Genomic DNA, 115343 nt, shown 5'->3' on the forward strand with positions numbered 1-115343 from the left:
GCAAAACCGGCAATCAGTCATAGACATCGAGTCAAATCACTAGCAAAATAAACTCAAACTAGCTGTTTGCGCTGACCATCCCAGACGGAAGAATGAGACAATCAGCAAATACCCACCACAAAAAGTGGTGGAGTACCAAAAATTGGCACTGACATTCATCGACACACTGTTGAGTTCTCAAAGAACACGCACACACCATCACTCGAAACACACAGTTTCTCGTTCCGGGGCAACCGTTCCAGCCTAACCCGCACCCGACGCCGACGCAAATCGGCGACCGGAAGGAATATCGGCAACCGCCAGGCGCTCCCCGTACAACCTCGTTTTCCCTCGCTGACCAGTGAAGATCGCGTCCGGGTCGGTGTCCGTGTCGCTCTGACCTGGAATAAGTTACGCGAACCGTTCGGCGATTGCCAAATCGGCTGGTCAACGCCTCGAACTATGTGCATCGGGTGCAGATACGTGACATCCGCGCCTCGACTATGGCATCTCGACGGTCTCCGCCCGGGCGATCTCTGCGATCGCGGCCTTCAGATAGCCGTGCGGCGAGGCGTCGGCCGTCACGAGGAGATCCGTCATCACCAGGACCGCACTTCGCAGGTACTCGGACGGGCCGATGCGCTGCGCGTCGTCGCTCATTTCCGTCAGCCCCAGCGATCCGGTGAGAACTGCGGCGAGAGCGGAGATGTCGAGACCGGGCAGCCATACGAGGGCGGCGCCGGCAACTCGCGTCAGCGCGTCCTGGATGTCGTCGCCGGAGAAACCGTCGGGGTGGAGGTCCTCGAGCAGCGCCCGGACCACACCCGCGTGCACGAGCGTCACCTGCTCGAACGGGAGAAGTCTCAGGTTCTCGATCTTCTCGACGAACTGCTCACCGTCGGCGGACCGCGCAGCGTTGATGGCGGCGTCCGTCGTCACCGCGATCTGCCGGGGCGTCGTGGGCCATTCGGCGGGCCAGCTGGTACCCATCCGCGTCAGACCGCCGCACTCAGCGCGACCGACAGCGGCACGGCCGTCAGACACAGCACCGCCGCCACCAGCAGGCCGATCACCAGTCGCTTGTCCCACTGCCCGCGCGCACCGCTCGCCGCCAGGACGAACAGCACGAATCCGATACAGACGGAGACGATCGTGACGAGGACCGGAGTGGAGAGCATGCCTGGATTGTGCCTCAGCCGCGTTTTCCCTGATCGGCCAGGAGTTGAGCCAGGTGAGTGCCCTGGCGCCGACCCAGATCGGCGATCTGAGTCCGGCACGAGTAGCCGTCGGCCAGGACGACGGTTTCGGGGCGGATTCTCTCGATCGTCGGTAGGAGTTGGTGCTCCGCGATCGCGACGGACACGTCGTAGTGCCCCCTCTCGACACCGAAGTTCCCGGCGAGTCCGCAGCAGCCGCCCAGGCGTTCCACCTGTGCGCCTGCGCGCTGCAACAACTGTGCGTCCGCATTCCACGTCATCACGGCGTGGTGGTGGCAGTGCGGTTGCGCGACGACGGTGGTGCCCGACAGATCCGGCGGCGACCAGCCGTCGCGGCCCGCGAGCAGCTCGGCGAGGGTGCGGGTGGACTCGGCGACGGCCCGGGCGTCGTCGGTGTCGAGCAGTTCGACGGCGTCGGCCCGCAGCACCGCCGTGCACGACGGCTCCATCCCGACGATCGGCGCTCCTGCTTCCGCCAGCGCTGTGACGGTGCGGCCGAGGATGCGCCGGGCCGTGTCGAGCTGACCGGTGGTGATCCACGTCAGACCGCAGCACTGCTGCTTCGGGGTGAGCTGCGGCCGGAAGCCGGCGTCTTCGAGCACCCGGACGGTCGCGATACCGACCTCGGGCGTGAAGTGATCGGTGAACGTGTCGACGAACAGCAGCACCGGGTCGCCGGTGGCGCGGCGCTGGGTGGCCGTCGACGCGAACCAGCGCCGGAACGACACGGGCGCGAACTGCGGGACGTGCCGGCGTCGGTCCGCTCCCCCGAGAGTCAGCGCGGCCGGCGCCACGCCCGGAAGCCTGGTGACGGCATTGACCAGCCGCGGCGCCCGCCCGGCGAGGGCCGCCCACCGGGGCAACCAGCCGAGTGAATAGTGCGACGCCGGGCGCAGCCGTCTCCGATAGCTCTGGTGCAGGACCTCCGACTTCCAGGAAGCCATGTCGACTCCGGTGGGGCAATCGGACGCGCAGCCCTTGCAGGACAGGCACAGGTCGAGGGCGTCGTGCACCTCCGGTGAACGCCAGCCGTCACGCACGAGGCTGCCGTTCACCATCTCCTGCAGGACGCGGGCACGTCCGCGCGTCGAATCCTTCTCTTCTCGTGTCGCCAGATAGGAGGGGCACATGACACCGCCGGCGCCGGTGGTGTCGGCGCGACACTTCCCGACACCCGTGCAGCGGTGTACGGCCTGGGCGAAGTCGCCGTCGTCGTCGCGGTAGGCGAGGGCGAGGCCCCGGCGCAGCGGCGCCGTCCGGGGGACGCGCAGGTCCGCGTCCACCGGCCGCGGGTCGACGAGGACGCCGGGATTGAGGACGTTGCCGGGATCGAAGATGTGCTTGACCGCACCGAAGAGCCGCAGCGCCTCGGGCGAGTACATGAGCGGTAGCAGTTCGCTGCGGGCGCGGCCGTCGCCGTGTTCGCCGGACAGTGATCCGTCGTAGCGGGCGACCAGTTCCGCAGCGGCGGTGAGGAAGCGTCGGAAGACGGCCGAACCGTCGGGCCGGTCCAGCGGCAGATCGAGGCGGATGTGCAGGCAGCCGTCGGCGAAATGACCGTAGGGAAGGCCGGTGATACCGAAGTCGGTGAGCAGGGCGTCGAAGTCACGCAGGTAGGGGCCCATCCGGTCGGGCGGGACGGCCGCGTCCTCCCAACCCGCATAGGCGGGCGCACCGGCGGGGCTGCGTCCGGCCAGGCCGGCGCCGTCCTCCCGGATCCGCCACAGCGCAGCGGCCCGGGCCGGGTCGTCGACGACGAGTGCGTCGACGGCACCGCAGCCGCCGGCCAGGGCTCGCGCCCGGTCGAGCACGTCGTCTCGGGACTCCCCCGCGATCTCGACGAACAGCCACGCCGCACCGTTCGGCAGTGGCGGCACCGCCTGCGGCCCCCGGCGATCGCGCACGACGTCGACCAGACGCGAATCGATGCCCTCGCACGCAGTGGGACGGAAACCGAGGACGGCCTTGGCGTCGTCGCCCGCGGACGCGATGTCGGGGTAGCCCAGCGCGACCAGCACACGGTGCGCCGGATCCCGCACCAGATTCACGGTGGCCTGCGTGACGATCCCGAGCGTGCCCTCGCTGCCGACGACGAACCTCCGGACGTCGAAGCCGTTCTCCGGCAGGAGGTGCTCGAGCGCGTATCCCGACGCCTGCCGACCGAAACGGCCGAATTCGGTTCGGATCGTGGCCAATCCGGCACGGGTGACGTCGCGGAGCCGGTCCAGGATCAGTGAGCCCGTCGCGGCCGGCAACGACAGCGCCTCACCCGTTCCGGCGAGAAACTCCAGACCGGCGACGTTGTCCGACGTGCGGCCGTAGCCGAGAGTTCTTGCGCCACAGGCATTGTTGCCGATCATGCCGCCGACGGTGCAGCGGTTGTGGGTGGACGGGTCGGGACCGAACCGCAGCCCGTGCGGCGCCGCCGCCCGCTGCAGCACCGCCTGTACGACACCCGGCTCGACGACGGCGGTGCGGGCCTCCGGGTCGACCGCCAGCACCCGGCCCAGGTGCCGGCTGAAATCGAGGACCACGCCCGGGCCGACCGCGTTGCCCGCGACCGACGTACCCGCGCCGCGCGCAGTGAGCGGCATCCCGGCGGCGCGGCAGACGTCGAGCACCGCCGCGACCTCGTCGACCGCGCGGGGGAAGACCACCGTCGTGGGCGGCACCCGGTACAGCGACGCGTCCGACGAGTACATCGCCCGGGTGGTGCCGTCGGCGCGAACGTCCCGCACCCCCGCGCGGCGCAGCGCGTCGGAGATCGGCGTCCAGTCCGGCATAGGTGCAGCCTAGTGCCGCGCCGTGAGCACCACCGGGCCGTCGTCGGTGATCGCGACGGTGTGCTCGCTGTGCGCGGCGCGGGCCCCCGTGACGGTTCGCAACGTCCAGCCGTCGGCGTCGTGCCGGTAGTCGTCGGACCCGTCGGCGATGAGCATCGGCTCGATCGCGAGGACCAGACCGTCGCGCAGCCGCATGCCCCGTCCGGCGCGGGCCTCGTTGGGCACGTCCGGGCTCTCGTGCATGACCCGGCCGATGCCGTGGCCACCGTGGTCGGCGAGCAGCCCGAAACCGCGACTGCGGGCGAACGTACCGATCGCGGCGCCGATGTCGCCGAGACGGTTCCCGACTCGCGCGGCCTCGATCCCGCGACGAAGGGCCTCGTCCGTGGCCGCGACCAACGCCTCGTCGGCGGGGTTCGCGGCGCCGACGACGAAACTGATCGCCGAGTCGCCGCACCAGCCGTTCAGCCTCGCGCCGCCGTCGATGCTCACCAAGTCACCGTCGCGAAGCCGGTAGCCCGACGGGATACCGTGCACCACAGCATCGTTCACGGACGTGCAGAGCACCCCCGGGAACGGGGTGGCGGCCCAGTTCGGCCGGTAGTTCAGAAAGAGCGGCTCCGCGCCGGCATCGGCGACGACGCGGGCGGCCACGGCGTCGAGTTCGCGCAGACTCACCCCCACCTGCGCGTGAGCACGCGCCGCCGCGAGCGCGTCCGCGACCACGCGGCCCGCCGCTCGCATCCCCTGGATCTCGGATTCGGTCTTGAGTTCGACCACCACACACCTCCGGTTCGAATAACTATACCGGTATTACTATATGCAGCATGGTGCGTGTGCCGTTGACGGCGGAGGAACTCGAACGTGGACAGAGGCTCGGTGAGCTGCTGCGATCCGCGCGAGGCGAAACGAGCATGGTGCAGGTGGCGCTGGACGCCGGGATCTCCGTGGAGACGCTGCGCAAGATCGAGACCGGGCGCATCGCGACGCCGGCGTTCTTCACCATCACCGCCGTCGCGCGCGTCCTCGACATCTCCCTCGACGACATCGCCGCCGCCCTCGACCCCGACGCGGTCAGTCCCGAACGGGCGCCTCGGCGCGCATCTTGATCCGCGCGAGGCGACGGTCCCAACCGGACGCGATCCGCTCGAGCTGAGCGGCCGCCTCGCTCAGCCGCGCACCGACCGCGACGAACCGCACCTCCCGGCCGTCCCGCTCGGGCACGACCAGACCGACGTCCTGCAGCACCGCGAGATGCTTGGCGATCGCCTGCCGCGACACCGGCAACTCCCGGGCCAGCGCCGACGCGGACGCCGGATGCCGTCCGAGCCGCAGCAGGATGTCCCACCGGGTGTCGTCGGCGAGGGCCGCGAACACCACGGGAGCAGCGGAGGGGTCACCCGACGGCATCCACGGCCTCCAGGTGACTCTTCGCGAGCGCCATCTCGATCGCCCAGCCCTCGACGTTTCCGTCGTACTTCTCGCGACGCTCCAGTTCGGTGCCCGGCAGCGCCGCGAATCCCGTCTCGACCACCGTCAGCGTCACCCGCCCCGGCGCCACCTCCGCGATCGTGAACTCCACGAGCGTCGACGGACTGTCGGCTACGGCGGGGTCGGCGAGCCAGCGAAAGGCCGCGTAACGAGGTTCGTCCAGGTGCACGGTCGCGAAGGCGAATTCGCCGTGCACGGGGTCGTGCACGACGTCCAGCTCACCGCGACTCTCGATCCGGTGCTCCACGATCCGTTCGTCGTTGATGTACCAGCCGGGTTCGCTGATCAGCTTCCACACCCGCGACGCCGGGGCGTCGATCTCCACGGTTCGTTCGATTCGGTCCAGCGCGTCCATCGGTCCCATCCCTCCGGTTCGGCGAATACCTGCAACTTCAGGGTTGCACCTACGTTGGCCCAGCGCAACCCTCCGGTTGCATCAATTCGACGGCACCGAAAGCTCCGACCGACCTATCCCCTATGCCCGTTACGCCCCCGAGGCCCACCACTTCTCACAGGTAGGACCCAGGTAGCTGCGGTATTCTCGCCTCCGGCCAACCGACGGCTGCGCGGCGCCACGCCCCACCGTCCAGCATTACGGAAAGGGGCGATGTGAGCGAGATTCTGCAACTGTCAGACGGGAGCGCGTCGTCCCCGGCGACGACGACCACGACGACCCGACCGGCCACCACCCGCGCCGGGCGGATCCGGATCGCACCGGCCGACCTCGTCGCCACCGCATCGTTCCTCGCTCTGGCCGTGTTCGTCCTCGGACGTCAGTGGAAGCACCTCGGCGACGGCTATCTGATCCGCAGCGGCCAGGACCAGACGATGTGGGAATGGTTCTTCGCGGTCACCGCGCACTCCCTCGCGAATTTCGAGAACCCGCTGTCGAGCACGCTGCAGAACTATCCGCTCGGCGTGAACCTGATGGCGAACACCGCGATGTTCGGTGTCAGCGTCCCGCTCGCCCCCATCACGCTCGTCTTCGGTCCCACCGTGACGTTCACGCTCGCACTCACACTCGGCCTCGCCGGGACCGCGACGGCCTGGTACTGGGTGCTGTCACGGCACGTAGTGCAGTCCCGGTTCGCTGCCGCTGTGGGCGGCGTCTTCTGCGGCTTCGCGCCCGCGATGATCTCGCACACCAACGGCCACCCGAACTTCGTCGCACTGTTCCTGCTGCCGTTCATCGCCCTGCTGGTCATCAGGCTCGCGAGCGGTGAACGACCGATCCGCAACGGTGTGATGCTCGGCCTCGCCGTCGCGTACCAGATCTTCCTCGGCGAAGAGCCGCTCCTGATCTATTCGATCGCGTTCGTCGTCTTCGGCATCGCCTACGGCGCGTCGCGACCCGGGGAAGCGATCGCGGCGGCCAGGCGCGGCGTCAAGGGGCTGTGCGTGGCCGGCGTCGTCGCGCTCGCGATCGTCGCGGTCCCGCTGTGGTGGCAGTTCCTCGGACCGCAGAGCTACCACTCGATCGAACACGGCCCGGTCGGCAACGACGTCAACGCCTTCACCCGCTTCCCGACCCAGTCCCTCGCGGGCGATCCCGGGTCCGCGGCCGGACTGTCGATGAACGCGACCGAGGAGAACGCGTTCTTCGGTTGGCCACTGCTGCTGCTGGTCGCGATGACCGCAGTGTGGTTGTGGCGGGTGCCGATGGCCCGTGCCGCCGCCGCGACCGTGGCGGCGATGGGCGTCCTCTCGCTCGGCGTGGAACTGACCGTCGCGCACACCGACACCGGGATCACGCTGCCGTGGGCCTGGTTCGCGAAACTGCCGCTGCTCGAATCCGTCCTCGAATCCCGCTTCGCGATGGGCTGCATCCCGGCCATCGCGATCCTGCTCGCGCTCGGCACCGACCGCGCGATCGCCGCCGGACGCGTCGGCCAGCGCTCCACGACCCTGTTGTGGCTCGGCTGGCTCGCCGTCTCGCTACTGCCGCTCGCGCCGGCCCCGCTGGAAGTGGCGCACCGGGCCCCCACTCCGGCGTTCTTCGCCGACGGCACGTGGCGCTCCTACGTCTCCGACGGATCCGTCGTCACGGTTCCGCTCCCCCGGCCCGAGGATGCCAAGGCTTTGCAATGGCAGGTCGGGCAGAAGTTCGGGTATCCCATCGCCGGCGGCTACTTCGTCGGCCCCGCCGGCCCCGAGGACAAGGGCAAGTACGGCCCCGACGACCGCCCGACCGCGCTGCTGCTCGCCAAGGCGCAGGGCACCGGCGTGGTGCCGCCCGTCGACGACGCCACCCGCGCCACCGCACTCGACGACCTGCGGTTCTGGAACGCCGACGTCGTCGTGCTGCCGCCCGGGAAGAACCAGCAGGCGCTGCACACCACCCTCGAACGACTCCTCGGCGTCGACGGCCGCTGGGTGGACGGCGTCTGGGCCTGGGACGTGCGGAATCTGACGTGACCCGCGCGCTCCCCTAGAGTCGAGTCTCGTGCCAGACGACGTGACAGCCCCCGCCCAGGTCGACTCGAGCCGCAAGGCGAGCGGGGTTCGAACCGCTCGCCTCGTCGCGATCGTCACCGGTCTGCTCGGCGCGATCCTCGCGCTCGCCACCCCGTTCCTGCCGGTGCAGCAGGATGCGGCGTCGATCAGCTGGCCGCAGAACGGCAGCCTCACGAACGTCGAGGCGCCGCTCGTCTCCTACACACCGCAGCAACTGCACGTGAGCATCCCGTGCACCGCCGTCGGCCAGCTGACCGAGAAGGGCGGCGCTCTCGTCTCGACGGTCCCGACGTCCGCCGGACGCGCCGAGGCCGACGGCCTCGTGATCAAGGTGGACGCCGCGTCCGACGGCGAACCCGCCCGGCTGCGAGCGATCCTGCGCGACACCGCGCTGCTCTCGCTGCCCCTCGACGACCTGCGCGGCTGCACCGAGATCGTCGTGACGTCCGACTCGCAGGGCACCACCGCCGCCGTCGCCGGTATCCCCGACCAGGAGGCGACCGTCGTCGACGGCGACGTCCGTCCACAGATGGTCGGCGTCTTCACCGATCTGCAGGGCACCCCGCCGGCCGGGCTCGACGTCCGCGCCGACCTCGACTCGCGCTTCTCGTCGAGCCCCACGCTGATCAAACTGGTGGCGATGATCGGTGCAGTGCTCGCCACGATCGTCTCGCTGGTCGCCCTGCACCGCCTCGACGGCATCGACGGCCGCCGCACCCGCCGCTTCCTCCCGGCCCGGTGGTGGCGGTTCACCGGCATCGACGCGGTCGTCATCGGTGGACTGCTGCTGTGGCACGTGATCGGCGCCAACACGTCCGACGACGGCTATCTACTCAACATGGCTCGCGTCTCCGAGCACGCCGGCTACATGGCCAACTACTTCCGCTGGTTCGGCGTCCCCGAAGCGCCGTTCGGCTGGTACTACGACGTCCTCGTGCTGTTCACGAAGGTGAGCACCGCCAGCATGTGGATGCGCCTGCCCGCGCTGATCGCCGGAATCCTCTGCTGGATGATCATCAGCCGCGAGGTGATCCCCCGCCTCGGCCGCACCGTCCGCCGCAACAGCGTCGCGATGTGGACCGCGGGCCTGGTGTTCCTCGCGTTCTGGCTACCGTTCAACAACGGACTGCGGCCCGAACCGATCATCGCCCTCGGCGCGCTGCTCACGTGGTGCTCGATCGAACGCGCGATCGCAACCGGACGCATGCTGCCCGCCGCCGTCGCGGTGCTGATCGCCGCGTTCTCCCTCGCCGCCGGACCGTCCGGGCTCATCGCGATCGCCGCACTCATCGCCGGCGCCCGGTCGATCGTGCAGATCGCCGTCCGGCGCGCCCCGAAGGTCGGCGTAGTCGGCCAGATCGCGCCGATTCTCGCGTCCGGCACCGTCGTACTCGTCGCCGTGTTCGCCGACCAGACCCTCGCCTCGGTGCTCGAGGCGACGCGCGTGCGCACCGCCGTCGGCCCGAACGTCGCCTGGTTCGACGAGCGGGTCCGCTGGGACGCCCTGCTCAACGTCTCCCCCGACGGCTCGCTGGCGCGCCGCTTCGCGGTCTTCGCGATGCTGCTGTGCCTGATCGTGTGCATCCTGATGCTGCTGCGCCGCGGCGGGAAGATCCCCGGCACCGCGATCGGCCCGTCCCGCCGCATCCTCGGCATCATCTTCGCGTCACTGCTGCTGATGAGCTTCACACCGACCAAGTGGACCCACCACTTCGGCGTGTACGCGGGCCTGGCCGGATCCGTCGCCGCGCTCGCCGCCGTCGCGGTCGCCGGCGCCAGCCTGCGCTCCAAGCGCAACCGCACCCTGTTCGCCGCGGCGGTGCTGTTCATCCTGACGATGTCGTTCACCGGCCCCAACGGCTGGTGGTACGTGTCCAGCTACGGCGTGCCGTGGTGGGACAAGCCGCCGTCCATCGGCGGCAAGGGCTTCTCGACCGCACTGCTCGGGCTGACGGTCCTCGCGCTGTTGCTCGCGGCCTGGTTCCACATCCGCGAACCGTACGAGCGCGCCAGGGACGCGAAGAATGCCGGGACCGCCGCACCGAACGGCAACGGCCGGCTCGCCCGCATCCGCCGGTGGTCGCCCGCGCCACTGACGCTGGCCGCGGCCGCCGTCGTGCTGTTCGAGGTGCTCTCGCTCCTCAAGGGCGCCGTCGCGCAGTACCCGTCGTACTCGATCGCGCACGCGAACCTGCGCTCCGCAGCCGGAAACTCGTGCGCGCTCGCCGACTACGTCCTCGTCGAGGACGACACGAACGCCTCCGTGCTGCGACTGCTGGACCAGCCGACCGATCTCGCGGGCGCCGGCGCCTTCGGGGCCACCGCGGCGACCGGCTTCACCGCGGACGGCGTCGCCCGCGACCTCACCGCCGACAAGGAGACCGTCGCGACCGGCGGCGCCAACTCCGTCGACGCCGACTCCGATTCGGGTCAGAGCACCACCGGCACCGGCGCCGGCACGGGCGGCGGCACCGAGGCGTCCACCGGGGTCAACGGCAGCTCCGTGTCCCTGCCGTTCGGGCTGTCCCCGGCCACCACCCCGGTGCTCGGCAGCTACCAGTCCGGCGCCCAGGAGTCCGCCGAACTGGTCACCGGCTGGTACGGCCTCCCCGACCGCAGCGACGACGCCCCGATCCTGTCGATCGCGGCGGCCGGACGCATCCACTCCGTCGATCCCGACGGCATCGTCACCGACGGCCAGCTACTCGACGTCGAGTACGGCACACGGCAGGCGGACGGCAGCGTCGAGGCCCTCGGCCGCATCGCACCCATCGACATCGGACCGGCACCGTCGTGGCGGAACCTGCGGGTGCCGCTCGACCAGCTGCCCGCCGGCGCGAACGCCGTCCGGCTCGTCGCGTCCGACACCGGTCTCGCCCCCGACCAGTGGCTGGCCGTCACCCCGCCGCGCGTACCGCGCATGCAGACCCTGCAGACCGTCGTCGGCAGCAGCGCACCCGTGCTGCTCGACTGGTCGGTGGGCCTGGCGTTCCCGTGCCAGCGCCCGTTCGCGCACCGGGACGGCGTCGCCGAGATCCCCGAGTACCGCATCCTGCCCGACCGGGTGGGCGCCCAGGCCACCAACGCGTGGCAGGACGCGATCGGTGGCGGACCGCTCGGCTGGACGCCGTTGCTGCTGAACGCCGAGACCATCCCGACCTACCTGGACGGCGACTGGCGGCGGGACTGGGGTTCCCTCGAACGATTCACCCCGATCGTCGAATCGGCGCAGCCCGCGCAGGTGGATGTCGAGCAGATCACCCGGTCGGGCCTGTGGTCGCCGGGCCCGATCCGGGAGACCCCACCCGCTTGACCAGCCTGTGAAGTAACTGAGAGCCGGTGACCTCGTTCGGATAACGAAAACATCTCGCCTACGATCGAACACCGTGCCCGACGTTGTGACAGTCCCCGCTCCCGGACCCGAAGCAGGCTCACCGCCGCCGGCTTCCCGACCCCGAAAAGCGGATCTCCGCAACGCTCGGCTGATCGCCGTCGTCACCGGCCTGGTCGGCCTACTGCTGGCGCTGGCGACGCCGTTCCTGCCGGTCACCCAGACCGCAGCGAGCGTGTCGTGGCCCGAGAACGGCGTCGCCGCCAACGTCGAGGCGCCGCTGATGTCGCAGGTACCGACGTCGCTGTCCGCGACGATCCCCTGCCGGGCCGTCGCCGAGATGCCCGAGGCCGGCGGCATCCTGCTCGCCACCGCGCCCGCCCAGGGTGAGGACGCGCCCGTCAACGCGATGTTCGTGCGCGTGTCCAGCGAGTCCGTCGACGTCCTCAACCGGAACGTCGTCATCGCCACCGCGCCGCGCGAAGACGTCGAATCCGGCTGCAGCGAGATCTCCATCGCCTCCGACGTCAACGGCACCACCGCCGAATTCGTCGGCCTCACCGACGACGACGGCAAGCCGCTCGTCGGCGAGATGATGTTCGACTACCGGCCGCAGGTCGTCGGCATCTTCACCGACCTCGCCGGCAAGAGCGTCCCGGGTCTGCAGTTCTCGATGGACATCGACTCCCGGTTCTCGTCGAGCCCCACCGCGGTCAAGCTGATCGCGATGATCGGCGCGATCCTCGCCACCCTGATCTCGCTCGTCGCCCTGCACCGCCTCGACGGCGCGGACGGTCGTCGGGCCCGCCGCTTCCTGCCGTCCCGCTGGTGGAAGCTCACCGCGGTCGACGGCGTCGTCGTCGGCACCCTCGTCGGCTGGCACTTCTTCGGCGCCAACACCGCCGACGACGGCTACCTGCTCACGATGGCCCGCGCGTCCGAGCACTCGGGCTACATGGCCAACTACTTCCGCTGGTTCGGCGTCCCCGAGGCCCCGTTCGGCTGGTACTACGACGTCCTCGCCCTCATGGCGAAGATCTCCACCGCGAGCCCGTGGATGCGTCTGCCCGCGCTCCTCGCCGCGATCCTGTGCTGGATGGTCATCAGCCGCGAGGTGATCCCGCGCCTCGGACGGGCGGTACGCCACAACCGTGTCGCGCTGTGGACCGCGGGCCTGGTGTTCCTCGCGTTCTGGCTGCCCTACAACAACGGTCTGCGCCCCGAACCGATCGTCGCCGTCGGCGCGCTGCTGACCTGGTGCTCGATCGAACGTGCCATCGGCACACGACGCCTGCTGCCCGCCGCGATCGCCGCCCTCGTCGGCGCGTTCACGCTGGCCGCGGCCCCCACCGGACTGATGTGTATCGCCGCGCTGCTGGCCGGTCTGCGCCCCATCACCCGGCTCATCGTCCGACGGCGCCACCAGGTGGGCACCTTCTCGCAGCTGCTGCCGCTCGCCGCGGCCGGCACGCTGGTCCTGGTCGTCGTCTTCGCCGACCAGACGTTCTCCACCGTCATGGAAGCCACCCGGGTCCGCACGATCATCGGCCCGAACCTGGAGTGGTTCCAGGACTACCAGCGCTACTACTTCCTGTTCGTCCAGACCACCGACGGCTCGCTCGCCCGCCGCTTCGCGTTCCTGACGATGCTGCTGTGCCTGTTCACGGTGCTGTTCGTGTTCCTGCGCCGCAAGCGGATCCCCGGCGTCGCCGCCGGTCCGTCGTGGCGTCTGATGGGCATCGTCTTCGGAACGATGTTCTTCATGATGTTCAACCCCACGAAGTGGACCCACCACTTCGGGGCGTACGCGGGCATCGCCGGCTCACTGGCCGCGCTCACCGCCGTCGTCGTGTCCGCCAGCGCACTGCGCTCGCGGCGCAACCGCACGATGTTCCTCGCCGGACTGTTGTTCGTGCTGGCGCTGTCGTTCTCCGGCATCAACGGCTACTGGTACGTCTCCAGCTACGGCGTCCCGTGGTTCGACAAGACCGTGCAGCTCAGCGGCCGCGAATCGAGCACCCTGTTCCTGGTGCTGTTCGGCCTGTCCGTCGCACTCGTCGCATGGCAGTACCTGCGCGAGGGCTACGCGCCGCCGCCGGCGAAGCCCGGCACCGCCAAGGGCCGACGGATCCGCAAGTTCGCGGCCGCACCGCTCACCGTCGTCGCCGGCGCCATGGTGCTGTTCGAGGTCCTGTCGATGCTCAAGGGCGCCGTATCGCAGTACCCCGCGTACTCGCTCGGCCGCTCCAACGTCGAGGCCCTCGCCGGCAAGACCTGTGGTCTCGCCGAGGACGTGCTGGTGGAATCGGACCCCAACGACGGCGCGCTCACCCCCATCGCAGACCCCGCCAACCCACTCGCCGACCCGAGCGATCCGCTCGCCGGCAGTAAGCCCGTCGGCTTCACCCCCAACGGTGTGCCTGACGACCTGACCGCCGACTACGTCGAGGTCAAGGCCGGCATGGGCAACACCGACGGCCAGAGCATCGGACCGAGCTTCGAGACCGGCTCCGGCTCCGGCACCACCGGCGGCGTCGGCGCGCTCGGCGTCAACGGCAGCACCGTCAAACTGCCGTTCGGCCTCGACCCGGCCCGCACCCCCGTCCTCGGCAGCTACCAGGACGGCATCCAGCAGTCGGCGTCCGTCGTGTCCAGCTGGTACCAGCTGCCCGAACGCAGCGACGACTCCCCGCTCGTCGTGCTGTCCGCCGCAGGCCGCATCTTCTCCGTCGACCAGATCAGCGGACAGACCAACTACGGCCAGTCCCTCGTCGTCGAATACGGCAAGCGGCAGGCCGACGGCACCGTCGACGTCCAAGGCACCTACGTGCCCCGCGACATCGGCCCCGCCCCGTCGTGGCGCAACCTGCGCGTCCCGATCGACGAACTACCCGCCGACACCGACGTCGTGCGGATCAACGCCAGCGACCCCAACCTCACCGGCGACCAGTGGCTCGCATTCACGCCGCCCCGCGTCCCGAAGCTCCAATCGCTCGGCACCGTCGTCGGCAACGAACGACCCGTCCTACTGGACTGGGCCGTCGGACTGCAGTTCCCGTGCCAACGCCCGTTCGACCACCTCAACGGCGTCGCCGAGATGCCCGAGTACCGGATCCTGCCGGACCGGCCCCTCGCGGTCAGCTCCACCGACACCTGGCAGTCCCTCGAGAACGGCGGCCCCCTCGGCTGGACCGAAATGCTCTCCAGCGCCACCACCATCCCGACCTACCTGAACCACGACTGGGGCCGCGACTGGGGCTCGCTCGAACGGTACGACCGGCACTACCCCGACGCCCAGCCCACCACCGTCGAGACCCGCGAAGTCACCCGATCCGGCTTCTGGTCGCCAGGCACCATGCGGGTGTACGAGCCGTAGGCTGGTTTCTTCTCAGCTGAAGGGTCCCTTCATGCGCTCCCAGCGTATGAAGGGACCCTTCAGCTTTATCCACAGCCGCACGTTCATCCACAGGCGGGCGCATCCGCGTCGCTCGTAAGCTCTGCCCCACCGGACCGTGCACCAAGCTGTGCGCATGGGACGACGACATTGGAGCGCGGACGCACTTCGCGAGCTCCGCCGCTTCGCGGTCAGCGGCATCGTGCGGGTGCGAGACCTTCTCGAAGCCGGGATGTCCGGTTCGGCGATCAGCTTTCGATGCAGGCCCGAGGGGCCGTGGCAACGAATACTGCCCGGCCTCGTGCTCATGCACAACGGCGTACCGAGTCAGCGCGAGCGGCGCACCGCGGCGTTGCTCTACTGCGGAACCGGCTCGATGCTGACCGGGCGCGCGGCGCTGGCCGAACACGGATACCGATCATCCGAATCGTTCTCCGACGTGCATGTGCTCCTCGACCATTCGCGGCGGATGCAGTCGACGGGCTTCCTCGTCGTGGAGCGGACGACCCGGCTACCGACGCCGGTGGATCGGAGTGGACTCGCCTGCAGCCCGCTACCCCGAGCGCTGCTCGATGCCGCCAGACGATGCACCACAACCTCTGCAGCACGGGCGCTACTTGCGGAGGCAGTGCAGCGTGGCGATGTCTCGCCCGCCACGCTCGCAGACGAACTCGAGTCGGGCAGCAATCGTGGATCGGCACTACCCAGGAAAATTCTGCGCGAGGTCAGCGCCGACATCCATTCCGTGGCCGAGGCCGACGCCCGACAGTTGTGGCTCCGAAGCGGTCTTCCGCCGATGTACTTCAACCGCGAGATCGAGACGAGGGCGGGCACATTCGTGGCACGACCCGACGGTTGGATCGACGACGTCGCCCTCGCGTGGGAAATCGACTCGCTCGACTGGCATCTGTCACCCGACGAGTACGACGCCACGCTCGCACGGCGGGCACGCATGCAAAGCGAGGGCATCATCGTGCTCGCCGTCATCCCACGGCAGTTGCGGGACTCCCCGGAACGCGCGCTGGCAGACCTGCGCGCGCACTACGAACTGGCGCGGTCCAGACCGCGGCCACCGCTCCGCATGCGGCCCCGGCCGACCCACTGAAGAGCTGAAGGGACCATTCATGCGCTGCGAGCGCACAAAGGGTCCCTTCAGCTTGGAGACGAAGAGGTCAGAACGGAAGCAGATGATGCTTGCGCGGGTTCTTGAACACCTTCTTGTCGCGGAGCAGGGTGAGTGCCTTGCGGATCTCGAGGCGGGTGGTCGACGGTTCGATGACGGCGTCGATGTAGCCGCGCTCGGCCGCGATGTACGGCGTCGCGACGTGCTCGTTGTAGAAGTTGATGAGCTGCGCGCGAACCGCGGGGGCGTTGTCGCCGGCGGCCTCGATCTGCTTGCGGCCGATGAGGTTCACCGCGCCCTCGGCGCCCATGACCGCGATGCGTGCGGTGGGCCAGGCGAGGTTGACGTCGGCGCCGAGCTGCTTGGAGCCCATCACCGCGTATGCGCCGCCGTACGCCTTGCGCACCACGACGGTCACCTTGGGGACCGTCGCCTCGACGTACGCGAACAGGAAGCGGCCGCCGCGCTTGATGACACCGACCTTCTCCTGCTCCACGCCGACCAGGAAGCCCGGAGTGTCGACGACGAACACCAGCGGGATGTCGTAGGCGTTGCAGACGCGCACGAAGTGAGCGCCCTTGTCGGAAGCCGCCGCGTCGAGCGCACCGGACAGCTGCATCGGCTGGTTCGCGACCACACCCACCGGGCGGCCGTCGACCCGCGCGAAGCCGGTGATGAGGTTCTGCGCCGACTGGCTCCGAACCTCGAGGAACTCCCCGTCGTCGAAGATCTTGAGGAGGACGTCGTGCATGTCGTAGCCGGCGTTGTCGGCGTCGGGCATGAACGCGTCGAGCGACCGATCGTCCTCGGTGATCTCCGGCTCGAGGCCCGGGTTGATGATCGGGGGCTTCTCGGTGCAGCTAGACGGCATGTAGCTGAGGTACTGGCGCGCGTACTCGAACGCCGCCTTCTCGTCGGGCGCGACGTGGTGGATGTTGCCGTACTCGGCCTGGTTCCGCGCGCCGCCGAGCTCGTCGAGGCTGACGTCCTCGCCGGTGACCGACTTGATGACGTCCGGCCCGGTGACGAACATGTACGACTCTTCGGTCGCGATCACGATGTCGGTGTTGATGGGCGCGTACACGGCGCCGCCGGCGCACTTGCCGAGGATGATCGAGATCTGCGGGCACATGCCCGACAGCGGCTCCTGGCGCCGGCCCATCTCGGCGTACCACGCGAGCGAGGTCACCGCGTCCTGGATGCGGGCGCCGGCGGACTCGTTGATACCGACGACCGGGCAGCCGATCTTGATGGCGAAGTCGTTCACCGCGGCGACCTTGCGGCCGAAGATCTCGCCGGCCGCCCCGCCGAAGACGGTCTGGTCGTGCGCGAACACCGCGACCGGCCGCCCGTCGACCAGGCCGTGGCCGGTGACGACGCCGTCGCCGTAGGGATTGGAGTCGTCGCCGGGCTGACGGGCCAACTGGCCCATCTCGACGAACGTGCCCGGGTCGAGCAGCATCTCGATCCGCTCGCGCGGCGTCGGCAGACCCTTGTCCTTGCGCTTCTGAATCGCTCTGGGGTTACCCGGGGCCTTCGACAGCTCGAGCTTTTCGTGCAGTTCCGCAAGCTTTTCTGCGGTGGTGGTGCTCACTCAGTTGCTCCGCTTCTCGATCTCGGCCAGCTTGTTCGACAGGTCCGCGCCGACCTTGGAGATGTAGGGCTCGTCGACGATCTGGATGTGGTCGCCACCGATGTAGACGACCTCCAGGTTCTTCGCCACGTCACCCCAGCCGCCGTCGGGCTGTCGAGTCCCGAACGAGGGCTCGAGGTTGATCGCGTCCTCGTGGTAGCTGTCCGCCATGTACAGCACGACGTCGCCGTCGTACGGCTGCGGATCCGCCGTCTGGATGGCCCGGTTGTCGAGCCACGACGTCCGCTGGTGCTCGATGATGCCGCCGGGGATCTTCGCGCCGCTGAGCTTCAGCAGATCCATGAGGATCCCGATCTGCTCCTCGTCGCTGCCCGCCTCCGCGAGCCGATCGAACGGCAGGGGTGCATCGACACCGTACGTCTTCTTCGCGAACTTCGCGTAGCGCTGCCAACGGGCCCGGATCTCGTCCGGGGTGTCCTCGACCTTCTCACCGGCCATGACGGTGTCGATCAGGCCGACGACGCGGACGTCGGCGCCCTGCTCACGCAGCTGCCGCGCCACCGCGTAGGCGAGTACGCCGCCGAGCGACCACCCGGCCAGCACGTACGGGCCGTCACCCTGGATCTCCCGCAGCAGCGGCACGTACGCCGCGGCGCGCTCGTCGATCGGGCCCTCGACCCGCTCGAGACCGAACATCGGGGTGTGCGCGGGCAGGCGCTTGAGCAGCGGCTCGTACGCCACCGTCGACCCACCGGCCGGATGGAACACGAACACCGGCACGGCGTCCGAGCCCTCGGCGCGCGGACGCAGCGTGCGCACCAGTCCGTCGATCTTCAGGCCGTCCTCGAGGTGCTGACGTACCGTCTCGGCGAGCTGCTCGATGGTCTCGGCGTCGAGCACGTCGTCGACGGTGATCTCGCCGCCCGACCGCTCGGTGAGACGAGCCGCCAGCTTCTCCGCGTCCTCGTCGCCCAGGATCGGCAGCGTGCCGAAGATGCCCGGCGCCGACTTGCCGGTGACGACGGCCCACGACGCGAACGTCAGACGCTCGGCCGCGTCCCGCGGCGGGACGTCGACCTCGCCGGACTCGGCCGGAGCCTTCGCCGTCTGCTGCTCGGCGACCGGGGCCGCGACAGCCTCGACCGTCTCGCCGGCGTCCTTGTCCGCCTGCTGCTGCGCGGCCATCGCCGCGACCTCCTCGCGGTTCTCCACCGCGTAGCGCAGGTACTTCGCGACGTCGTGCAGACTCGCGTCCTTCACCGCGGCCAACTGCAACTGCGGGATGTCGAACTCGTACTCGACGCGGTTCTTGATCCGGACCGCCATCAGCGAGTCCAGACCCAGCTCGATCAGCGGGATCTCGCCCGGCAGATCCTCCGGCGCGTAGCCCATCGACTCCGCGACGATGATCGTCAGCCGGTCCTCGAGCGACTGCGAGCTCTCCGGATCCCAACGATCGCCGAACGATTCCGCGGACTCGGTCGACACCTCGTCGGACACCGCGGGCTTGGTCACGGCCGCGGCGACCACCGGCTCGGGCAGCGCCTCACCGGACGACACGACCGCGTCGTACACCAGCGCGAACCCGGCATCGGACTTCCCGTGCACCTGCACCGACGCGCCACCGAGATGCGGCACCAGCGTGGTGGTCAGGGTCCCGGCCGCCGGCACGTCGCCGTGCGCAACGGCGCCGGTCAGCGCGACGTCCGCGAACAGCTGTTCCGCGGCCGCGGTGACGAGTGCACCGAGATCGGTGACGGCGGAGGCCTGCACCTCCCACGCGTGCCGGCCGTCGGGCAGCGCGACGTGCGCACCCGGGACGCGCGTGTTGCCCGACGTGGAGACCCGCGCCTCGATCCAGTGCCGCTTGCGCAGGAACGCGGTGCGCGGCAGGTCGGCGAAGGCGCCGGCCGGGAGCAGCGACGGCAGGTCGACGGAGTGCCCGTGGACATACAGCTGCGCGAGGGCGGTGAGCACGCCGAGCGGCTCGTCCTCCTTGCGCTTGAGCGTCTGGATCAGCTGGGTGTCGGCCACGCCGGCGGCCCACGCGGTCGCGGCGACCGACATCAGCGTCACCGGGTTGGGCGCCAGCTCGACGAACGTGGTGTGTCCGGCGTCGACGGCGGCCTTCACCGCGTTGGTGAAGTAGACGCTGTGCCGCAGACCCTTGGTCCAGTACTCGACCGGGTGGATCGGGGCGTGGCCCGCCGGGTAGTACGCGTCCTGATCGACGGACGAGTACTGCCCGACCTTCAGCTTGTACGGCTCGATGCCGGCCAACTCGGCCGCCAGCTCACCGAGCAGCGGATCGACCTGCGACGTGTGGCTCGCGCCCTTGGTTTGCAGGACCCGAGCGAGCTTCTCCTCGGCCTCGGCGCGCGCGACGATCGCGTTCACCTCGGGCTCGGGGCCACCGATGACAGTGTGGGTGGGGGCCGCGTAGACGCACACCTCGAGGTTCGGGAAGTCCGGCAGAACCTTCTCGATCTCCTCGGAGCTGTACTCGACGAGCGCCATCAGGCGGATCTCGTCGCCCTCGAGCAGGCCCTCGGCCTCGCCCATCAACCGCGACCGCGAGCAGATGACGCGGACCGCGTCCTCGAGCGACAGGCCGCCCGACACGTATGCGGCGGCGGCCTCACCCATCGAATGTCCGACCAACGCGGCCGGCTCGGCGCCGTGGTGGCGCAGCGTCTTGGCGAGCGCGACCTGGATCGTGAAGATGCCGACCTGCGACGTCTCGACGTCGTAGTCGATCGAGTCGTCGAGGAACTTCTCCTTCATGGAGTAGCCGGCCTCGTCCTCGATCAGCGCGTCGACCTCGTCGACGGCCGCGCGGAACACCGAGTTCTCGATGTACAGCTGCTTGGCCATCTTGCGGTGCTGCGAGCCATAACCCGAGAACACCCAGACCGGGCCCTTCGCGGCGGGCGCGTCGGCGGTCAGCACGCCCGGGGCGGGCTTGCCGGCGGCGACGGCGCGCAGGCCGGTGACGGCCTCGGCGCGGTTCTTCGCTATCACGACGGCGCGGGAGCGGCCGTGGTTGCGCTTGGCGAGGGTGCGCGCGACGTCGGCGAGCGGCGTGCGGCTGCCCTCCTCGGTCTCGAGCCAGTTGGCCAGGTCCTCGGCGGCACGACGACGGCGCGACGGCATCGACGCCGACACCGCCAGCAGGACCGCGGTCTCCGCGACCTCCACGGCGTCCGACGCCGCATCGAGCCCGACCGACTCGGCGGCCTCGGCGAGCATCCGCTCCGCCTCGGCCTCGATGGTGGTGTTCTCGTTGTCGAGGTCGATCGGCTCCGCCGCGACCCCGTCGGTCTTCGCGGAGCCCGTGTACTCACGGACCACGACGTGCGCGTTGGTGCCACCGAAACCGAAGCCGGACACGCCCGCGACGGCCTGACCCGTGTAGCGCGGCCACGCCGTCGCCTCCGGGATCACCTGCAGGTGCGCCTTGTCGAACTGGATGTACGGGTTGGGGCCCGCGTAGTTGAGCGACGCCGGGATGACGTCCTCCTGCAGCGCGAGCACGACCTTGATCAGGCCCGCCGCGCCCGCGGCGGCCTCGAGGTGACCGAAGTTGGTCTTCGCGGATCCGAGCAGCGCCGGCTTGTCGTCGTCACGGCCGCGGCCGACGACGCGGCCGAGCGCGTCCGCCTCGATCGGGTCGCCGAGGATGGTGCCGGTGCCGTGCGCCTCGATGTAGTCGACACCGGACGGCGCGATGCCCGCGTCGCGGTAGGCGTGGCGGAGGCAGTCGGCCTGCGCGTCCGGGTTCGGCGCGAGCAGGCCGTTGGAGCGGCCGTCCTGGTTGACCGCGGAACCCGCCACGACCGCGAGGATCGTGTCACCGTCGCGCTCGGCGTCCTCGAGCCGCTTGAGCACGACGATGCCGCCGCCCTCGGCGCGGACGATTCCGCTCGCGTCGGACGAGAAGGCCTTGATCTTGCCGTCCTCGGTGAGGACGCCGCCCTCGTCGAAGCCGAGCGTCGCGGGCGGGGCGAGCAGCATGTTCACGCCACCGGCCAGCGCGATCTCGGACTCGCCCGAGCGCAGGCTGCGGACCGCCTGGTGCACCGCGACGAGCGACGACGAGCACGCCGTGTCCAGCGCGATCGACGGGCCGCGGAAGTCGTAGAAGTACGAGACACGATTCGCGACGATCGCCGTGGACGTGCCCGTCAGGGCGTACGGGTGCGCCGACGCCGGATCGCTCACCGCGAGCAGCTGGTAGTCGTTGGCCGACGAGCCGAGGAACACACCGACGTCGCGGCCCTTGAGCGCGCTCGCCGGAATGTGAGCGTGCTCGAGCGCCTCCCACGTCAGCTCCAGCGCCAGCCGCTGCTGCGGGTCCACGTTCTGGACCTCGAGCGGCGACATCGCGAAGAACTCGGCGTCGAAGCCGTGCACGTCGTCGAGGTAACCACCCTTGGTGGCGGCCTTCTCCACGGCGGCCGCGACATACGGATCGGCGGTGAACTCCGTCCAGCGGCCCTCGGGCAGATCGGTGACCGCGTCACGGCCCTCGATCAGCAGCTTCCACATCTCCTGCGGCGTGTGCCCGGCGCCCGGGAAGCGCGTCGCGAGGCCGACGATCGCGATGTCGTGCGACTGCCCGCCCGGGACGCCCCCGCGGTAGTACGCGGCGTCGTCGCCGTCCGCAGGCAGATCCGGCTCACCCTCGATGATGCGGGTGGCCAACGAGGCGATGGTCGGATGCTGGTAGACGACCGTGGCCGAGAGCGTGACGCCCACGAGATCCTCGATCTCCCCCGACAGCGCGACCGCGTCGCGGGAGGAGAGACCGAACTCCTCCAACGGCCGATCGTCGGATATCGCCGCCGCCGGTTGCCCGGTGGCCTCAGCGATCCAGTTACGCATCCACTCGCGCAACTGCGCGACCGTCATCTCGTGTTCAGCCATCAACTCACCAAGCTATCCGTCAGAAAAGGATCTAGTCGGAAACGGCGTCCGGGAACGCGGTCTGGGTGTGGCCGCCACGCAGCGTCCCCTCGACGTACGCCGCCTTGCACGCGCGGCGGGCAAGCTTGCCGCTGGACGTACGAGGAATCGAGCCGGCCGGAACCAGCAGCACGTCGCGCGCAGTGACACCGTGCCGCGCCGAGATCGCGGCGCGAACGGCGTCCGCGATCGGCTGCGGGTCGGCCTTGCCGGCACCCGGCGCACGCTCCGCGACGATGACCAGCTGCTCGGACGCGTCGTCCTGGTCGAAGACCAGTCCGGAATGCGAGTTCTCGAACACCTGGGGCGGCAGCTGGTTCGCCGGGCAGGCGAACGCGGCGACGAACCCGGGGCGCAGCGCCGAGCTGGCCTCCTGCGCCGAGTACTCGAGATCCTGCGGGTAGTGGTTACGGCCGTCGACGATCACCAGATCCTTGACGCGGCCGGTGATGTAGAGCTCGCCGTCGACGAACACGCCGTAGTCGCCGGTGCGCAGCCAGTTCGCGTCGTCCGGCGCGCCCTCGGCGTGCGAGTCCGCGGGCAGGCGCTGGAGCAGCTTGTTGTGGAACGTCTCGGCGGTCTCCTGCTCGCGACCCCAGTACCCCTGCCCGATGTTGTCGCCGTGCAGCCAGATCTCGCCGACGTAGCCGTCGGGACGCTCGGCGGCGGTCTCGGGATCGACGATCGTGGCCCACTGGCTACGCGAGACGGCGCCGCACGCCACCTGCGCGACCGCGCCCGGGGCGTCCTGGTCGACCTGGACCATGCGGCCCGCGTTGAGCTCGTCGCGGTCGACGTACATGACCTTGGCCTCGTCCGACGGGTGCGTGGTCGAGACGAACAGCGTGGCCTCCGCCATGCCGTACGACGGCTTGATCGCCGTCTTGGGCAGGCCGTACGGCGCGAACGCCTCGTTGAACTTGCGCATCGACGACACCGTGACCGGCTCGCTGCCGTTGATCAGGCCGATGACGTTGCTCAGGTCGAGGTGCTCGCCCTCCTTGGGCAGACCGCGGATCGCCGCGTGCTCGAACGCGAAGTTGGGGGCCGCGGCGTACGTTCCGGCGCCGTCGGCGATCGCCGCGAGTTCCTTGATCCAGCGGTAGGGACGCTGGACGAACGCGCGCGGGCTCATGATGGTGATGTACTGGCCGCCGAGCGCGGGCAGGATCACGGTCAGCAGACCCATGTCGTGGTAGAGCGGCAGCCAGGTGACACCGCGCGAGTGCTCGCTCAGGCCGAGCGAATCGACCATCTGGAGCACGTTGGTGGCGACACCGCGATGCGTGATCTCGACACCGGCCGGCGTCCGGGTGGAACCGGACGTGTACTGCAGGTAGGCGATGTCGTCGAGTTCGATCGCGGGACGGACCCAGGTGTCGCCGACACTGTCCGGGATCGCGTCGACGGCGATGATCCGGGGACGCTTCGCGGCGGGCAGCGAACGGAAGAACTGACGGACACCGGCCGCCGACGAGGTCGCGGTCAGGATCGCGGCCGGCTCGCAGTCGCCGAGAACGGCGTGCAGGCGGTCGGTGTGGCCGGGCTCGTCCGGATCGAACAGCGGAACCGCGATGCGACCGGCGTGGATGGCCGCGAAGAAGGACGTCACGTAGTCGAGGCCCTGCGGCGCGAGGATCGCGACGCGGTCGCCGTACTCGGTGACCTGCTGCAGACGGGCGGCGACAGCACGAAGACGCAGACCGAACTGGCCCCAGGTCAACTCGTGCGCTTCGCCGTCACGCTCGCGCGAGTAGTCGACGTAGCGGTACACCAGGTCGCCTGCGTTGTTGCGCGTGTGCTCGTCGACGTAGTCGATCAGCGTGTGCCCCGGCGTGAGCCGGATGTGGCCGTGTTCGTCGAGGTAGTCGTCGAACATCGCGTTCATTCCTTCTCCTGTCGAAGCGATCACACAACCATCAACCGACATGGTTGCGCCCCAGACTTCCTTCGCCGCGCGGATTCATCGTTAGTTCTCTGTTTCGTCGGTCGTGGCCTGCTTCTTGTCGTTGCCCGTGACTACCCTTTCCCTTTGTAGCCACTCGCAACTTGCGGGACGTAGACGACACGCCTACGAGTCGGTCCATCGACTCGAAACCAGCAACATGTTACAGATGCGCATCGTCTACTCGCCCCGGAGCAATGGGATCACCGGCGCGAATGCTTCCATCTGAGTCGGAAAGACGCCCACATATGACATCGACGTCTTCTCCCGCACGTTACGGATCTGATCTGCGATCTCTTCGTGCGTGCCGATCGCCAGGTACGGCGAGTCGAGGAGCTCCTGCACCGACAACGTGGTGTCGACCTCGATGTTCGGCGGGAAACCCTGGTCGAGTGCGGCCAGCGCCATCTCGGCGGCCTGCTCCCGGTCGTCGGTGACCATGATCGTGGTGATGGTCCAGTTCAACTCGATGTCGTCGAACCGGTCGCCGGCGGCGTCCCGGATTCGTTCGACCCGCTCGATGGTCTTCTCCATCGTGATACCCGACAGCAGAAGACGACCGTCCTTACTCGTGGGTGTGGCCACCGAGATGATGTCGGCGTACTTGGCTGCCAGAGCCAGCATCCTGGGGCCTCCGCCACCGACCGCGATCGGCGGACGCGGGCCCTGCCGCGGACGGGGACTGCCCTTGAGGCCGCTGATCCGGTAGTGCTCGCCCTCGAAGTTGCACTCCTGGCCACGCAGCAGCGTGTCCAGAATCTGCAGGGACTCCTCGAGTTTCGCAATTCGGACACCGGGGCGTTCGTACTCGATGCCGCCCTTGTCGAACTCTTCCTTCATCCATCCGGCACCGATGCCGAGTTCCAGACGGCCGCCCGAGAGGACGTCGATCGTGGCGGCATCCTTGGCGAGCACCGCGGGATGCCGGAACCCGTTCGCGAGAACGGCGGTGCCCAGTCGGATCCTGTCCGTCGCGACGGCGAGCGCGCCGAGTGCCGCGATCGGCCCCACCTGGTTGCCCAGGTGATCGGGGATCATGAAGCTGTCGTAGCCGAGCTCCTCGGCCTTCTGCGCGAGCTTGAGAAATCGACGAGCACCACCCTCTTCGGCATTACCCTCGCCGCCGGCCGCGAACCGGAACTTGCGCGGCGCGCAGACGTCCGAGACGTCGGTGGAACCCATCAAAGCCTTCTTCCTCGTTCACGCATGCAGCCCCCTGCCTGTTCCGGCACAACCAATCAAGCATAGGGATCCACCCCCTTGACCCGTGATCGGGTCGCGAGCACGGACATTACCGCTCGTGAGGCTACTGAGGAGTCGGTTCGGCCTACGACTTTCGGCGGATCACTCGTGCGCAGGCGCTGGAGCTGCGTCGATCTTGTCCGCGGCCCAGTTCGTGATCCATTGCGTGGCGGTCGTGCCGTTGCCGTCCACGACGAATGTGTTGTACATCGCATGGATCGGATTGTTGTAGTACTCGGTCAACCTCGACGCGCTGCTGAGCCAGTTGCCGACCTTGAGCGCCTCTGCGGGTGCGTCGCAGATTCCGTCGCTGGGGGCACAGATCTGGACCGCGCGATCCGCCAGCGCTCCGAAGCCTCCCGGCCGCACACCGGTCATCGTGATCCCGGGCAGCTTCAGCCCCGCGAGCGACAGCTCCGCACCGACACCGGCGACCGGCGGCCCGATCGTCGGCGCGGCGGCGGGATCACGCCTGCCGTCGGCGATCACGCCGACGCCCAGCACCAGATCCGGCGACACCGGGCCGTCCCCGGCGCCGATCCGCGCCGCGACATCGCCCGCGATCACGGCGCCCTGCGAGAAGCCCGTCAACAGATACGTCGTGAGCGGGCACTCCGCGTGCCGGCGCTCGATGAGGTCGATCGTCGCCGCGGTCCCGGCCGCACGCGAATTGTTGTACGACTCCTGGCCGTCCGGCGGGAGCGCGATCGGATTGGAGAACTGCGCGACGTACGGGACCGTGTAGACGTCGGCGCGGTCCGGCGAGAAGCGCTCCTGCAGCGGCCGGGTCACGTTGAGCATGAGCGACGCGGGATTGGCCGTCGGGTTGTACGGGTCGTCGGCAGCGTTGGACTCCCACGTGCCGGGCACCGAGATCACCTGGACGTCGGGGCAGTCCGCCGGCTGGGCCGCCGGTGGCGTCGGACCCGGCGGTGTCGGCGGCCCCGGCTCGGGCACTCGCCCGGCCAGCAGGTACCACACCGCCACGACGACTAGCACCAGGATCGTCGCGAACACTGCGACGATCCCGAAGCGCCTACGCCCCCGGTTCTTCCCGACCTTCCGCGTTCCGCGGCCGCTCACACTCACGCGCGGCTACCGGCAGTACTCGGCCTGGGCGACCTGAATGTAGATCCCCGCGTTCTTGCCGGCCTGCTCGGGCGTGATGTCCTGGCCCGACGCGGTCGCCTCGCTGCCGACGGCGGCCGTGACGAACGTGGAGATCTCCTCGTTGGAGCTGCCCTGTTCCTTCGCGGCACAGATGTAGTCGGCGGTCGAGACGGCGATCTGGCCGTCACCGGCGGGCGTGATGCCCTCCTTCTTCAGACCGTCCAGGAATGCCTGACCGCGCGGGTCGATCGGCACCTCGGTGGGGCCGGGGAAACCGCTCGGCACAGGCTGCTGCTGCTCGACGGCGTCGGTGGTGGCCTGGCTGCCGCCGCCGGAGGGAGCGGGCGTAGCGGCGTCACCCGTCGTCTTGCTCGACGGCGCCTTGGTGGTGGTGGACGCGACGGCGGACGTGGTCGACGGCTCCCCCGTGGCCGACGAATCGTCGTCGCCGCAGGCGACCAGCAGCCCGCCGGCGGCGACTACGAGCGCGCTAGTCACGACGGTGCGTGCGAGCGCGGAACGGGTACGGGAGAAGTGCGACATGTCAGTCCTCGAGTTTGCTGTGTCGAAACAATGTCTTGAAACAGGCTACATACGATGCGGGGCGGCGCCCGGATCCTCCGATCCGGTCACCGCCCCGCGCGTAGTCGGACCATCGTCAGGCGATGGTCGCCTTTCCGTCCTTGACGGTGATGACGCCGTGCTGGAACTTCTGCTGCACGCCGCCCGGAACGTCGAACTGGTCGCTGATCGGGTAGCCCAGTCGTCCGTTCTCGTAATTCTCCTTCGCCCAGGCGTCGAAGATCGGGCCGTTCTTCACCGACCAGGCACCGCTCGCCGGGCTCCAGTAGATGTTGCCGCCCTGGAAGCGGTTGAAGGCGCCGAAGTCCCGGATACCGATCTCATTGGTCAGCGGCAGACCGAGCCAGCCGCCCTCCCAGCCGAGTTCGCCGTACTTCTTGATGATCAGACCCTGGACCGAGTGCGTACCCGTCGGCTCGCTCCAGTACATCGAACCGATCTCGAAGTCCTGGACCAGGCCGTCCTTGCCCTGCAGCTTCTTCTGGTCGGCCCTCGGGTAACCGAGCGGGCCCGTCTCGTAGCCCTGCTTGACCCACTCGTCCCTGATCGGGCCGCTCACCGCGTGGGCGCCGGTCTGCGGCGTCCAGTAGATCGAGCCCTTCTGGAAGTGGTTGAAGCGGCCGCGGCCGTCGGGGGTGCCGTTCTCCGGGGTGGTCGGGAACCCGAGCGCGCCGCCCGGTCCGTTCGCGCCCTGGTAGGCGCCGCCGATACGTCCCGCGACGGGCTGTGCGCCCGAGCCCTGCGAGAAGAAGATGCGTCCGAAGCGGAAGTCCTGCGCGACGCCGCCGGGCACCGAGTACTCGCCGGTGAGGCAGTCGCCGAGCCAGTTGTTGCCGTTCGCGACCGGCGCGATCGCACCGCCCACGCCGCAGCCCGGCTTGTCGGCGTCGACGCCGATCGCCTGGGCGAGCTGGGGCCACAGCTGGTGCAGCTCGAACTCCCAGTACGGCCACGAATGCGTGCCCGACGGACGGTAGTTGACCGTCGCGGGGATGTTCAGCTTGCGCAGCTTGGTGGTGAACGTCTGCGACGTCAGACGCGACAGGATCTCGAGACCCATACCCGCGTAGTTGGTGCTGATGCCCGGGATGCCGGACGGCTGGTCGTACGGGCCGGTGGTGCCACTACCGCTGGAGACGTAGAGGCTCATGCCCTTCAGCTTGTCGGCCAGCAGGTACGGATCGTGGGCGGCCCACGCGTCGTTGGTGGGGTTGCCCCACATCGCGTCGGCGTCGTAGCCGCCGGCGTCGCTCATCGCGTAGGAGATGGCCTGCGGCATACCGAGCGTGGTGGTCGTGAGGATGCCCGACAGCGAGCCCGCGAACTTGAAGAAGCCGGGGTTGCGTGCCGACAGCATCATCGCGGACGTGCCGCCCATCGACAGACCGACGACGCCACGCGTCTGCGTGGTGCGCCACTCGTTCTCGAGGATCGGCGGAAGTTCCTTGGTGAGGAACGTCTCCCACTGGTAGTTGTGGCCGTTGTTCTGGTCGAGCCAGTCGGCGTAGAAGCTGGACTGGCCGCCGATCGGCATCACGACGTTGACGTTCTTGTCCGCGTAGAAGGCCTCGGCGTCGGTCTCGAGCGTCCAGCCGTTCTCGTCGTCCCGCGCTCGCATGCCGTCGAGCATGTAGACGGCGGGGAACTTGGCGTCGGGCTTGGCGTTCCAGTCGCGCGCGAGGAGCAGCTGCACCTGGATCGGGACACCCATCGACGGCGAGTTCACCCACACCGCGACGCGACGGTCGGTGAGCCAGTCGACCTTGCTGATGGTTCCCGGCGCACCCGCCTGCACGGTGGCGGTGCCACCGGGGGTGCCGAGGGACTGTGCACCGGCGGTACCGACCGAGGTGATGCCCGCCGCGATCGGCATGACAAGCGCGGCTGCGGCGACGCTGAGCGCCCTCCTTCGCCACCTACCTTCGGTGCCGGCGCGGTACGACGACCGCTCGAGACCTGATCGCATGGGGACAACTCTCCTTCGTCGTGGCGGGCGCCCCTCGGGGCCGAGAACGTCGCTTCCTTACTACACGGCGGAAGGGACGATGCGGGGTTGCCTCGCTGGGGCGGTAAGTGAATTTTTCGATCCGGGCCGGGCGCAGTCACCTGCGCCCGAACGCGGGACGCCTTCCCCCGCACGAGCTGTGCGGGGGAAGGCGTCTCACGTCACGTCATGGGATGTCACCACGCGTTCAGAGTGTTCAGGATCTGGCCGCGGGCCTTCCACAGTTCCTCGGACCAGTAGCCCCACGCGTGGGTGCCGTTGGCCGGGAAGCTGTAGGTCGCGGGGATCTTCAGCGAGGCGAGCTTGAGCTGGAAGGCGCGAGTGTTGACCAGCGACAGCGCCTCCAGGCCCATCGCGTTCGCGGCGTTGTAGTAGTCGATCGCCTTCTTCGGGTTGTCGTACTTGCCCGGCAGGCCACTGGCGGCCGAGATGTACATCGACAGGCCCTCGAGCTTGGGCGCGAACACGAACGGGTCGTTGCGCAGCCAGTTCGGGCTCCACGGCGGACCCCACATCGAGTCGACGTTGTAGCGGCCCGCGTCGAGCATCGCGATGCGGATCGCCTCACGCATGCCGGGCGCCGAGATGTGCAGGTAACCGGAGAGCGAGCCGGCGAACTTGAACTGATCGCGGTGGTACGCAGCGAGAGTGAGGGCCGCCGAGCCACCCATCGAGAGTCCGAGGACGCCGTTGTTGGTCCGCGAGACGCCACGGGTCTCGAGGTAGGCGGGAAGTTCCTCGGTCAGGAACGTCTCCCACTTGTAGGTGATCTTCTGCCCGTTGAAGTTGCTGGGCGCGTACCAGTCCGTGTAGAAGCTCGACTGTCCGCCGACCGGCATCACGAGAGTGAGGTTGTCGAGGCGGTACTGCTCGAGCGCGTTGGTCTCGAAGGTCCACGCGTTCGCGTCGTCGCGGGCCCGCAGGCCGTCGAGCAGGTAGAGGGCAGCGTCGCCACCCCGTGCGGCCCACTGGATCTGAACCTTGATCGGGCCCATGCTCGAGTCGACGAAGACTTCCTCGTATCCGCCGGCCGGGGCACGGTGCACGGCAGGCGCTGCCGTTGCGACGGCCGTGCCGGCGATTCCGGCAACCACCGGCAGGACCAGCGCTGCGGCGGACACACCGAGCAGGCGCTGCTTGAGGCGCCGGGTAAGCCTCTGTCGATCAAAACGCATGGATACTGCTCTCTCTTCGTCTTCGTCCGCGGCACCGCTCGAGGAGCGTGCCGACCCGATTCCGTCGGGGAAGCAGGGCCGCACCACCGCAAGGGAGATAACGATCCTGTTTCAGGTCACACTGCGCTCGGAGGACTTTATGTCACGCGGTGCACATAGACAAATGCCCTCGAAACGACAACGGCGGCATCCGATGCCGCCGTCGCGCCACTGGATGATCATCGACTCCGGTGGGCTCGGCGTTACACAAAAGAGACAAATCCGCTGGTCCGACACGACGGTCGGCGGCGATCAGGGCTGCGGAACCTCGAGACCGCACCGCTGGATCTCGTAGGCCGGCACCCGGTCGATCCGGTAGTCGGCGAACTCGAACGACCGGCGGAGGTTCTGCTTGAATCGCGCCCACGTCAGGTCCGCCCGGTACGAGGCGAGCAGGTCCTGGGTCTGCGGGCAGGTCAGTGCCACCCGGGCGTCGGCCACCCAGCGCTCGTCCATGAACGGCGGGATCCACGGGTGCAGTCCGACCATGCCGGCGTCGGCGACGATCCAGTCCGGCGCGAGATCCTTGTCGTGACCGATGCGCCCGTCCTCGATTCGATCGGTGTGCGCCGCAATCGGGTTCGCCAGGCCGATGTTGTCGAGAACCCGCACGTCGAGCGAGGTGTTCATCGACGCCATCCCCAGCATCGGGAAGAAGACGGTGTGCCCGGCGCCGCCCTCCGGCGGCACACCCGGGGGCGGAACGACGTACATGAAGTCGTGGTTGCCGGCGGAGATGACGACGCCGCCGTTGGGGCTGGCGGCGATCGACTCGGCGATGGCCCGGACCCGCGGGAAGTCGAGGTAGTCCTCGGCGCGGATGGGGTGCGCGTGGCCGGTTTCGAGCGAGTAGAACGCCCGCTCGTCGACGATTCCGTTGCGGCCCACGACGGTGCCGTTCGGCATGCCGTCGGAGTTCGCCGCCCACAGCGCCCATCCGACGACGCCCGCCCACGTCGCCAGCGACACGACACCGACGATCATCGCGCGGCGGTCCTCCCGATCGCGGCGGGTCGGAAGTCGCACCGGCACGACGGCAACGGGGAGCAGTAGGCAGAAGAGGGCGGGCAGCAGCGTCCGGCCGTGCATGAAGTCGCCACCGACGCGAATCGAGTACGCCGCGGACACGATCCCACTGCCGAGCATGAAAGCCACCGCGGCACCGGGACTGCGCAGCCAGGTCCGGAACCGGTGCACGCGCGAGGAGTGCGCAGAATCGGGGGCGGCGGGCTGCCGGGAGGGGACCGGACGGCGCAGGAGCCAGACGACGAGCCCGGCGACGCACAGGAGCAGGATCGGGACCCACAGCTTGTAGGGGTCGACCAGGTTCTGCAGGTATTCGAAGCCCTTGCCCCACTTGGAGCCGCCGGCTTCCTTCGTCACCGCGGTGTTCGGGTAGGGCAGCCCGTAGTAACCCATGCGGAAGATCTGGTACGCCACCGGCACCGCACCGGCGACGACGATCACGGCCACCCTGAGCCGTGGGCTCATGCCGGTGGCCAGTAGCACCATCAGGAGCGCCCCGGCACCGAGCAACGCCATCTCCGGCCGAACCAGCGGTGCCAGTCCGGCGACGAAGGCCAGCACCAGGATCGACGACGTCGACGGCGCGGACGCCTGCGCCCACCGCAACAGCAACAGCGACAGCAGGGCGATCCAGAAGATGACCAGGCAGGTTTCCAGCCCGGACGTTGCGAAGTCACGCGCGGGGACCAGCGCGATGTAGACCAGCGCGCCGGCAGGCAGCAGCACGGTGGGGCCGGACATCCTGCCCCGGTAGAGCCGCCGCGCCGTGACCATCGCCAGCACGATCGCCGATGTGGAGAGCACGAGCGCGATGCCGAGCACCACGTATTCGAGCCGAGCCTGGGTCACCCATCCGACGACGTAGACGAGGTACGTCCACAACGTGCTGGTGTTCGCCTCGACCCGCTCGCCCGCGTTGAACACGGGGCCGTTGCCGGCCAGCAGATTGCGGACCGTGCGCAGCACGATCAGCCCGTCGTCGGCGATCCACCGTCGCTGCCACGCCCCCCACGCGAAGAGGAGCGCCGTCAGCGCGACACCGCCGACGAAGACCGCACGCGAGATCCGCTCCCCCAGGGGGCGCGACTCGGTGTCGGTCTCGTCGGCGGCAGAAGTCGGCTCAGACGAGGTAGACAGCAACACCTACTACTCCGATCCAGGCAATCGCGAGGAACTGGAGCACCCGGTCACCCAGTGCAATTTCTTCCGGTTCGCCCGCCTCGCCACCGTCGACGTCGACCGCGTAGCGGAGGATCGCGATCGTGAAGGGCACCATCGAGATGGCGAACCAGTTGGTGTCGTTGGCGCGATCCTGCTCGAACGCCCACAGGCCGTAGCAGATCACGACCGCGGTCGCGGACAACGTCCACACGAACCGCAGGTAGGTGCCGGTGTAGTACTCGAGCGACTTGCGGATCTTCGCACCGGTGCGCTCCGCGAGCTGCAGCTCGGCGTACCGCTTGCCGGCCGCCATGAACAGCGAACCGAACGCCATGATCAGCAGGAACCACTGCGACAACGGGATCTCGGCGGCGACGCCACCGGCGATCGCGCGCAGCAGGAAGCCGGACGAGACGATGCAGATGTCGAGCACGGCCTGGTGCTTGAGCCCGAAGCAGTACGCCAGCTGGATCCCGATGTACACGGCCATGACCACGGCCAACTGCCAGTTCGCGACGAACGACAGCAGGATCGAGCCGGCGAGCAGCACGACCGCCATGGCGTACGCCATGTTGACCGGCAGCACACCGGCCGCGATGGGCCGGTAACGCTTGGTCGGGTGCGCGCGGTCGGCCTCGACGTCCATTGCGTCGTTGACGAGATAGATGCCGGACGCGGCCATGCAGAACACGACGAACGCGAGCGCGACCGGCAACAGCACGTCGGCTTCGGTGACGGACCCGGCCGCGAGAGGCGCGGCGAGGACGAGCACGTTCTTGACCCACTGACGCGGGCGGACGGCTTTGACGATGCCGCCGGCCAGGGTCTTCGGGGGCCCGGTGACGACTGCAGGCTCCTCGCTCATTTCACTCCAAACTTCTGCTCGGCCCGCAGCACGGCAGCCGCGGACACGGCGCCGAGTGCCGACCCCGCGAGCACGTCGGTCGGGTAGTGCACTCCGAGAACGAGGCGTGAGAGCAGCATCGGCGGGATCAGTACCGCAGGCAAGGGTAGCCCGGTGAGCCGGCCGAGCAGCACTGCCGCCGCGGTCGTGGACGTGGCGTGCGACGACGGGAAGCTCAGCTTGCTCGGCGTCGACACGTTGACCTGGACGGACGGGTCGTTCGGGCGGGGACGGCGGACGACGCGCTTGATGGCGATCGACGCCGCGTGCGCACCGAGGGCGCCGACGGCGACACCTGCCCAGCGGCGGCGGCGCGGCTTGTCGAGCGCGGCGCCGACACCGGCGACGGCGACCCAGCCGAGGGCGTGCTCACCGAAGTGCGACATGCCCCGCGCGGCCTTGACGACCGCCGGCGCGGCGCCGATGGTGCCCTGGACGGTCTGCAGGATCCGGACCTCAGATGCCGAAGACACGTTCCCACCTTTCCTTGCTGGTCAGGTCCGGCGCTGCGGCACGGTACTCACGGGCGAGCTCGGGGAACCGCTCGGCCAGTTCCCGGCGCAGGCGCAGCGCCTCCTTGAACAGGCGCGCGGCAACCTTGGGGTCTCGCTTGCGGTAGACGACGCCACGACCGTCGGCCGTGGTGACGGTGACACCGTCGACCTGCGACAGCAGGAACCAGCGGGCGTCGAGCGTCGGGACGTTCAGCTGCGGCGTGTCGAGGTGCTCACGCTTGGTCTTCTTGACGTTGTGGACCAAACCCTTGACCAGGCGGGTGGCGATGGCCACCTTGCCCGTGGGCAGGCCGACGTCGCCGACGTCGGCCTGCGAGGGCTCGGGCAGGCTGGTCGACGACGGCAGCACCACGGCGTCGGGGTACTGCTTGCGGAGCGCGTGGACGGTGCCCAGCGCGGTGGGCAGCAGGTCGGCAACGTGCTCGGGCCCGGCGAGGAAGTCCTCGATCGCGAGGTTCTGGATCGCGACCGTCGAGTACTCGAGGCACATCAGATGCTTGACGGTGGCCTTGACCGTGTGGCGGACCAGGCCGGTGATGCTGTCCGGCATGTGCAGCGCGGCGACGACGAGGCGGTTCCGGAGGTGGAAGTACGCCTGCCAGTCGATGGCGTCGTCCTTGTCGCTCCACGCCATGTGCCAGATCGCGATGCCGGGCACCGTGACCGTGGGGTAGCCGGCGCGATGGGCGCGCAGCGCGTACTCCCAGTCGTCCCACTTGATGAAGAGCGGCATCGGGAGCCCGATCTCCTCCGCGCACACGCGCGGAATCATGCACATCCACCAGCCGTTGCCGTCGACATCGATCCGGCGGTGCAGGTTCTTCGAGTGCTCGCGGTCGCTGAGCGGATACCGGGAGAAGTCGTGGTCGTACTCGGCGTTCGGCGCTCCGGCCCACATCGTGACGGAGCGGTCGATGACCTCGCCCATGGTGTGCAGGTGGCTGCGCTCCTGCAGGTTGAGCATCTGACCGCCGACGAGCATCGGGCTCTTCGCGAACCGCGACATCGCGAGCGCGCGCAGGATCGAATCCGGCTCGATCTCGATGTCGTCGTCCATGAACAGGATGTACGGGCTGTCGGTCGTCTTCAGCGCCTCGTACATGATGCGGCTGTAGCCACCGGAACCGCCGAGGTTGCCCTGGTCGTGGATGGCCAGGCGGTCCCCGAGGATCGCCGCGGCCTCCGCGAAACCGGGTTCGTCGCGCACCTTGCGGGTGCCCTGGTCCGGCATGATGACGGCGTCGATCACGTCGAGCACGAGCGGGTCGGACGCCAGCGCGGCGAGCGCCTTGACGGCGTCGGTGGGGCGGTTGAACGTGGGGATACCGACGGCGACGCGCCCCTCACCGGGAGCGTCCACCGGTGCGTGCCAACCGGCGCCGATCAGTTCCACCTCGGTGTCGGTGGTGATGTCGAACCAGATCCAACCGCCGTCCTCGAACGGGCCCAGATCCACCTCGAACTCGAGCGTGCCTTCGCGGAACTCCTTGCCCTCCACGTGGATTCGCGAGCCGTCCGCCTTGGAGCGGTAGACGTCGACGCGGCAGTGCCCGTTCAGCTCCAGCCGCAGCAGGACGGACTCGAGCACCGTCCACCGACGCCAGTAGCTGGCCGGGAACGCATTGAAGTAGCTGCAGAACGACACCTCGGACTCGGCACCGATCGACAGCGACGTGCGCGACGTCGCGTGCGCCCGCCGGGCATTGGTCGTCGACTCCTCGGCGTAGAGGCTGCGGACGTCGAGCGGCTCGCCGGGCCTGGGCAGCAGGACCCGCTGGAGCAGCGCACTCACGCGAGCTCTCCGGCCAGCGGCGCGCCGGACTCGAGGTGCGGCCGCAGCGTGTTGTCGAACATCGACAGCGCGCTGGCGATGGCCATGTGCATGTCGAGGTACTGGTAGGTGCCCAGGCGTCCGCCGAACAGGACCTTCGACTCCGCGGCCTCGGCCTTGGCGCGCACCCGGTAGGCCTCGAGCTTGGCCCGGTCCTCGGGGGTGTTGATCGGGTAGTACGGCTCGTCGCCGTTCTCCGCGAACCGGGAGAACTCGCGCATGATGACCGTCTTGTCCGTGGGGTAGTCCCGCTCCGGGTGGAAGTGGCGGAACTCGTGGATGCGGGTGAACGGCACGTCGGCGTCGTTGTAGTTCATGACCGGGGTGCCCTGGAAGTCGCCGGTCGGCAGGACCTCGGTCTCGAAGTCGAGGGTGCGCCAGCCCAGCTCGCCCTCGGCGTAGTCGAAGTAGCGGTCCAACGGTCCGGTGTACACGACCGGGGCGTCGGGGCTGGCGGCGCGGATGTCGTCGCGGACGTCGAACCAGTCGGTGTCCAGCCGGACCTCGATCTTGTCGTCCTTCGCCATGTTCTCGAGCCACGCGGTGTAGCCGTCGACGGGCAGACCCTCGTAGGTGTCGTTGAAGTAGCGGTTGTCGAACGTGTACCGGACGGGCAGGCGGCTGATGTTGCCGGCGGGCAGGTTCTTCGGATCGGTCTGCCACTGCTTGGCCGTGTAGTCGCGCACGAACGCCTCGTACAGGGGGCGGCCGATCAGCGCGATCCCCTTCTCTTCGAGGTTCGCCGCTTCCTTGACGTCGAACTCGGCGGCCTGCTCGGCGATGAGCGCTCGGGCCTCGTCCGGGCTGAAGTACCGGCCGAAGAACTGCGAGACCAGGCCCAGGCCCAGCGGGAACTGGTAGGCCTGGCCCTTGTGCATCGCGAAGACGCGGTGCTGGTAGCCGGTGAACTCGGTGAACTGGTTCACGTAGTCCCACACCCGCTTGTTGGACGTGTGGAACAGGTGGGCGCCGTACTTGTGGATCTCGATGCCGGTCTCGGGCTCCGCCTCGGAGTAGGCGTTGCCGCCGAGGTGGTGCCGGCGCTCGACCACGAGCACGCGCTTACCGAGCTGCGTCGCGGCCCTTTCGGCGATCGTCAGTCCGAAGAATCCGGATCCGACGATGATGAGGTCGTACTGACCTGCGGACGGCTGGGGCGCGTTTTGGGCAGTCACGGAAAACAGGGTAGGCGACTCCGTCGCCTGTGCGCCTTTCCGGTGGCGCGAACCACCGAAAAGGCGCACGGGCGCGGAGCGCCTACAGGGCCACCCCGAACGCGAGCATCGCGTCCCGTACGAACTCGGCGGTGCCTGGGCCGTGCCGGTCGTAGTGCTTCGCGAACCGCGGATCGGACACGTACATCTCCCCCAGGCCCGCGAAGGCGTCGGCGGTGGGACGCCGGTCCTGCCAGCCTGCCGCGACCCACTCGTAGTGCCGTCGGGTGATCGCCAGCACCTCGGCTGAGTCGGGTGCGAGGCCGGCCGCGTGCGCTCGCCCGAACTCGGCGGCGATGTCCAGTTGGTCCTGCTGGAAGCCGGTCTTGTCGGCATCCGACAGGGTCCGCCACCAGCGGTCGCCGCGGTCGTAGGCGTCCCGGCCCCACCGTTCGACCACTTCTTCCTCGTAGCGCGTGTGGTCGAATCCGTCGAACATCTCCTCGGCCATCAGTGGCTCTCCTCTTCTCGTCCTGTCCAGCGTGGTTCGCACCGACGCGATGCGGCGCCGCAGTCGCTCCTGCTCCTCCTCGAGCAGTTCCAGGTGCGTCGTGAGCGCGGACAGGGTGTCCATGTCTCCTGCCAGCACCTCGGCGATCGCGGTCAGCCCCAGCCCCAGATCGCGGAGCAGCAGGATCCGCTGCAGTCGCACCAGCGCCGCCTGGTCGTAGTGGCGGTAGCCGCCCGTCCCGATCCGGCTGGGGGCGAGCAGACCGATGCTGTCGTAGTGCCGCAGCGTCCGGCTCGTGGTCCCGGTGATCCGCGCGAGCTGCTGGATCGACCACTCTCCGGTCCGCTTCATGTCGCCTCCTCGGTGCGTCGGTACCACCAGCCTGCAGGTTGACGCAGCGTCAAGGTCAAGGGGAATTCCCCGCTCGACGAGAAAAGGGGCAGGGCCACCGCGCTGTGCGGTGGCCCTGCCCCTTCTCGGGTCCTGCGGATTTCCTATCCGGCGACGACGTCCGTTTCCGCCGGCGCCGGCTGCACGACGACACTCGAGTCGACGACCCGCGTGCCGAGCGTGGGCGTCCACACGATGGTGCCGCCCGCGTAGGTCCGGAACTTGCCCGATTCGTCGACCAGCATCAGCTCGGGTCCCGTCGGTTCACCCAGCGTGCCGGCCGCGCCGCCGAGTTCCCGGTACTTGGCGTCGATGGGCGACTCCTCCGCCGGGGCGGCAGCTTGCTCCACGGGAGCAGCGATGGGTTCGGCGATCGCGTCACCCGCTGCAGCAGCGAACGGGAGGGGTGCGGCCGAGCCCGGCGGCAGCGGGGGCAACGGGGGCAGCGGCGGCAGGAGCGACTCCACCGACCCCGGGGTGATCTCGGGCAGCGGCGGCAACTCCGGCAGCGGCAGCGACTCGAGCGAGCCCGGCGGGAGCGGCAGGCCCGGGATCGGCCCGGGCGCGCCGGGGCCACCGACGGTGAACCAGTCCGACTTGAGCCCGAGCTTCCACCTGGCCTCGTCGCCCGAACCCTCGACGGTGCGGGCCGTTCCCACCACCTTGACGCGGGTGACGCGACCGCCGTCGGCGCCGAGGTTGTTGCGACCGATGACGTCGAAGGAGATCAGCTCGCCGACGCCGTACGCGTTCGCGATGGCTCCGGCGGTGACGGTCTGCTGCCAGTTGCGGTTCGGTGAGACGACGTCACCCTCGTCGACGACGGCCGGGAAGACGCCGCCGGCGGTGAATCCGCCCGAGGACGACGAGAACTCGGCCGCCATGATCTGGTTGCCGCGCTTGATGACGGTTCCGCTCGTGGTGCGGACGGCTTCGGTGGTCCGCCAGTCCTCGTTGGACGATCCGCGGTAGACCTGGCAGGACTGGGTGTCGCAGGTCTGCGCGTAGCCGTAGCGGCGCTCGGCCGCGGCGTACGAGCGCGCCGCGATGGCCTGCGCCCGCAGCGCCTCCCTGCCACCGGAGTCGGCCCACGACGGGATCGACTCGGAGGGAACGACACTGTAGAGATAGTCCTCCATCAGCACACGGTTCACGGTGCGCCAGGCGCCGTTGCCGTCCCGGGTGGCGTTCATCGCGCCGCGATACGGGACGTTGCCGTCGCACAGGCGCAGATGCTCGTTGGCCGGACGGTTGGCGCCGAGGTTGACCGGGTCGACCCAGGGATGGTTGGTGGAGCCCCGCCAGATTTCCCGGCCGGTGCACCCTTCGGTGACGGTGACGTCGGCACCGCCGGGCGTCGGGACGAGGTGCGCGGCCGAGTTCGGCCCGAAGTACCGGCCCGCGACGTTGAGACCGGCCTGCGCGTAGACGTCGAGGCGCTTGTCGTCACGGCCGATCAGACGTACCGCGACGAAGGGATCGGCCACCTGACCGAGCTGGGTGTTGCCGTAGTAGTGCCCGACGATGCGTTCGGCGGTCCACCCGAAGTTCTTCGCGTAGCCGTAGGCGCCGTACTGCCCCATGCCGCGGCCGTGCCCGTAGCCGTGCCCGTACAGGGTGACGGGCGTATCGGCGGCGACGACGGGCGCGATCTCCGAGTCCGGGCCGCGATCGACGACCGTCAGCGCGACCGCGGCGCCCACGGCGAGGGCCGGCACCAGGCCGAGGGCGGCGAGGCGCCCCACGGAACGCGACGGGCGCCTGCCCGGACGTCGGCGACGCAGGACACGATCTGCGGAAATGCGAAGGCGGGGGGTCGCCATAGGCTCGCTCCTCATCACTGGGTTCTGGGGGTCGTGCGGGCCTGTGCGAAGTCCGGAACGGGCGATGGAACGGGAGCGAAGCAGCCCCGACCTGCACAGTCATCAAAAGGCTCAAGCTAAGGTTGAGCGTTATGGATGTTGCGACTAGTGTGGCAACTGTGACTGCTGTTGGCAACATCCGCCACTGAAGTAACTTCAGTCACAGCAGTAACATCTGCATCACAAGTTGCAGACATCCTCGGATGAACTGTGGACTTCCTCCCGGGGGAGCCCCCAGGATTCAGTCCGAAACCGAACCGCCCGGAATCGGCCGGCCGAGAGGTCGCTCGCAGCGCACGAAGACACCCCGCGCATTACCACGAGGAGATTCGCCTTGCCGCACCGTCGACCGAAGAACTCGATAGTCCTGGCCGCAGTCGCAGCAGTCGCCGTCGCCACCCCGTTCGCTGTCCAGGCACTGAACAGCGAGCCTTCGGACGTCCTCTCGGCGAGCGATTCGGCCCCGACGATCGAGACGCAGATCGCGGAAGTCGTTCTCGCGTCCGTTCCGGACATCGTCATCCCGCTGAAGGAACTGACGGGCCTGGACCTGCCCGACCTGCGCCTCGGTGACCTGCCGCTCCCGCACGAGATCCCCCTGCCGGGTGGTGGGACGCTCACGCTTCCGTCGCTGACGCCGCTGGCACCGCCCACGGCGCCGTCGACCGCTCCCGGCGACATCGCTGCCCCCGCACCGGGCGAGGTCTCCCCGGAGACCCTCGGTGCGACGGTCAAGGAGGTCACGCAGGACACGCCGTTCTCGATGGTCGGCGTCACCGCTGCCGATCTCCAGTCGTCGGTCACCCAGCTGCGCGCGAAGCTCGCAGACGGCTCGTGGGGCGAGTGGATCACGCCGGATCTCATCGACGGCAGCAGCAACGGCAAGCAGGGCACCGAGCCGGTTTTCGTCGGCGACACGAACGCCGTGCAGATCCTCGTGACCCCGAAGGACGGCGCGGCGGGCGCTGCAGGCACCGCCGAGGCGCCCGCCGGTACGGATCCCACCGATCCGGCACTCCGCGCTCCGGGTGCTGCCGAGGCTCCGGAAGCGCCGGCCGCCGAAGCGCCTGCACCGCAGGAGGAATCCGACGCAACCCAGCCGCTCGGTTACACCCCGGCCGCGGTGTCGAAGCCGCTGCGACAGGCGACGCTCACCGCGAACGACGTCGCGGCTGTGCTGATCAATCCGGGTAGCGGACCGCAGGATGCGAACCTCGCCGACATCGCCACCCCGACCTCGGTGAACGGCGTCAACATCATCTCCCGCAAGGCGTGGGGCGCGAACGAGGGCATCCGCTGCCAGAACCCGACCTACGACGACTCCACCGGTGGCGCGACGGTGCACCACACCGCCGAGACCAACAACTACACGCGTGAGCAGTCCGCGGGCATCGTGCGCGGCATCTACGCCTACCACGCGCAGTCGCTCGGCTGGTGCGACATCGGCTACAACGTGCTGGTCGACCGCTTCGGTCAGATCTTCGAGGGTCGCTTCGGAGGCCTCGACCGTCCCGTCCAGGGCGCGCACGCCGGTGGCTTCAACGAGAACACCGTCGGTATCGCCATGATGGGCAACTTCGTGAACGAGCCGGCGCCGGCGGCGACGATCGAGTCGGTCGGCAAGTACCTGGGCTGGCGGCTCAAGCTCGCGAACCTGAACCCCAAGGGCCAGGTCACCATGTACTCCGAGGGCACGCAGTACTCGAAGTACCCGCTGGGGCAGCGTGTGGTCCTGCCGACGATCTTCGCCCACCGCGACGTCGGCTACACCGAGTGCCCCGGTAGCGCCGCGTACGCCCAGATGGACCAGATCCGAAACATCGCCGCAGCCAACTACGGCGGCAACACCGGTGGTGGCGGCAGCACGCCGCCGACCAACCCCAGCAACGGCGGCGGCAACAACGGTGGCGCCAACCCGGTCGGGTCGCTCGACCTCAATGCGCAGATCCCGGCAGTGGTGAACGGCATCCTGTCGATCGCCGACTCCAACCCGATCGCGCGCCAGTGGCTCGCGATGGGCGGTAACCGCAGCATGGTCGGCGACGCGATCACCGGTCTGCTGACCACGGCCACCGGCCAGCTCTACGCGTTCTTCCAGAACGGCGGCATCTTCACTTCGCCGCTGGGCGGCGTGGTCACGATGATCGGCAAGATCTTCGAGCAGTGGACCGCAGCCGGGGGCGTGATGAGCGACATCGGCCTGCCGATCAGCGACGAGTACTCGGTGGACGGCGGCAAGCGCTCCGACTTCGAGCGCGGCTCGATGATCTTCGACGAGGTCACCGGCCAGGTCACCACGATCATGAACGACGCGGCAGCTCCGGCTGCGGCCCCCGCTCCCGCTCCGGCGGACGCGGTGTCCGAGGCTCCGGTCGCTATCAACTGACCGTCCCACGCAAAAGGTCTGCCCTCCACGGATTCGTGGAGGGCAGGCCTTTTTCGTTCTCGCGGGGAGCGGGAACTCAGCTCCGCCAAAGCCTTTCGAGCACCCGGGCGACGCCGTCGTCCGAGTTCGTGGCGGTGACCTCGTCGGCCGCCGCCTTCGCCTCGGGGTGTGCGTTCTCGACCGCGACACCGTGACCGGCCATCGCCAGCATCGGGATGTCGTTGGGCATGTCGCCGAACGCGACGATGCGGTCGTGGAGTACGTCGACGTGCTGCGCCATCAGTTTCAGTCCCGACGCCTTGGTCACCCCCGGCGCCGACACCTCGATCAGGCCGTTGTTCGTCGAGTAGGTGAGATCGGCCCTCTCCCCCACCAACGGACGCAGCTTGGCGGCCATGTCGGCGCTGCTCGCTCCGGGCAGGCGGATGAGCATCTTCACGGCCGGCGCGGACAGCAGATCCTCGGGCGCCATCTCCGTGTGCTCGGGGTTGAGCCAGGCATGTTCGTAGCCCGGCGCGCTGACGAACTGCGCGGTGGCCGTGTCGTGCGCGCTGGTACCGATGCGTTCGGCCGCGAGCCCGGCCCGGGGCAGTTCGTAGTCGACGAGATCGGCCAGCCACGCGAGGGTCTCCACCGACAGGGTCGACGCACTGAGGACCCGGTCGGTGGCGGCGTCGTAGAGCACCGCGCCGTTCGCGCACACCGCGAGGGGAGCGAACCCGAGCCCGTCGACCACCGGGGCGAGCCAGCGCGGCGGTCGTCCGGTGGCCAGGACGAAAGGCGTTCCGGATTCGACGACGGCCCGTACGGCGGCGCGGGTGCGCGCGGTCACGCGTTCGTCGTCGTCGATCAGGGTGCCGTCGACATCGCTGGCGACGAGGCTGGGCAGTTCGGTGGACACCGGGCCATTCTGCCCCGTTCCGGTGACAATCGGCCCCTCCGTACGCCCGGTGAGCCCTAACTCACCGGGCCGGCCGCCGATCTACGCCCCGCCGGACTCCTTGGCGCGGCGGGCCGCAGCCTTGGCCTCGGCCTCCTCCGCATCCATCCGGTTGGCCTCCTCGAGCGTCGGGGCGCCGCCGCCGAGCCGGGCGGGCACCCAGTACTCACCGGCCGGGTGCTCGTAGTTCGCCTGCACGCCGCGGAGCAGTTCCTCCATCCGCGAATGCAGCAACGCCGTCATCTCCGACGCAGGTTCGAACGGCGCGATCGGCTCGCCGACCGCGATCGAGATGGGGGTGTTCGTCCGGCCCAGACGCTTCGGGAAGCCCTTCGTCCACACCCGCTGCGAACCCCAGATCACCATCGGCACGATGGGGGTGCCGGACTCGAGGGCCATGCGCGCCGCGCCGGACTTGAACTCCTTGAGCTCGAAGCTGCGGCTGATCGTCGCCTCCGGGAACACGCCGACGAGTTCGCCGTCCCGCAGCGCCTGCACGGCTGCGCGGTACGAGTCGGCACCGGCGGCCCGGTCCACGGGAATGTGCTTCATGGCCCGCATCATCGGGCCGGACACCTTGTTGACGAACACCTCGTTCTTCGCCATGAAGCGGATGTACCGCTTGACGGCGCGGGCGGGCAGCCCGGCGTAGGTGAAGTCCATGTAGCCGGTGTGGTTGATCGCGATCACCGCGCCCCCGGTCGCGGGGATGTGCTGCTCGCCGGTGACGGTGAATTTCAGTCCCTGGCCTGCGAACACTGTGCGGGCGACGCCGATGATCGTTCGGTAGAAGGGTTCCACAGTGTGCAGCGTAGTCGGCGCGGTGTGGCCGGGCGCACTTCGCGTCGTCGGCCACGGCCCGGACACGACCGCGGTCCCCCACCGTGGTGCGGCGGGGGACCGTGGTCGCGATCAGCGGATCAGGACCCGAACATCGGTGCGCCGCCGCCGAGCGATCCGGCACTGCCGGTACCGCCGTCGCCCCCACCGGTGTCCGACCCGGTCACCTGGATCGTCTGGGGCGCCGACGAGGACCCGATCACTCCGGGGCCCCCGGAGTAGACGGCCCTGACGTCGCGCACTCCCGGCGTCGGGAAGGTGTAGGTCAACGCGGCCGCGCCGCCCGACACTGTCTGCGGAGTCCCGATCGGCGTCGCCCCGTCGTAGAACTGCACCGTGCCCGGCAACGTCGCGGGCCCCGAGACCTGCGCCGACAGTTGCACCGGCAGGCCGACTGTTGCGGATGTCGGCACGGAGAGCGTCGTCGATGTCGCGACGTCGTCGGGTGTCGGTGCGGTCACGACGACGGTGCGTGCGGGCGACGTCGACCCGACGAAGCCGCTTGCGGCGGTGAACACCGCGACGACGCTGTGCGAGCCCACCGTCGGGAAGGTGTGTTGCAGACTCGCGACACCCCCGGACACCGGGACCGGTCCACCGATGTCGGCGCCGTTGTCGCGGAACTGCACCGTTCCCGCCGCATTCAACGGTGCGACCGTTGCGGACAGCAGCACCGACGTATCGGTCTTGGCGTCGCTCGGCGCGGTGAGCGTCGTCGTGGTCTGGACATCCGCCGCTGTCACCGAGACCGTTCGTGGCTGCGATGTCGAGTTCGCGAAAGTCGTTGTGCCGGTGAACACCGCCGTGACGTTGCGCGAGCCGGCAGCCGGGAAGCTGTACGACATCTGGGCCTGTCCACCGGACACCTGGACCGGGGCGCCGATGTTGGTCCCGTTGTCGCGGAACTGGACGGAACCGGTGGCGGTCGGCGGTGTCACGCCGGCAGTCAGCGTCACCGGCGTTCCGGCGACCGCAGTGGCCGGAGCTGTCACTGTGGTCGACGTGACGACCGGCTCGACCGAGACGGCCAGGTTCGACATCGGGTTGAAGGCTTGATAGCTCGAGAACGCAAAGATGTCGAAGCCCATTCCGGTGGAGCGTGGTCCGGGTTGAGCGTTGTCCGCGACCTTGTAGGTGAACGTGAGCGTCGGGTTCTTGCTGCCGTTGCCCTGCCCCGGTATGAGGCCCAGTGCGAGGGTGGCGTCCGTCCACTTGATCGTCACGGAGCCGTTGGTCGGATTCTGCACGGCGGCACCGTCGTACAGGGACGGACCGTTCAGGTTCGCCCCGGCGCCCCGCCACACGTTGCCGCTCACGCCCTGGAACACGTAGCCGGCGGGCGGGAAGTCGGTCAGGTTCTCCAGATACCGGTCCACGCTCAACAACCCGGACGACGTCTTGAACGTGATGGTGGACGTGACGGTCTCACCTGGATGCGCGACGGCAGGGCTCACCGTCTTGGTGGCGATGATGTTGTCGGTCGTGACGGTTTGCGACACCGTTGCAGCCGAAGCGCTTCCGGCTCCCCACAGGACCTGGCCGGCGGCTACGGCGCTGGCAGCCATAGCCCCTGCCATGACTGTCGACACCAGTCGTCGCGTGAAGGATCGGGTCACTGGCACTCCTCTCGTCGCAGGAGAGTGCGGACCGGGGATGACGCGTGCCGGAACCGCGCTCAGGAGAACACGTTTGCCGAACTCGGCCGACGCATCCCGACTGCGAACGCGCCTGCCACGCTTCACCCCGACTGCCCCGACGAGTGATGTGCGCTCACACTGTATCGACGCGAGCCGGGACGAGGTGGGAAAACCGTTCGATCCGGCACAACACGCACGAGACCCCCGACCTGACGGTCGGGGGTCTCGTCGGCTGTCGGCTCGGGTCGCCGATCAGGACCCGAAGCCCGAACGCCCCACGCCACTCAGGGAACCGGAGAGGTTCCCGAGCGAGCCCAGGCTGCCGGTGCCGCCACCGTCACCGCCGTTGTCGACCGGGGACACCTGGACGGACTGCACCGGCGAGGCCGACGCCTTGGCACCCTGGCCACCCGAGTAGCGCGCGGTGATCGCGTGCGCGCCGTCCGTAGCGAAGGTGTGCTGAGCCGTCGCGACACCCTCGACGAGGTCGACGTTGCCGCTGATCGGGACGTCACCGTCGAAGAACTGCACCGTGCCAGGCAGATTCGTTCCGCCCGACACCTCCGCCGACAGCGTCACCGGCTGTCCCACGGTGGCCGTCGACGGCACGGTCACGGCCGTCGTCGTGACGATGTCCGCCGGGGTCGGGACGGACACCTGGACCGTCCGCGACGTGGCCGACGAGTTCGTGAAGCCCGCCGCGCCGGCGAACGAGGCGCCGACGCTGTGTACACCCGCAGCGGAGAACGTGTACGGCAGCGTGGCAACACCGTTCGAGATGGTGACGCCTCCCCCGATGTTGTTGCCGTCGACCGTGAATTGCACGGTGCCGGCCGCGTTGGCGGGCGTCACCGCCGCGGTGAAGGTGATCGCGGCCCCGGTCTGTGCGTCCGACGGCGCCGACAGCGTCAGCGACGTCTGGACCACCGGTGCGCTGACGGTCACCGTCTGCGCCGACGACGTCGAGCTCTTGAAGCCGGTGCTTCCGGTGAAGACCGCGGTGATGCTGTGGCTGCCCGCTGTCGTGAACGAGGTCTGTGCAGTCGCCGTACCGTTCACTACGGCCACCGGTCCACCGATGTTGGTGGCGCCGTCCTTGAACTGCACCGAGCCGGCGGCGTTGGACGGATCCAGATTCGCCGTCAACGTGATCTGCTGGCCGGTCTGCGCGGTCGGCGGGACGATGAGCGTGGTGGTGGTCGTGACGTCCTGGGGAACAGGCGCGCTCACGAAGATCGAACGAGGCTGGGATACCGAATTCGCGAAGCCCTTCCCGCCCACGAACTCGGCTGTGATGCTGCGACTTCCGAGCTGAGTGAACGTATACGACAGCTGTGCCGTACCGCCACTGACCGTCGCCGGCGTACCGATCGGTGATCCATTCTCCTTGAACTGCACGGTTCCCGCCGCCTGCGCTGGATCGAGCCACGCCGTCAATGTGGTGGGGGCACCCTGCACTGCGGAGGGCGGCGCCTGCAGCGTCGTAGCCGTGTCGAGCGTCGGGAGCTCGGTCACCTGAAGAGACGTCGTGCCTGACACGGAGCCGGCGTACTGTCCGGTGCCGGTGAAGACCGCCGAGATGTCATGGCTGCCGACTGCGTCGAAGGCGTGGGGTAACTGTGCCTGCCCGTTCGAGACCGGCACGGGCACACCGATATCCACACCGCCGTCGCGGAACTGAACGTTTCCCGTGGCGGACGCGGGCGTCACTGCGGCCTTCAGCGTCGCGGTGTCACCCTCGGTGACGGGCTCGATAGCCGGTACGGAGGTCGTCGTGGTGAACGGCGCTACCGAGAGGGCCAGGCCGTTGAGCGGCCTCCAGGACTGCTCAGTACTGAACGAATAGACGTTGAACGTCATTCCGGCCTGTCGAGCGCCGATCGACGCGTCTTCGCGAACCTTGTAGGTAAATGTGAGGTCGGCACCCTTGTCCAGCAGCACCAATTTGCAGGCGGCACCAGCACAGTCGCCCCCACTGAGCCAGCTGAGCTTCACAGCACCCGACGCGTCCTGCGTGGGCGTGCCATCGTATTGGCCGCCCTTGTTCCAGTCACCCAGCGTCGGACCGCTCCGCCAGACCCGCGCAGCCACCGACTGCAGCACGTAGTCCGCTGGGGCGTAGTCGGTGTAGTCCTGCATATACCGGTCGGTGCCGCTCGCATCGAGTCGAACCTTCACCTCGACGGTCTGGCCGGGCAAAGCGGCGGCCGGCGTAACTGTCTTGGTGGCGGTGATGTTGCTGGTCGTCACGGTCTGCGAACTGGACGCAGCCGAGGCCATGCCCGACCCTAGGACCGCTTGGCCGACGCCGACAGCCGCAACGGCGACCACGCCGACCATCACTCTCGAGACGGCGGATCGTAACGACGATCGCGTCATATCTGTTTCCCTTCGGGGTCACGGGCGGCGAATCACCGACCGCTGGTGGAAGAACCGATAGAGCTGAAGACGGGCCACCGACACTCACCCCGAGAAGGGTCGGCGGCCCGCGTCGAGATCAGGAGCCGAAGTTGAGGCTGCCGAGCGAGCCGGTGCCGCCGGGCCCGGGCACTGGATCCGTCACGTTCACGGTCTGCTCGGTCGCGACCGAGCCGTTCACGCCGGTACCGCCGGAATAGACCGCGGCGATGTTGTGCGGGCCTGCAACGGTGAACGTGTGGCTCAAGACGGCCACGCCGGAGCTGTTCACAGTGACCGCGTCTCCGATCGGCGCGTTGTTGTCGAAGAACTGAACCGTTCCGGGGAACGCCGGCGCGCCGGAGACCTGGGCCGAAAGATTCACGGCTGTACCGGACACAGCACTCGCCGGAGACGTCATGACCGTAGTGGTGTCCTGGTCGTTAGGCCCGGGTACGGTGACTGCAACATTTTTCGCTGCACCGCTCGAGTCCGCGTACGGGCCCGACCCGAGGAAACTTGCGCTGATCGAGCGGGTTCCCTGGTTGTTGAAGACGTGATCGAGCGTGGCCACCCCGTTGGTCACCGTGACGGGAGAACCGATGTTGGCCCCGTTCTCCTTGAACTGGACCGTTCCGTTCGCGTCAGTCGGATTCACCGACGCGGTCAGCGGGACGGTTGCACCCACCTTGGCGACCGGCTGAACGGTGACGGTAGTGGTGGTCGCGACCGACGGTTGCGTCACCGAGAGATTCAGACCCGTCATGGGGTTCCAGACCTGGGTACCGACGAATGCATAGATGTTCATCGACATGCCGGCCTGACGCGGGCCCACTGCTGCATCGTTTCGCACCTTATAGACGAAGGTCAGATCGACACCCTTGTCGACGAGGACCAACTTGCATGCGGCGCCGACGCAGTCGCCGTGACCGAGCCATGACAACTTGACTGCACCGTTCGCGTCTTGAGTCGGCGTGTTGTCGAACTGCCCGCCCTGGTTCCAGTCACCCAACAGTGGACCGCTGCGCCATGCCCGTGAAGTCACGGATCGCAACTCGTAACCGACCGGTGCGATGTCGGTGAACTCCCGCAGGTAGCGATCGGTGCCCTTTGCGTCGATTCGAATCTTCACGGTCACGTCGTCGCCGCGGTACGCGGTCGCCGGCGTCACCGTCTTGGTAGCGGTGATGTTGTCGTTCGTCACCGTTTGCGTCGCGGTGTCACGCGGCGACGGGTCTGCCGACGCGATGGCCTGACCTACCATTGCTTGGCCGAGGCCGACAGCAGCGAGAAGCACGGCACTCGCCGTAGCTCGCGTGACGATGCCACGAATCGATGATCGGGCCATCTCTTACTTCCTTCCGATGCACTGTGCGGTGGAGATACGCGAATCTGCCGCATTGCCAGTGGTTTACAAGTCACATCAGCTGCCCCGCGACACCCATCGAGTCTCCCCGGCTGCAGTGGTAGGGATGAGCGTCAACAGACTATCGGACGGTCGTCCAGTTGCGGACCGAAATGCGGTGATTGTGTTCGCCGACAATCGAATCTGGGGGTTTGGTCATCCAAGTCAATCGGGACCCCCGGTCTGGATTACCAGGGGTCCCGATTGGCTCATTCGCGACTCATCAGAAAACGAATCCCAATCCGCTCAGGCTGCCCAAGGATCCGAGGTCCAGCGACCCGGTGCCACCCGTGCCTCCACCGGACTGCACGACATCGAGGGTGTGCGTCACCGACGTCGAACCCGCCACGCCCGTGCCACCCGAGTACACCGCATGGATCTGACGCGGCCCGCTCTGCGTGAACGTGTGCGTGAGCTCAGCAACCCCGTCGACCACCGGAACCGGAACACCGATCTCGACACCACCGTCGAAGAACTGCACCGTGCCCGGCAACGATGGCGCACCGATCACCTGCGCCTTCAACACGTACGGCGCACCGGCCGTCGGCGACTGCGTCGAGGCAATCACCACCGATGACACCACATCCGACGGATTCGAAGCCGACACCACCACCGGACGGTCGACCGACGTCGACCCCACGAACCCGGCATCGGCGGTGTACACCGCCGAAACCTGTCGCGTCCCCACCGAGGCGAAGATGTGCTCGATCGAAGCGGAACCGTTCACCAGAACCACCGGCAACCCGATCAGGCCTCCGTTCTCACGGAACTGCACCGAACCCGTCGGCACCGCCGAACCCGACTGCGCCTGCACCGTCACCGACAACGTCGTCGGCGCACCCGTCGTCGCCGACCCCGGAACACCGACCAACGTCGACGTCACGACATCGACCGGCGCCGGATCCGTGACTGTCACGGTCTGCGCCGATCCTGTCGAGCCAGCGAAACCGGTTGTGCCGGAATACACGGCCGACACCGCGAACGAACCGGACACAGCGAAGGTGTACGGAATGCTCGCCTGACCACTACCGTCCAGGGAGACTGGAGCACCCACATCGGTGCCCGCCACCGTGAACTGGACTGTGCCGCCAGTCGGCACCGGTGATACCGCCACCGACAACGTCATTTGCTGACCCGTCACGGCAGTCACAGGAGCGGTCACCGTCGTGGTGGTGTCCGTGTCGGGAACCACCGGAGCGGTCACCGTGACGTTCTGTGCTTGCGCTGAAGAGTTCGTGAACCCGGTAGCGCCGGTGAACTCTGCAATCACCGCGAACGAACCGGAAGCATCGAACGTGTACGGCAGCGAGGCCGCACCGCCGGACACGGTTTGCGGCGATCCGACAGTCATGCCGTCGATCTTGAACTGCACGGTACCCTGCGCGTTCGACGGCGACACCGTCGCCGACAGGTTCACCGATTCACCGGTCGTGGCCGCGGTCGGCACAGTCACCGACAGCGACGTCTGCTCGACCGGATCGCTCACCACGACCGACCCTGGCGAAGTCGCCGACACATCAGCGAAGCCAGGCCCACCCGTGAACGACGCCCCGATGCTGTGCGCACCGAGCCCCGTGAAGGTGTACGGAAGAGTCGCAACACCATTCACTACCGGAGCCGGAGCCCCGATCGGAGCACCGTTGTCGGTGAACTGAACAGTGCCGGTGGCATTCGCCGGGTCGACTGTCGCCGTCAGGTCCACTGGCGCACCGGTCGTCGCCGAGCCTGGGACCTGGACCGACAGCGACGTCGTCACATCCGGATCCGACACCGTCACGGACTGCGCAGTAGCCGACGAGTTCGTGAAGCCGGCAGCACCGGCAAACTCAGCCGCCACCGCGAACGAACCAGCTGAAGTGAACGTGTACGGCAACGAAGCCACACCACCGGACACGGGAACCGGGGAACCAACCGCGGTGCCGTTCACCTTGAACTGCACCGACCCCTGCGCGGCGACCGGCGAGACCGTTGCAGAGAAGCTCGCCAGTTCACCCGTCTCCGCAGTACCCGGCGCCGTCAGCGACAGCGCGGTCTCCACATCGGGATCCGTTACCGTCACACTCTGCGCAACTGCCGAAGAGTTGATGAAGCCCGCTCCGGCAACGAAATCGGCGCCAACACTGTGTGCACCCGGCGTCGTGAACGTGTGCGACAGAGTTGCAACACCATTCACCACGGCAACCGGAGAGCCGATCGGGGCGCCATTGTCGGTGAACTGCACCGAACCCACTGCGTTCGACGGGTTCACGGTCGCCGTCAGATCCGCCGACGAACCCGTGATCGCCGAAACCGGCACCTCAACCGACAGTGACGTCGTCACATCCGGATCCGACACCACCACGGACTGCGCAGCGGCAGCGGAGGACGCGAATCCGGGACCACCGACGAACTCCGCGGTGATGCTGTGCGCTCCCGCACCACTGAACGTGTGCTGAAGCGATGCCTGTCCGGCAGCGACGGTGACCGGAGACCCGATGGCTGTGCCATTGTCATTGAACTGCACCGTGCCAGCAGCATTCGACGGGGTCACCGACGCCGACAGGGTCACCTGCGCGCCCGTCACCGCTGTTCCCGGAACCGACACCGTCGTACCCGTCGTCACCGGGGCGTGCACCTGCACATCCTGCGCCGCCGACTGCGACGTGTTCGCGATCGCCGTTCCCGGGAACTTCGCCGTCAGACTTCGCGTACCCGCTGTCGTCGGCGTCCAAGCGTAGGTCCCCACGCCCGAGCCGTTGATCTGGCCCTCACCGAGCTTCGTAGCACCGTCGTAGAACTCGACGGTGTTGCCCTGCGCGGCGCCGACGACCGTCGCAGTCAACGTCACCGGCTGCCCCGACAGCATCGGCGTCGGCACCGCGGCCAGGGCTGTCGTGGTGGCGTCCTTCGACACCGTGATCGTCGGGCCCTTGTTCTGATAGGTGCCGTCTGCGCCCGAACTCCCCGACATATGGGCGGTCGTCATCAGTGCCGTATCACGCGCGCAATCGGCGCCGACAACGTAGGACACCTCGAGCGTCCACGACTTCGGATTGATCAAACCGCCTTTTGCATAAACCGGCCACTGCGTAACACTGCCCTCGATCCGAACGAAGTCCGGGCCCGTACTCTCCGGACTACGCGCCGAACCGTTGACCTTTGCAGATCCCGGAACGTAAGTCAGACACGTCGGATGGACATCTTTGACCGCATACAGATACTCGAGACTCGAGCGCTGGAACACCGTCTTCGACGTGATCGTTTCCCCTACGGCCGGGGACACGTTGCTGATCGTCCGCGTGAAATACCGTCCACTGGCATCCCACTCCGCAGTACCCGGCGCCGCAGCCGCGGATCCGACACCCACCGCCGCCGCAAATCCCGCAGCCATTGCGAATACGCTCACTCCGCCGGTTACTCGGCGTAATCCCCTGCCAACCATGCACTTCCCTCTCGACGACGACGGTCGGTCATCAGCTCAATGGATCAGGTTTCGACCTGGGACACTGCGCCGATGAGTACCGAGCCGGGGCGCGCTGCAGGGCCCACGCCACCCCCTGCAGCCAATCCGCAGCCCGACTCCGCGTCTGAAATGCGAGTCGAACTTTATCGGACAAACGTCCAAGTCGAGGACGATTGGCCAGAAACGATTGTGGCCCTCCGCACAGGCGCGCGGAGGGCCACACCCGATTTCACCTCAGGAGTCAGAACCCGAAGCGGAATCCGCCCATGCTGCCGAAGGGTCCGAGGTCTAGCGATTGTCGTGGAGACGTCGCGGAACGACCACAAGCGGGGCCACGTCCGGGTGGACGGAGCCCCGCCTGGGCCGTCAGTTACTGCTTACGAACCGAAATTCAGGTTGCCGAGCAGGCCGCCCAGAATTCCGCTCAGGCTGCCCAAGCTGCCGCTCGAGCCGCCACCGGAGACCTGGATCGTCTGCGAACCCGAAGTCGAGTCCGCGACGCCCTGGCCGCCGCTGAACACCGCGTGGATGCTGTGGGCACCCGCCGTGGTGAAGGTGTGGTTCAGAACCGCGACGCCGTCGACAACCTGCACCGCGTCTCCGATCGGGGTGGCCCCGTCGAAGAACTGGACCGTGCCGTCGACCGGAGCATTACCGGCGCCGGTCACCTGAGCCGACAGCTGCACCGCAGCGCCCTTGGCCGCGTTGGCCGGCACCGTCAGGACGGTGGCCGTCTCCACATCCGCCGGCGTCGGGACCGTAACCACGACCTGCTTGGCCGCGGCGGTGGAGCCCGTGAATCCGGTTGCGCCGCTGAACGTCGCGGTGATGTCGTGCGTGCCGACGGTGGTGAAGGTGTGCGACAGCGTGGCGAGACCGTCGATCACCGGTGCACTGCCGAGCGAGGTTGTGCCGTCGAAGAACTCGACGGTGCCGCCGCTCGGCACGACATCCGAGGTCGTGGAGTTGTACACGGTTGCGTACAGGTCCTCGGCCTCACCGGTCTTGGCGTTGCCCGGCACGGACAGAATCGTCGTGGTGACGACGTCGATCGGGGTCGGGTCCGAGACCGTCACGGTCTGCGCCGACGCCGTCGAGTTCGCGAACCCGGCACCGCCGGTGAACGCGGCCGTCACCGACTTCGTGCCGGCCGAAGCGAAGGCGTGCGACAGCGTCGCAGCGCCACCCGACACCGTCACCGGAGCACCCACGGGAGTACCGTCCACCGAGAACTGCACCGTGCCCTGAGCATTGGCCGGAGTCACCGTCGCAGTGAGATCCACATCGTCACCGGTCTCGGCGGTAGCCGGAACCTGCAGTCCCAGAGTGGTCTCCACATCCGACGGGGTCGGATCCGACACCGTGACCGTCTGCGCGGATGCGGTCGACGCCGCGAACCCGGTGGTACCCGAGTAGACAGCCGAAACGTCGTACGCACCAGAAGCATTGAACGTGTACGGCATGGTTGCGTGACCCGAGACGTCGACGTTCACCGGCGCACCGATGTCGGAGCCGGCCACCTTGAACTGCACCGTGCCACCGGTGGGGACCGGAGCCACCGCCGCCGACAGCGTCACCGAAGTTCCGGTCTCAGCGGTAGCGGGCGCCGACACCGTCGTCGTGGTCTCCGTGTCCGGCACGGCCGGGTCGGTCACCGTCACGGTCTGTGCCGAAGCCACCGAACCCGCAAATCCTGCGCCGCCGCTGAAGCTGGCGGTGATGCTGTGCGAGCCCACAGTCGTGAAGGCGTGCGACAGGGTCGCGACACCGTTCGACACCGTCACGGCGGCACCGATGTCGGCACCGTTGTCCTGGAACTGCACCGTGCCGGTCGCGCCGGCCGGAAGCACATTTGCCGTCAGATCGACGGCGGTGCCCGTCTCCGCGCTCTGCGGAACCGTCAGGGACGTCGTGGTGGCGACATCCGGATCCGTCACAGTGACGGTTTGCGTCTGCGCCGCAGTGGAGCCGGCGAATCCGGCGTCACCCGAGAACACGGCACCGATGGCCTGGACACCGGCGGTCGTGAACGTGTGCTGCAGCGTTGCAACACCATTGGACACCGGCACCGGCGATCCGATGTCGACGCCGTTGGCGGTGAACTGAACCGTGCCGGTCGCGTTTGCGGGCGCGACGTTGGCAGTGAGGGTCACGGAGGCGCCCGTCGCGGCGTCAGCCGGAACCGACACCGACGTGGTGGTCTCCGTGTCCGGCACCACCGGATCGGTGACCGTCACGGTCTGCGCAACCGCGGTCGAACCTGCGAAGCCCGGTGCGCCCGTGAATTCGGCGGTGATGCTGTGCGAACCGGCCGCCGCGAACGGGTGGGACAGCGTCGCCGAACCGGCCGCCACGGTCACCGGGGAACCGATGTTGTTCCCGTTGTCCTTGAACTGGACCGTGCCCTGCGCGTTCGACGGGGTCACGTTGGCAGTCAGATCGACAGCCGCTCCAGTCTCCGCGGTCTGCGGAACCGTCAGCCCCAGCGTGGTCTCGACGTCGACGGGAGTCGGATCGGAGACCGTCACAGTCGAGGCCGCCGACGTCGATCCGGCGAAGCTACCGGTGGCGGTGAACACCGCGGTGATCGAGTGTGAACCGGCCGAGGTGAAGGTGTGGTCCAGGCTGGCCACGCCGCCGGAGACTGCCACCGGCGAACCGATGTCGGTGCCGTTGTCCTTGAACTGCACCGAGCCCGTCGCGTTGTTGGGCGCGACGTTCGCGGTCAGCGTGACCGACGCACCGGTCTCGGCCGTCGCCGGAGCGGTCAGCGTCGTGGTAGTCGACTCTTGCGCAGCAACGACATTGATGGTCGCAAGCGGACCGGCACCCGCGTTGAGGGGCGCAGTCTTGCTGTCCCTGGGAGTGCATCGAGTGGGCGCCCACTGCGTGCCGAGGAAACTGGCTTTGGCCAACGAAGTGCTGAACGACTCCTGAGCGCCGTGATTGGCCGCGTTGCCCTTGATACGAACACGCGGCGTGACAACTCCTGCGTTCAACGCCTTGACGGTGACGTCCACGGCGGGCAAGCGGAACCATGTTTCGCCGTTGCCGTTGGTCGAACCATCGAGGTTCTTCTTGGACTTCGGAACGCGGATGCCGCCCTCGGAGTTCTGGCTGGTACTCGGGCCATTGCCGATGGTCTGATTATTTCCGGACAGTCGAATGACCCGGCCGTTCGCGTCAGGCTGACCGGAGTCGTTCACGAGCAGAACGTTCGGGGCCACGTTGTCGAGGCCGATCGCCGTACCGGGCACGACCGCGCCGCTCACCCATTCGGTGTTGTCCGGAAGCTCGTAGTCGTACTTCAACCGGGACAGGTTGGTCGTGGTCGCACCGGACTGCTTGTCCGGGTACGACGAAGCGTTCGGCTGAATCCGGTACGTGAAGACCTCTCCGGGCGCGACCTGACTTGGAGCGTCGACAGTCATCGACGCACCGACGTTCTGATCCTGATCGCCGATCAGACTGCCGGCCACGCACGCACTCGTGAAGTTCGTCGTGGTGGTTACCGCGTGGGCCGGGGCACCGACCAACATCACGCCGGCCACGAGCGCTGCGCCTGTGATGGGGGCGGCACAGCGCATAACTATTGGATTTTTCATGCACCACTTCCTTGTAAGAAGTTGCGGATGGGGGGAGGGAATCCGCATAGGTCGACACACCATAACGGCGCCGTTACATCCGCGTATCGCTTTTGCGAATCAAACGTCCAAATGTTGCTGACAGTTAGCTCCGTGCGAATTCAGACTACCGACCAGTAACCTAGGCCGGCCCGTCGGCTCGGCCTGTGCCACCCGGAGCGCCGAGCTTCACAACCTTCAACAGCACCTACTCTGATGGACACTAGTCCAGTACCATGTCCGAATCTGGGTTTACAGATCCACGCAGATCTTTCACCCCTCGATTAACCCCACCGCGCTCCAGTTAGCCGAAATCCGGGGCTTCGTTGCCCGAGCGGCGGGCCGACGCCCGCTCGGCTCAGCACGCAACACCCTCAGGCCACGACTCGAACCGAAATTCTCATCGAAAACAATTGCGGTCCGAATTCCGTTTCTGAATTGAATTCCAATATTCGCGCGAGTGCTCGGGGAAGCCGACCAGGTACCGTCCGGTAGGTGTCCACCGAACGTCAGCGCACCTATTCCTGGAACGACCCGGCCCCGATCGCGGAGGCCAACCGCAGCCTCAGCGGCCTCGAGTTCGTCCGCGGACTCGTCGACGGCACGGTCCCCCACCACCCGACGGCGTCGACACTCGGGTTCCGCGTGACCGACGCCCGCGAGGGCTTCGTCGAGATCACGGCGGAACCGCAGGAGTGGCATTACAACGCCGTCGGCAGCGTGCACGGCGGTGTCATCGCCACGATGATCGACACCGCGATGGGGTTCTCCGTGTCGAGCACGCTGCCGGCGGGTGTCGGCTACACCACCCTCGACATCACCGTCCGCTACATCCGCGGCATCAAGGGAGACGGCGGATCGATTCGGGTGCACGGTTTTTCGGAGCACACCGGTCGCACCACCGCGACCGCGCGCGCCGAGGTCCGCGACGACCGGGACCGACTGCTGGCGACGGCGTCGACCACCTGCCTGATCCTGCGCTGACTACCCGCGCCCCTGAAAAGCTGAAGGGTCCCTTCATGCGCTCGCAGCGCATGAAGGGACCCTTCAGCTGTAGGCGGAAAACTACGGCGCCGTCAGCACCTCACGCCCGACGAAGGGCACGAGCGCAGCCGGGACACGCACGGAACCGTCTGCCTGCTGGTGGTTTTCGAGGATCGCAACGAGCCAGCGGGTGGTGGCGAGGGTGCCGTTGAGGGTTGCCGCGGTCTGCGGCTTGCCGTTCTCGTCGCGGTACCGCACGCTCAGGCGGCGCGCCTGGTAGGTGGTGCAGTTCGACGTCGACGTCAGCTCGCGGTAGGCCTGCTGCGTGGGAACCCAAGCCTCGCAGTCGAACTTGCGGGCCGCGGACGATCCGAGGTCGCCACCGGCGACGTCGATGACGCGGTACGGAAGTCCCATCGCGTCGAGCATGTCGCGCTCCCACGCGAGCAGGCGCTGATGCTCGGCGTCGGCGTCCTCCGGCTTGCAGTAGGTGAACATCTCCACCTTGTCGAACTGGTGGACGCGGATGATGCCGCGCGTGTCCTTGCCGTAGCTGCCGGCCTCGCGGCGGAAGCACGACGACCAGCCCGCGTACCGCTTGGGGCCGTTCGACAGGTCGAGGATCTCGCCCGAGTGGTAGCCGGCGAGCGGGACCTCGGAGGTGCCGACGAGGTACAGGTCGTCGTCGGCCAGGTGGTAGACCTCGTCCGAGTGCTGGCCGAGGAAGCCGGTGCCCTGCATGACCTCGGGGCGCACCAGCACCGGCGGGATCATCATGGTGAATCCGTTGGCCATCGCCTTCTGCGCCGCCAGCTGCAGCATGCCGAGCTGGAGCATCGCGCCGAAGCCGGTGAGGAAGTAGAACCGCGAGCCCGACACCTTGGCGCCGCGCTCCATGTCGATCAGCCCCAGCGACTCACCGAGCTCGAGGTGGTCCTTCGGCTCGAAGTCGAACGTCGGGATCTCGCCGACCGTCTCGAGGGTGATGAAGTCGTCCTCGCCGCCGGCCGGGGCGCCGTCCTGCACGATGTTGGAGATCGCGCGGTGCGCCTCGTCCAGCTTGGCCTGCGCCTCGTGCTGGGCGGCCTCGGCGTCCTTCACCTTCTGCGCCAGTTCCTTGGAGCCGGCGAGCAGTGCGGGACGCTCCTCGGGTGAGGCCTGCCCCACCTTCTTGCCGAACGCCTTCTGCTCGGCGCGCAGCGTGTCGCCGGCCAGGATCGCGGCGCGGCGGGATGCATCGGCCTCGAGCAGCGCGTCGACCAGACCGGGGTCTTCGCCGCGGGTGCGCTGCGAGGTGCGGACGGCGTCGGGGTTCTCGCGAAGGAACTTGAGGTCAATCACGACCACAAACCCTACTTGGTTACGCCGCGCTCATTCCGGCTGCTGCCCCAATATCCGCAGATAGTCCTCGCGTCCGAACATGCGTGCGGCGTCGAGCGCCGACGGCTGACCGGCCGCCGCGTCGGCTCCGGCGGCCACGAGGGTGGCCACCACGCCGTCCTCACCCTTGAAGACCGCGCCCGCCAGCGGCGTCTGCCCACGGTCGTTCGGTCGGTTCACGTCGGCACCACGGTCGACGAGCGCACGCACCGTGTCGGCGTGCCCGTGGTACGCCGCGAGCATCACCAACGTGTCGCCGCTGCCGTTGGTGAGGTTCACCGGGACACCGGCGTCCACGTACTGCGCCAGCGTGGCCGCGTCGCCGGTGCGGGCCATGTCGAACAACCGACCCGCCAGCTCCTGCACGTCCGCGGGCTCCCCGCCGTCGCGCCGATCGGGAGATTCCTCACTCATGCCCCACGAACCTACGCCGAAACTTCGGCAACCGCGCCCGATGCGGGCATTATGTAGGCGATGTCCGACGAGCAACCGCAGCCGACTCCACACCCGGAGCGGGGCCGACACCTGTCCGCGCCCGTGACCAGGCGCGCTCTCGCGCTCGTCGCGATCGGTGCGGTCCTGGCCGCGATCGCCACGATCTTCCTGGCCGGCGGCTTCGACCGGGGCGAGAAGCTTCCCGCGCACACCAGCACGGTGGGGCCGCAGCCCACCGGCGCCGTCGCCGGTGACGCGTTCGGTTCGGCCACGACCGGTGACTGCCTCACGTGGTCCGAGGCCGACGCGAGCGACCTCGAGCAGGTCGACTGCGCGCAACCGCACCAGTTCGAGGTGGCCACCGACATCGACCTCAGCCTGTACCCCGGCATCGAGTTCGGCCCCGGTGCCAAGTTCCCGGGCGTCCTGCGCTTCTCCGAACTGCGCGACGAGCAGTGCGCACCGGCCGTCAACACCTACCTGAACGGGCGTTTCGACCCGAAGGGCAAGTTCAGCGTCGGACTGATCAATCCCGGCGAGGCCGGCTGGTCGGCCGGCGAGCGGACCATCCGCTGCGGTCTGCAGTTCTCCGGCGTCACCGGCACGCTGCTGCCGTTCCAGGGCCTGGTCGAGCAGCAGGACCAGTCGAAGGTGTGGGAGACGGGTACCTGCGTCGGCATCAACCAGAACGTGCCGTCCGACCCCGTCGACTGCGCCCAGCCCCATGCCTTCGAGGTGGTCGGCGTGATCGACCTGGCCAGCCAGTTCCCCGGCGGCATGCCGTCGGTCGAGGACCAGGACCGGTTCCTCGAGAAGGCGTGCACCGACGCCAGTACCGGCTACCTCGGGTCGCCCGATGTGCTGCGCGACAAGACGCTCACCCTGTTCTGGGACAACCTGGACCTCGACAGTTGGCTCGTCGGCAGCCGCAAGATCAACTGCTCGATCGGCCAAGAGGTCGACGGCACCGGCTTCGCCACCATCGTCGGCAGCGCCAAGGGCGACATCCTGATCAACGGTCAGGCGCCGGTCCCGCCGCCCGCTGCCCCCGACGGACGTTCGGTGCCCACCCCGCTGCCCGGTGCGGCGCCGCTGCCGGCCCCCGGCGGCTGACATGACGGTGACCATGACGGCCGACCGCTTCGAGGAGCTGGTCTCCGAGGCGCTCGACCTCATCCCGCCGGAGTTGGCCCGCGCGATCGACAACGTCGTGGTGCTGGTGGAGCCGCGCAACGACGAGGAACCGACCCTGCTCGGGCTCTACCAGGGCATCGCGCTCACCGAGCGGGACAGCCACTACGGCGGCGCGCTGCCCGACACCATCACCATCTACCGCGACGCGATCCTCGACGTGTGCGAGACGGACGACGACGTCGTGCACGAGGTCATGGTGACGGTGATCCACGAGGTGGCGCACTACTTCGGCATCGACGAGGACCGCCTGCACGAGCTCGGCTGGGGCTGACCCCCGCCCAGGACGAGTTTTCGTCGGTTTCACATGGAACCGACCGGCCTCCTCCGGCGTCCAACCAATCGAGGAACAAGCCTGCCGCTGGTTCCGGTTGCCGCCGTCCCGAGCCGAGGAGTGCACCGCCATGTCGGACCACGTGTATGTCGACCCCGACGTCCTCCTCGCAGCGGCCGGAGAAATCGAGGCGCTCGTCACGCGCCTGCAGACCTCGCTCGCCGTCCACTCCCCCGCGCTGAACGTCGCGCCGTCCGGCGCCGAGGAGGTGTCGGTACTGGCCGCCGGCTACTTCAACCGGCTGGCGGGCAGCTTCGGCGCCGCTACGAGCCGCGGGATCGAGGAACTGGCCGCAGCCGCCGCGATGCTCCGGGCACAGGCCGCCGCCTATCGCGAAGAGGACCGGACACTCGGCACCTCGCTCATCACCGGCATGTGACGCCGCACCCCACCCGTCAGTCGATCTCGAGGAGAAACGCAGCATGACCATCGGTGTCACCGGCGTCGTCTGGATGCCGCGCGGGGCAACGGTCAACTCGACCACACTCTCGGCCGGGGCCGGCCCGGTGCCACTCGGCGCGGCGAGCCCGGCCTGGGCGGCGCTGTCGGCGAGCCTCGCCGACGCGGGCGCCACGCTCAACCGGGTGATGACGGAACTGCGCGCGGGTTGGGAGGGGGTGGCCGCCGACGCCGCGCTCGCCCGGCTCGCACCGTTCACCGCGTGGGTCGAACAGTCCGCCGCGCTCGCCGCGGAGACGTCGACCAAGGCGTCCACCCAGGCCGGGTCGTACACGACCGCGGCGATGACCATGCCGAGCCTGCCGGAGATCACTGCGGTGAAGGCCGCCAAGACCGCCGCGTACAGCACCGGTGGCGTGGTCAACGGTTCCGCGGCCGCCGCCGAGGCCGCCGATCGCGCGATGGACTTCCGGGCCGGCGTGGTGATGGAGGTGTACGAGGCGGCGTCGAGCATCGTCACGACACCGGAGACGTTCACCCAGCCACCGCCGCTCAGCAATGGCGCGACTGCCGGGCTCGACGCCGGCGACGCGGGCGAAGTGTCTCGGCGCCGGCTCGAGGACGATTTCCGCACCGACCCGGTCGGCACGGTCGCGGCGGTCGCGACCGCGTTCGTGCAGAGCCCGGGCGCGGCGACGGCGGCCTCGCAGATCGGCTCCGCCGCCGGTGCCGTCTCCTCCGCCACGTCGGCGGCCGCCAACATCGGTGGTGCGGTCCTCGGCGGGTTCAGCGGGGGCGCATCCGCGCTGTCGGGCACCGGCCCGGCCGGCACCACCGGGGACGCGCGTCCGGCCGGATCCCGATCCGGCGCCGCCGGTGCGTCCGGCCTGTTCGGTCCCGCGGCATCCCGGGCCGCGGGGATCGGCAGCGGAGCAGGTGCCGCCCTGCCCGAAGGGTGGACGCAGGCCGGGCAGCTCGACGGCTCGGGTGCACGCGGCGGCACCGGCCACGGCGGGGCGGCCGCGGGGCCGGGATCCGTCGCGCCCTCCGACACGGTCCGCACGGACGCCGCAGCTGCCACCGCCCGGAACCAGGCCGCCGCGGGTGCCCCGGCGATGGCGCCGCGCGGAGCGGCCGACGCCGACGACCCCGCCCACAACACTCCGGACTACCTGCGGAGCTTCGAGCACTTCACCGACGGCCGCACGGTGATCCCGTCGGTGATCGGCGCCGACGCGGACGAGGACGGGCGGTGATCGACTTGGGCATCGACCCCGTGGGCACCGTGCTGCCGTCGGCGGCACTCACCGTCGACGAACTCGATCTGCTGGTCCATCTGCTGGACGTCGACGTGCTGCCTGTGGTGCTCGATGCCGGCTCGCGCTTCGACTCGGTGCCCGCACGCGACGCCGCGTTCGACCGCGCGCACGCCACGCTCACCACGGCCGGACTGCTCGACGGAGGGTCCGTGCACCCGGACCTGGCGCGGTGGCTGCGGGTCCTGGCCCGGCCTCGCGGGGAGATCGCGGCCCGCCGGTTCGCCGCCGGCACCATCGCGCGGCTGTGCCTGGCCTTCGACGACGACGGCGCCGTGCTGGCGCTGCGCAGCGGCGACTCGCTCACCCTGCAGCACGTGCAGCACGACCTCGCCGGGCCGGTCGCGCAGGCCCTCGGCACCGCCGATGCCCTCGCCTTCGGTGTGGTCAATCGGCCCACGGAGATGCTCGGCGCGGCCTTGGACCGTCTCGCCGACCCCGATCGGGCCGCCGCGGAACTGGCCGGAATCGGGGTGCCCGCCGCGGACGCCGCGATGATCGGACCGGCGTTGGCCGGGTGCCCCGTCTTCACGGAGATCGTCGGCATCGTCCACGAGGACGGGCGCCCCGACCTGATGCACGGGCCGGTCACGGTATTCGACACCGCGGCCGGGCGGATCGTCGGCACCACCAGCATCGCCGCCGACGGGAGCCGCTGGACGTCGCTGAGCCCCGGCCACCCCGGACGGCTGCGTCAGGCCCTGGTCGGCCTGCTCGACGAACTCGTCTGAGCCGTCAGCCCATCGGGTCGTCGGTGGCCGCGGCCGCCTCGGGCTCGAACCACGGCCGCTGCGGGGTGGCATCGAACGGCGGATCGTAGGTGCCCCAGCGGACGCACTGCCAGCCGATGTCCGTCGGCACCAACTCCACGGACGACGTGTTCTCGAGGTGCCGGTCCGCCGCGAAAGCGCCCGGCACACCCGACAGATAGGCGGCGACGAGCCGGATCGCGGCGCCATGACTGACCACCACGACGTCGCCACCGGCCCCGCCGTCGAGGTACTCGCCACGCAACTCGTCGATCACGGGCACGTAGCGTTCGACGACGTCGTAGCCCGACTCTCCACCCGGGATGCGCGCCGACAGATCGCCGGTGTGCCACGTGTGGAACACCTTCGCGAACATTCGGTGCGATTCGAGGTCGGAGCGGTCCTCGAGCTCGCCGGCCTGCGCCTCGTGCAGCCCCTCGCGCACCTGCAGCGTGATGCCCGACTCGGTCTCCACGAATCCCGCGGTCTCCCGCGCGCGCAGCGCCTGCGACGACACCAGCGCCGTCGGCGGGCGCAGCGCCAGCCGCGAGCCCAGCGACTGCGCCTGCGTACGCCCCAGGTCCGTCAACCGCGCCCCGGGCAGCCGGGTGTCGAGCCGACGCTCGACGTTGGCCTCCGTCTGACCGTGCCGGACCAGGATCAGCCGCCCGCTCATGCGCCGGCCTCCCCGCGGCGCAGCCGCTCGAGCCAGGCGGTGTCGTCGGCATCCGGCATCGGTGCGCCGCCTCCGGGCACCGCCGAGGGCCACGACCCGAGGAACCGGACGTCGCTGAAGCGATGCAGCGCCTTGAGCGCCTCCGCGACAAGGCCGTCGTCGATGTGTCCGACGCAGTCCAGGTGGAACAGGTAGGTCCCGAATTCCTTACGGGTGGGCCGGGATTCGATCCGAGTGAGGTCGATGCCGCGGGTGGCGAACTCGGTCATCGCGCGGACCAGCGAACCCGGCACGTTGTCGAGGTGCAGCACCACGCTGGTGCGGTCGTTGCCGGTGCGTGCCGGCGCCGGTCCGGGCTCGGTGACGAGCACGAACCTCGTGCGCGCCCCCTCGTAGTCGGCGACACCGGACGCCAGCGCCGTCAGCCCCAGCCGTTCGCCCGCCAGCGCGGTGGACACCCCCGCGTCGGCGACACCGGCCGCGACGTCCTCGGCCGCGCCGGCATTCGATGCCGCCGGTTCGACCACCGCGTTCGGCAGGTTCCGGTCCAGCCAGCCCTGCACCTGGACGGTCGCGACCGGGTACGCGCGCACGGTCCGGACGTCGTCGAGCGTGGTGCCGGGGCGTCCGACGATCGTGAAGGCGACGTCGAGTTCGGTCTCGGCCATGATCTGCAGCCGGTCGCCGAGCGCGAGCGCGTCCATCGTCGGCCGGATGGATCCCTCGACGGAACTCTCTATCGGGACGACGGCGCCCGCGACCTCGCCGCGGCGCACCATCTCCAGCGCCGCGGGCTGGCTGACGGCGGCGATCCGTTCGACCTCTCCGTCGAACGTTCCGGCCGCCTCGAGCTGGGCGAGGGCCATCTCGGTGAAGGTTCCGGTGGGTCCGAAGTACGCGATACGTGGCACGCCTACGAGATTACGCACTCGGCCGCGGCGCACTTCCGCGATCGGTCCCGGTTCCGTTACAGCAGACCGGCGTCGGCGAGCACGCGGTCGACCTCGTCCGCATCGGCAACCTCGATGCCGAGCAGCACGCCGCGCACCGCCTCGGCCGCCTCCGGGTTCAGTGCAGCCAACGCCGTCGCATCCGGTGCCGCGAGGGCGGTCCGAACGTCGTCGCCGCGCAGCGACGCGACCGTACCGGCGAGCAGCGCGAGGACCTCGGCGCCGTCGTTCGCGCGGGCGACGAACCCGACGGACGTGTGGGTGAGCACCGCGAGGAAGTCGGCGACCACGTCGGCCGGCTGACCGGCGACGAGTCCGGGGCTGTGCCCGGCGTCGGCGAGGAGCTGCGCCGATTCGGCGAGCGTCGGGCCGGATTCGTCGGGCGCGACGAAGACGGCGACCGGCGCGGACAGGCTGAGTTGGAGGGCGTCGTCGACCTGCTCGGTGGTGCAGTCCACGTGGTACCGGACGGCGCGGTGATCGATGGAGCTCTCGAGTGCCCGGGGTTCGACGTCGAGCTCGACGACCAGGGTGCCCGCATCTGCGTCGGTACCGACCGCGGAGGTGAGCACGGACGCGGCCACGATCGGGTGGCCGGCGGTGACGGAGTTGCGAACGGCGGCCGGGACGGCGGCCTCTCGCCGCTGATGGAGCAGCCCCGCGACGAGCGGCTGCGGCTCGCTGTTGCGGGACGGAAGAGTCGGCATCGACAGGGACACAGGGATCGACACACCACCACGTTAGCCCGGACCGGCGACAACTCCCGCTTCCGCGCCTGGGGGTTGCCCATCACCACCCGAGGAATTAGCTTAGGTTTACCTAAACAAACCGAGCTCGCGTCCCACGAACCGAAGGATGCCGTCATGACCCGCACCACCGGACCGTCCACCGCCGAACGCGTACGCAGCGCGAGCGCCCGCGCCACCGACGCCGTCCTCGCCGTCGCCGGCACCGACCCCGTCGTCACCTCGCTGCACCACCTGCGCGGCGACGGCACGGTGGTCGTCGTGGCCCCGTCCGACGCGGCCGTCACCGCGCTGGCCTGGCAGTACGGTCCCGGCGGGCTGCCGGCGGTCCTCGAACTCACCGACTACGCACCGCTCGCACTGCGGGAACCCGTGCGCTCGCTCGTGTGGTTGCGGGGCAACCTGGTCGCGTTGCCCGACGAGCGGGCCCGGCAGCTCGCCGACGCCGTCGCGGCCGAGCACCCCGATCCCGCCCTGCTCGACCTCGGGCACGGCGCCGCACTGCTGACCCTGCGGCTCGAGTCCGCCGTCGTCGCCGACAGCAGCGGCGCCGAGTCCGTCGCGATCGACGCCCTCCTGGCCGCCGCACCCGACCCGTTCCAGGACGTCGAGACCGTGTGGCTGCAGCACCTCGAGGAGGATCACGCGGACCTCGTCGAGATGCTGGCCCGGCGCCTGCCGTCGACCCTGCGCACCGGTCGGGTGCGTCCGCTCGGCATCGACCGGTACGGGGTCCGCCTGCGGATCGAGGGCGCATCCGGAGATCACGACGTCCGTCTCGACTTCACCGAACCGGTCGGTGACGCGATGGCCCTGAGCCGGGCGCTGCGGATCCTCGTCGGCTGCCCGTTCGTGAACGGGTTGCGGGCGAGGCACTAGTTCCTTGCGGGTCGGTCACCGGAGACCGAACCCGCAGCCGATCCGCCGCCACGGGTGTACAGAGAATCTGTGAGCGGACGTAGCGGTGCGCGATGACGGTGATGCAGCCGGTGGATCTGGCGCTCCTCGTCGGGGAGATCGGTTCCCGAACGCTGCACATCGGAGTGTTGCTGATCTTCGGCCCCTCCCCCGACGGGTCCGACAGCGTCGCGGCCGACGCCTACCGGAAGGCGCTCCTCGCCGAGTCCGCGCAGTCGGCGCTGATGGAGATGCCCGTCCTCTCGTACAGCACCGGCGGCCTCCCCGTGTGGCGATCGGCCGAGCGCATCGACATGGGCCGGCACCTGCAGCGACTGGCTCTACCGCACCCCGGGGACGAAACCGAACTGTTCGCACTGGTGGCCCGACTGCACGAGAACCGCCTCGACCGGTCCCGGCCGATGTGGGAGGGCTACCTGATCGAGGGTCTCGCCGACGGCGGGTTCGCCCTCTACGGGAAGATCCACCACGCGACGCTGGACGGGATGTCCGGAATCCGGATGATCGAGCAGTCGCTCACCACCGACCCGTCCCGCCGCGACATGCCGCTCCTTCTCGCCCCGGAGGCCGCACCCGCACCGCAGGCCCGGCGTCGACGGAATCCACTGAGCCTGGTCGGTAGCGGTCTGACCGCGGTCGCCGACGCCGCGGGCCTGGCGCGCCGCACCACGGTCGGCGCGGCGGACTGGATCGGCCGCGCGATCACCACCGAATCGACGGTTCTGCCGATGCGCGCCCCGCACACGGTGTTCGACGGCAGGATCCGCCCGGAACGCGTCTTCGCCGGCCGGTCCTGGCCCAAGAAGAGGTTGCGGGCAGTGCAACGCGCGACGGGCGCGACGGGCAACGACGTCGTCCTCGCGATGTGCGCGGGCGCTCTGCGCAGCTATCTGGTGACGCGGGACGCGCTGCCGACGTCGTCGCTGGTGGGTCTGGTCCCGATCGCGCAGCGCCGACGGGAAGACGCGGCCGGCGGCAACGCGTTCGGACTGGCGCTGTGCAACCTCGGCACCGATCTGGACGACCCGCACGAACGCCTCGACCGGATCCGCCGTTCCATGATCGACGCGAAGCGCCGCGTCCGCGCCGCCGGGGCCGGTGCGTCCGTGATCGCCGCGATCCCGACGCTCGCATCGAACGTCGCACGTATCCTGCCGTTCGGCGACCTGTTGCCGCCCAGCTACAACGTCGTCATCTCGGACATTCCCGGTCCCGGGGCTCCGCTGTTCTGGAACGGCGCCGAGTTGCAGCACATGTACCCGCTGTCGATCGTGTTCGACGGGACCGGGCTGAACATCACGATCTGCCGGTACGCCGACCGCGTCGACTTCGGCGTCCTCGCGCATCCGGAATCTGTGCCGGACCCCGGGTGTTTTACGGATGAGATCGAGATTGCACTCGGCGATCTCGAACGACCATCGGAAGTGCATTCGTCATGACTGCCGCAGTACCTCGGCGCGCCTCGGACGGGGATCCGCGCCGGAAGCCCGGCGAGCCGGCGTATCGACCGCCGACGACGATGCTCGTCGACCCGCGCTTCGAGGCGCTCGCGACACAGTTCTTCCACCTGTTCCATCGCACCCGCGACGGCGGCGGCGCCCTCGCCGTGTACCTGCACGGCCGGCCGGTCCTGGACGTGTGGGCCGGGTGGGCGTCACCGATCCGCAAGTGGGACTCGGAGACCGTCACGCTGTCGTTCTCGACCGGCAAAGGTGTCGCGAGCACGGTGTTGCACCGCCTCGCGCAGCGCGGGCTCGTCGACTACGACACCCCGGTGGCCGCCTACTGGCCCGAATTCGGGGAGGCCGGCAAGGAGTCGATCACCGTCCGTGAACTGCTCAGTCACCGCGCCGGACTGCACCGGATCCGCGGCCTGGTGCCCGGCCGACTCGCGCTGCTCGACCACGACCGGGTGACCGCGGCCCTCGCCGCGGCCGTCCCGGACCCGCGCCGCACCAAGATGCCCGGTTACCACGCCGTCACCTACGGAACGTTGATCGCGGAACTGACCGCACGGGTGGCGGGCAAACCGTTCACCGAACTGGTCCGCACCGAGGTCGCCGAACCGCTCGGCATCCCCGAGTTCTGGTTCCAGGTTCCCGAATCCGAGAAGGCGCGCATCGCGAAGGTCTTTCCGCACATCAACCCGTTCGGAGTGCCGTGGGGGCTGACGTCGCTGACACTGTCGCGGGTGCCGCGCCTGAAGGACATCGCCGACGCCGGCATGCCGGAGGGCTTCGACCTGCTCGTGCGCAACCCCACGATCCACGATTTCGTCATGCCCGGATGGAACGGGGTGTTCAGCGCCCGCGCGCTGGCCCGCATGTACGCGGCGTTCGCGAACGACGGCGTCGTCGACGGCATCCGATTCCTCGAACCCGACACGATCGCGCAGCTCAGCGAGGTGCAGACCCGTGCGCGCGACTACGTGCTGGGCATCCGGATGAACTGGCGGCTCGGCTACCACGCCGCGCTGGTCGCGGCCCGCACCCAGCACTCGGGCGCGTTCGGGCACTACGGCATGGGCGGGTCCGGCGCCTTCGCCGACCCCGACACCGGACTGTCGGTGGCCTTCGTGACGAACCGGCTCGGCAACGCGGTGACGCCGTTCGCGGACCTGCGGCTGCCGAGCCTCGGCGCCCGCGCCGAATCGCTCGCCCACAACCTCTGACAACCTCTGACACCGATAGCGGCTAGCGTCGGCGAGGTGATCACCCGCACGACCGTCGACTCGTGGCTCCGGCCTGCCTCGCCGACTCCGTCCGCACCGCCGCTGGGCGCCCGCGAACGCCGCGCCCTCTGGTTCGAGATCACCATCGTGCTGCTGGTCACGTTCGGGCTCAACGGGGTCTACAGCATCCTGTCGCTGCTCGAGTCGGCGCTGCAGCCGGGTGGTCTCTCGGACCAGGCGGTCGCGCTCAACCCGTCCCGGTCGACGCAGTCGTTCATCGACCTGGCCCGGCAGCTGCTCGGTGTCGTCAAGCTCGCGGCGTGGGCGGCGCTGGGCCTGTACCTGCTGTGGCGCAGCGGCCTCGGCCCCCGCCGAATCGGTCTCGGGCGGACGCAGCTGCGCGGCGGGATCCTGCCCGGCGTCGGGCTGGCCGCCCTGATCGGGCTGCCCGGGCTGGCGTTCTATCTCGCCGCCGTCGCGCTGGACATGAACCTCACCGTCCTGCCGAGCACCATCGACGACCACTGGTGGCGCCTGCCGGTGCTGGTGCTGTGGGCGATCGCGAACTCCGCCGCCGAGGAGATCCTCGTCGTGGCGTACCTGATCTCGCGCCTGCGCCGGCTCGGGTGGAGCGAGAACTCGTCACTGCTGGCGTCGGCGCTGCTGCGCGGCAGCTACCACCTGTACCAGGGACTCGGCGGCGGTCTCGGCAACATAGTCATGGGGTTGATCTTCGGCCGCTACTGGCAGCGCACCGGCAAACTGTGGCCACTGGTGATCGCGCACGCCCTCATCGACGCCGTCGCCTTCGTGGGCTACGCACTGCTGCGCGGGCACCTGTCGTGGCTGCCCTGACCCCGGTTCGCCGTCGTCGTGCGTATTCTCGGATGTCGTGAACGGCGAGACCCCCGACAGACGTCAGCCGGGCCCGCCGCACCGCGGCCGGCCCCAGCCACCGCGCAACGTCCCCCCGCCCCCGCCGCCGCGTCGGGGCGGGCCGCCGCCGCAGCGTCACCCACAGCAGCCCGAGGGCACACAGATCATCCGCCGCGACGGGCGGCACGGCGGTCCCGCTCCGCGTCCGGAGCCGGCCCGCGCCTGGTCGCAGGCACCGGAACCGCAGGCGTACTCGCAGTCCCGCGGATCCGGTCACGCACCGACCCAGACGCCGCGCCCGTACGCCGAACCACGCCGGATCCCGCCGGCGCCGCGCAATCCGCAGCCGCCTGCGCCGCCTCGGCCCCCGGCCGCGCCGGCCGAACCCCCGAAGCAGCGCCGACCACGCAAGCGCGGCACGTGGCTGCGCCGCGTCGCGTTGACGCTCGTGGTGCTGCTGGTCGCATCGGTCGGCGGTGTGGTCTTCCTCGACACCAAACTGAACCGTGTCGACGCCCTCGCCGACTACCCGGGCCGCGTCGCGGACACCCCGGGTACCAACTGGCTGCTGGTCGGCTCGGACAGTCGCGCCGGCCTCTCGGCCGAGGAGGACCGGCAACTCGCCGCCGGCGGTGACATCGAGGGCAAGCGCACCGACACGATCATGCTGGTGCACATTCCGAAGAGCGGCGCCACCACGATGGTGTCGATCCCGCGCGACTCGTACGTGAACATCCCGGGCATGGGTCGCGGCAAGATCAACGCCGCGTTCTCACAGGACGACGGCGAGCAGGTGCTGGTGCAGACGGTCGAGGAGGCCACCGGTCTGCACATCGACCACTACGCCGAGATCGGCTTCGGCGGTTTCTCGGGCATCGTCGACGCGCTCGGCGGCGTCGACATGTGCGTGCCGTATCCGATCGACGACCCGCTGGCAGGCATCAACCTGCAGGAGGGCTGCCAGGAACTGACCGGCCCGGAGGCCCTCGGCTTCGTCCGCAGTCGCGCGACGGCGATGGCCGACCTGGACCGGATGAACAACCAGCGGGCGTTCATGAGCGCCCTGCTGAAGAAGGCGACGTCACCGTGGACGCTGGTCAACCCGTTGCGGTTGTGGCCGATGATGACGAAGACGGCCAATTCGCTGCAGGTGGCCGAAGGCGATCACCTGTGGAATCTCGCCGGCCTGGCGTGGGCGCTGCGCGGCAAGATGGTGACCACGACGGTCCCGGTCGGCGGCTTCGACGTCGTCGACGGCTGGGGCGACGTGCTCCTGTGGGACCGGGAAAAGGCGTCGGAATTCTTCGAGGCTCTGGCAAATGACCGACAGGTTCCCCCGAGCCTCCTCACCGGCGCACCGTGATGCTCGTCGCTGTCCCGACAGCGACGGCACTACGACGGCATTGCGGGCGGTAATGTTCCGTATATGACTGACGCGGCACACACCAGCGAGTTCCATCGATTGTTACAGGCCCAGATCCGCAACGAATTCACTGCCTCCCAGCAGTACACCGCGGTCGCCGTCTACTTCGATTCGCATGATTTGCCGCAGCTCGCCGGTCGCTTCTACAGCCAGGCCGCCGAGGAACGCGACCACGCGATGATGATGATCCAGTACCTGATCGACAACGACCTGCCGGTGACGGTGCCCGGCGTCGACGACGTCGTCACCGAGTTCGCGTCCGTCCGAGAACCCGTCGCCCTCGCCGTCGCGCAGGAGAAGACCGTGACCGAGCAGATCACGCGCCTCGCCCGCACGGCCCGGGACACCGGCGACTACCTCGGCGAGCAGTTCGTCCAGTGGTTCCTCAAGGAGCAGGTCGAGGAGGTCGCCAGCATGACGACGCTGCTCACCATCGTCGATCGCGCCGGTGACAACTACTTCAACATCGAGGACTTCGTGGCCCGCGAGATGAGTTCCGCGGTGACGGCGGACTCCACGGCGCCCCGGATCGCCGGCTCGGGCGCCTGACACCCCTTCGCTGCAATTGCCGACATCCCCGGCAATTGCAGCGAAACCGAACACCGGGACAGTCCGCCGAATTGAGGCAACACTAATTGAGGCAATACTAGGCTTAATTAGGTTCCGCTTGGGTGACAATTCGATCCACGCGCCTATATCGTGGCTCCATGAGTGCTGCAGACGATTCGCATCGGACGAAATTCCACGCACTTCTCCACGACCAGATCCGCAATGAATTCAATGCGTCGCATCAGTACCTCGCGACCGCTGTGTATTTCGACAATGCCGATCTTCCCCAGTTGGCCCGCCACTTCTACAAGCAGGGCAACGAGGAACGCAATCACGCGATGATGATCATCCAGTACTTCCTGGATCGGGACATCGCTGTCGAACTCACCGGGGTCGACCCCGCGCGGTGCAGTTTCGACGGCGCCCGGGAGCCCATCGCGCTCGCCCTCGCCCAGGAGAAGGCCGTCACCGAACAGATCGTGACCCTCGCGCGGACGGCCCGCGACGACGGCGACTATCTGGGCGAACAGTTCATGCAGTGGTTCCTCAAGGAGCAGGTCGAGGAGGTCGCGCGCATGACGACGCTGCTGACCATCGCCGATCGGGCCGGGTCCAACCTGTTCGATCTCGAGGACTTCGTGGCCCGGGAGATGCGCAGCGTCGACGACGCCTCGGGCGCCCCTCCGGCCGCCGGCGGCACCATCTAACTGTCGAAACAGCTGAAGGGTCCCTTCATGCGCTCAGAGCGCACGAAGGGACCCTTCAGCTGTTCGGAAACACCTCAGCGCAGGGTGACCTGACGGCTGCGCAGGCCGTCCCGCGCTCCGCGCTCCGCCACGGTGAGCGGCGCGTCGGTGGCCAGTGCCTCGGCGAGACGCTCGCCCAGTTCGGCGGTCGCAGCCGCCCACTCGTTGACGTGCTTCTCCGGATCGAGGTCGAAGACCGGGACCAGCAGGCCGTGCGTACGGAACGACCCGGCGAACCGCGAACCCTCACCGAGATGCAGCGCGCCGGCAGCGTGCACGCGAGCGAGGGCGAGCATCAGATCGTCCTCGTCCTCGGGGCGCACCCAGCGCAGGTGGGCCTTCTCGCCGGCGTCGACCCACCACGCGGCGACGACGCCGTCGGCCTCGAGACGCGCGGACGGCATGATCGCCTGGTTCGCCTGCACGACGGTGGCAGCGACGTCCGGGGTCGGCTCGACGCCCTCGGGGATCCACCAGTCGAAGGTCTGGTGGACGGTGATCTCGGGGAGCGTGTCGGCGACGAGGACATCGGCCAGGCGCGGGCCGCCGGCCTGCGGGTCGGCGAAGGCCAGCGACGTGCCGGGCTCGGCGGTCTGCGCCCACGTCACCGCGGCACCGAGGTCGGCACCCGGGTCGGCCGTGTGCGCCTGGACCTGCAGGCCCACGTAGCGGCCGGCGGTGCCGGCCTCGTCGCGCACCAGCGCGGCGACGGCACCGGGCAGGACGGTCGCCGCGGTCACCGGGGTGGCGGTGTCACGGACCGGGAGTTCGACGAGTGCGGACGGCACGAACTCGCGCAGCGCGACGAGATCGCATTCGACGGCAAGGCCCTCGAACGGGCGGGTCGGCGCGGCGACCTCCGCCTCGCGTTCGAGGCGGCGCTGCTCGAGCTTCTCGGCTCGGTTGCTGCCCGGCTTGGGACCACTGTTTCTCTTGCTCTTCTTACCCACGAGGCCAAAACCTACACGGACGCGACGGTTCGCTCAGCCGCCCAGCCAATTCTTGGTGCGTCCCGGATGGTTGGTGGCGACCCAGCTGACCCCGAGTTCCCGGCACAGCGCGACGTCCTGGTGATCGTCGACGGTCCAGCAGTAGGTGGCGCGGCCGGCGGCGGCCGCCTTGTCGACGATTTCGGGGTGCTCGCGCAGTGTCTTGATCGACGGCCCCACCGCGGTGGCCCCGACGGTGGTGGCGGCGCCGCCGCCGAGATATCGCGACGCGTCGCCCAGCAGGACCGTCGGGAGAAGCGGCGCGGATCGGCGGATCCGCCACACCGCGCTCGCCGCGAACGACATCACCACGGCCCGCGAGTGGTCGGCGGACGCGGGGGCCGCCAGTCCGAACCGGGCCAGTTCCGCGAGCAGTTTGCTCTCGACCAGACCCCCGTAGCGGACGGGATGCTTGGTCTCGATGAACAGCTTGGTGGGCCGCGACGTCCAGTCGAGGACCAGCGTGATCAGGTCTGCCAGCGTCAACAGGCCGGCGGGCTCGTCGCCGTCGCCGTAGTCGAGTTCGCCGAGCGAGCTCAGTGTCATCTCGCTGACCACACCCGTGCCGGACGACGTCCGGTCGACCCGGCGGTCGTGGACGCACACCAGGTGGCCGTCGCGGGTGAGCCGCACGTCGCACTCGAGTCCGTCGGCGCCCTCGGCAAGGGCCAGTTCGTACGCGGCGAGGGTGTGCTCGGGGCGGGAGGCGGAGGCGCCGCGGTGTGCGACGACGAGTGGTCCACGGCGGTCGGGGCTCATCCGGCCATCGCCTCCTCGGGCCGCGGGACGTTGATCCAGCGGGTGACGGGGTGCGGCCGACCCAACAGGTCACGCCCGTCCAGCCGCCGGATCACGAGCAACGCCAGCAGCGCCGTCGCGACGCCGACGGCCGCGGTGACCGCGGCCAGCACGACACCGTCCGCGCGCGCCTGCAGCGAGTCCTGGTTGCGCCACACCACGTTTCCCACGACGAGGACGCCGCCGGTCACCCAGGCCGTCCACCAGAGGCGGATCGCGCGCCGCAGGCGGCGATCGTCGCCGGCGATCTCGCGGAGGTACACGGCGGGCATCACCAGATTGAGGCCGGGCACGAGCACGCCGACGAGAATTTCACGCAGCGGGCGGGGATCGGTGAGCCCGCGGTCGGCGAAGACGCGGGCGCGTTCGACGTGCAGCCGGCAGGCGACCGCGACGGCCGCGGCGACCGCGACCAGCGGCCCGGACAGCTGCGTCGACCACACCATCGCGTCGGAGATCGCGAGGGTGAGCGGATCCACGAGCCGGACGCGGTTGAAGACGAGCAGCCCGTAACGGAAGGCCTCGGCGAGGGTCGCGAGGCCGAACACGAGGGCCGTGCAGGCGAGCAGGGTGGGCGCGAGGTCGGCGACGGCGTCGGTGCGGCGGGCCGGCGCCTCACGCTCGTCCGGCGGCGGATCCAGCAGGCCCCAGCGCGGGATCTGGCGGTAGCGCGGGGTGGGGCCGGGGGCCGTGCCAGTCCGGCGACGCACTTCGGGTGGGTACGGGCTGCGGGCCACCCAGCGGAAGTTGCGGCCGGCGACCGGCGCCGGTCGCCGCGTGTCGACGGGAGAGAGGAGGACGCCCTGGCAGCGTGGACACCACTGTGCGGGCGCACCGGCCACCGGCCACTGCGACGCGCACCGGGCGCACACCTGGACGACGGTCATCTAGAAGATCTTCGGTGTATCGGGATGGTCGTCCGACGTCAGCGGGAGCCCCGCGACCTGCCACGCCACCATGCCTCCGTCGACGTGATAGGCGTCGAAACCGACGGAGTTGAGGAACTCGACGGCGACGATCGAGCGGCCACCCTGCCGGCACACGACGTACACCTCGGCGTCGATGTCGATCTCGTCCATGCGGGCCGGGAGATCGACGACCGGGATGTGTTGCGCGCCCGGCGCGTGGCCGAGTGACCATTCGTCGTCTTCACGCACGTCGAGCAGCACGACGGTCCCGTCGCGCTCCACCGGGAGGTCCGTCACGTGCACTGTCGGAACGTGTGGAGAGGTCACACCGTCGATTCTGGCACGACCCCCCGTCGCAGGAGGCGCGTCCGGCGTTACGCCACGGTCGGGTTCGTGACCGGACCGAGACTGTAGTGGAGATCACAGCACCGAAATGAGTATTCAAATGTGACCTGCACCACTTGCGCTGAAGAGTTATCCACAGTTTCCACAGGCTCATCCACAGTTCTGAACAACTTTCGCGGCGATCATCCACAGGTCAGCGCCATGCTGTGGGTGATTCGCTGACAACTGTGCACCGTGGGACTCGCGGCAATCCACAGCCTGTGTGGATTCACCCCCTCTGCGGACTGCCGCGAGCCGGCGCGGACCGGAACTCCCACCCGGGACGCGTGCCCACGTCCCGCCCCCGAGTTCCGGCCCGGCCTCCCCCCTCCGTCGGGACGCTCCCATCCCGACATCTGCTCTGACGCGGCGGCGGGCGAATCGGTTCCCTCGGCGTCCGACGCACGTCACACTCGCAGGTGCGGCACAGTGGACTGTATGGACCTGAGAATCTTCACCGAACCGCAGCAGGGCGCCACCTACGACGATCTTCTCGCGGTGGCGCAGGCCGCCGAACAGTGCGGGTACGACGCCTTCTTCCGGTCCGACCACTACCTCGCCATGAACGTCGAGGGCCTCCCCGGCCCGACCGACGCATGGATCACACTCGCCGGACTCGCGCGCGACACGTCGACGATTCGCCTCGGCACGCTGGTGACGTCGGCGACGTTCCGCTACCCCGGTCCGCTCGCGATCTCGGTCGCCCAGGTGGACGCGATGAGCGGAGGACGGATCGAACTGGGCCTGGGCGCCGGTTGGTACGAGGAGGAGCACCGCGCGTACGGCATCCCGTTCCCGCCGCTCGGAGAGCGCTTCGACCGCCTCGAGGAGTCGCTCGCGATCATCACCGGACTGTGGCAGACGCCGGAGGGACAGACGTTCACTCACGAGGGCAAGCACTTCCCGATCACCGACTCGCCCGCCCTGCCCAAGCCGGTGCAGTCGCCGCGTCCGCCGATCGTGATGGGTGGGATGGGCAAGAAGCGCACGCCCGCAATGACGGCCCGCTACGCCGACGAGTTCAACCTGCCCTTCGTGTCGGTCGACGACACCGTCGCGCAGTTCGGACGAGTCCGGGAGGCGTGCAAGGCGATCGACCGCGACCCCGATGCGCTCGTCTACTCCAACGCGCTGGTGCTGTGCTGCGGACGCAACGACGAGGAAATCGCCCGCCGCGCCGCACGCATCGGCCGTGAGGTCGACGAGCTGCGCGAGAATGGGCTGGCCGGCACCCCGGCCGAACTCGTCGACAAGATCGGCCGCTACCGCGAGGCCGGATCGCAGCGCATCTACTTGCAGATGCTCGATCTGGCCGACCTCGACCACATCGAACTGGTCGCGTCGGAGGTCATGCCCCAGATCGGCTGATCCGACCGACGAACAACCGACCGACAACTTCACCAATCGGGCATAGCAACGGCCGCAAGGCTTTTGCGTCACCGAAGCACCACACGAGGTGCGCATCCGGATCCGTCGGGTGCGCACCTCGCCGTTTCCCCGCCCCCCCGGAACAAAGTGTTCCGTTGAACGGGAGGGCTATCTGTGATCTCGTCCGCGCCATCTGTAATGGGACGTCACTCGTGTGACTCGGACCACATTTTGCAGAAAGGCGTTACATGTCAGGAACTCTCGGCACCGCGGCCACCAACCCGCGCGCCGCATCCGGAAGCGGCTGGACCCCGCGGCTCGTCCTGTCCCTGGTCTCGATCGCGCTCGTCCTCGAAATCGTCTCGCTCAGTTCGACGATGGCCGCGGTCGCCATGATGCCCATCGGTGAGCACTTCGAGACCGATCAGGTCGCCTGGGTGACGACGGCCTACCTGCTCGCCGCCGCCGTGGCCTGCCCGCTGGCCGGCAAGCTCGCCGACATCCACGGCAAGCGCAAGGTGTTCCTGATCGCCATGGCCATCGCCGCCGTCGGCGCGCTGATGTCCGCGGTCGCTCCCAGCTTCCTGGTCCTCGTGATCGGCCGTGGCCTGTTCGGCGTGCTCATCGCCTGCATGTTCCTGGGCTTCTCGCTGATGCGAGACGTCTTTCCGCCCAAGACCCTTGCGCTCGCGGTGAGCATCGCGGCCGGCGGCATGGGACTGATGACGATTCCGTCGCCGTTCATCACCGGCCTGCTCGTCGATGCGTGGGGATTCCGCTCGCTGTTCTGGTTCCTGCTGATCGCCCTCGCGGTGCTCGCCCCGCTGGTCATGCTGACCACCCCCGAGTCGCCCGTCCGCAACAACGCGCGCCTGGACTACCTCGGTGGCGCGCTGCTCGGCGGTGGCCTCGCCACGATCCTGGCCGGCATCAGCTTCGGCCCGTCGTGGGGTTGGACCGACGGCGGCACCCTGCTGATGCTCCTCGGCGGCCTCGCGCTCATCGCGATCTGGGTGCCGATCGCACTGCGTACCACCGACGCGATCGTGGATCTGCGCTTCTTCCGTCACGGCCCGATGCTGCGCATCTGCCTCTCCGCAGGATTCGCGTACGGCACCATCTCCCTGTACGCGACACTCGTCCCGATCATGTGCATGACGCCGTCCGTGCTCGGCCTGGGCTACGGCTTCGGTGTCGACGCGAAGGGTGTCGGTCTGCTCCAGATCCCGATGGGCCTGGGCAGCGTCATCGCCGGCATCGTCGTCGGCCGAATCCTGCGCAGGACCTTCCCCACCCTCACCCTTGCGGGCGGTGCGGGTCTGCTGTTGCTCGGCTCCGTGTTCACGGCGTTCTGGCACGTCGGCAAGGTCGAAGTCCTCTTCGGCATCCTGCTGTTCGGCCTCGGTATGGGCGCCACCACGGCGTCGATCCCGAACCTCACCATCGCCTCGGTGCCGCCGTCGGTCCAGGCGTCGATGTCGAGCATGGTCCAGGCGTCGCAGACGCTGATCGCCTCGATCATGCCGGTCATCGCGTTCGCGGTGCTGAACTCCAACGTCGCCACCGCAGTCGACGGGTACGGCTTCTACACGGACGGCAGCATGAGCGTCGCCTACCTGATCTCGGCCGCGTCGTCGCTGGTCGCGATCGTCATCGTGCTGACCCTGCACCGCCGTCACAAGCAGATCACCGAGCAGGTCGCGGCCCAGACGGCCGCCGAGGTCCCCACCAGGGAACCGGTCGTGGCCGCCTGATCAGCGCCCGCACGGGACCGGCGCCGACTCCCTCGGCGCCGGTTCCACGGATCAGGAAACCCCGGCTCAGGCTCCCAGTCCCACAGGACAACTCACGCCGGTCGCGTGGACGGGGCAGTAACCGCCGGGATTCTTGGCGAGGTACTGCTGGTGGTAGTCCTCGGCGTAGTAGAAGGTGTCGAGCGGGGCGATCTCGGTGGTGATCTCGCCGTAGCCGGCGGCCGCGAGCCGCTTGCCGAACGCTTCCGCCGTGGCTCGCGCGGTCTCGGCCTGTTCGTCCGATTCGGTGTAGATCACCGACCGGTACTGGGTGCCGCGGTCGTTGCCCTGGCGCATGCCCTGAGTGGGATCGTGGTTCTCCCAGAACTGCTTGAGGATGCCCTCGTACGAGATCTTCTCCGGGTCGAACACGACCAGCACCACCTCGGAGTGTCCGGTACGACCCGAGCACACCTCCTCGTAGGTGGGATTCGGTGTGAAGCCACCCGCATAACCGACGGCGGTCGAATACACGCCGTCCAGTTCCCAGAATTCCTTCTCCGCACCCCAGAAACAGCCCATGCCGACGACGGCGGTCTGCATGCCGTCGGGGAACGGCGGCCGCAACGGGTGCCCGTTGACGTAGTGGGCATCGGGAACGGGCATCACGGCGTCACGACCGGGAAGCGCCTGATCCTGGGTGACCATCACGGATTTCGTACCGGCAGGGGCGAAGAGGTCATCGAACCAAGACATAGTCCGATGCTACGCGCGGTCGCGGTTCGCCACCGGATCGTCAGCCGGCTCCGTGGGCCCGGCCGGCTCGGTCCGCCCGGTCGGCCCGGTCGGCTGGGTCGAGGTGGTGGCGCCACGTCTGGTGCGCTCGGTCAACCATCGGGCCGCCGGTACCTCGACCCACCTGTACAGCGCCTCCGACACCAGAGCCGTGACCACCAGGAAGGCGACCACCGCCCCCGTCCGGCCCAGCGGACCGACGGCGTTCTCGTACACCCGGTACAGGATCAGCGTGTGCACGAGGTAGATCGCGTAGCTGCGAGTCGCGGTCCAGCGGACGACCGTCCAGCGTGTCGGGCTGCCGCGCCACCGTCCGAGCGCCACCACCAGCACGGTCACCGCGGTGATCGTCCACAGGTAGCGGTCGCCGGCCCAGTAGACCCGGATGTCGGTGGCGAGGCGCACCACCTCGATCTGCGCGAGGACGCCGACGACGATCCAGCGCCACGTCGTCAGCCGCGCCCACCACAGGTACATCAGCTGCCCGAGGAAGACGGCCGGCAGCGTGGCCGCGACCTTCGACAGCATCGGCACGGTGTACGGGTGCGGCGCGTAGAGGTTGTAGAGCAGCACCAGCGCGCACGCCGCAGCACCGACGAGCGGGACGGCGACCGGCCGCGTCCGCAGCACGGGGCGCATCGCGACGCAGTACACGTAGAACAGCACCTGCACGACCAGCGTCCAGGTGACCCCGAGCACCGCGACCTCGGGTTTGAGGAAGAAGCCGCCGAGCACGAAACTGAGCGCGGCCTCGACGTTCGAGACCCCCTGCTGCCCACTGAACATCCCGTTGATACCGAAGCGGACCAGCAGGATCGCGGCCGCGATCGCGACCCAGAACGCGGGGAGCAGGCGGCCGATCCGGTCGAGCAGAAATCGGCCGGGTGCGTGCCGGATCGCGGATCTGGTGATCACCGCGCCCGTCAACACCATGAATATCGCAACGCCGACGAACGACAGATGTTGATTGAGACCGAGCCCCTCGACGAACACCGCGTAGACGCCGTCGATCAACCACCAGCCGTCACCGAGATCGTCGATCAGATAGAAGGAGATGTGCGAATAGATCACGGCGAGCACCGCGATGGCGCGCAGGAGATTTGCCCCGGTCAGTTCGACACGTGGCGCCCTCTCGACACCCGGGGATGAAGCGGGCGTCACGGAAGGCACCGCTCGATATTAGTGTTCCGTTCACTTCGCGTTCCAATTTCGGGCGCCGACCGTAATGTCCGACACACGCGAAATCGACCAAATTGAGGGTGGCCGAACTTTTTTGTGAGGGCCTTCCCACCTGAGCGGTCTGGTTGCGCAGGGTGTACCAATGAGATTGGGTTATCCCCGAGCACGATTCACGAATACACACGTCAGGGCACCACGCCCGCAAAGAAGGGATTCTCGTGTCTGTCTACACGCTGCCCGATCTGCCGTACGACTACGCCGCTCTCGAGCCCCACATCTCCGGCAAGATCATGGAGCTCCACCACGACAAGCACCACGCCGCCTACGTCGCCGGCGCCAACACCGCCCTCGACAAGCTCGCCGAGCTCCGCGAAGCCGACGCACTCGCCCCCGTGGTCAACCTGCACGAGAAGAACCTCGCCTTCCACCTCGGCGGCCACACCAACCACTCCGTGTTCTGGAACAACCTCTCCCCCGAAGGCGGCGACAAGCCCGAAGGCGAACTCGCAGCCGCCATCGACGACCAGTTCGGCAGCTTCGACGCCTTCCGCAGCCACTTCTCCGCCAACGCCAACGCCATCCAGGGCTCCGGCTGGTCCATCCTCGCCTGGGACTCCATCGGCCAGCGCCTGATCATCGTCCAGCTCTACGACCAGCAGGGCAACATCAGCATCGGCCTCACCCCCCTGCTCATGCTCGACATGTGGGAACACGCCTTCTACCTCGACTACCAGAACGTCAAGGGCGACTACGTCAACGCCTTCTGGAACATCGTCAACTGGGCCGACGTCGCCGACCGCTTCACCAAGGCACGCACCCAGACCACCGGACTCATCGTCCCCGCCTGATCCGACGCGCGTCAGCGCTCCGGATCATCCGACGGCGCCGCTCCCCTCTCGGGGGTGCGGCGCCGTCGCGCATTCCCACCCCTCCCCTCCCCGCGCCTCGCCCCCCTCCGCGTTTCGCGCACTTATCGCGCTTTTTCGGGGTCCGGGAGCGCGACAAGTGCGCAAAACGCGGGAGCTGAGGGGGTCATCCGACGATGACCTCGTGGTCGACGAGGGCGTCGGTGCGGGCCTGCAGGCGCGTGCGCAGCGTCTCGACCTGCTCGGCCAGGGCGTCGGCGGTGAGCGAGTCGCTGGTAGGGACGGAGTCGGCGATCTCGTCGAGGATCTCGATCGCCCGGCCGCTCGCGAACAGCTGCTCGTACAACTCCCGGTAGGCGTTCTCGTAGATGCCGGTGAACGCGCCGGACGCGAGGAACCGCTCCTTCAAGGCATTTCCGCTACGCATCCCCCCGCCGCCCATCGCCGGCGCCCCCTGCCGACCCGGACCGCCCTGCTGGACAGGTGCGCCCTGCTCCTGCCGCTGTCCGGCCATCCTCGGTCCGCGCTGCTGCGGCTCACCGGCGGTGTCTGCGGTCGGAACATCGGTGGTCGCGGCACCGGGGGGTCCCCCCATGCCTCCCATGCCGATCGAATCATGGGGTCCGGCAGTGGAGTTCGACGACAGCGCGAGGTTGAGATCCCACGAGACCACCGTGAGCTTCTTCGTTCCGAGGTCGTACCAGAGGTAGTAGTTGCGTCCCGGCCCAGCCATGTCGTCGCTGTTGACCAGGAGGTTCTGCGTCGCGACGTAGCGGGCGAACGACTCGACGTCGACGTGATCGGACAGGTGTGCGGCGAACTCGTCGTCACTCGCGCCGTCCATCCACTTCAGGAAGCTGATGATCGGTTGCAGGTCTTGGGAGCCTTGACCGTTCACCTGCGTGAACTGGTCGGCGTACGTCGTCTGGTCGTCGCCCTGATACGTGAACGACGAGTTGGCGTCGGCCTTGTAGAGCACGCCGGGGTCGTCGAACAGTGAGTTGGCGTAGCCGTCGTCGGGATGCTCGAGCAGCAGACGTGTCTGCGTCGCACCGCCGTTCACCGAGTAGGTCGCGTAGCTGTAGCGTTGCGTCGCCTGCCCGGACTCCGCCGTGAGCGACAGCGCGGTGGCCTCGTTCAGCACCGGCGATCCGGGACGCACCGACAGTTCGGTCATCCCCTGGTACGCCCGGCCCTCGACGAACTTGTCGAACCGGATCAGCAACGGCAGCGAGGTCGGGTCGTCCGCGGACAACGACACCATGCCGCCCGGGCCGCCACCGCCCGGTGGGGCGAACCCCTCCGGGATCTCCATCCCCTCGGGAAGTCCCATTCCGTCCGGAAGTTCCATTCCTTCCGGAAGCTCCATCCCCTCGGGCAGTTCCGGCATCTGCATGCCACCGGGTCCCTCCGTCCCGCCGCGCAGCCCCATCAGCGTGGAGTTGCCCTTCAGCCGCACCCCGACGTCGGTGATCAGCGTGCCGTCGACGGTGACGTCGGCGGTGATCCACTCCTTCTCGCCCTCGTCCTGGTAGGCCGCGATCATCCGGTCGTAATCCGATTGCGAGAAATCGAGATTCACCGTGTGGTCCTGCTCGGCATCGAAGAAGTCGACGGTTCCTGCGATGTTCTCGGTGATGTCCGATGCGATGACGCTCGCGTTGCCGGTGATGTAGGGACGCACGCGCGTCGACCCGAATACCGTTGCGGCGACGAGGACGAACGCACAGAACACGGCGACGAGCGGCCAGTGCTGCCGAAGCGACACCGGAATGCGGTGCCGCAGTCGCCGCGGCGGGCCCCCGGAACCGTTCTCGGTCGTCATCAGATATCGGTCTGGTCGTACCCGGTCAGGACCGTCACGCGTTGACCGGTGTTGACCTCGCTGAGCGCGGCGATCAACTCGGCCGGCTTCTTCCCGGGCTTCAGCTGCGCGGTGTAGTACAGCTCGGTGAGCGCGCCGGCGCGAACGGATTCGGTACTGACGAGCTCGAACTCCTTGGTGAACTGGACCAGGATGTCCTCGACCACCGCGGTGTAGCCGGGCTCCGGCGGCACCTGCACCTTGACGACCTGCCGCTGGACGTCGAGCTTGAACCAGTTGAACCGGCTCATCAGCACCAGCACGAGGCAGATCGCGACGGTCGCGGCGATCGCGAGGACGTAGAACCGTGTACCCGTGGTCATGCCGATCGCCATCACCAGGAAGATGAACCCGACGTCACGAGTTTCCTTGATGGCGTTGCGGAATCGCACCACGGAGAGCGCACCGACGAGCGCGAAGGCTCGCGCGATGTTGGAACCGACCACCAGCATGATGAGGCTGATGACCATGCCCACGAGCACGAGGGTCTGCACGTAGGACTGACTGTAGGAGACGTTCTTGTGGGTCAGCCGGTAGACCCAGCCGATGATCGCGGAGAGCACGAACGCCAACGACAACGACACGATGATGTCGAACGTGGAGAACGTCCCGCTGAGGTCTTGGAGGTCGAAGTTCATCATGCTCCTGTCGGGGCGAACCGAGTGTCGAACACGTCGGCCGGTGCGGTGGTGAGGTTTTCGGGGAGTCCGTGCAGGCGCGACCGTGGCGCCAGGCCGAAGGCCTCCACGCTCTGGCAGTACTTGGAGACGCGCACCACCGACATGTCCAGTCGTGCCGTGAGGTCGGTGACCCAGTACGGCACACGCTCGTTGGCCTTTATCTCGACGATGCACAGGTGCGGCGGAATGATGAAGCGGTTCTCGGACGTCGACGCGAAGTGGAAGTCCCGGTCGCGGCCGTGCACCCGGTGGTCGATCGTCACGCGCAGGCCCAGGTCCGCCTCGGTGCCGACGAAGGCTTCGCGCAGGTATCCGGTGGTGACCGTCGGCACCAGGTCGAGATTGCCGAGGAGAGTCGACACCTCGCCGACGAAGGCCCGCTGCCGGTCGTCGTGCTCGATCGACCGACGCTCGTCGCACAGTTGTCGTGCCTGCGCGTACGGCAGTTGGATTCTGCGCTTCTGCGTCACGCGGTTGACCCGCTGTTTGATCTCGACGTACACCGGCGTCGCGTCGGTCGCCTCGGACGGCCGGCCGTAGAGCCGGACACGCAGCTTGCGCCGGAAACGGAGCCCCTCGATCTTCTCCCAGTAGAACCGCAGGTTCCGGGTGTCGTAGTAGAGGCTCGTGACGGGATACCCGCCCACGGGGCTGAACTCGTCGGCCGCCATATGGGCGGCGAGCGCCTCCCGCAACCGCGGCACGTCGCGTTCCTCCGCCAGATACTTGATCTCGTAGCGGTTGAACGCGTGCAGTGAGCTGGCGGTCTGCAGGTAGCCGGAGGGCGCGGCGAGTCCGCGCGAACCGGGTGATGACATGGTCGGTGCAGCCTTTCTCTCGGGGGCGGCACCAGTTCATCGGGTGAACCTCGAGTGAACCTGCGGTGAACCTGGGAGGTTGCTCCGTCTCGCCGAGCAAGCGTTCAGTACGTAGTCTGGCGACTATGACGGACCTCACACTCGACACCCTCGCCACCGGTCTGGCGTTCCCCGAATGCCCCCGGTGGCGGGACGGCCACTTGTGGTTCTCCGACATCTACCGCGGCGTGGTCCTGCGGCTGGATCCCGCCACCGGGGACGTCGAGCATGTCGTCGAGGTGCCGGGTCAGCCCGCAGGCCTGGGATTTCTGCCCGACGGCGATCTCCTGGTCGCGTCGGTGGAGGAACGCAGGATCTATCGTCTCGGTTCCGACGGCACGCTCAGGCCGCACGCGAACCTGAGCGGCATCGCCACCTGGCACCTCAACGACATGACGGTGGACCGGCACGGCCGGACGTACATCGGTAACTACGGCGATGCCAGCGCACCCCCGGAACCGCCGTTCCCGGCCGACCTGGCGATGGTCGAGGCCGACGGTACCGCGCACATCGTGGCGACGGAGATGATGTTCGCGAACGGCATGGCGATCACCCCGGACGGCTCGACACTCATCGTTGCCGAGACCCGCGCGACACCGGCACGCCTGTCCGCGTTCACGATCGAGGCCGACGGCAGCCTGGTGAACCGCCGCGCACTCGTCGAGTTCGACGATCCCCGGGTCATGCCCGACGGGATCGCGCTCGATGCCGAGGGGGCCGTCTGGGTGGCGTCGCCGTTCAGCGAAGAGGTCATCCGCGTCGGCGCGGACGGCGCGATTCTCGATCGTGTCTCCGTGCCGCACCCGTACGCGGTGGCGCTCGGCGGCGCCGACGGCCGCGATCTGTTCGTCTGCACCGCAGACACCTGGGTCCCCGAGGAGGCCCTGCGGCTCGGCGGCGGCGCGATCCGGCGCATGCGGGTCGCGGTGCCCGGCGCGGGCCTCTGACGCCGGGCTGGCACTCGAGACCCCTTGTGTGCCAGCACTACCGCGGCGCATGCTCGTAGTACCCAACGAGGTGTGAACGACGCGCGCCGGGCGGGCCCGACATCGGGTTCGCCCGGCGCTCCCGTCGTCGACGGGTACCGCGCGGGAAGAATCGAGGCCGAGATGAACGAGAACGACTTCGTCGGAATCGCGCCGTTCCACGCCTCGGGAGACCTGCGCGGCTTCGTCATCTCCGGACGTTGGCCGGACACCACGCGGGAGTGGGCGCAGTTGCTGGCACTCGCGGTGCGGATCGCGTCGCTGCCGGGACTGTTGCCCACGTCCACCGTGTTCGGAGCCCGGGAAGAGGTCCCGGACGATCCGGCACCGGGAACGGTCGGTTTGATCATCGCGGAGGGTCCCGTCCTCGGCGACTCCGCGGTGTCGCCGGGTCGCTTCGTTGAACACCAGCCCCCGGCCCTGATGATGTTGCATCCGCCGGCCGAGACGGTCCCGTCGCTGCCGGAGTGCACGGGCGCCGCGTCGGGTTGCCTGTTGCTGCCGGGACTGCCGCATCTCGGGCTCGAGCATCGCGCCGCATGGGTCGAGGCGGAGGCGGACGGCACTGTCACATCGATGATTTCGCGCGTGGGAATCGACCCGATCAGCGATCCCGACACCGCAGTTCTGGCAATGCTGCTCGCGGCGTGACCGGCACCGAAAGAGAAAAGTTCGGTATTCCAAACTTATTGCAGCCTTTGCACTTTCACCAATCCACGGTTATCGTTGCGTCAGCGAAGGGGAGTAGCCCCCAATCGCTGGGTCGACATACTGGCCGGCACGACCAAGTGCCCGCCCGGCTCAGCGGACCGGTCTCCGTACCGGTGGGCGAGACCTTCGGCCCGCGAGCGCGCCGCGTTCGGGGCCGGAGGAAGGTTTCCCGACATCCTCCGAGAACGAGAAGTCCGGAGGAGGTTCCACATGCTGGCCGCGATGCTGCTGAGTTTCGGCGTCATCTTCGTAGCGGAACTGGGCGACAAGTCCCAGCTCATGGCAATGACATTCGCCCTGCGTTACCGCTGGTGGGTGGTGATCGCGGGCATCACCGTCGCCACCACCGTCGTGCACCTGGTCTCGGTCGGCGTCGGCCACTTCCTCGGGGCGGCACTGCCCACCACGGCGATCTCGATCGTCGGCGGCATCGCGTTCGTGATCTTCGGTCTGTGGACCCTGCGCGGCGACAGCCTCTCCGACGACGAGGAGAGCAAGGCCGGCAAGGTCACCGGCTCGGCCTTCCTGGCGGTCGCGTCGGCGTTCTTCCTCGCCGAACTCGGCGACAAGACGATGCTGGCCACCGTCACGCTCGCAGCCGACAACGACTGGGTGGGCGTCTGGATCGGCTCCACAGTCGGCATGGTGGCGGCCGACGCCCTCGCGATCGTCGTCGGCGCGGTTCTCGGCAAGCACCTGCCCGAGGCGGTCGTCCGGATCGGCGCGGCGGTCCTGTTCTTCGCCTTCGGCGCGTGGCTCGTCCTCGAGGGACTCTTCCCCGAGAGCCCGGCCGGCCCGATCACCGCCGGTGCGGTGGTGGCGGTCGCCGCTGTGGGCGCCGGCGTTCGACGCCTGACCAAGTGTCGTCCCGCACTCGAAGAGTCCGCCGATCAGCCCGACCGGTCGCGCACTTCCTAGACTGACGGCATGGATCAGACGCAGCCCGAACTGCTCGCGCCCCTCGGTGATCTCACCGCGTTCGCCGGACGCTGGGTGGGGGGCGGTTCCGGTCACTACCCCACGATCGACGACTTCGCGTACGACGAGGAGATCGAACTCGCGCCGAGCGGCAAGCCGTTCCTGTTCTACCGGTCCCGCACCCGCAAGCCCGGCGGCGGCATGCCGATGCACACCGAGACCGGCTACCTGCGGCGGGCCGGCGATGGCGTCGAACTCCTGGTGGCGCAGCCCACCGGTTTCGTGGAGATCCACCGTGCCACCCCGTCCGACGGGGTTCTCGACTTCGTCTCGCACGCGCTCGACGCCTCCCCGGACGCCAAGCCGGTCCACGAGATCCGGCGCCGCTTCGAGCTCCTCGAGGGCGGGACGGTGCTCGCGTACGACATGTGGATGGCATTCGACGCGGTGCCGATGACTCATCACCTGCGCGCGGAACTGCGCCGGGCGGACTGAGGATTCAGAAGTTCCAGTCCACGTCCTGGGTGGGTTTCTGCTTCCCGATGACGTATGCGCTGCCGGAGCCGGAGAAGAAGTCGTGGTTCTCTCCGGCCCCGGGATCGAGGGCCGACAGGATCGCCGGGTTCACCTGGCACTCGGACACTGGGAACATGGGCTCGTATCCGAGATTTGCGAGCGCCTTGTTCGCGTTGAACCGCATGTAGGACAGCACCTCTGCCGTCCATCCCACCTCGTCGTACAGATCGGCGGCGTACGCGACCTCGTTGGCATAGAGCGTCTCCAACAAGTCGTAGGTGTAGCGCCGATGCGCGTCGCGCGCGCTCGCGTCGAGCCGTTCGAGCGCTTTGCGGCACTTGTATCCGATGTAGTACCCGTGTACCGCCTCGTCGCGGATGATCAACCGGATCAGGTCGGCGGTGTTGGTGAGTTCGCCGTGGCTTGCCCAGTACATCGGCAGGTAGAAGCCGCTGTAGAACAGGAACGATTCGAGCATCACCGACGCCGCCTTGCGGGCGAGGGCGTCGTCGCCGCGGTAGTAGTCGACGACGATCTGCGCCTTGCGCTGCAGGTGCGGGTTGCGCTCCGACCACTCGAACGCCGCATCGATTTGCCGAGTGGAGCACAGCGTCGAGAAGATCGAACTGTAGCTCTTGGCGTGCACCGACTCCATGAAGGCCATGTTCGTCAGGACGGCCTCCTCGTGTGGGGTGACGGCATCGGCGATCATCGCGACGGCTCCGACGGTGGCCTGCGCGGTGTCGAGCAACGTCAACCCGGTGAACACCCGGATGGTCATCTCTCGCTCGGTGTCGGTCAGCGTCGCCCACGAGGCGAGGTCGTTGGACAGCGGAATCTTCTCGGGCAGCCAGAAATTGCCGGTGAGTCGGTCCCACACCTCGGCGTCCTTGGGGTCCGGCACCCGGTTCCAGTTGATCGCGTGAACCCGATCGACCAGGCGGTCACTCACCGCCGATCGCCTCCCGTAGGTCGAACGCGCGTCCGGCGCGCGCCGCCTCGAACCTGCGTCCCACATCCGACCAGTCGACGAGCGACCACAGCCGATCGATGTAGTCGGCCTTCACGTTCCGGTACTGCAGGTAGAAGGCGTGCTCCCACGCGTCGAAGACGAGCAGCGGTGTGCTGGTGATCGCGAAGTTCGTGTGGTGGTCGTGCAACTGGTGCACCACGAGTCGGGCGCCCACCGGATCCCAGGCCAGCACGCCCCAGCCCGATCCCTGCACCGTGGCCGTCGCCGCAGACATCTCTGCACGAAAGCCCTCGAAGCTCCCGAAGAACTCGTCGATCGCGGCCGCCAGTTCGCCGTCGGGCCGGTCGCCACCCGTCGGCGACAGATTGCGCCAGAAGATCGAGTGCAGCGCGTGGCCGGACAGGTTGAAGGCGAGGGCACGCTCGAGTCCCGCGAGCGCCGAGTGGTCGCCACACGCGCGAGCCTCCTGGAGTTGTTCCACTGCGGTGTTCGCGCCCCTCACGTATGCAGCGTGGTGTGCGCCGTGATGCAACTCCATCACCTCGCCGGAGATCGCGGGTGCGAGCGCCCCGTAGTCGTAGGCCAGGTCGGGAAGAACGTAATCGGGCATCTCTGGTCACCTTTCGTCGATGAATTGCCGTCAGACTAGCTCGAGTTCGGTCAGACGAACATTTCAGTTCTATTCAACGAACTTCCTGCCTGGTGGAACATGCGGTCACCAGAATCACTCAATCGCTTGATTGAACTCGGGAGTGACCGTAGGCTCACGATCCAGTATCGGAATTCGAACTGTTACCGAGATCGGTTCGCGCTCAAGGCTTCTTGCTCTTCGCCAACGAAACCGCACGGAGGATGGGACCAGAATGGACACGCTCGACTACGCCGACACCACCCGCGGCCCTTCCGCGACCGACAAGCTGCACTTCCACGAGGCGGGCGAGGGGCACCCGCTCGTGCTGCTGCACGGTTCCGGTCCGGGCGTGTCCGGCTGGTCGAACTTCTCGAAGAACCTGCCGGTCTTCGCGCGCGACTTCCGCACCATCGTCGTCGACATGCCGGGGTTCGGCGCGAGCCCCGACATGGAGTACGACCGGCCGTACCCCGAGGTCGCCGCCGAAACCATCGTCACACTGCTCGACGATCTCGGCATCGAGAAGGCGCACCTGCTGGGCAATTCGATGGGCGGCTGGGTTGCACTCGAGACCGCCGCACTGGCCCCGGACCGGGTGGACCGGATGGCTCTGATGGGCCCCGGCGGCCTGTACGCGCCGCTGCTCGGTCCGATGATGAGCGAGGGGGCGCGGCGCCTCAACGCCTTCCTGGTGGATCCCACGCGCGAAGCCCTCGAGGCGTGGGTCGACTCGATGGTCTACGACCCGGCCACCATCACCCCGCAGCTTCTCGACGAGCGCTGGGCCAACGCCACCGCACCGCGGGCGATCGAGCGCATGCGCGCGGTGATGGCGTCGCTCGGGCTGCCCGGCAAGGCGCCGCTGTGGGCGCGCACCGACGAGATCCCGCACAAGACGCTCGTCACCTGGGGCCGCGACGACCGCATGCTGCCACCGGACGGGGCCCTGTTCGCGTTGCGCCGGATGCCCAAGGCGGACCTGCACATCCTCGGCGAGTGCGGGCACTGGGCACAGGTCGAGCGCAAGCACGACTTCGAGTCCCTCGTCACGGAATTCCTGACCCGCTAGTCCCCGCTCCACGCTGACGAAAGGTGCTCCTCACCATGCAGTTTCAGCACGAAGCCATCGATTCTGTCCGCGCCGCCGGCGACCGGATGCGCGACCTGGAATCCGAGTGCGTCGAGCAGCGCAAGCTCGCCGACGACTCCGCCAAGATCCTCCGCGACGCGGGTGTCATGCGGCTCCTGCAGCCCAGGCGCTACGGCGGTTTCGAGGCCGACCCCGGCGTATTCAACGCCGCGATGTACGAGATCGCCCGGCTGTCGAGTTCGGCGGGCTGGGTGACCGGCGTCGTAGGCGTCCACTCGTGGCACCTGGGTCTGTACCCGGATCGGGCGCAGCACGACGTGTGGGGCGAGAACCCCGACACGTGGATCAGTTCGTCGTACAGCCCAGCCGGCACCGCCCGGATCGTGCCCGGCGGTTACGAACTGACCGGGCGCTGGGGTTTCTCGTCGGGCAGCAATCACTGTGACTGGGTGTTCGTCGGTGCGATGGTCACCGACGCGGACGGGCGCCGCACCGGACAGCAGGTGCACCTGCTGCTCCCCCGCGCCGACTACACGATCGACGACGTCTGGTTCACGTCCGGGCTCGCGGGCACCGGCAGCAACGACATCGTGGTCGACGGGGCCTTCGTGCCCGACCATCGTGTACTCGACGTCGCGGACCTGTACGCCCAGCGCTACCCCGGCAACGAGGTGAACACCGCGGGCCTGTTCCGGATCCCGTGGTACACGCTGTTCGTCAACGCCGTCGTGATGCCACTGGTGGGTATGTCGCGTCGGGTGCTCGACGAGGCCGTGGGAATCCACCAGTCCCGCTTGGCCGTCGACGCGTCGAAGCTCCCCCACCCGGCCTCCCTCACCCGCCTCGCCGAGGCCGACTTCGAGGTCGACACCGCGTACCGGATCCTGCAGGCGAACCTCGCCGACGCCTACGCCGCCGTCGAACGCGGCGACCAGGTGCCGATGGAGGTCCGTCAGCACACCAGACGGGACCACATCGCCGCTGTCCGGCTTGCTGTCTCGGCCGCCGACAAGGCCTACCAGGTCGGTGGCCCCCGCTCGATCTCCACGGCGAGCGCGCTGCAGGCGGTGTGGCGCGACGTCCACGCCGGTCAGCACCACGCCGTCAATCTGCCCGACCGGTCCGATCACGAGTACGGCGAGTACCTGCTCACCGGAAACCCCGGCACCCTCTACTGATCCGAGGAGTACGCAATGCCTGTTCTCTCGCTGGGATACCTGCGCCTGAACGTCGAATCGGCGGCGCGATGGAAGCCCTTTGCGGCCGACTTCCTGGGCATGATGCCCGTGGACGGCCCGCTGCCGGGCTCGCAGCACTACCGCATGGACGACTACCCGCCACGGCTGGTGGTCACCGAGTCCGCGACGCCCGGTCTGGAGGCGGTCGGATTCGAAGTCCTCGACCGTGGCGATCTGCGGGAACTGGTGGCCCGCGTCGAGGCGGCCGGGATCGAGACCCGGGCCGGCACCGCGGAGGAGTGCGCGCTGCGGCAGGTCTCGGGGTTCGCCGGGTTCGACGACCCCTCGGGCAACCGGGTGGAGTTGTTCTACGGACCGGTGCTCAGTCATCGTCCGGTCGAACTCCCGCACGTGTCCGGCTTCGTCACCGGCGATCAGGGCATGGGCCACGTCATCCTGAACGTGGTGGACACCGAGAAGGCGTACGAGTTCTACGTGGACGTACTGGGATTCGCCGAGCGCAACTCCCTCGAGCTCCCCGGCGGAACCAGTTACTTCCTGGGCTGCAACGCGCGCCAGCACACGCTCGGACTCAATCCGGCCCAGGGACCGGCCCTGCTGCACCTCATGGTGGAGACGGCGGACATCGACGACGTCGGCAAGGCACTCGACCGCGTCGACGGGCTCGGCATCCCCATGATGCAGTCGCTGGGCAAGCACACCAACGACCGCATGCTGTCGTTCTACGTCTACTCCCCCGACGGTCATGCCACCGAGATCGGCTGGGGTGGCGAGCAGATCGAGGGCCCGGCACCGACCTATCGGATCACCGAGGGAGCGGTGTGGGGGCACAAGTACACGCCCGCACCGGCCGGTGCGAAGGGGCTCCCGCTCTGAGGCAGCCACCGAGCAAGCGCTTCGTCGATCAATCGTCCAGTTCGCCGCTGCTAGCCTTCGGTGATACTCGGTCGAACCGAATACCTGGACAATGAGGAGTACGTGTGGCGTCAGCGGGTCGACGCGAAGTCATCCTGACAGAATCGGCGCGGTTGTTCTCCGACCGCGGCATCGCGGCCACGACGATCCGGGAGATCGGTGAGGCCGTGGGCCTGAACTCGGGCACGCTGTACCACTACTTCAAGTCCAAGGACGCGATCGTCTCGGAGATCCTGGTCAGCTTTCTGACGGACCTCGTGGAGCGGTACCGCGCGGTCGTCGCCCGACCGGAGAGCGCGCGGGCCCGTCTCGTCGGCATCGTCCGCGCCTCGCTCGAGATCGCCGACATGCACCCGTACGCGACGGAGATCTACCAGAACGACTTCGCGAACCTCGGGTCCCTGCCCGGCTACCCGGAGATCGCCGACGCGGTCCAGGCGTCGCACGATGCGTGGTACAGCGTGGTCGAGGACGGCGTCCGGGACGGCGAATTCAATTCGGGTATAGACATCTTCGAGTTCCAGCGGATGATGCGCGAGTGCGTGTTCATGTCGGTGCGCTGGCACCGCAAGACGCTCGGCCAGGACATCGACACGCTCACCGAGACGCTCACGACGGTGTTCCTCAACGGCTTCGTCCCGCCGCCGTCGGGGGCGGCGGCCCCGCCGCCCCCGCCCAAGCGGAAGCGAGTTCCCGAGCGGTCCGTCGCCTCGGATCCGACGCCGCCCGAGAAGGCGGGGGACGACGTCCAGGACATCCGGTCCGAACTGGACTCGCTGCGCACCGAGATGCGCGCGATCCGCGCGGCCATCGCCGATCGCTCCGACGCACCCTGACCCTTTCGCGACGCGACTGTTCCCCGCGGGCGTCGTGTCGTCCTACACTCCGGGCATGACGGACAGTTCGCGTGTGCACGCGTTCCGTGACGACGCCCTCGGCGATCTCGACGCGACCGGTGTCGCAGCACGGATCGCGTCGGGTGAGGTGTCGGCGCGTGAAGTGGTCGAAGCCGCGATCGAGCGGGCCGAACTGGTGCAGGGGTCCCTGAACGGCATCCAGTTCGCCGACTTCGAGCGCGCGCTGCGGCATGCCGACACCCCCCGCCCGGGCGTCTTCGCCGGCGTCCCCACCATCGTGAAGGACAACGTGGACGTCGCGGGTGCCCCGACCGGGCACGGCAGCGCGGCGTTCACCCCCTCCCCGGCACGCCGCAACAGCGACTTCGTCGACCAGTTCCTGTCCACCGGCGCCGTGTCGATCGGCAAGAGCCGGCTCCCGGAGTTCGGATTCAGCGCGTCCACCGAATACGAGGACGCCGATCCGGTGCGTAATCCCTGGGACCCCGACTACTCGTCGGGCGCGTCGTCGGGAGGATCCGCGGCGCTGGTGGCGTCCGGTGCGCTGCCCTTCGCGCACGCCAACGACGGCGGCGGCTCCATCCGGATCCCGGCTGCGGCGTGCGGGCTCGTCGGGCTCAAACCGACACGCGGACGCACGGTGGCCGACGCGACCGACAAGACGATGCCGATCCGCATCATCTCCCAGGGCGTGGTCACTCGGTCGGTGCGCGACTCCGCGCGGTTCTATGCGGCAGCCGAACGCTACTACCGCAACCCGAAGCAGCCACCGATCCGGCTCGTCGAGGGCCCCGGATCCGCGCGCCTGCGGATCGGAGTGATCGTCGACTCCGTGACGGGTGTACCCACCGACGACGAGACGCGGAAGTCGGTGCAGGCCACCGCGGATCTGCTCGATTCGCTCGGCCACCACGTGGAGGAGGCGTCGCTACCGGTCGACGCCACGTTCATGAACGACTTCCGTCTCTACTGGGGATTCCTGTCGTTCGCCGTCCTCACCGGCGGAAAGCGCATGTTCGGACCGTCGTTCGAGCGGACCGGTACCGACAACCTCAGCCGCGGCCTCGACGCGTTGTACCGCAAACACCTGGCGCAGACGCCGCGCATGCTCTATCGGCTTCGACGCAGCGCGAACGCCTACTCGAGAATGTTCCGGAACTACGACGTCGTGCTGTCGCCGGTCCTGAGTCACACGACCCCGAAGATCGGTTACCTCTCGCCCGCACAGGATTTCGACACTCTTCTCGAACGCCTGGTGAACTACGCGGCCTTCACGCCACTCAACAACGCGACGGGCGGACCCGCCATCTCCCTGCCCCTGCACCAGACCTCGGCCGGTCTGCCACTGGCGTCACACTTCTCCGCGAACCACGGAGACGAGCGCACGCTCCTCGAACTCGCCTACGAGCTCGAGGCGGCCAAGCCGTGGGCCCGCATCCAGGACCCGGCCTGAACGCCGAATCGTCCGGTAGGGAAGGCAATCACGGATGATCGACGACGCCGACATCACGGCGCACCTGACCGACGAGGTGCGGGCGCTCCCCTACCCGGGGCGGTGGTCGAATCCTCCGTTCGCGGGTGACGGCGCGGCGGTGATCGCCCGCGACGGCGACCTGACGGAGTTGCGCGTCGATCGGCGGGCCGGTCGCGTCGACTGGGTGGATCTGCAGACCGGAGCCGGGCAGATGCTCGCACCGTCGCTGCGCGTCCTCGGGGCGCTCGCGGCGGCGTACGCGACAGCATTACGGGACACCCGAGGAGCCGGCGACCGCGCGCTGCGTCGCATCGAGCGGACGTTCCTCGATTCCGTCCGCACGGTGTCCGCCGATCTGGCCGCCGACGGCACGTTCTGGGCTACCGCGGCAGAGGAACTCGGCGACGGTGTGCTCGGCGGTGAAGACCTGCCCGAACCGCTCACCGTGGTACCGGCGGGCGGGTCGACCGTCGTCATCGCGATGCCGATGCTGCGGCTGCACCGGGCGCTCGCCGACGAGGGACTCACCCTGTCCGACTACCGCTCCGCGGTGTCGTACGTGACGCTGTCCGGCGACCTCGAGACCACACTGGCGAACACAGCCCGCCCCGGTGCACAGGCGTCGGGACCGGCCCGGGTGCTCGTCGTCGACGGGCAGAGCCCGCTCACCGCCGACGCCCTCGCCTTTCCGGCGCTACGGACGCTGATCCTCGTCGAGCCCGCCACACTGCCGGAGCATCTCGCCGCAGCCGCCGCGGCCCTCGCGGTGGTGACCGTCGGCCCCCGCGAACCGTTCGCCCGGATCGCCGATCTCCTCGCCCACCACGCAGTCTGACGACCCGTCAGTTCGCCTCGGCCGCGGTAAAGAGCGCGACGATGTCGTGCTGGCCGCGGGCCTGCGCGTGCTGCAGCGCCGTCCGCCCGCGCGCGTCCCGGATCGACGGGTCGGCCCCGGCGTCCAGCAGTTGCCCGACGACGTCGACGTAGCGCGCCGAGCCGTCGCCGTAGAAGACGGCCTCGAGCAGCGCCGTCCACCCCGGGTCGTTGACGTGGTTCACCGGCACGCCGGCCGCGATGAGGATGCGGACCGTCTCGACATGGCCGTGCTCGGCCGCGGGAATGAGCGCAGTACCGCCGAACCGGTTGGTGGAGTGCACGTCCGCGCCGTGTTCGAGCGTCGCGACGAGAATGTCGTTCAGACCTTCCGCACCGGCGTACAGGAACGCCGAGTCCTCGATGGCGTCCTTCGCGTTCACGTCGGCCCCGGCCTCGATCAGCGCGATCGCTTCCGCGACCTCGTTCGCCTTGGTGGCCGCGACGAGGCGGCGTTCGAGGTCCGGGGTGGAGGGCGGCACGGCGTCCGCGGCTTCCACGGTTGCCGAGGTGACGGCGGAGGGTGTCGGGGTGGGCGTCAGGGCGACATCGGCGTTGCCGCAGGCGCCCGCCGTCAGCGCGACGGCGGCCACCAGGACGGCCGCTCTCACTGGAGGCTGCCGGCGATCTCGGCGAGACCCGCTGCCGCGCAGGCCTGATCGGCGTTGCCGTCGGGCGCCCCGCCCACGCCGATGCCGGCGATCGACGCGTTGCCGACCTTGACGCTCACGCCGCCGGGAAGGAACAGCGTGCCGGGCAGGTCGGCGATCGTCGGGCCGTCGCCCTTCACGCGTCCGGCGAGATCGCTGGTGTTCGCGCCGAACGCGGCGGCGGTGTAGCCCTTCGCGCGCGCCGCCTCGACGGTGTGCTCGGCAGCATTGTCACCGCGCAGCATCGCCTGCACGTTCCCGAACCGGTCGACCACCGAGACGGTGACGAAGCCGAGACCGTCGGCCTGGCACTTGGCGAGCGCGGCCTGCGCGGCGCGGCCCGCGGTCGCTACCGACAGCCGGTTGGCCGCCACGGTTCCCTTGTCGGCGTCGCCGGGCTTCTGCGACGACACGGCCACCGGGGTGACCTAGGTGGCGGTCGACGTGGCGGTCGTGTTCTCGCCGGAACCGCACGCGGTCGCGGCGAGCAGGGCGACGGCGGGGACGGTGATCGCGAGGGCGCGGGGCAGGCGGCGGGAGATGTTCATCGGGAGCCTTTCGAAACGAGGGGGAAACGAGTGCTTCCACCCTCACGCCGGCACCGGGTTCGCGACATCGGCCGCGCGGCCACGGTCGGATCATCCGAATGGCCGATCCCGGGTCGCTGCGGCGTCCGTAGGATCGGCCCGATGCAGGGCAACCGGGAAAACGCGGACAACGCCGCCTTCCGCGGACCGCTCGGTGTCGCGATCCACCTCTCGTTCTACGTGCTGCTCGCGGCGTCGACGGCCCGCTACCTGACGTATCACGGGGTGAGCGGGCGGTGGCTCGTGGTCGCCGGTCTGATCGTCGTGCTGGCCGGGCTGTACGCGGTGATCGTGGTGCTGTCCCGGCGCGGCGGTGCGTGGCAACCGTGGGTGTGGCCGGTGCTGACGTCGTGGGTGGCGCTGGTGTGGTTGGCGCCGAGCTTCGCGTGGACGGCGTTCCCGATCTTCTTCCTGTGCACACGTGCGTTCCCGCGCTGGGCGGCCTACCTCATCGTCGCGGCACTCGCGGTGTTCGCGGGCATCGAGTTCGCGTCGTTCAGCGGCCGCACCGAGTGGGCGGTGCTGCTGGCGCCCCTGTGCACCGGCGCGCTGATCGTGCTCGCCTACGGGCAGGTGGAGCGGGACAGCGCCGAGCGTGAACGCCTCCTCGGCGAACTCGTCGACGCCAAGTCACGGCTCGCGGAAACCGAGCGGGAGGCGGGCGTGCTGTCCGAGCGCGAGCGTCTGGCGCGGGAGATCCACGACACCGTCACGCAGGGACTCACCAGTGCGCTGCTGCACCTCGAGGCGGCCGACGAGGTGTGGGAGCGGTCCGGGCCACGGGCCCGCGACGAGGTGCGGGTGGCCACCCGCTCACTGCGCGAGAATCTCGCCGAGACCCGCAACCTCGTCCACTACCTCAGCTCCCCCGACCTCACGACGCAGACACTCGACGCCGCGCTGCTCGCCGCGGTCCGCGGATACGTGCCGTCGGCGCAGTTGCGGGTGATCGGTGAGCCGGTGGGCCTGCCGCCGGACGTCGAGCACGCGCTGCTGCGGATCGTGCAGAGCGCAGCGTCGAACATCCGACGGCACGCCGACGCGCACACTGTGGGGGTGACCCTGACGTACCTGCCCGACGCCGTCGCCCTCGACGTGTTCGACGACGGCAGCGGATTCGTGGTGGGTGAGACGAGCGGGTTCGGCCTACCGGCGATGCGGCAGCGCGTCGAGGCACTCGGTGGCACCTTCTCGGTGGAGAGCGCGCCCGGTGAGGGCACCGTCGTCGCGGCGCAGATCCCGATCGGGGCCGCGTCGTGATCTCGGTGCTGCTGGTCGACGACCACCTCGTGGTGCGCGCCGGGCTGCGGGCACTGCTGGATTCGCAACCGGACATCACCGTGATCGGCGAGGCCGACACCGGCGAGGACGCCGTTGCGATGTCCGCGGACCGGTCCCCCGACGTGGTGATGATGGATCTGGCGCTCGGTACGGGAATCGATGGTGTGGAGGCGATCCGGCGAATCCGCGCGGCCCGACCCGATCAGCCGGTGCTGGTGTTCACCACGTACGACACCGACGCCGACGTGGTGCGCGCGCTCGATGCCGGCGCGATCGGATATCTGCTCAAGGACTCTGCGCCGCAGGACATCTTCGGCGCGATCCGGGACGCGGTGGCCGGCCGCAGCGTGTTGTCGCCGCCGGTGGCGTCGCGTGTGCTGGACCGGATGCGACGTCCCGATCAGGCGTTGACGGCACGGGAGGCGGAGTTGTTGAGCCTGCTGGCCGAGGGGCTGACGAACAAGGAACTCGGCAAACGACTCTTCATCAGTGAGGCCACCGTGAAGACCCATCTGGCACACATCTACGCCAAGCTCGGCGTCGAGTCGCGGGCCGCTGCGGTCTCGATCGCTTTGCGCCGGGACGGGATTCGCTGACCGATGTCCTCGTTCTCCACGATTCGCGTGCACGGCACGCCCACGGTCTCACATCTCGATCTCGCGCTGCTGGAGACTTTCACGTTCGCCGACGGCGGCGGGCTCCCGGCGTCGTATCGCGACTTCGTGCGAAATCTCGGCTGGGGACGACTGTTCAGGCTGTGGCTGGTGTATCCGCCCGTACTCGACGGCTACGCGGACGGCTGGCAGGCCCGCAGCCGCATCCTCACCGAGCGGCTACAGGAGATGTACCGCGACGGTCACGCCGAGGATTTCGACTGGATGATCGAACCGGACGGCGCCTGGTCGCTGATCGACTCGCTGCGTGTCTTCGCGATCAGCGAGAACGGGGACGTGCTGGTGTGGGACACCGCCGCTCGCGACGAGCACGGCGAGTTCCCGGTGTACTGCTCACAGGGGATGAACTCGCTGCGGTTGCTCGGACGTTCACTGGATGCGGCGGTGACGGTGCTGCGCGCCGAGTCGGTGGAGTTGTTCGGCGAGAACGAGTTCGACCTCGAACCGCTCGACGCGCAGCGCCTGCCGTGACCGGACTGCCGGTCACGCAGGTGTTCACGACTCCGTGGCGGTGTCGCCTGAGCCCGCGTCCTGCTCGTCTCCGGCCAGGATCAGGTACAGCGCCCGACGGGCGTCGGTGAGCACCTTCTCCGCCGCGGCGAGTTGCTCGGCGGTCCCGGACATCTGGACCTGACGAGCGGCGCCGTGCAGGTCGTGGAGCGGTCCGCGTAGATCGGGTCCCGATCCCGCGAAGGCGAACGGGTCGCCCCAGGATTCGGCGTTCTGCTCGACGAACTCACGTCCGGCGTCGGTGAGGGTGACGAGCTTGCGTCCGCCCTCGGCGGTCGTCTGCACCAGGCCCTCGTCCTCCAACTGCTGGAGCTTCGGGTAGATCGCGCCGGCGCTCGGGCGCCAGGCACCGTTGGTGCGATCGGTGATGGTCTGCATCAGCTGGTAGCCGTACATCGAGTCCTCCTTCAGCAGGAGCAGGACGGCTGCGCGGACGTCGCCGCGACCTGCTCGACCCATGCCACCGCGTCCGCGGGGTCCTCCGTGTCCGCGCCCCCGGCCCCGGCCACCGCGCATGCGGGGGTCCTCGCCATCGAAGGGGCGGTGATGGCGGCGCTGACGGCCCATCTCCTCACCCCACGCGGGGTGTCCGTGCATCTGTTCCGGCCCTCGCCGGTGATTGATGTTCCTCATCGGTTCTTCCTTTCATCGTTTTCCGACACACTCACGATATATCGTGATCGTATCTTTGAAAAGGGTGGCGTGGGTCACCAATCCGTCGCGGCCGGTCATGCGATGGAACCGGGTGCGGTCTCGCTGCGTCTGATCCAATGAGCGAGTCGTCTGGGCGGTTGAGGGGGAAACGTGAGGTCAGTGAGTCGGTGGGGTATGGCTGTTCTCGTAGTGGCCGGTGTCGTAGGACTGGCCGGTTGCGGGTCGACCAGCGTGGAGGGGCAGGCCGAGACCACCAAGCCCGAGGCCGGCGAGCCGGCATTCGATCCGTGCAGCATTCCGGACGAGGTGCTTCACACGATCGGGCTCGACCCGGCGTCGGAGCAGCGGGATATCCAGGACGTCAAGCAGCCGGGCTGGAGCTTGTGCAGTTGGAACGACCCGGACGTCTCCTTCTTCGTCACGATCTTCGCCACGGGCAGGCCGCTCGACTCGATCCTCACCGATGAGCGATTCACCGACGTCACACCTGTCGCGATCAACGGACGCGAGGCCTTCACAGTTCGTGAGACATCGGACAAGCGCAACGAGCACTGCGACGTCGTCCTCGCCGCCGGGCCGGACACATTGATGCTGCAGTCCGACTACGCAAAGGGCCTGCCACCGTCCGAAAGCCCCTGTCCTCTTGCGGTCGAGAACGCACAGCTTCTCGAACCGGCCCTGCCTCGCTGACCGAAAGGCTCGATCATGTGGACGACCCCGTCATGGAGTGAACTCGGTGCGATGGCCGATTCCGGCGAACTCTTCCTCGAGGTCGGCGTCGCCGAGAAATGTGCGGCCCGCTGCGCCGAACTGAACCGTGAACTGGTCACACTCCAGCGAGACGCCAAACGCCTCGCACGTGTCGACGGCCTCGGCCACCTCCCCTCCGGCACAGCCTTGGCCCGCAAGTTCGAACAGAAGGCGTCGGGCGGTGAGTATCCGCTCGATCAGGCGCTCGCAGACCACATCACCGTCGTCGAGGAGATGCAGTCGGTGTTCGAGAAGATCGCCGCGAACTACGCGGCCGCCGAGGAGTCGAACGCGCAGCGGTTCACGGAAAGCGGAGGCTGACTGACCCGCAGCCGCTCGCCGGCGCGGTCTAGAACTCGGTGAGGTCCGCGAAGTTCTCCGTGTAACCGAGCAGCAGCACCAACGAGCCCCGCAATACGGCGCCGAGCTCGTTCCAGGCGTCGGCGTCGCGCTGCCCGTACAGCTCCCGCAGATCCGCGATGAGCGCGTCTACGTCACGCTGCTCGGGATCGACGACACTCAGGAACCCCAGTGTGGACGCGCCGATCCCGACGAGCTCGTACCCGTGCCGCTCCCGCATCCGGCGCGCCACCGCGCAACTCTCGAATGGCGTCCAGTCCCCGGCGAAGTAGCCGTTCGGGAGGTCGGCGAGCAGGTCGATGTCGTCCTCGGTCGGCAGGCACTGCACCACGTGCACGTCATCTACCACCAGACCGGGATCGCGATTGAGCGCGATCAGTGCCTCGATGTCGCTCGGCGCGGTGACGAGCGAACCGCACACGTCCTCCCATCGCACCGCACGATCCGGGTCCGCGAGCACCGCCCGGGCCGACTCGAACACCGCGGTGTCGTAGGCGAGGACGGCCTCGTCGGTCTCGTCGTCCGGGTACTCCACGTCGCCGTCCAGATCGTGCTTACCGCGCGCGTGGCCGCTCGTGTAGAGGCACTGGTTCGGGTCGTCCAGCGTCAGGAAGCACCGGCCGTCGTTTCGATGGGCCGCCTCGATTTCCCGGAACGCTGCGAGCAGCGCATCGAAGGACTGTGCCTCGGTCACGACTGCGACGCTCAGCCGGTTCACACCCCGGTGTCCCGCGTCGGGCAGGGCACTGACGACCGCCCCCGCGACGTCGCCGTGGGGCTGCCGGGTATCGGACACTGTTCCTCCATCAGGGCTCGGCGCTACCGCATGTCGAACCATGATCCCCGAAGGTCGCGCCGGCTAGTCGCCCACCATCTGCCCGGACGCCGCCCATCGCGGATCGCGTCCGGCGTATCCGAGGAGCCGGTCCAGATCGGAGGCGTCGTCCGGGACCGGAACCACCGGCCCGTAGAGCCCCTCGCGGCCCGCCTCCTCCCCCGGCACCGACATCGAGGCCGCGAAGCTCAGGCTCGCCTCGACGCTGGCCGGATCGGATTCGAAGGGCTGACCGGAGGCGCGTGCAAGGTCCCAGCCGTGCAGGACGAGCTCGTCGATCGCCACGGTGCCCATGACGGCGGCGGGCATCGTCACGCCGCCCGCCGCTGCTTCGCCTTCCCAGGCTCCGGGCTCACGCCACGCGGCGGGCAGTACCTCGAGTTGTCGTTCGAGCTGCTCCCGCCAGTCCACCGGCAGTTCCGTCGGCCGCGCCGACCCGTCCCCGGGGAACGGGGTCTTGCGCGCAGTGGCCGCGAACGCGGTCGTCAGCTCGAGGAGATGCCGCAGCAGGTCGGCCACCGACCAATCGGTGCAGGGCGTCGGGAGTCCCAGGTGCTCGTCACGAACCCCGGCGGCCACCCGCGCCACCTGCATCGACGCCGGGCCCAGGTCGTACTCGGTCGTCATGAGTGCCTCCGTCCGTTGAATGTCGTCTCACTGGTATCGACCGGGCGGGGGCGCGAAACTCATCGTCGCCGGATCACTGCGGGGACTTGAGCTGCATCCACGCGAGCACCGTGAGGATCCGTAGCGCCGGAACCGCCTCGTCCAACCCAGCCTGTTCGCGCAGTGAGACGAGGCGGCGCTGCAGTGCGCCGTCGTCTGCACGCAACGCCGTCCGCACGGACTCGAGGTGCGCCTGCTTCGTGTCGAGTACCTCGCCGATCACGCGATCGTAGATCGGGAAGAGCCGCGGTCGTTTCCGCGCGATCAGCTTCGACGCCACGGTGCGGCCGATGCTCGGCACCGTCCACAGCGCCGCCTCGAGCCGGCACACCGGCGACTCGGGGGTCAGCTCGTCAGCTTCGTCGGCAAGGTCACGGTCCGGCCCCACCGCGACCAGCAACTCGCCGAACTCGTCGACACGCTCCCGCAACAGGATCTGCGCGCCGTCCGGAGACACGTCGACCGACAGCATCGTGACCGCCACAAGATCGTCCGCCGTGAAAGTGTCGGCGTCTCGCCCGCGGGTCCCGGTCGAGTCCCAGGTGTCCCAGCGGGCACCGCTGCGCAGATACCCGGTCTTGACGAGCGGCTCGGTGAAGTACCTCCGCAGGACTTCGACGGCGGCGCCGTCGTCGTCGGCCACGAGCACCTTCGGGAGCCGAATCGTCATGTCAGTCATCCTCGTTCATCACGTCCAGCACATGCTGGGCGAACGAACGATTGTGGTACTGCGCGTACGGTCCGCGCCCCTTGCCGACCAGCGCCTGCGCCAGCGGACGGATCGTCGTCTCGTCGAGGGGCAGTTCGAAGAACTGTTCGTCGGCACCCTCGTCGGACAGGAACCAGTCGATGAGTACGCCGTCGCCGTCCGCAGCGGCATTGTCGGTCTTCTTGAAGCGCAGCAGCGGCTTGGCCAGCGCCAGCCCGTCGAGGCTGTAGCCGGTGCTGCGCTGCAGCGCCGACAGCGACGTGTACAGCACGGTGCGGAAGTCGACGGTCTCCCCGTTCTCGGTGTAGCGCTCCACGTACAGCACTTCCATCGGCCCGACGTTGAGGGTGAACAGACGTTCGCGTTCGGCGGTCTTGTTCGTCGTCGGCAGGCAGCTCAGAGTCCACTCGTCCACCTCACCCGACGCCGGATCGTCGAACGCCGACGCCAGGTAGCCGGCGATCAGATCGACCACCACATCGAAGAACGGGTCGGTCTGCAGCAGCTCGAAGTTGGCGTCGGTCGCGGCAGGGTGGATGTCAGGCATGCATGATCCTCGAGTTGTGGGGCGACCTTCGAGGATACTGGGCCGAGGGCGCTCTACTCCGCGCGAGAGGTGGTGCCCCGGACCTCACACGCTCGCCGACTCCATCCGGTAGTCGTCCAGCGGGAAACTCCGCGCCTCCGCGAAGGCGTTGGCCGTCGACGTCGGACGCAGCAGGGCCGCCTCGCCGTGCTGGTTGAAGTAGTACGAGCGCGCCGAACTGCAGCTGCCGCCGTAGAACACCGAGTCGTCGAGGTTCGCGGTCATCCGGTCCAGGAACCGGGTGTTGGCGTCCTCGGTCACCTCGAAGACGTCGGCGCCTTGTCGCCGCATCTCGGTGAACAGCCGGGTCATGTGCGCCATCTGCGACTCGATGGTGGTGAAGTACGACAGCCCGCTGTACGAGTACGGGCTCGCCAGGGTGAGGAAGTTCGGGAACTTCGGCACCGCGACCCCCTCGTATGCCTGGAAGCGGTTGTCCCGCCACCACTTCCCGAGGTTACGGCCGTCCCGGCCGATCACCTCGATGGCCGGGAAGTTCACATCCCACAGGTTGAAGCCGGTCGCCAGGATCAGCGTGTCGATGTCGGTGCGCCGGCCGTCGGTGGTGACGACGGCGTCCGGTTCGATGCGCGCGATCGAGGTGGTCTCCAACTTCACGTTCTTCTTCGTGAACGTGCGGTAGTAGTGGTTCGAGAAGGTGGGCCGTTTGCAGCCGAAGTCGTAGTGCGGCGTCAGTTTTCGTCGTAGATCGGCGTTGGGCACCTGCGCGCGCAGGAACAGTTTCGACGCCGCCGCGGCGCCCTTGTTGAGGATCTTCGCCTGCCGGTAGTGCAGCACCGCGCTCACCATGATGCCCTCGAGAATGGCGTCGCTGACCGCCCGGGCCACGCGCTGCGTCACCGGTAGCCGCGAGAAGAGTCGTTGCACCACAGCGGGAATCGGCATGTCGAGCTTCGGCACCACCCAGATGGGGGTGCGCTGGTAGACGGTGAGCTCCCGCTCCTTGCGGGCGACCTCGGGGATCAACTGGACGGCGGTGGCGCCGGTACCGATGATCGCGGACCGCGACCCGGCCAGGTCGATGCCGTCCTCCCACGCGGTGGTGTGCAGCACCCGCCCGGCGAACGTGTCGATGCCGTCGATGGCCGGTAGCTGCGGCTGCGACAGGAACCCGGTCGCGGTGAGCAGGTAGCGCCCGGTGGCCTGCCCGCCCCCGTCGATCGACACCACCCAGTGCCGGGCGTCCTCGTCCCAGCGCGCACCGGTGACGACGGTCCCGAAGCGCATGTGGCGGCGCAGGTCGTACTTGTCGGCGACGTGCTCGGCGTACCGCTTGAGCTCGGCGCCCGGCGCGAACAACCGCGACCAGTGCGGATTCGGTTCGAACGAGTACGAGTAGGTGACCGACGCGATGTCGACGGCCAGACCCGGGTAGCGGTTGACGTGCCACGTGCCGCCGAGGTCGTCTTCGCGTTCGAGGATCGCCAGGTTGGTCAGCCCGAGCCGACCCAGGGCGATCGCCGCACCCATCCCGCCGAAGCCGGCACCGACGATCACGGCGTCGTACTGCGTGTTCCGCTCCACCGCTGCACCCTTCCCCAGGTATGTGTCACTTCCAGTGTCACTCATCTGCGCGGGTGTGGCCAGGCTTTCGGCCCGATCGGTCGACGCCGACGCATCGGCCGCCCGGACTCAGCCGCCGGTGCGGGCCGTCGCGACCGCGTCGATCTCCACCGTCGCGCCGTAGGGCAGCCCGCTCACCTCGACGAAGGTGCGGGCGGGACGGGGAGCGTCGAAGATCCGCTCGAATTGGCGGTTCGCCTCCTCGCGCAGCGACAGGTCGGTGACGAAGTAGGTGAGCTTCACGACGTCCCTCAATTCGCCGCCGACCGTCGCGAGCCGGTCGACCATCCGGTCGACCGCGGCGTCGAGCGCCTCCGTACGGCCCGGCACCGGAACGCAGTTCTCGTCGACGGACAGGGCGCCCGAGACGAAGACGAGGCCGGCGGCGACGAACGCCGGGCTGTAGGGGTGGTCGGCGGACACCTCGGTCAACGACATCGAGTGCCTCCTCTGAGGTCGACAGCAACGGATCAGGCCGACCATAGCCCGCCCCGGGACACGTGCCGACGAACAGCGCGCACACCCCAGCGACAGCCCCGACCGCGCGTTATGGTGCAGGTCACACGGCCGACCGTGAGGGGTCGACCCGACGCGAAGGGGAAACCGCAGTGGAAATCCAGGGAACCGCGGCACTGATCACCGGCGCAGCCTCCGGCCTCGGGGCCGCGACCGCGAAGCGATTCGCCGACGCGGGCGCCACCGTGTTCGGGCTCGACCTCGCGCAGTCGATCGAACGCGCCGGGGACCACGTGCCCGCGGGTGTCACGTTCCTTCCCGCCGACGTCACCAGCGAGGCCGACGTCCAAGGCGCCGTCGACAAGATCGGCGAGTCGGGGGTTCCGCTGCGCACCGTCGTCAACTGCGCCGGCGTCGGCTGGGCGGGCCGGATCCTGTCGAAGAACGGCCCGCACGACCTCGAACTGTTCCGGACCGTGATCACCGTCAACCTGCTCGGCACGTTCAACGTGATGCGACTGGCCGCCAACGCGATGCAGCACCTGCCGACCGTCGACGACTCGGGCCAGCGCGGCGTCATCATCAACACCGCATCGGTGGCGGCGTTCGAGGGGCAGATCGGGCAGATCGCCTACACCGCGTCGAAGGGCGGCGTGCATGCCATGACGATCACCGCCGCGCGCGACCTCGCGCAGGTCGGCATCCGGGTCAACACCATCGCCCCCGGCACCATCGACACCCCGATGCTCGCGGGCGTGACCGACGAGTACCGCACCAACCTCGAGGCGGGCATTCCCTTCCCGTCGCGCCTCGGCAAGCCCGACGAGTACGCGCAGCTGGCGCAGTTCCTCGTCGAGCACGACTACCTCAACGGCGAAACGGTCCGCATGGACGGCGCGCTACGCATGGCGCCGCGGTAGAGGGCCGCCGCCCCCGGGGCGAGCGCCTCGGGGCTTTCGTCGTCCGGTCAGAATCGCCATCGCGTCTGCGCGTAGACGCCTTTCGCGAAGGCGAAGACGAGGGACGGTTCGACGCGGAACACCGTGGCCGGCCCGCCGGCCGTGTTGACGAACCGCCCGTCCGTGACGTCGAAGCTCCAGTCCGATCCGTACTTCGCGCGGTAGGCGTCGGCGATGCCGGTCAGCGACTCCGGATCCGAGATCCGTACCGCTCGCCCCTCGATCACGACATCCAGCCCGGATCCGAGGGCGTTCACTCCGGTCGTCAGCGCGCACGCACTGGATTCGGAGAGGTTGCGCGCCTTCTGCTCGTCGGGCCCGGTGCAGAAGTGCATCCGGTCGTCGACGCGGACGGCGATCAGCGGCGTCACGTGCGGTCGGCCGTCGGCGCGGACCGTGGACAGCCAGAACACCTCGGCGGCGTCGAGTGCGGCCGTCACCTGCGGCCACGTGGAGGCCGGCGCTTTCTCGTCGCTGTATCGGCTGTCGAGTTGGGCGGCGGGCAGCTGCGCGGTCATGGGGGTCTCCCGTCTCGTGGGGTGCTGTCACAAGTACAGACCCGGACCCTGCCGAGAACTCATCGCCCGGAGCGCTTCGCGCCCGTGCGCCTTTTTGGTAGCGACAGGTACCAGAAAGGCGCACAGGCGCGAAGCGCCTACAGTTCCGACTCGTGCGGGATCTCGGCGGCGGCGCGCTCACTCATCCACTCGCGCAGCACCTTGGTGGCGATGACGTCGTCCTCGTTGTACTCGAGGAGACGCTGACGCTGGGTGAGGTCGGGGTCGCCGTCGTAGCCGACGGCCTCGCGGTACCAGCTCATCGAGGCCTCGCCGTTGGCCTCGGCGTCGCGCCAGTGGAATCCGGCGACGGGCGCGATCTTCTTGAGCCCCTTGCCGTTCGGGCACACGAAGTTGTCGCTGACGGCCTGGTAGATGTCCACCCACTGCGGGCTGTCGATGAACTCGCGGATCTCGGCGACGCTGGGGATTCCGTCGATGCCGGCGAAGCGGCGCGCCGAGTCGAGCAGCCACTTGTCCTCGGCGGATCGCGAATAGCAGTACGCGGCGAAGGTTTTGCCGACGGCGGCCGCGCCGGCCCGCTCGGCCATGAGCCACGTCCAGAACTCGGCGAACGAGCGCGCCTCGTCGACCGTCGGTAGCGGATCCCAGCTCACGAACGGCCGGTACACCGACGTGCCCGCGACGTTGAGCAGCGTGCCCCACAGGTAGGCGCCGTGCTCCTGATAGCTCTCCATGTCGACGTCGACCTCGACGTCGGCGCGGGCCACCGTCACGGTCTCGTGGCGCCGCACCAGCGGCACCGACGCGATCCACGCCTTCGCCGTGACGACGGTGTCGTGGAAAGAGTTGTGCGGCCACTCCTCCGGGGCATCGCCTTCCCACGCGGCGAGCTGCTCGACGGTGCGCACGCCACGCTCACGCAGCACCTCGGCCCGCGACCCGGACGCCACCAGCGACACGTCCTGGGTCTCCTCGAGCTTCTCCCTGCAGCCCGGCCACCACGGGCACGAGCGGCACTCGCCGATCTGCGACGGCACCGTCGCGATCTCGCCGCGCGCGACGGCGATGCGGTCGGCGAAACGTTCGTCGTAGTCGTCGAGGACGTTCGCCAGGTCGTGCACCAATATGCAGTCGGCGCCGTAGCCGATGGCACCGCCCGACAGCGCCGGGCTCGCCAGACCGTGCCGCTCGAGCATCCGGTACACCTGGGCGAGCCGCATCTGGTCGCGCAGTTGGGCGCGCACCTTCCGCTTCTCGTCGACGGCGGGCGCCCACTCGAACAACCCGGTCGTGACCGCTCCGGTTCCGGGGTCGGTGACCTTGTGGTTGACGACGATGACGGGCAGGTAGCCGCCGCGCTCGACGTCGCGGAGCAGGATCTCGACCCGCCCCCGCCGGCCGGTGTCCCGTTCGGACGGCAGCACCGCACCCCAGATCTTGTCGGCACCGTTCCGGCACGCCTCGAGGGTGGCGCGGGCGCGCTGCCGGGCCGGGCCGTCGGGGTCGATCCGCACCCACGCGTCGGGGTCGGCGTCCATCAGCCGGACGCGGACCGCCTCGCGCTGCGCGGCCGCCGCCTCCTGCCGCTGCTTCACTCCGGTGTTCTCGGGGGCCGCCGCCAGCAGATCGGGGTAGGCGGCATCGAGATGGACGCGGTGGCGGCACCGCGTCAGCGCACCGGGCTCGAGAAGCACGGGGGCGCCGTCCTGCGGGCCGTTGGGGGAACACACGATGTGGAAGATTATGTGCTCACCTAGGGTAAAGCCGAAAGCGGCGGAGCCCGAGCAAACGCGGATAGGCTGTGACACAGTCCGTCGCCGCGCCGAAACACCAGATGGAGGGGCCTTTCCAGTGGGGTTGTTCAAGAAACGTAAGCGGCGCGCCACGCGCAAGGCCGAGGCGAAGGCGCTCAAGCACAAGGCGAAGCTCGAGGCCAAGCTCGGCGCCAAGAACGACCGCAAGAAGCACCGGTCGGACGCGAAGGCCCAGAAGAAGGTCGACAAGGCCCAGATCTCGGCGCTGAAGGCGCAGGAGAAGGCCGCCGCCAAGGCGGCCGAGAAGGGCCTGACGGTCGCCCAACTGCGCCGCTACATGGGCGTCGCCCGCCTGCTGGCGCCGGTCGTCGTGCCGCTGGCATACCGCGGCGCCACCGCGCTGCGCGGTCAGCTCGACGCCCAGCGTGCCCAGCGCATGGGCATCGCCGTCGACCAGCTCGGCGAGTACACCGGCCACGGCGCCAAGCTCAGTGCCCGCATCGCCGGCGCCGAGAAGTCGGTCGCCGAGATCGTCAGCCGGCACCCCGGGGACGCCGAGACGCAGCAGTTCGCGACCGCGATCCGGGCCCGGCTCACCGACCTGGAGACCGCCGTCCACGCCTCCGAGCAGATGCCGCCCGCCCGCCGCAAGCAGGCGCACCACGCCATCTCCTCCGAGCTCGACGGCGTCGAAGCCGACATCCTGGCGCGCCTCGGCGTGCGCTGACCGTCCCGCCCCGACCGCCGTGTCCGCTCCCCGCCCCGCCCCGACCGCCGCGCTTCGCGGTGGTGCCGTGGGCGCGCTGGCGGCGGCGCTGGCGGTCGCGGCGCACGGCGTCGCCGGCGGCGGGTTCCCGGGGTCGCCGGCCCTGACGCTGCTGTTGGCCGCGTGCGCCGCGGTAGGCGCCGCGGCGGGCGGGGTCCCCGTGCTGAGCCGCAGCCGGACCGCTCTGTTCGGTGCCCTCGCGGCCGGGCAGGGCGCCGGCCACCTCGCGCTCACCGTCTCCGCCGACGGGCACCTCCACCAGGGTGTACCGGTCGTCGCGATGCTCGCTGCGCATGCCGCGGCCACCGTCGTGTGCGCGGGTCTGGTCCTCGGCGCCGAGCGCCTGTACGGGCCGATCACCCGTGTCCTCCGTGCCGTTCTGGCGCCACCCGTCCTGGGTGTCGCATCCGCACCCGTGTGCGCGCCGCGACCGCTCGACCGCCGCGCGCCGCGCCTGACGGTGCTCGCCACCGGGTTGTCCCGCCGCGGACCTCCGCTGTTCGCCTGACCCGCGAACCGGTACCTCCGCACAGAAAAGACACCCGAACCAGATGAAGAAGACCATCACGCGCGCCCTCCTCACGGTGGGCGCCGCCGGCAGCGCGCTGCTGCTCGCGACCGGCGTGGCCTCCGCGCACGTCTCGGTCGCCGCCCCCGGCGCCGAGCAGGGCGGCTACTCCGTCCTCACCTTCCGCGTCCCCACCGAGTCCGACACCGCCGGCACCACCGCACTCACCGTGCAGTTGCCGGGCCTGAAGTCGGCGCGCACCGAGCCCATGCCCGGCTGGACGTCCGCCGTGCAGAAGGACCCGTCCGGCGTCGCGACGTCCGTGACGTGGACGGCCGACCCCGGCGTGAGCGTCGGCCCCGGCCAGTTCCAGCAGTTCGTGCTCTCCGCGGGCCCGCTGCCCGAGCAGGAGGCCGTCGAGTTCCCGGCCACCCAGACCTACAGCGACGGCAACGTCGTGCAGTGGGACCAGAAGCCCGGCCCGGACGGATCCGAACCCGACAAGCCGGCTCCGTCGCTGACGCTTGCGGCGGGCAGCGGCGACGGCCACGGCACCGTGGACGCGACGGTCTCGGTCGACGAGACCACCAACACCACCGACACCACCGCCCGCTGGCTCGGCGGCATCGGCCTGGTGCTCGGTGCGTTGGGCGCCGCCCTGGGCATCGGCGCGACGCTGCGGGGGCGCCGCTCATGAGCCCGCACCTGATCCGACGTTTCCGCGTCGTCGCCGTCGGTTTCGTTGCGATGCTCGCAACGCTGCTCGGCGCCGGCACGGCGTCCGCGCACTCCGCGGTGATCGCCAGCACCCCCGACAACGGCGCCCAGATCGCGACCGCGCCCCAGCGGGTCAGCCTCCAGTTCAACGAGGCCTTGCAGGAGAAGTTCGCGTCCCTCACCGTCGTCGGCCCCGACGGCAACCTGTGGTCCAAGGGCGACCCGACGATCCAGGGTGACACCGCCAGCGTCCCACTCGAGGGCCTCGGCCCGGTGGGCGAGTACACGATCGCGTTCCGCGTGACCTCGGCCGACGGCCATCCGGTGAGCGGCACCCGCGTGTTCACGTTGACGCAGGAGGGCACCGGCGTCCCCGGCCCCAAGGCGGGCGGTCAGGACGCGTCGAGCAGCAGTGACGGCGACTCCGACTCGAACATGATCATCTGGGTCATCGTCGGTGTCGCCGTGGTGGTGTTCGGCGGCGGCCTGTGGTTCGCGCTGCGCAAGCCGCGCGGCGAGAACTGAGCCGAGCGGTACCCCGATGAGGACGGCGAACATCGGCCGGGGCCGGCTGCTGTTCGCCGTCCCCACCGCGCTGGCCGGGGTGGCGCTCGCGTGGCTGCTCGCCACCCCCGACGGCCCGTCCCCCACCGCCGCGGTGCGGGTGCTGGCCGTCGGGCTGGGAGCCACCGTGTTCGGGCTGGCCGCGTGGCAGTGGCTGCAGCGGGACGAGCGTCGCCCCGCGCTCGACGCCGGACTGCTGTGGCGGACATTGGCAGCCGTCGCGGGCGCCTGGACGATCGCCGAGTGCGTACTGGTGGTTCTCGAGGCCGCCGAGACCGAGGGGCGGTCGCACTTCGCGGTGGCGCCGGGCACCGTCGTCGACTTCGTCCGCGTCGTCGGGGCCGGACGTCTCGGTGCCGTCACCGTGGCCTGCACGGCACTGGTGACGCTGATCGCGGCCGTCGCCTACCGCCGCAGCCTGCCGTGGCCGGCCGCGCCGGTACTCGCGCTGACAGGCCTGGCGCTGATCGCCCGCCCGATCGGCGGGCACATGTCGCAGCAGACCCTCGGCTCGCTGCTCGACGCCGCGCACGTCCTCGCGGCGGCCACGTGGTTCGGGATGCTCACCGCCCTGGCCCTCACGGCCCGCTCACGCGGCGCGTGGGCGTCCCTGCTCCCCCGCTACTCGACCATCGCGTGGCGGTGTGTGTGGGTCCTCGCCGCAACGGGCCTGATCAACGCGGCGGTCCGGCTCGGCGGCATCGCTCCGCTGGTCACCACCGGCTACGGCCGCGTGGTCCTCGCGAAGGTCGTCGCGCTGGCCGGGCTGCTCGCCGCCGGGTGGTGGCTCCGCCGCACCTGGGTCGGCCCGGCGGCCGCACACCGGATCGACGCCGACGCGTCACTGCGTCGAGCCGTCGGTGAATCGGCCACGATGGCAGTCGCATTCGGGCTCGCGGCGGCTCTCGCGACCACCGCTTGATCCGGACTCCTACGCGACCGAGATGGTGATCGTGCCGGAGTAGGCGCCGATCGCCGCGCCGTCGGGGTAGTTGACGGTCAGCGCCGGGGTCCAAGTGATCATTTCGAGCGGCCAGGACAACCCGGTTCGCTCGACGACGGTCTTGGGGGCTTCCAGGCTTTGCCACCCCTTCGAGCTCAGATCACCACCGGCCAGTTCACCCCCGAGTGCAGTTGCACGGTAGTTGACGGCGCTCTTCGGAATAGTCCCGTTGGTACCGACGAAGTCGGTGGACGACGCCGTGGCGACCCAACCCCGGGTGCCGCTGCTGTCGTCTCTCACTGTGATGAGCGTGAGCGTGCCGTTGGCACTCTTCGCACCGGGAACTACGGTGGCCCACTGCCCGGCGACGGTGATCGACAGACCGGCCCGGCCCGCGGCGGCGGCCATTGCGCGGTTGCCGACCGGAGTCGTCGGGGCAGGGGCCGACGTGGTCGGCGCGACCGTCGTGGCGGGCGCAGGCGTGGTCGTCGTCGTGGTCGTGGTCGTAGCCGTGGCTTCTTCCGAGTCGCCCCGGGAGACGTAGCGCTCACGGGTGGTCGTCGGCGCCGCCGTCGTTGTCGCCGCTGCCGCAGTGGTGGTGGTCGTGGGCGCGGCCGTAGTGGTCACCTCGTTCGCCCCATCGGACGGTGCTGCCGTGGCGGTGGGCGCGCCGACGAGGACCAGGGCCCCGACAGCGGCCACGGACAGACGGAGGCCTCGCGGCATCGTGTTGCGCCACACGGCTACTGCTCCGATCCCGACGGGCGACGCTTCCGCACCACCAGGTAGCCGCCGACTCCGGCGACGGCGAGCACCGCCACCACGATTCCGGCGATCAGCGGCCACGACGTCGAGTCGGACGAGCCGACCGACTCGCCGTCACCCTTGTCGGGAAAGGTGAGCGTCGCCGACGTGTCGTGCTTGATGATGCCGCTCTCGAGCTCGACGTCGGCCTTCCACGGACCGGCGGGCAACGCGACACTGTCGGGCACGGCGATGACGACCTCGCCGTCCTCACCGGGCGCGATGGTCGCGACCGCACTGTCGATGGGGCCGGCGGACAGTCCCCCGGGGCCGCCCGAAAGGTTCAAGGTCCCGGCAAGATCGACCGCTCGTCCGCCCGTGTTGGTGACCGAGGCGACGACGGACGCGAGCCCGTCGGCCGTGCGACGCGGCGTCAGGCTGGAGATCGTGAAGTCGGCGGGCGGACCGTTGCCCGGCCCCACCGACAGGTAGACCCGCACCCCGACGCGTGATTCGTTGGTGATGCCGTTCGACGCCGGGGCCTTGTGGGACGCCCAGATCACGGCGTACTGCTCGACCTCCGGCGCATCCTGCGGCACGGCGATCGTCACGGCCACCTCGGCCTGTTCGCCGTCGGCGAGGTCGACCGTGGGCCGGTCGACGGAGATCCATGACGAGAGTGCGTTCGTCTCGCCCGGCTCCCCCAGCGCGAATGTCCCGTCCGCGACTCGTGCGGCACCGGCGTAGACGTCGATCTGCGCGGGCGCGCCGGTGTCGTTGGACACCATCACATGTCGGGTGACAGTGGTGCCCGGCGGGAGGTTGTCGACGATGTAGCGCAGTGCCCGAGGATCGTCCTTCAGCGCGACCGGCGCGTCGAGCAGGCGCACGCCGATCGATCCGTCGGGAGTGGCCTGATCCGGGGCAGCAAGAGCCGACGCGGGCACACTGACGGCCGCGATGACGGCCACGAGGAACGCGAGGAGGGAACGCATGGATCACTTTCTGGCCGAACGGCCGGAGACGCAGGAAGCGTCCCCGGCCGATGGGTACCGAGCTCTAGGCGACCGAAATGGTGATGGTGCCCGTGTAGCTGCCGATGGAGGCGCCGTCCGGGTAGTTGACGGTCAGGGTCGGGCTCCACGTCGCGACCTCCAACGGCCACGTCAGGCCCGTCCGGCTGACGACAGTCTTGGGAGAGTCGA

102 protein-coding genes and 1 pseudogene (1 of these 103 running past the window's edge) are annotated in these 115343 nt (G+C 68.9%); 45 read left to right on the plus strand and 58 right to left on the minus strand.

Going from position 1 to position 115343, the window contains the following annotated elements; genetic code table 11:
• Positions 1–480: 480 nt before the first annotated feature.
• Genes PSS76_RS00005 through map form a run of 4 tightly spaced genes read right to left on the minus strand, consistent with a single transcriptional unit; the run spans position 481 to position 4759 of the window.
• The gene (locus PSS76_RS00005; protein ID WP_221285863.1) at positions 481–969 is read right to left on the minus strand and encodes a hypothetical protein; all 489 of its coding nucleotides are present in this window, start codon (positions 967–969) and stop codon (positions 481–483) included.
• 5 nt (positions 970–974) lie between these two features.
• Complete coding sequence (locus tag PSS76_RS00010; protein ID WP_005516298.1) at positions 975–1157, minus strand: hypothetical protein; 183 nt, start codon at positions 1155–1157, stop codon at positions 975–977.
• 14 nt (positions 1158–1171) lie between these two features.
• Positions 1172–3979, minus strand: a complete 2808-nt coding sequence (locus PSS76_RS00015) for an FAD-binding and (Fe-S)-binding domain-containing protein (RefSeq protein ID WP_221285862.1) — start codon at positions 3977–3979, stop codon at positions 1172–1174.
• 9 nt (positions 3980–3988) lie between these two features.
• Entirely contained in the window at positions 3989–4759 is a 771-nt protein-coding gene (gene map / locus PSS76_RS00020) for a type I methionyl aminopeptidase (protein WP_064077077.1), read from the minus strand.
• Between the two features lie 47 nt (positions 4760–4806).
• Here map and PSS76_RS00025 point away from each other — a divergent pair, with 47 nt between their 5' ends.
• Positions 4807–5088, plus strand: a complete 282-nt coding sequence (locus tag PSS76_RS00025; protein WP_064077076.1) for a helix-turn-helix domain-containing protein — start codon at positions 4807–4809, stop codon at positions 5086–5088.
• On the opposite strand, the gene PSS76_RS00030 is transcribed toward PSS76_RS00025, so the two are convergent.
• A complete protein-coding gene (locus tag PSS76_RS00030) occupies positions 5054–5389 on the minus strand; it encodes an ArsR/SmtB family transcription factor (RefSeq protein ID WP_064077075.1) in 336 nt (111 codons plus the stop codon). The genes PSS76_RS00025 and PSS76_RS00030 overlap by 35 nt on opposite strands.
• Positions 5376–5825: an SRPBCC family protein gene (locus tag PSS76_RS00035; protein ID WP_233282308.1), complete on the minus strand. Its 450-nt coding sequence runs from the start codon at positions 5823–5825 to the stop codon at positions 5376–5378. Before PSS76_RS00035 ends, PSS76_RS00030 begins: the two co-directional genes overlap by 14 nt.
• Positions 5826–6079: 254 nt before the next feature.
• Here PSS76_RS00035 and PSS76_RS00040 point away from each other — a divergent pair, with 254 nt between their 5' ends.
• The 4 genes from PSS76_RS00040 to PSS76_RS00055 all read left to right on the plus strand — a co-directional run bounded on the left by PSS76_RS00040 (position 6080) and on the right by PSS76_RS00055 (position 15754).
• Entirely contained in the window at positions 6080–7885 is a 1806-nt protein-coding gene (locus tag PSS76_RS00040; protein WP_064059754.1) for a glycosyltransferase family protein, read from the plus strand.
• A gap of 28 nt (positions 7886–7913) precedes the next feature.
• Complete coding sequence (locus tag PSS76_RS00045; protein ID WP_337455720.1) at positions 7914–11237, plus strand: arabinosyltransferase domain-containing protein; 3324 nt, start codon at positions 7914–7916, stop codon at positions 11235–11237.
• A 73-nt stretch (positions 11238–11310) separates the two neighbouring features.
• Positions 11311–14631, plus strand: a complete 3321-nt coding sequence (locus tag PSS76_RS00050) for an arabinosyltransferase domain-containing protein (protein WP_022593372.1) — start codon at positions 11311–11313, stop codon at positions 14629–14631.
• A 154-nt stretch (positions 14632–14785) separates the two neighbouring features.
• Positions 14786–15754 (plus strand): hypothetical protein, encoded by a 969-nt coding sequence (locus PSS76_RS00055; RefSeq protein ID WP_044990275.1) that lies wholly within the window; start codon positions 14786–14788, stop codon positions 15752–15754.
• Between the two features lie 67 nt (positions 15755–15821).
• On the opposite strand, the gene PSS76_RS00060 is transcribed toward PSS76_RS00055, so the two are convergent.
• The 15 genes from PSS76_RS00060 to PSS76_RS00130 all read right to left on the minus strand — a co-directional run bounded on the left by PSS76_RS00060 (position 15822) and on the right by PSS76_RS00130 (position 39744).
• On the minus strand, positions 15822–17366 hold the full coding sequence (locus tag PSS76_RS00060; protein ID WP_005516310.1) for an acyl-CoA carboxylase subunit beta: 1545 nt from the start codon (positions 17364–17366) through the stop codon (positions 15822–15824).
• A complete protein-coding gene (pks13, locus tag PSS76_RS00065; RefSeq protein WP_337455721.1) occupies positions 17367–22292 on the minus strand; it encodes a polyketide synthase Pks13 in 4926 nt (1641 codons plus the stop codon).
• A 31-nt stretch (positions 22293–22323) separates the two neighbouring features.
• Positions 22324–24219, minus strand: a complete 1896-nt coding sequence (gene fadD32 / locus PSS76_RS00070) for a long-chain-fatty-acid--AMP ligase FadD32 (protein WP_005516312.1) — start codon at positions 24217–24219, stop codon at positions 22324–22326.
• A 237-nt stretch (positions 24220–24456) separates the two neighbouring features.
• On the minus strand, positions 24457–25458 hold the full coding sequence (locus PSS76_RS00075; RefSeq protein WP_005516313.1) for an LLM class F420-dependent oxidoreductase: 1002 nt from the start codon (positions 25456–25458) through the stop codon (positions 24457–24459).
• Between the two features lie 162 nt (positions 25459–25620).
• Entirely contained in the window at positions 25621–26607 is a 987-nt protein-coding gene (locus PSS76_RS00080; protein ID WP_175271765.1) for a cutinase family protein, read from the minus strand.
• A 6-nt stretch (positions 26608–26613) separates the two neighbouring features.
• Entirely contained in the window at positions 26614–27171 is a 558-nt protein-coding gene (locus PSS76_RS00085) for a DUF732 domain-containing protein (protein WP_013414513.1), read from the minus strand.
• 115 nt (positions 27172–27286) lie between these two features.
• Entirely contained in the window at positions 27287–29176 is a 1890-nt protein-coding gene (locus tag PSS76_RS00090; protein WP_013414512.1) for an alpha/beta hydrolase-fold protein, read from the minus strand.
• A 215-nt stretch (positions 29177–29391) separates the two neighbouring features.
• The gene (locus PSS76_RS00095; RefSeq protein WP_005516318.1) at positions 29392–30390 is read right to left on the minus strand and encodes an alpha/beta hydrolase; all 999 of its coding nucleotides are present in this window, start codon (positions 30388–30390) and stop codon (positions 29392–29394) included.
• A gap of 291 nt (positions 30391–30681) precedes the next feature.
• Positions 30682–32598 (minus strand): arabinofuranosyltransferase AftB family protein, encoded by a 1917-nt coding sequence (locus tag PSS76_RS00100; RefSeq protein ID WP_337455722.1) that lies wholly within the window; start codon positions 32596–32598, stop codon positions 30682–30684.
• Positions 32576–33481, minus strand: a complete 906-nt coding sequence (locus PSS76_RS00105) for a decaprenyl-phosphate phosphoribosyltransferase (RefSeq protein ID WP_005516321.1) — start codon at positions 33479–33481, stop codon at positions 32576–32578. The genes PSS76_RS00100 and PSS76_RS00105 overlap by 23 nt, the downstream gene beginning before the upstream one ends.
• Positions 33478–33993: a phosphatase PAP2 family protein gene (locus PSS76_RS00110; RefSeq protein WP_013414510.1), complete on the minus strand. Its 516-nt coding sequence runs from the start codon at positions 33991–33993 to the stop codon at positions 33478–33480. The genes PSS76_RS00105 and PSS76_RS00110 overlap by 4 nt, the downstream gene beginning before the upstream one ends.
• Complete coding sequence (locus PSS76_RS00115; protein WP_337455723.1) at positions 33977–35827, minus strand: glycosyltransferase; 1851 nt, start codon at positions 35825–35827, stop codon at positions 33977–33979. Before PSS76_RS00115 ends, PSS76_RS00110 begins: the two co-directional genes overlap by 17 nt.
• On the minus strand, positions 35824–37041 hold the full coding sequence (gene glf / locus PSS76_RS00120) for a UDP-galactopyranose mutase (protein ID WP_005516324.1): 1218 nt from the start codon (positions 37039–37041) through the stop codon (positions 35824–35826). Before glf ends, PSS76_RS00115 begins: the two co-directional genes overlap by 4 nt.
• Before the next feature lie 82 nt (positions 37042–37123).
• Complete coding sequence (locus PSS76_RS00125) at positions 37124–37882, minus strand: MerR family transcriptional regulator (protein ID WP_013414507.1); 759 nt, start codon at positions 37880–37882, stop codon at positions 37124–37126.
• 143 nt (positions 37883–38025) lie between these two features.
• Positions 38026–39744, minus strand: coding sequence for a SpoIID/LytB domain-containing protein (locus tag PSS76_RS00130; RefSeq protein ID WP_069855303.1), 1719 nt, complete (start codon positions 39742–39744; stop codon positions 38026–38028).
• Positions 39745–40117: 373 nt separating this feature from the next.
• On the opposite strand from PSS76_RS00130, the gene PSS76_RS00135 reads away from it, so the two are divergent.
• Positions 40118–42169 carry an N-acetylmuramoyl-L-alanine amidase gene (locus PSS76_RS00135; protein ID WP_069855304.1) on the plus strand — a complete coding sequence of 684 codons (2052 nt, stop codon included), beginning with the start codon at positions 40118–40120 and terminating at the stop codon, positions 42167–42169.
• A gap of 76 nt (positions 42170–42245) precedes the next feature.
• On the opposite strand, the gene PSS76_RS00140 is transcribed toward PSS76_RS00135, so the two are convergent.
• The 5 genes from PSS76_RS00140 to PSS76_RS00160 all read right to left on the minus strand — a co-directional run bounded on the left by PSS76_RS00140 (position 42246) and on the right by PSS76_RS00160 (position 48881).
• Positions 42246–43070: a Cof-type HAD-IIB family hydrolase gene (locus PSS76_RS00140; RefSeq protein WP_013414504.1), complete on the minus strand. Its 825-nt coding sequence runs from the start codon at positions 43068–43070 to the stop codon at positions 42246–42248.
• Between the two features lie 81 nt (positions 43071–43151).
• Positions 43152–43910 carry a lysophospholipid acyltransferase family protein gene (locus PSS76_RS00145; protein WP_041673746.1) on the minus strand — a complete coding sequence of 253 codons (759 nt, stop codon included), beginning with the start codon at positions 43908–43910 and terminating at the stop codon, positions 43152–43154.
• A 119-nt stretch (positions 43911–44029) separates the two neighbouring features.
• Positions 44030–45448 (minus strand): Ig-like domain-containing protein, encoded by a 1419-nt coding sequence (locus PSS76_RS00150; RefSeq protein WP_231849547.1) that lies wholly within the window; start codon positions 45446–45448, stop codon positions 44030–44032.
• A gap of 390 nt (positions 45449–45838) precedes the next feature.
• On the minus strand, positions 45839–47866 hold the full coding sequence (locus PSS76_RS00155) for an Ig-like domain-containing protein (RefSeq protein ID WP_175279416.1): 2028 nt from the start codon (positions 47864–47866) through the stop codon (positions 45839–45841).
• A gap of 217 nt (positions 47867–48083) precedes the next feature.
• The gene (locus PSS76_RS00160; RefSeq protein ID WP_162096940.1) at positions 48084–48881 is read right to left on the minus strand and encodes an Ig-like domain-containing protein; all 798 of its coding nucleotides are present in this window, start codon (positions 48879–48881) and stop codon (positions 48084–48086) included.
• A gap of 205 nt (positions 48882–49086) precedes the next feature.
• Here PSS76_RS00160 and PSS76_RS00165 point away from each other — a divergent pair, with 205 nt between their 5' ends.
• The gene (locus PSS76_RS00165) at positions 49087–49239 is read left to right on the plus strand and encodes a hypothetical protein (RefSeq protein ID WP_162096939.1); all 153 of its coding nucleotides are present in this window, start codon (positions 49087–49089) and stop codon (positions 49237–49239) included.
• A gap of 372 nt (positions 49240–49611) precedes the next feature.
• Here PSS76_RS00165 and PSS76_RS00170 read toward each other — a convergent pair whose 3' ends face one another.
• Positions 49612–52353: a beta strand repeat-containing protein gene (locus PSS76_RS00170; RefSeq protein ID WP_337455724.1), complete on the minus strand. Its 2742-nt coding sequence runs from the start codon at positions 52351–52353 to the stop codon at positions 49612–49614.
• An 854-nt stretch (positions 52354–53207) separates the two neighbouring features.
• Positions 53208–56417, minus strand: coding sequence for a beta strand repeat-containing protein (locus tag PSS76_RS00175; RefSeq protein WP_064059740.1), 3210 nt, complete (start codon positions 56415–56417; stop codon positions 53208–53210).
• 531 nt (positions 56418–56948) lie between these two features.
• Between PSS76_RS00175 and PSS76_RS00180 the strand changes: the two genes are divergently transcribed.
• The gene (locus PSS76_RS00180) at positions 56949–57437 is read left to right on the plus strand and encodes a PaaI family thioesterase (protein WP_005516350.1); all 489 of its coding nucleotides are present in this window, start codon (positions 56949–56951) and stop codon (positions 57435–57437) included.
• Between the two features lie 81 nt (positions 57438–57518).
• Here PSS76_RS00180 and serS read toward each other — a convergent pair whose 3' ends face one another.
• Positions 57519–58778 carry a serine--tRNA ligase gene (gene serS, locus PSS76_RS00185; protein ID WP_013414497.1) on the minus strand — a complete coding sequence of 420 codons (1260 nt, stop codon included), beginning with the start codon at positions 58776–58778 and terminating at the stop codon, positions 57519–57521.
• 30 nt (positions 58779–58808) lie between these two features.
• Positions 58809–59231, minus strand: coding sequence for an ankyrin repeat domain-containing protein (locus tag PSS76_RS00190; protein ID WP_005516353.1), 423 nt, complete (start codon positions 59229–59231; stop codon positions 58809–58811).
• Positions 59232–59291: 60 nt separating this feature from the next.
• On the opposite strand from PSS76_RS00190, the gene PSS76_RS00195 reads away from it, so the two are divergent.
• The 5 genes from PSS76_RS00195 (at position 59292) to PSS76_RS00215 (ending at position 63223) form a co-directional block, all read left to right on the plus strand.
• Complete coding sequence (locus PSS76_RS00195; RefSeq protein ID WP_005516357.1) at positions 59292–60365, plus strand: septum formation family protein; 1074 nt, start codon at positions 59292–59294, stop codon at positions 60363–60365.
• Between the two features lies 1 nt (position 60366).
• Positions 60367–60717, plus strand: coding sequence for a metallopeptidase family protein (locus PSS76_RS00200; RefSeq protein ID WP_013414495.1), 351 nt, complete (start codon positions 60367–60369; stop codon positions 60715–60717).
• A gap of 130 nt (positions 60718–60847) precedes the next feature.
• Positions 60848–61156, plus strand: coding sequence for a PE family protein (locus PSS76_RS00205; protein WP_005516359.1), 309 nt, complete (start codon positions 60848–60850; stop codon positions 61154–61156).
• Between the two features lie 43 nt (positions 61157–61199).
• Positions 61200–62432 (plus strand): PPE domain-containing protein, encoded by a 1233-nt coding sequence (locus PSS76_RS00210; protein ID WP_013414494.1) that lies wholly within the window; start codon positions 61200–61202, stop codon positions 62430–62432.
• Positions 62429–63223: an ESX secretion-associated protein EspG gene (locus tag PSS76_RS00215; protein ID WP_081186149.1), complete on the plus strand. Its 795-nt coding sequence runs from the start codon at positions 62429–62431 to the stop codon at positions 63221–63223. The genes PSS76_RS00210 and PSS76_RS00215 overlap by 4 nt, the downstream gene beginning before the upstream one ends.
• 4 nt (positions 63224–63227) lie before the next feature.
• Here PSS76_RS00215 and PSS76_RS00220 read toward each other — a convergent pair whose 3' ends face one another.
• The 3 genes from PSS76_RS00220 to PSS76_RS00230 are packed head-to-tail and all read right to left on the minus strand — an operon-like array spanning position 63228 to position 65598.
• Positions 63228–63917 carry a histidine phosphatase family protein gene (locus PSS76_RS00220; RefSeq protein WP_013414492.1) on the minus strand — a complete coding sequence of 230 codons (690 nt, stop codon included), beginning with the start codon at positions 63915–63917 and terminating at the stop codon, positions 63228–63230.
• On the minus strand, positions 63914–64828 hold the full coding sequence (pheA, locus tag PSS76_RS00225; protein ID WP_013414491.1) for a prephenate dehydratase: 915 nt from the start codon (positions 64826–64828) through the stop codon (positions 63914–63916). The genes PSS76_RS00220 and pheA overlap by 4 nt, the downstream gene beginning before the upstream one ends.
• A gap of 56 nt (positions 64829–64884) precedes the next feature.
• Entirely contained in the window at positions 64885–65598 is a 714-nt protein-coding gene (locus PSS76_RS00230) for a hypothetical protein (RefSeq protein ID WP_084847061.1), read from the minus strand.
• A 132-nt stretch (positions 65599–65730) separates the two neighbouring features.
• On the opposite strand from PSS76_RS00230, the gene PSS76_RS00235 reads away from it, so the two are divergent.
• From PSS76_RS00235 to PSS76_RS00265, 7 genes are all read left to right on the plus strand, one after another.
• Positions 65731–66492, plus strand: a complete 762-nt coding sequence (locus tag PSS76_RS00235) for a DUF2470 domain-containing protein (protein WP_005516371.1) — start codon at positions 65731–65733, stop codon at positions 66490–66492.
• 92 nt (positions 66493–66584) lie between these two features.
• Positions 66585–67970, plus strand: coding sequence for a wax ester/triacylglycerol synthase family O-acyltransferase (locus PSS76_RS00240; protein ID WP_013414488.1), 1386 nt, complete (start codon positions 66585–66587; stop codon positions 67968–67970).
• Complete coding sequence (locus tag PSS76_RS00245) at positions 67967–69202, plus strand: serine hydrolase domain-containing protein (RefSeq protein WP_005516374.1); 1236 nt, start codon at positions 67967–67969, stop codon at positions 69200–69202. Before PSS76_RS00240 ends, PSS76_RS00245 begins: the two co-directional genes overlap by 4 nt.
• A gap of 36 nt (positions 69203–69238) precedes the next feature.
• Complete coding sequence (locus tag PSS76_RS00250; protein WP_005516375.1) at positions 69239–70057, plus strand: CPBP family intramembrane glutamic endopeptidase; 819 nt, start codon at positions 69239–69241, stop codon at positions 70055–70057.
• A 184-nt stretch (positions 70058–70241) separates the two neighbouring features.
• The gene (locus PSS76_RS00255; RefSeq protein ID WP_080559334.1) at positions 70242–71441 is read left to right on the plus strand and encodes an LCP family protein; all 1200 of its coding nucleotides are present in this window, start codon (positions 70242–70244) and stop codon (positions 71439–71441) included.
• Between the two features lie 63 nt (positions 71442–71504).
• Positions 71505–72050 carry a ferritin gene (locus tag PSS76_RS00260; RefSeq protein ID WP_005516378.1) on the plus strand — a complete coding sequence of 182 codons (546 nt, stop codon included), beginning with the start codon at positions 71505–71507 and terminating at the stop codon, positions 72048–72050.
• A 158-nt stretch (positions 72051–72208) separates the two neighbouring features.
• On the plus strand, positions 72209–72757 hold the full coding sequence (locus PSS76_RS00265) for a ferritin (RefSeq protein WP_005516379.1): 549 nt from the start codon (positions 72209–72211) through the stop codon (positions 72755–72757).
• 74 nt (positions 72758–72831) lie between these two features.
• Here PSS76_RS00265 and PSS76_RS00270 read toward each other — a convergent pair whose 3' ends face one another.
• Genes PSS76_RS00270 through PSS76_RS00285 form a run of 4 tightly spaced genes read right to left on the minus strand, consistent with a single transcriptional unit; the run spans position 72832 to position 75818 of the window.
• Positions 72832–73746 carry a DUF5926 family protein gene (locus tag PSS76_RS00270; protein WP_013414485.1) on the minus strand — a complete coding sequence of 305 codons (915 nt, stop codon included), beginning with the start codon at positions 73744–73746 and terminating at the stop codon, positions 72832–72834.
• Positions 73747–73779: 33 nt separating this feature from the next.
• Positions 73780–74544 (minus strand): glycerophosphodiester phosphodiesterase, encoded by a 765-nt coding sequence (locus tag PSS76_RS00275; protein WP_022593329.1) that lies wholly within the window; start codon positions 74542–74544, stop codon positions 73780–73782.
• Positions 74541–75470 (minus strand): DUF4328 domain-containing protein, encoded by a 930-nt coding sequence (locus tag PSS76_RS00280; protein WP_084847062.1) that lies wholly within the window; start codon positions 75468–75470, stop codon positions 74541–74543. The genes PSS76_RS00275 and PSS76_RS00280 overlap by 4 nt, the downstream gene beginning before the upstream one ends.
• Complete coding sequence (locus PSS76_RS00285; RefSeq protein WP_013414483.1) at positions 75471–75818, minus strand: rhodanese-like domain-containing protein; 348 nt, start codon at positions 75816–75818, stop codon at positions 75471–75473.
• Between the two features lie 495 nt (positions 75819–76313).
• Between PSS76_RS00285 and PSS76_RS00290 the strand changes: the two genes are divergently transcribed.
• Positions 76314–77243, plus strand: a complete 930-nt coding sequence (locus PSS76_RS00290) for an LLM class F420-dependent oxidoreductase (RefSeq protein ID WP_013414482.1) — start codon at positions 76314–76316, stop codon at positions 77241–77243.
• A 248-nt stretch (positions 77244–77491) separates the two neighbouring features.
• Positions 77492–78997: an MFS transporter gene (locus PSS76_RS00295; RefSeq protein WP_064058630.1), complete on the plus strand. Its 1506-nt coding sequence runs from the start codon at positions 77492–77494 to the stop codon at positions 78995–78997.
• 66 nt (positions 78998–79063) lie between these two features.
• Here the strand turns inward: PSS76_RS00295 and msrA are convergent, their stop codons facing one another.
• Both msrA and PSS76_RS00305 read right to left on the minus strand, forming a co-directional pair.
• Positions 79064–79732 (minus strand): peptide-methionine (S)-S-oxide reductase MsrA, encoded by a 669-nt coding sequence (msrA, locus tag PSS76_RS00300; protein ID WP_044990247.1) that lies wholly within the window; start codon positions 79730–79732, stop codon positions 79064–79066.
• A 9-nt stretch (positions 79733–79741) separates the two neighbouring features.
• Positions 79742–80932, minus strand: a complete 1191-nt coding sequence (locus PSS76_RS00305) for an acyltransferase family protein (RefSeq protein WP_064079671.1) — start codon at positions 80930–80932, stop codon at positions 79742–79744.
• 236 nt (positions 80933–81168) lie between these two features.
• On the opposite strand from PSS76_RS00305, the gene PSS76_RS00310 reads away from it, so the two are divergent.
• Positions 81169–81798 carry a superoxide dismutase gene (locus tag PSS76_RS00310; protein WP_013414479.1) on the plus strand — a complete coding sequence of 210 codons (630 nt, stop codon included), beginning with the start codon at positions 81169–81171 and terminating at the stop codon, positions 81796–81798.
• Positions 81799–81982: 184 nt separating this feature from the next.
• Here the strand turns inward: PSS76_RS00310 and PSS76_RS00315 are convergent, their stop codons facing one another.
• The 3 genes from PSS76_RS00315 to PSS76_RS00325 are packed head-to-tail and all read right to left on the minus strand — an operon-like array spanning position 81983 to position 85178.
• Positions 81983–83641: a CotH kinase family protein gene (locus PSS76_RS00315; RefSeq protein WP_337455725.1), complete on the minus strand. Its 1659-nt coding sequence runs from the start codon at positions 83639–83641 to the stop codon at positions 81983–81985.
• On the minus strand, positions 83641–84318 hold the full coding sequence (locus PSS76_RS00320; RefSeq protein WP_005516395.1) for a DUF4956 domain-containing protein: 678 nt from the start codon (positions 84316–84318) through the stop codon (positions 83641–83643). Before PSS76_RS00320 ends, PSS76_RS00315 begins: the two co-directional genes overlap by 1 nt.
• Positions 84318–85178: a polyphosphate polymerase domain-containing protein gene (locus tag PSS76_RS00325; protein WP_013414476.1), complete on the minus strand. Its 861-nt coding sequence runs from the start codon at positions 85176–85178 to the stop codon at positions 84318–84320. The genes PSS76_RS00320 and PSS76_RS00325 overlap by 1 nt, the downstream gene beginning before the upstream one ends.
• Before the next feature lie 125 nt (positions 85179–85303).
• On the opposite strand from PSS76_RS00325, the gene PSS76_RS00330 reads away from it, so the two are divergent.
• From PSS76_RS00330 to PSS76_RS00345, 4 genes are all read left to right on the plus strand, one after another.
• Positions 85304–86164 (plus strand): SMP-30/gluconolactonase/LRE family protein, encoded by an 861-nt coding sequence (locus tag PSS76_RS00330; RefSeq protein ID WP_022593323.1) that lies wholly within the window; start codon positions 85304–85306, stop codon positions 86162–86164.
• A gap of 162 nt (positions 86165–86326) precedes the next feature.
• Positions 86327–86854 (plus strand): hypothetical protein, encoded by a 528-nt coding sequence (locus tag PSS76_RS00335; RefSeq protein WP_041674502.1) that lies wholly within the window; start codon positions 86327–86329, stop codon positions 86852–86854.
• Between the two features lie 270 nt (positions 86855–87124).
• Positions 87125–87832 (plus strand): TMEM165/GDT1 family protein, encoded by a 708-nt coding sequence (locus PSS76_RS00340; RefSeq protein WP_337455726.1) that lies wholly within the window; start codon positions 87125–87127, stop codon positions 87830–87832.
• Positions 87833–87841: 9 nt separating this feature from the next.
• A complete protein-coding gene (locus tag PSS76_RS00345; RefSeq protein ID WP_005516401.1) occupies positions 87842–88327 on the plus strand; it encodes a heme-binding beta-barrel domain-containing protein in 486 nt (161 codons plus the stop codon).
• Positions 88328–88331: 4 nt separating this feature from the next.
• Here the strand turns inward: PSS76_RS00345 and nrdF are convergent, their stop codons facing one another.
• Entirely contained in the window at positions 88332–89300 is a 969-nt protein-coding gene (gene nrdF, locus PSS76_RS00350) for a class 1b ribonucleoside-diphosphate reductase subunit beta (RefSeq protein ID WP_337455727.1), read from the minus strand.
• Positions 89293–89931, minus strand: coding sequence for a superoxide dismutase (locus PSS76_RS00355; RefSeq protein WP_013414471.1), 639 nt, complete (start codon positions 89929–89931; stop codon positions 89293–89295). Before PSS76_RS00355 ends, nrdF begins: the two co-directional genes overlap by 8 nt.
• A gap of 253 nt (positions 89932–90184) precedes the next feature.
• Between PSS76_RS00355 and PSS76_RS00360 the strand changes: the two genes are divergently transcribed.
• The 6 genes from PSS76_RS00360 (at position 90185) to PSS76_RS00385 (ending at position 96322) form a co-directional block, all read left to right on the plus strand.
• Positions 90185–91021 (plus strand): alpha/beta fold hydrolase, encoded by an 837-nt coding sequence (locus PSS76_RS00360; RefSeq protein WP_005516405.1) that lies wholly within the window; start codon positions 90185–90187, stop codon positions 91019–91021.
• Positions 91022–91056: 35 nt separating this feature from the next.
• On the plus strand, positions 91057–92220 hold the full coding sequence (locus tag PSS76_RS00365; RefSeq protein ID WP_013414470.1) for an acyl-CoA dehydrogenase family protein: 1164 nt from the start codon (positions 91057–91059) through the stop codon (positions 92218–92220).
• A gap of 15 nt (positions 92221–92235) precedes the next feature.
• A complete protein-coding gene (locus tag PSS76_RS00370) occupies positions 92236–93117 on the plus strand; it encodes a VOC family protein (RefSeq protein ID WP_084962304.1) in 882 nt (293 codons plus the stop codon).
• 104 nt (positions 93118–93221) lie between these two features.
• Positions 93222–93992, plus strand: coding sequence for a TetR/AcrR family transcriptional regulator (locus PSS76_RS00375; RefSeq protein WP_005516409.1), 771 nt, complete (start codon positions 93222–93224; stop codon positions 93990–93992).
• 55 nt (positions 93993–94047) lie between these two features.
• Positions 94048–95466 (plus strand): amidase, encoded by a 1419-nt coding sequence (locus PSS76_RS00380; RefSeq protein WP_005516410.1) that lies wholly within the window; start codon positions 94048–94050, stop codon positions 95464–95466.
• Between the two features lie 34 nt (positions 95467–95500).
• Entirely contained in the window at positions 95501–96322 is an 822-nt protein-coding gene (locus PSS76_RS00385; RefSeq protein WP_106850813.1) for a hypothetical protein, read from the plus strand.
• 7 nt (positions 96323–96329) lie between these two features.
• On the opposite strand, the gene PSS76_RS00390 is transcribed toward PSS76_RS00385, so the two are convergent.
• Both PSS76_RS00390 and PSS76_RS00395 read right to left on the minus strand, forming a co-directional pair.
• Positions 96330–96971 (minus strand): ankyrin repeat domain-containing protein, encoded by a 642-nt coding sequence (locus tag PSS76_RS00390; RefSeq protein ID WP_084846238.1) that lies wholly within the window; start codon positions 96969–96971, stop codon positions 96330–96332.
• A pseudogene (locus tag PSS76_RS00395) lies at positions 96968–97558 on the minus strand (GlcG/HbpS family heme-binding protein). Before PSS76_RS00395 ends, PSS76_RS00390 begins: the two are co-directional and overlap by 4 nt.
• Before the next feature lie 141 nt (positions 97559–97699).
• On the opposite strand from PSS76_RS00395, the gene PSS76_RS00400 reads away from it, so the two are divergent.
• The 3 genes from PSS76_RS00400 to PSS76_RS00410 are packed head-to-tail and all read left to right on the plus strand — an operon-like array spanning position 97700 to position 100023.
• On the plus strand, positions 97700–98857 hold the full coding sequence (locus PSS76_RS00400) for a sensor histidine kinase (RefSeq protein WP_041673732.1): 1158 nt from the start codon (positions 97700–97702) through the stop codon (positions 98855–98857).
• Positions 98854–99474: a response regulator gene (locus PSS76_RS00405; RefSeq protein WP_337455728.1), complete on the plus strand. Its 621-nt coding sequence runs from the start codon at positions 98854–98856 to the stop codon at positions 99472–99474. Before PSS76_RS00400 ends, PSS76_RS00405 begins: the two co-directional genes overlap by 4 nt.
• A gap of 3 nt (positions 99475–99477) precedes the next feature.
• Positions 99478–100023 (plus strand): hypothetical protein, encoded by a 546-nt coding sequence (locus tag PSS76_RS00410; RefSeq protein WP_337455729.1) that lies wholly within the window; start codon positions 99478–99480, stop codon positions 100021–100023.
• Positions 100024–100047: 24 nt separating this feature from the next.
• On the opposite strand, the gene PSS76_RS00415 is transcribed toward PSS76_RS00410, so the two are convergent.
• Positions 100048–100521: a PadR family transcriptional regulator gene (locus PSS76_RS00415; protein WP_237172600.1), complete on the minus strand. Its 474-nt coding sequence runs from the start codon at positions 100519–100521 to the stop codon at positions 100048–100050.
• Positions 100522–100608: 87 nt separating this feature from the next.
• Between PSS76_RS00415 and PSS76_RS00420 the strand changes: the two genes are divergently transcribed.
• From PSS76_RS00420 to PSS76_RS00430, 3 genes are read left to right on the plus strand one after another with little or no spacing between them, the layout of a single operon-like run.
• Positions 100609–100836, plus strand: coding sequence for a hypothetical protein (locus PSS76_RS00420; protein ID WP_175271690.1), 228 nt, complete (start codon positions 100609–100611; stop codon positions 100834–100836).
• Between the two features lie 54 nt (positions 100837–100890).
• Positions 100891–101406, plus strand: a complete 516-nt coding sequence (locus tag PSS76_RS00425; protein ID WP_238774451.1) for a DUF3558 domain-containing protein — start codon at positions 100891–100893, stop codon at positions 101404–101406.
• A gap of 15 nt (positions 101407–101421) precedes the next feature.
• Positions 101422–101787: a hypothetical protein gene (locus PSS76_RS00430; protein ID WP_013414459.1), complete on the plus strand. Its 366-nt coding sequence runs from the start codon at positions 101422–101424 to the stop codon at positions 101785–101787.
• 28 nt (positions 101788–101815) lie between these two features.
• Here PSS76_RS00430 and PSS76_RS00435 read toward each other — a convergent pair whose 3' ends face one another.
• The 6 genes from PSS76_RS00435 to PSS76_RS00460 form a co-directional block, all read right to left on the minus strand.
• Positions 101816–102622, minus strand: a complete 807-nt coding sequence (locus PSS76_RS00435) for a hypothetical protein (RefSeq protein WP_084962324.1) — start codon at positions 102620–102622, stop codon at positions 101816–101818.
• A gap of 63 nt (positions 102623–102685) precedes the next feature.
• Positions 102686–103288, minus strand: coding sequence for a TIGR03086 family metal-binding protein (locus PSS76_RS00440; protein ID WP_084846229.1), 603 nt, complete (start codon positions 103286–103288; stop codon positions 102686–102688).
• Positions 103289–103361: 73 nt separating this feature from the next.
• Positions 103362–103997: a DUF6308 family protein gene (locus PSS76_RS00445; protein ID WP_372490013.1), complete on the minus strand. Its 636-nt coding sequence runs from the start codon at positions 103995–103997 to the stop codon at positions 103362–103364.
• Position 103998: 1 nt separating this feature from the next.
• The gene (locus PSS76_RS00450) at positions 103999–104583 is read right to left on the minus strand and encodes a hypothetical protein (protein ID WP_064079377.1); all 585 of its coding nucleotides are present in this window, start codon (positions 104581–104583) and stop codon (positions 103999–104001) included.
• Between the two features lie 84 nt (positions 104584–104667).
• Complete coding sequence (locus PSS76_RS00455; protein ID WP_337455730.1) at positions 104668–106212, minus strand: flavin-containing monooxygenase; 1545 nt, start codon at positions 106210–106212, stop codon at positions 104668–104670.
• Positions 106213–106275: 63 nt separating this feature from the next.
• Entirely contained in the window at positions 106276–106644 is a 369-nt protein-coding gene (locus PSS76_RS00460) for a RidA family protein (RefSeq protein WP_005516430.1), read from the minus strand.
• 170 nt (positions 106645–106814) lie between these two features.
• Between PSS76_RS00460 and PSS76_RS00465 the strand changes: the two genes are divergently transcribed.
• A complete protein-coding gene (locus tag PSS76_RS00465) occupies positions 106815–107582 on the plus strand; it encodes an SDR family NAD(P)-dependent oxidoreductase (protein ID WP_069855330.1) in 768 nt (255 codons plus the stop codon).
• Between the two features lie 47 nt (positions 107583–107629).
• Here PSS76_RS00465 and PSS76_RS00470 read toward each other — a convergent pair whose 3' ends face one another.
• On the minus strand, positions 107630–108139 hold the full coding sequence (locus tag PSS76_RS00470; protein WP_069855331.1) for a pyridoxamine 5'-phosphate oxidase family protein: 510 nt from the start codon (positions 108137–108139) through the stop codon (positions 107630–107632).
• A 137-nt stretch (positions 108140–108276) separates the two neighbouring features.
• A complete protein-coding gene (locus tag PSS76_RS00475) occupies positions 108277–109872 on the minus strand; it encodes a TM0106 family RecB-like putative nuclease (RefSeq protein WP_337455731.1) in 1596 nt (531 codons plus the stop codon).
• A 121-nt stretch (positions 109873–109993) separates the two neighbouring features.
• Between PSS76_RS00475 and PSS76_RS00480 the strand changes: the two genes are divergently transcribed.
• The 5 genes from PSS76_RS00480 to PSS76_RS00500 all read left to right on the plus strand — a co-directional run bounded on the left by PSS76_RS00480 (position 109994) and on the right by PSS76_RS00500 (position 113373).
• Positions 109994–110623 (plus strand): DUF6474 family protein, encoded by a 630-nt coding sequence (locus PSS76_RS00480; RefSeq protein ID WP_238774447.1) that lies wholly within the window; start codon positions 109994–109996, stop codon positions 110621–110623.
• A gap of 67 nt (positions 110624–110690) precedes the next feature.
• Entirely contained in the window at positions 110691–111170 is a 480-nt protein-coding gene (locus tag PSS76_RS00485) for a hypothetical protein (RefSeq protein WP_226347426.1), read from the plus strand.
• Between the two features lie 43 nt (positions 111171–111213).
• The gene (locus tag PSS76_RS00490) at positions 111214–111867 is read left to right on the plus strand and encodes a YcnI family copper-binding membrane protein (RefSeq protein WP_337455732.1); all 654 of its coding nucleotides are present in this window, start codon (positions 111214–111216) and stop codon (positions 111865–111867) included.
• Positions 111864–112412: a copper resistance CopC family protein gene (locus tag PSS76_RS00495; RefSeq protein ID WP_013414448.1), complete on the plus strand. Its 549-nt coding sequence runs from the start codon at positions 111864–111866 to the stop codon at positions 112410–112412. Before PSS76_RS00490 ends, PSS76_RS00495 begins: the two co-directional genes overlap by 4 nt.
• Positions 112413–112428: 16 nt before the next feature.
• Positions 112429–113373: a CopD family protein gene (locus tag PSS76_RS00500; protein ID WP_013414447.1), complete on the plus strand. Its 945-nt coding sequence runs from the start codon at positions 112429–112431 to the stop codon at positions 113371–113373.
• A 9-nt stretch (positions 113374–113382) separates the two neighbouring features.
• On the opposite strand, the gene PSS76_RS00505 is transcribed toward PSS76_RS00500, so the two are convergent.
• The 3 genes from PSS76_RS00505 to PSS76_RS00515 all read right to left on the minus strand — a co-directional run.
• Complete coding sequence (locus PSS76_RS00505) at positions 113383–114096, minus strand: hypothetical protein (RefSeq protein WP_231849543.1); 714 nt, start codon at positions 114094–114096, stop codon at positions 113383–113385.
• A gap of 41 nt (positions 114097–114137) precedes the next feature.
• On the minus strand, positions 114138–115133 hold the full coding sequence (locus tag PSS76_RS00510; protein WP_005516444.1) for a COG1361 family protein: 996 nt from the start codon (positions 115131–115133) through the stop codon (positions 114138–114140).
• 64 nt (positions 115134–115197) lie between these two features.
• Positions 115198–115343, minus strand: partial view of a hypothetical protein gene (locus tag PSS76_RS00515; RefSeq protein WP_005516445.1) — the end only. 385 nt of this gene lie beyond the right edge of the window; 146 of the gene's 531 nt are visible here — the last part of the coding sequence; its start codon lies off the right edge, out of view; it ends in the stop codon at positions 115198–115200.

Source organism: Prescottella sp. D32, from assembly GCF_037287305.1.
GTDB classification, from domain to species: Bacteria; Actinomycetota; Actinomycetes; order Mycobacteriales; family Mycobacteriaceae; genus Prescottella; species Prescottella equi.

Coding starts and splice junctions, on each gene's coding strand:
- PSS76_RS00005 (WP_221285863.1), bottom strand. CDS start 969: ATGGGTACCAGCTGGCCCGCCGAATGGCCCACGACGCCCCGGCAGATC.
- PSS76_RS00010 (WP_005516298.1), bottom strand. CDS start 1,157: ATGCTCTCCACTCCGGTCCTCGTCACGATCGTCTCCGTCTGTATCGGA.
- PSS76_RS00015 (WP_221285862.1), bottom strand. CDS start 3,979: ATGCCGGACTGGACGCCGATCTCCGACGCGCTGCGCCGCGCGGGGGTG.
- PSS76_RS00025 (WP_064077076.1), top strand. CDS start 4,807: ATGGTGCGTGTGCCGTTGACGGCGGAGGAACTCGAACGTGGACAGAGG.
- PSS76_RS00030 (WP_064077075.1), bottom strand. CDS start 5,389: ATGCCGTCGGGTGACCCCTCCGCTGCTCCCGTGGTGTTCGCGGCCCTC.
- PSS76_RS00035 (WP_233282308.1), bottom strand. CDS start 5,825: ATGGACGCGCTGGACCGAATCGAACGAACCGTGGAGATCGACGCCCCG.
- PSS76_RS00055 (WP_044990275.1), top strand. CDS start 14,786: ATGGGACGACGACATTGGAGCGCGGACGCACTTCGCGAGCTCCGCCGC.
- pks13 (WP_337455721.1), bottom strand. CDS start 22,292: ATGGCTGAACACGAGATGACGGTCGCGCAGTTGCGCGAGTGGATGCGT.
- fadD32 (WP_005516312.1), bottom strand. CDS start 24,219: ATGAACGCGATGTTCGACGACTACCTCGACGAACACGGCCACATCCGG.
- PSS76_RS00075 (WP_005516313.1), bottom strand. CDS start 25,458: ATGGGTTCCACCGACGTCTCGGACGTCTGCGCGCCGCGCAAGTTCCGG.
- PSS76_RS00085 (WP_013414513.1), bottom strand. CDS start 27,171: ATGTCGCACTTCTCCCGTACCCGTTCCGCGCTCGCACGCACCGTCGTG.
- PSS76_RS00090 (WP_013414512.1), bottom strand. CDS start 29,176: ATGCGATCAGGTCTCGAGCGGTCGTCGTACCGCGCCGGCACCGAAGGT.
- PSS76_RS00095 (WP_005516318.1), bottom strand. CDS start 30,390: ATGCGTTTTGATCGACAGAGGCTTACCCGGCGCCTCAAGCAGCGCCTG.
- PSS76_RS00105 (WP_005516321.1), bottom strand. CDS start 33,481: ATGAGCGAGGAGCCTGCAGTCGTCACCGGGCCCCCGAAGACCCTGGCC.
- PSS76_RS00125 (WP_013414507.1), bottom strand. CDS start 37,882: ATGAAGCGGACCGGAGAGTGGTCGATCCAGCAGCTCGCGCGGATCACC.
- PSS76_RS00130 (WP_069855303.1), bottom strand. CDS start 39,744: ATGGCGACCCCCCGCCTTCGCATTTCCGCAGATCGTGTCCTGCGTCGC.
- PSS76_RS00155 (WP_175279416.1), bottom strand. CDS start 47,866: ATGGCCTCGGCTGCGTCCAGTTCGCAGACCGTGACGACCAGCAACATC.
- PSS76_RS00170 (WP_337455724.1), bottom strand. CDS start 52,353: ATGACGACCGCCCATATGTCGGGGAGTTCGGGCGCAGACGGCACCTAT.
- PSS76_RS00175 (WP_064059740.1), bottom strand. CDS start 56,417: ATGCGCTGTGCCGCCCCCATCACAGGCGCAGCGCTCGTGGCCGGCGTG.
- PSS76_RS00190 (WP_005516353.1), bottom strand. CDS start 59,231: ATGAGTGAGGAATCTCCCGATCGGCGCGACGGCGGGGAGCCCGCGGAC.
- PSS76_RS00195 (WP_005516357.1), top strand. CDS start 59,292: ATGTCCGACGAGCAACCGCAGCCGACTCCACACCCGGAGCGGGGCCGA.
- PSS76_RS00200 (WP_013414495.1), top strand. CDS start 60,367: ATGACGGTGACCATGACGGCCGACCGCTTCGAGGAGCTGGTCTCCGAG.
- PSS76_RS00205 (WP_005516359.1), top strand. CDS start 60,848: ATGTCGGACCACGTGTATGTCGACCCCGACGTCCTCCTCGCAGCGGCC.
- PSS76_RS00210 (WP_013414494.1), top strand. CDS start 61,200: ATGACCATCGGTGTCACCGGCGTCGTCTGGATGCCGCGCGGGGCAACG.
- PSS76_RS00220 (WP_013414492.1), bottom strand. CDS start 63,917: ATGAGCGGGCGGCTGATCCTGGTCCGGCACGGTCAGACGGAGGCCAAC.
- PSS76_RS00235 (WP_005516371.1), top strand. CDS start 65,731: ATGACCCGCACCACCGGACCGTCCACCGCCGAACGCGTACGCAGCGCG.
- PSS76_RS00240 (WP_013414488.1), top strand. CDS start 66,585: ATGACGGTGATGCAGCCGGTGGATCTGGCGCTCCTCGTCGGGGAGATC.
- PSS76_RS00245 (WP_005516374.1), top strand. CDS start 67,967: ATGACTGCCGCAGTACCTCGGCGCGCCTCGGACGGGGATCCGCGCCGG.
- PSS76_RS00260 (WP_005516378.1), top strand. CDS start 71,505: ATGACTGACGCGGCACACACCAGCGAGTTCCATCGATTGTTACAGGCC.
- PSS76_RS00265 (WP_005516379.1), top strand. CDS start 72,209: ATGAGTGCTGCAGACGATTCGCATCGGACGAAATTCCACGCACTTCTC.
- PSS76_RS00275 (WP_022593329.1), bottom strand. CDS start 74,544: ATGAGCCCCGACCGCCGTGGACCACTCGTCGTCGCACACCGCGGCGCC.
- PSS76_RS00280 (WP_084847062.1), bottom strand. CDS start 75,470: ATGACCGTCGTCCAGGTGTGCGCCCGGTGCGCGTCGCAGTGGCCGGTG.
- PSS76_RS00290 (WP_013414482.1), top strand. CDS start 76,314: ATGGACCTGAGAATCTTCACCGAACCGCAGCAGGGCGCCACCTACGAC.
- PSS76_RS00295 (WP_064058630.1), top strand. CDS start 77,492: ATGTCAGGAACTCTCGGCACCGCGGCCACCAACCCGCGCGCCGCATCC.
- msrA (WP_044990247.1), bottom strand. CDS start 79,732: ATGTCTTGGTTCGATGACCTCTTCGCCCCTGCCGGTACGAAATCCGTG.
- PSS76_RS00315 (WP_337455725.1), bottom strand. CDS start 83,641: ATGACGACCGAGAACGGTTCCGGGGGCCCGCCGCGGCGACTGCGGCAC.
- PSS76_RS00320 (WP_005516395.1), bottom strand. CDS start 84,318: ATGAACTTCGACCTCCAAGACCTCAGCGGGACGTTCTCCACGTTCGAC.
- PSS76_RS00325 (WP_013414476.1), bottom strand. CDS start 85,178: ATGTCATCACCCGGTTCGCGCGGACTCGCCGCGCCCTCCGGCTACCTG.
- PSS76_RS00330 (WP_022593323.1), top strand. CDS start 85,304: ATGACGGACCTCACACTCGACACCCTCGCCACCGGTCTGGCGTTCCCC.
- PSS76_RS00335 (WP_041674502.1), top strand. CDS start 86,327: ATGAACGAGAACGACTTCGTCGGAATCGCGCCGTTCCACGCCTCGGGA.
- PSS76_RS00340 (WP_337455726.1), top strand. CDS start 87,125: ATGCTGGCCGCGATGCTGCTGAGTTTCGGCGTCATCTTCGTAGCGGAA.
- PSS76_RS00345 (WP_005516401.1), top strand. CDS start 87,842: ATGGATCAGACGCAGCCCGAACTGCTCGCGCCCCTCGGTGATCTCACC.
- PSS76_RS00355 (WP_013414471.1), bottom strand. CDS start 89,931: ATGCCCGATTACGTTCTTCCCGACCTGGCCTACGACTACGGGGCGCTC.
- PSS76_RS00360 (WP_005516405.1), top strand. CDS start 90,185: ATGGACACGCTCGACTACGCCGACACCACCCGCGGCCCTTCCGCGACC.
- PSS76_RS00365 (WP_013414470.1), top strand. CDS start 91,057: ATGCAGTTTCAGCACGAAGCCATCGATTCTGTCCGCGCCGCCGGCGAC.
- PSS76_RS00370 (WP_084962304.1), top strand. CDS start 92,236: ATGCCTGTTCTCTCGCTGGGATACCTGCGCCTGAACGTCGAATCGGCG.
- PSS76_RS00380 (WP_005516410.1), top strand. CDS start 94,048: ATGACGGACAGTTCGCGTGTGCACGCGTTCCGTGACGACGCCCTCGGC.
- PSS76_RS00385 (WP_106850813.1), top strand. CDS start 95,501: ATGATCGACGACGCCGACATCACGGCGCACCTGACCGACGAGGTGCGG.
- PSS76_RS00400 (WP_041673732.1), top strand. CDS start 97,700: ATGCAGGGCAACCGGGAAAACGCGGACAACGCCGCCTTCCGCGGACCG.
- PSS76_RS00410 (WP_337455729.1), top strand. CDS start 99,478: ATGTCCTCGTTCTCCACGATTCGCGTGCACGGCACGCCCACGGTCTCA.
- PSS76_RS00415 (WP_237172600.1), bottom strand. CDS start 100,521: ATGGGTCGAGCAGGTCGCGGCGACGTCCGCGCAGCCGTCCTGCTCCTG.
- PSS76_RS00420 (WP_175271690.1), top strand. CDS start 100,609: ATGGCGGCGCTGACGGCCCATCTCCTCACCCCACGCGGGGTGTCCGTG.
- PSS76_RS00425 (WP_238774451.1), top strand. CDS start 100,891: ATGGCTGTTCTCGTAGTGGCCGGTGTCGTAGGACTGGCCGGTTGCGGG.
- PSS76_RS00430 (WP_013414459.1), top strand. CDS start 101,422: ATGTGGACGACCCCGTCATGGAGTGAACTCGGTGCGATGGCCGATTCC.
- PSS76_RS00440 (WP_084846229.1), bottom strand. CDS start 103,288: ATGACGACCGAGTACGACCTGGGCCCGGCGTCGATGCAGGTGGCGCGG.
- PSS76_RS00445 (WP_372490013.1), bottom strand. CDS start 103,997: ATGACGATTCGGCTCCCGAAGGTGCTCGTGGCCGACGACGACGGCGCC.
- PSS76_RS00450 (WP_064079377.1), bottom strand. CDS start 104,583: ATGCCTGACATCCACCCTGCCGCGACCGACGCCAACTTCGAGCTGCTG.
- PSS76_RS00455 (WP_337455730.1), bottom strand. CDS start 106,212: ATGAGTGACACTGGAAGTGACACATACCTGGGGAAGGGTGCAGCGGTG.
- PSS76_RS00460 (WP_005516430.1), bottom strand. CDS start 106,644: ATGTCGTTGACCGAGGTGTCCGCCGACCACCCCTACAGCCCGGCGTTC.
- PSS76_RS00470 (WP_069855331.1), bottom strand. CDS start 108,139: ATGACCGCGCAGCTGCCCGCCGCCCAACTCGACAGCCGATACAGCGAC.
- PSS76_RS00490 (WP_337455732.1), top strand. CDS start 111,214: ATGAAGAAGACCATCACGCGCGCCCTCCTCACGGTGGGCGCCGCCGGC.
- PSS76_RS00495 (WP_013414448.1), top strand. CDS start 111,864: ATGAGCCCGCACCTGATCCGACGTTTCCGCGTCGTCGCCGTCGGTTTC.
- PSS76_RS00500 (WP_013414447.1), top strand. CDS start 112,429: ATGAGGACGGCGAACATCGGCCGGGGCCGGCTGCTGTTCGCCGTCCCC.
- PSS76_RS00510 (WP_005516444.1), bottom strand. CDS start 115,133: ATGCGTTCCCTCCTCGCGTTCCTCGTGGCCGTCATCGCGGCCGTCAGT.